General features: G+C 59.5%; 99 protein-coding genes, 1 tRNA gene and 1 pseudogene (2 of these 101 only partly in view). 60 read left to right on the top strand and 41 right to left on the bottom strand.

What is annotated here, in order from left to right:
• Positions 1-169 carry the final stretch of a kynureninase gene (gene kynU, locus ACP90_RS23985; RefSeq protein ID WP_062490436.1) on the top strand. The gene continues 1,052 nt to the left of window position 1, outside the view, so only the last 169 of its 1,221 coding nucleotides appear in the window; its start codon lies beyond the left edge, outside the window; its stop codon occupies positions 167-169.
• Here the strand turns inward: kynU and ACP90_RS23980 are convergent.
• The gene (locus ACP90_RS23980; protein WP_055657546.1) at positions 162-2,240 is read right to left on the bottom strand and encodes a bifunctional diguanylate cyclase/phosphodiesterase; all 2,079 of its coding nucleotides are present in this window, start codon (positions 2,238-2,240) and stop codon (positions 162-164) included. The two genes, kynU and ACP90_RS23980, sit on opposite strands and share 8 nt — an antisense overlap.
• Positions 2,241-2,667: 427 nt before the next feature.
• Here ACP90_RS23980 and kynB point away from each other — a divergent pair, with 427 nt between their 5' ends.
• The 10 genes from kynB to ACP90_RS23930 all read left to right on the top strand — a co-directional run bounded on the left by kynB (position 2,668) and on the right by ACP90_RS23930 (position 11,990).
• Positions 2,668-3,297, top strand: a complete 630-nt coding sequence (gene kynB, locus ACP90_RS23975; RefSeq protein WP_062491934.1) for an arylformamidase — start codon at positions 2,668-2,670, stop codon at positions 3,295-3,297.
• A gap of 69 nt (positions 3,298-3,366) precedes the next feature.
• Positions 3,367-4,137 carry an ABC transporter ATP-binding protein gene (locus tag ACP90_RS23970; protein WP_023002232.1) on the top strand — a complete coding sequence of 257 codons (771 nt, stop codon included), beginning with the start codon at positions 3,367-3,369 and terminating at the stop codon, positions 4,135-4,137.
• Positions 4,134-4,841 carry an ABC transporter ATP-binding protein gene (locus ACP90_RS23965; protein ID WP_023002231.1) on the top strand — a complete coding sequence of 236 codons (708 nt, stop codon included), beginning with the start codon at positions 4,134-4,136 and terminating at the stop codon, positions 4,839-4,841. The genes ACP90_RS23970 and ACP90_RS23965 overlap by 4 nt, the downstream gene beginning before the upstream one ends.
• Before the next feature lie 5 nt (positions 4,842-4,846).
• The gene (locus ACP90_RS23960; protein ID WP_023002230.1) at positions 4,847-5,719 is read left to right on the top strand and encodes a branched-chain amino acid ABC transporter permease; all 873 of its coding nucleotides are present in this window, start codon (positions 4,847-4,849) and stop codon (positions 5,717-5,719) included.
• Positions 5,720-5,734: 15 nt separating this feature from the next.
• The gene (locus ACP90_RS23955) at positions 5,735-6,721 is read left to right on the top strand and encodes a branched-chain amino acid ABC transporter permease (protein WP_023002229.1); all 987 of its coding nucleotides are present in this window, start codon (positions 5,735-5,737) and stop codon (positions 6,719-6,721) included.
• A gap of 93 nt (positions 6,722-6,814) precedes the next feature.
• Positions 6,815-8,020: an ABC transporter substrate-binding protein gene (locus tag ACP90_RS23950; RefSeq protein WP_062490434.1), complete on the top strand. Its 1,206-nt coding sequence runs from the start codon at positions 6,815-6,817 to the stop codon at positions 8,018-8,020.
• 318 nt (positions 8,021-8,338) lie between these two features.
• Complete coding sequence (locus tag ACP90_RS23945) at positions 8,339-9,517, top strand: NAD(P)/FAD-dependent oxidoreductase (protein WP_062490432.1); 1,179 nt, start codon at positions 8,339-8,341, stop codon at positions 9,515-9,517.
• A gap of 200 nt (positions 9,518-9,717) precedes the next feature.
• Positions 9,718-10,785, top strand: coding sequence for a LacI family DNA-binding transcriptional regulator (locus ACP90_RS23940; protein WP_062490431.1), 1,068 nt, complete (start codon positions 9,718-9,720; stop codon positions 10,783-10,785).
• Between the two features lie 101 nt (positions 10,786-10,886).
• A complete protein-coding gene (locus ACP90_RS23935; protein WP_075283567.1) occupies positions 10,887-11,351 on the top strand; it encodes an Rrf2 family transcriptional regulator in 465 nt (154 codons plus the stop codon).
• A 423-nt stretch (positions 11,352-11,774) separates the two neighbouring features.
• Positions 11,775-11,990, top strand: a complete 216-nt coding sequence (locus ACP90_RS23930; RefSeq protein ID WP_062491931.1) for a hemin uptake protein HemP — start codon at positions 11,775-11,777, stop codon at positions 11,988-11,990.
• 116 nt (positions 11,991-12,106) lie between these two features.
• Here the strand turns inward: ACP90_RS23930 and ACP90_RS23925 are convergent, their stop codons facing one another.
• Positions 12,107-13,300: an HD domain-containing phosphohydrolase gene (locus ACP90_RS23925; protein WP_062490429.1), complete on the bottom strand. Its 1,194-nt coding sequence runs from the start codon at positions 13,298-13,300 to the stop codon at positions 12,107-12,109.
• Between the two features lie 176 nt (positions 13,301-13,476).
• Here ACP90_RS23925 and ACP90_RS23920 point away from each other — a divergent pair, with 176 nt between their 5' ends.
• Both ACP90_RS23920 and ACP90_RS23915 read left to right on the top strand, forming a co-directional pair.
• Positions 13,477-14,730, top strand: a complete 1,254-nt coding sequence (locus tag ACP90_RS23920) for a TIGR03862 family flavoprotein (protein ID WP_062490427.1) — start codon at positions 13,477-13,479, stop codon at positions 14,728-14,730.
• Entirely contained in the window at positions 14,727-15,182 is a 456-nt protein-coding gene (locus ACP90_RS23915; protein WP_062490424.1) for a YaiI/YqxD family protein, read from the top strand. Before ACP90_RS23920 ends, ACP90_RS23915 begins: the two co-directional genes overlap by 4 nt.
• Positions 15,183-15,319: 137 nt before the next feature.
• Here ACP90_RS23915 and ACP90_RS23910 read toward each other — a convergent pair whose 3' ends face one another.
• Positions 15,320-15,685, bottom strand: a complete 366-nt coding sequence (locus ACP90_RS23910) for a BA14K family protein (RefSeq protein WP_023002219.1) — start codon at positions 15,683-15,685, stop codon at positions 15,320-15,322.
• A 383-nt stretch (positions 15,686-16,068) separates the two neighbouring features.
• On the opposite strand from ACP90_RS23910, the gene ACP90_RS23905 reads away from it, so the two are divergent.
• Positions 16,069-16,281, top strand: coding sequence for a cold-shock protein (locus ACP90_RS23905; RefSeq protein WP_006934329.1), 213 nt, complete (start codon positions 16,069-16,071; stop codon positions 16,279-16,281).
• Positions 16,282-16,571: 290 nt separating this feature from the next.
• Here the strand turns inward: ACP90_RS23905 and choV are convergent, their stop codons facing one another.
• From choV to ACP90_RS23890, 3 genes are all read right to left on the bottom strand, one after another.
• On the bottom strand, positions 16,572-17,615 hold the full coding sequence (gene choV, locus ACP90_RS23900; RefSeq protein ID WP_062490422.1) for a choline ABC transporter ATP-binding protein: 1,044 nt from the start codon (positions 17,613-17,615) through the stop codon (positions 16,572-16,574).
• Complete coding sequence (gene choW / locus ACP90_RS23895; protein WP_055657561.1) at positions 17,612-18,454, bottom strand: choline ABC transporter permease subunit; 843 nt, start codon at positions 18,452-18,454, stop codon at positions 17,612-17,614. The genes choV and choW overlap by 4 nt, the downstream gene beginning before the upstream one ends.
• An 83-nt stretch (positions 18,455-18,537) precedes the next feature.
• Complete coding sequence (locus ACP90_RS23890) at positions 18,538-19,482, bottom strand: choline ABC transporter substrate-binding protein (RefSeq protein WP_062490420.1); 945 nt, start codon at positions 19,480-19,482, stop codon at positions 18,538-18,540.
• 364 nt (positions 19,483-19,846) lie between these two features.
• On the opposite strand from ACP90_RS23890, the gene betI reads away from it, so the two are divergent.
• The 4 genes from betI to ACP90_RS23865 all read left to right on the top strand — a co-directional run bounded on the left by betI (position 19,847) and on the right by ACP90_RS23865 (position 25,221).
• Entirely contained in the window at positions 19,847-20,449 is a 603-nt protein-coding gene (gene betI / locus ACP90_RS23885; protein ID WP_023002215.1) for a transcriptional regulator BetI, read from the top strand.
• A 15-nt stretch (positions 20,450-20,464) separates the two neighbouring features.
• The gene (betA, locus tag ACP90_RS23880) at positions 20,465-22,123 is read left to right on the top strand and encodes a choline dehydrogenase (RefSeq protein ID WP_062490418.1); all 1,659 of its coding nucleotides are present in this window, start codon (positions 20,465-20,467) and stop codon (positions 22,121-22,123) included.
• 45 nt (positions 22,124-22,168) lie between these two features.
• Positions 22,169-23,632: a betaine-aldehyde dehydrogenase gene (betB, locus tag ACP90_RS23875; protein WP_062490416.1), complete on the top strand. Its 1,464-nt coding sequence runs from the start codon at positions 22,169-22,171 to the stop codon at positions 23,630-23,632.
• A gap of 305 nt (positions 23,633-23,937) precedes the next feature.
• Positions 23,938-25,221 (top strand): adenylate/guanylate cyclase domain-containing protein, encoded by a 1,284-nt coding sequence (locus tag ACP90_RS23865; RefSeq protein ID WP_023002212.1) that lies wholly within the window; start codon positions 23,938-23,940, stop codon positions 25,219-25,221.
• A 73-nt stretch (positions 25,222-25,294) separates the two neighbouring features.
• Here the strand turns inward: ACP90_RS23865 and ACP90_RS23860 are convergent, their stop codons facing one another.
• A complete protein-coding gene (locus ACP90_RS23860) occupies positions 25,295-26,083 on the bottom strand; it encodes a glycosyltransferase family 2 protein (RefSeq protein WP_062490411.1) in 789 nt (262 codons plus the stop codon).
• Positions 26,084-26,168: 85 nt separating this feature from the next.
• Positions 26,169-27,839 (bottom strand): alpha-glucosidase family protein, encoded by a 1,671-nt coding sequence (locus ACP90_RS23855; RefSeq protein WP_062490409.1) that lies wholly within the window; start codon positions 27,837-27,839, stop codon positions 26,169-26,171.
• Positions 27,840-28,421: 582 nt separating this feature from the next.
• On the opposite strand from ACP90_RS23855, the pseudogene ACP90_RS23850 reads away from it, so the two are divergent.
• Positions 28,422-29,589: pseudogene (locus tag ACP90_RS23850) on the top strand (acetyl-CoA acetyltransferase).
• 151 nt (positions 29,590-29,740) lie between these two features.
• Here ACP90_RS23850 and ACP90_RS23845 read toward each other — a convergent pair.
• The gene (locus ACP90_RS23845) at positions 29,741-30,835 is read right to left on the bottom strand and encodes a hypothetical protein (protein ID WP_062490407.1); all 1,095 of its coding nucleotides are present in this window, start codon (positions 30,833-30,835) and stop codon (positions 29,741-29,743) included.
• A gap of 361 nt (positions 30,836-31,196) precedes the next feature.
• Between ACP90_RS23845 and cysG the strand changes: the two genes are divergently transcribed.
• From cysG to ACP90_RS23810, 7 genes are all read left to right on the top strand, one after another.
• Entirely contained in the window at positions 31,197-32,660 is a 1,464-nt protein-coding gene (cysG, locus tag ACP90_RS23840) for a siroheme synthase CysG (protein ID WP_062490406.1), read from the top strand.
• Between the two features lie 21 nt (positions 32,661-32,681).
• Positions 32,682-32,981: a DUF2849 domain-containing protein gene (locus tag ACP90_RS23835; RefSeq protein WP_023002204.1), complete on the top strand. Its 300-nt coding sequence runs from the start codon at positions 32,682-32,684 to the stop codon at positions 32,979-32,981.
• A 62-nt stretch (positions 32,982-33,043) separates the two neighbouring features.
• On the top strand, positions 33,044-34,702 hold the full coding sequence (locus tag ACP90_RS23830; RefSeq protein ID WP_062490404.1) for a nitrite/sulfite reductase: 1,659 nt from the start codon (positions 33,044-33,046) through the stop codon (positions 34,700-34,702).
• Positions 34,689-35,450 (top strand): phosphoadenylyl-sulfate reductase, encoded by a 762-nt coding sequence (locus ACP90_RS23825; protein ID WP_023002202.1) that lies wholly within the window; start codon positions 34,689-34,691, stop codon positions 35,448-35,450. Before ACP90_RS23830 ends, ACP90_RS23825 begins: the two co-directional genes overlap by 14 nt.
• Before the next feature lie 34 nt (positions 35,451-35,484).
• Positions 35,485-36,018 (top strand): DUF934 domain-containing protein, encoded by a 534-nt coding sequence (locus tag ACP90_RS23820; RefSeq protein WP_062490402.1) that lies wholly within the window; start codon positions 35,485-35,487, stop codon positions 36,016-36,018.
• Positions 36,019-36,490: 472 nt separating this feature from the next.
• Positions 36,491-37,264, top strand: a complete 774-nt coding sequence (locus tag ACP90_RS23815) for an SDR family oxidoreductase (RefSeq protein WP_023002200.1) — start codon at positions 36,491-36,493, stop codon at positions 37,262-37,264.
• A 299-nt stretch (positions 37,265-37,563) separates the two neighbouring features.
• The gene (locus ACP90_RS23810) at positions 37,564-38,991 is read left to right on the top strand and encodes a sensor domain-containing diguanylate cyclase (RefSeq protein ID WP_158514215.1); all 1,428 of its coding nucleotides are present in this window, start codon (positions 37,564-37,566) and stop codon (positions 38,989-38,991) included.
• 20 nt (positions 38,992-39,011) lie between these two features.
• Here ACP90_RS23810 and ACP90_RS23805 read toward each other — a convergent pair whose 3' ends face one another.
• Positions 39,012-39,638: a TetR/AcrR family transcriptional regulator gene (locus ACP90_RS23805; protein ID WP_062490400.1), complete on the bottom strand. Its 627-nt coding sequence runs from the start codon at positions 39,636-39,638 to the stop codon at positions 39,012-39,014.
• A gap of 94 nt (positions 39,639-39,732) precedes the next feature.
• Between ACP90_RS23805 and ACP90_RS23800 the strand changes: the two genes are divergently transcribed.
• Complete coding sequence (locus ACP90_RS23800; RefSeq protein ID WP_158514214.1) at positions 39,733-40,527, top strand: MipA/OmpV family protein; 795 nt, start codon at positions 39,733-39,735, stop codon at positions 40,525-40,527.
• 212 nt (positions 40,528-40,739) lie between these two features.
• Here ACP90_RS23800 and ACP90_RS23795 read toward each other — a convergent pair whose 3' ends face one another.
• The 7 genes from ACP90_RS23795 to ACP90_RS23765 form a co-directional block, all read right to left on the bottom strand.
• Positions 40,740-41,123 carry a VOC family protein gene (locus tag ACP90_RS23795; RefSeq protein WP_145915830.1) on the bottom strand — a complete coding sequence of 128 codons (384 nt, stop codon included), beginning with the start codon at positions 41,121-41,123 and terminating at the stop codon, positions 40,740-40,742.
• Positions 41,124-41,264: 141 nt separating this feature from the next.
• Positions 41,265-42,509 carry an RNA polymerase sigma factor gene (locus ACP90_RS23790; RefSeq protein ID WP_062490397.1) on the bottom strand — a complete coding sequence of 415 codons (1,245 nt, stop codon included), beginning with the start codon at positions 42,507-42,509 and terminating at the stop codon, positions 41,265-41,267.
• Positions 42,478-42,870 carry a YciI family protein gene (locus ACP90_RS23785; protein ID WP_023002194.1) on the bottom strand — a complete coding sequence of 131 codons (393 nt, stop codon included), beginning with the start codon at positions 42,868-42,870 and terminating at the stop codon, positions 42,478-42,480. Before ACP90_RS23785 ends, ACP90_RS23790 begins: the two co-directional genes overlap by 32 nt.
• A 167-nt stretch (positions 42,871-43,037) precedes the next feature.
• A complete protein-coding gene (gene mbfA, locus ACP90_RS23780) occupies positions 43,038-44,021 on the bottom strand; it encodes an iron exporter MbfA (protein ID WP_062490396.1) in 984 nt (327 codons plus the stop codon).
• Between the two features lie 184 nt (positions 44,022-44,205).
• The gene (locus ACP90_RS23775) at positions 44,206-45,600 is read right to left on the bottom strand and encodes an aspartate aminotransferase family protein (RefSeq protein ID WP_023002192.1); all 1,395 of its coding nucleotides are present in this window, start codon (positions 45,598-45,600) and stop codon (positions 44,206-44,208) included.
• A gap of 31 nt (positions 45,601-45,631) precedes the next feature.
• Positions 45,632-47,038, bottom strand: a complete 1,407-nt coding sequence (locus ACP90_RS23770) for a glutamine synthetase family protein (protein ID WP_031269805.1) — start codon at positions 47,036-47,038, stop codon at positions 45,632-45,634.
• A 152-nt stretch (positions 47,039-47,190) separates the two neighbouring features.
• Complete coding sequence (locus ACP90_RS23765) at positions 47,191-47,868, bottom strand: GntR family transcriptional regulator (RefSeq protein WP_062491927.1); 678 nt, start codon at positions 47,866-47,868, stop codon at positions 47,191-47,193.
• Positions 47,869-48,068: 200 nt separating this feature from the next.
• Here ACP90_RS23765 and ACP90_RS23760 point away from each other — a divergent pair, with 200 nt between their 5' ends.
• From ACP90_RS23760 to ACP90_RS23730, 7 genes are all read left to right on the top strand, one after another.
• Positions 48,069-49,457, top strand: a complete 1,389-nt coding sequence (locus ACP90_RS23760) for a glutamine synthetase family protein (RefSeq protein ID WP_023002189.1) — start codon at positions 48,069-48,071, stop codon at positions 49,455-49,457.
• A gap of 150 nt (positions 49,458-49,607) precedes the next feature.
• Positions 49,608-50,702 (top strand): polyamine ABC transporter substrate-binding protein, encoded by a 1,095-nt coding sequence (locus ACP90_RS23755; protein WP_031269801.1) that lies wholly within the window; start codon positions 49,608-49,610, stop codon positions 50,700-50,702.
• 81 nt (positions 50,703-50,783) lie between these two features.
• A complete protein-coding gene (locus ACP90_RS23750) occupies positions 50,784-51,941 on the top strand; it encodes an ABC transporter ATP-binding protein (protein ID WP_062490395.1) in 1,158 nt (385 codons plus the stop codon).
• A gap of 9 nt (positions 51,942-51,950) precedes the next feature.
• On the top strand, positions 51,951-52,880 hold the full coding sequence (locus tag ACP90_RS23745; RefSeq protein WP_055657590.1) for an ABC transporter permease subunit: 930 nt from the start codon (positions 51,951-51,953) through the stop codon (positions 52,878-52,880).
• Positions 52,877-53,701: an ABC transporter permease subunit gene (locus ACP90_RS23740; RefSeq protein WP_023002185.1), complete on the top strand. Its 825-nt coding sequence runs from the start codon at positions 52,877-52,879 to the stop codon at positions 53,699-53,701. The genes ACP90_RS23745 and ACP90_RS23740 overlap by 4 nt, the downstream gene beginning before the upstream one ends.
• A gap of 139 nt (positions 53,702-53,840) precedes the next feature.
• On the top strand, positions 53,841-54,995 hold the full coding sequence (locus tag ACP90_RS23735; protein ID WP_062490393.1) for a GNAT family N-acetyltransferase: 1,155 nt from the start codon (positions 53,841-53,843) through the stop codon (positions 54,993-54,995).
• A 14-nt stretch (positions 54,996-55,009) separates the two neighbouring features.
• Positions 55,010-56,155, top strand: coding sequence for a GNAT family N-acetyltransferase (locus ACP90_RS23730; protein ID WP_158514213.1), 1,146 nt, complete (start codon positions 55,010-55,012; stop codon positions 56,153-56,155).
• A 10-nt stretch (positions 56,156-56,165) separates the two neighbouring features.
• On the opposite strand, the gene ACP90_RS23725 is transcribed toward ACP90_RS23730, so the two are convergent.
• Positions 56,166-56,411, bottom strand: a complete 246-nt coding sequence (locus tag ACP90_RS23725; protein WP_006940008.1) for a DUF6460 domain-containing protein — start codon at positions 56,409-56,411, stop codon at positions 56,166-56,168.
• Between the two features lie 298 nt (positions 56,412-56,709).
• Between ACP90_RS23725 and ACP90_RS23720 the strand changes: the two genes are divergently transcribed.
• From ACP90_RS23720 to ACP90_RS23710, 3 genes are all read left to right on the top strand, one after another.
• Positions 56,710-57,405, top strand: coding sequence for a CoA transferase subunit A (locus ACP90_RS23720; RefSeq protein WP_023002182.1), 696 nt, complete (start codon positions 56,710-56,712; stop codon positions 57,403-57,405).
• A gap of 13 nt (positions 57,406-57,418) precedes the next feature.
• A complete protein-coding gene (locus ACP90_RS23715) occupies positions 57,419-58,048 on the top strand; it encodes a CoA transferase subunit B (protein ID WP_023002181.1) in 630 nt (209 codons plus the stop codon).
• 385 nt (positions 58,049-58,433) lie between these two features.
• Positions 58,434-60,602 carry an EAL domain-containing protein gene (locus ACP90_RS23710; RefSeq protein WP_062491925.1) on the top strand — a complete coding sequence of 723 codons (2,169 nt, stop codon included), beginning with the start codon at positions 58,434-58,436 and terminating at the stop codon, positions 60,600-60,602.
• Between the two features lie 28 nt (positions 60,603-60,630).
• Here ACP90_RS23710 and ftsH read toward each other — a convergent pair whose 3' ends face one another.
• The 5 genes from ftsH to ACP90_RS23685 form a co-directional block, all read right to left on the bottom strand.
• The gene (gene ftsH, locus ACP90_RS23705; protein WP_062490390.1) at positions 60,631-62,457 is read right to left on the bottom strand and encodes an ATP-dependent zinc metalloprotease FtsH; all 1,827 of its coding nucleotides are present in this window, start codon (positions 62,455-62,457) and stop codon (positions 60,631-60,633) included.
• A gap of 116 nt (positions 62,458-62,573) precedes the next feature.
• Positions 62,574-64,262 carry an iron ABC transporter permease gene (locus tag ACP90_RS23700; protein WP_062490389.1) on the bottom strand — a complete coding sequence of 563 codons (1,689 nt, stop codon included), beginning with the start codon at positions 64,260-64,262 and terminating at the stop codon, positions 62,574-62,576.
• Positions 64,263-64,536: 274 nt separating this feature from the next.
• The gene (locus tag ACP90_RS23695; RefSeq protein ID WP_055657594.1) at positions 64,537-65,580 is read right to left on the bottom strand and encodes a Fe(3+) ABC transporter substrate-binding protein; all 1,044 of its coding nucleotides are present in this window, start codon (positions 65,578-65,580) and stop codon (positions 64,537-64,539) included.
• Positions 65,581-65,849: 269 nt separating this feature from the next.
• The gene (locus ACP90_RS23690) at positions 65,850-66,542 is read right to left on the bottom strand and encodes a DUF4336 domain-containing protein (protein WP_082809955.1); all 693 of its coding nucleotides are present in this window, start codon (positions 66,540-66,542) and stop codon (positions 65,850-65,852) included.
• A gap of 26 nt (positions 66,543-66,568) precedes the next feature.
• Positions 66,569-71,287 carry an ATP-binding protein gene (locus ACP90_RS23685; RefSeq protein WP_062490386.1) on the bottom strand — a complete coding sequence of 1,573 codons (4,719 nt, stop codon included), beginning with the start codon at positions 71,285-71,287 and terminating at the stop codon, positions 66,569-66,571.
• A 261-nt stretch (positions 71,288-71,548) separates the two neighbouring features.
• Between ACP90_RS23685 and ACP90_RS23680 the strand changes: the two genes are divergently transcribed.
• From ACP90_RS23680 to ACP90_RS23650, 7 genes are all read left to right on the top strand, one after another.
• Positions 71,549-71,935: a phasin gene (locus ACP90_RS23680; RefSeq protein ID WP_031269792.1), complete on the top strand. Its 387-nt coding sequence runs from the start codon at positions 71,549-71,551 to the stop codon at positions 71,933-71,935.
• 366 nt (positions 71,936-72,301) lie between these two features.
• Complete coding sequence (locus ACP90_RS23675; protein ID WP_023002171.1) at positions 72,302-72,820, top strand: phasin; 519 nt, start codon at positions 72,302-72,304, stop codon at positions 72,818-72,820.
• Between the two features lie 226 nt (positions 72,821-73,046).
• Positions 73,047-73,123: transfer RNA gene (locus ACP90_RS23670), tRNA-His, on the top strand.
• A 271-nt stretch (positions 73,124-73,394) separates the two neighbouring features.
• Positions 73,395-75,653, top strand: coding sequence for a P-loop NTPase fold protein (locus tag ACP90_RS23665; RefSeq protein WP_062490385.1), 2,259 nt, complete (start codon positions 73,395-73,397; stop codon positions 75,651-75,653).
• A gap of 569 nt (positions 75,654-76,222) precedes the next feature.
• Positions 76,223-76,981, top strand: a complete 759-nt coding sequence (locus tag ACP90_RS23660) for an SDR family oxidoreductase (protein WP_062490384.1) — start codon at positions 76,223-76,225, stop codon at positions 76,979-76,981.
• 254 nt (positions 76,982-77,235) lie between these two features.
• The gene (ada, locus tag ACP90_RS23655; RefSeq protein ID WP_062490382.1) at positions 77,236-78,312 is read left to right on the top strand and encodes a bifunctional DNA-binding transcriptional regulator/O6-methylguanine-DNA methyltransferase Ada; all 1,077 of its coding nucleotides are present in this window, start codon (positions 77,236-77,238) and stop codon (positions 78,310-78,312) included.
• Complete coding sequence (locus ACP90_RS23650; protein ID WP_062490381.1) at positions 78,309-79,061, top strand: 2OG-Fe(II) oxygenase; 753 nt, start codon at positions 78,309-78,311, stop codon at positions 79,059-79,061. The genes ada and ACP90_RS23650 overlap by 4 nt, the downstream gene beginning before the upstream one ends.
• Positions 79,062-79,138: 77 nt before the next feature.
• Here ACP90_RS23650 and ACP90_RS23645 read toward each other — a convergent pair whose 3' ends face one another.
• The gene (locus tag ACP90_RS23645; RefSeq protein WP_023002166.1) at positions 79,139-79,333 is read right to left on the bottom strand and encodes a hypothetical protein; all 195 of its coding nucleotides are present in this window, start codon (positions 79,331-79,333) and stop codon (positions 79,139-79,141) included.
• A gap of 249 nt (positions 79,334-79,582) precedes the next feature.
• Here ACP90_RS23645 and ACP90_RS23640 point away from each other — a divergent pair, with 249 nt between their 5' ends.
• Positions 79,583-80,071, top strand: a complete 489-nt coding sequence (locus tag ACP90_RS23640) for a hypothetical protein (RefSeq protein WP_062490380.1) — start codon at positions 79,583-79,585, stop codon at positions 80,069-80,071.
• Between the two features lie 16 nt (positions 80,072-80,087).
• Here ACP90_RS23640 and ACP90_RS23635 read toward each other — a convergent pair whose 3' ends face one another.
• From ACP90_RS23635 to ACP90_RS23625, 3 genes are all read right to left on the bottom strand, one after another.
• Complete coding sequence (locus tag ACP90_RS23635) at positions 80,088-80,393, bottom strand: GNAT family N-acetyltransferase (protein ID WP_062490378.1); 306 nt, start codon at positions 80,391-80,393, stop codon at positions 80,088-80,090.
• 114 nt (positions 80,394-80,507) lie between these two features.
• Positions 80,508-81,212: a pirin family protein gene (locus ACP90_RS23630; RefSeq protein WP_062490376.1), complete on the bottom strand. Its 705-nt coding sequence runs from the start codon at positions 81,210-81,212 to the stop codon at positions 80,508-80,510.
• 128 nt (positions 81,213-81,340) lie between these two features.
• Entirely contained in the window at positions 81,341-81,907 is a 567-nt protein-coding gene (locus tag ACP90_RS23625; protein ID WP_062490375.1) for a DUF3291 domain-containing protein, read from the bottom strand.
• A 188-nt stretch (positions 81,908-82,095) separates the two neighbouring features.
• On the opposite strand from ACP90_RS23625, the gene ACP90_RS23620 reads away from it, so the two are divergent.
• The 3 genes from ACP90_RS23620 (at position 82,096) to ACP90_RS23610 (ending at position 84,070) form a co-directional block, all read left to right on the top strand.
• The gene (locus tag ACP90_RS23620; protein ID WP_062490373.1) at positions 82,096-82,923 is read left to right on the top strand and encodes a sulfite exporter TauE/SafE family protein; all 828 of its coding nucleotides are present in this window, start codon (positions 82,096-82,098) and stop codon (positions 82,921-82,923) included.
• A gap of 132 nt (positions 82,924-83,055) precedes the next feature.
• Entirely contained in the window at positions 83,056-83,757 is a 702-nt protein-coding gene (locus ACP90_RS23615) for an AzlC family ABC transporter permease (protein WP_023002160.1), read from the top strand.
• A complete protein-coding gene (locus ACP90_RS23610; RefSeq protein ID WP_062490371.1) occupies positions 83,750-84,070 on the top strand; it encodes an AzlD domain-containing protein in 321 nt (106 codons plus the stop codon). Before ACP90_RS23615 ends, ACP90_RS23610 begins: the two co-directional genes overlap by 8 nt.
• Before the next feature lies 1 nt (position 84,071).
• On the opposite strand, the gene ACP90_RS23605 is transcribed toward ACP90_RS23610, so the two are convergent.
• Entirely contained in the window at positions 84,072-85,622 is a 1,551-nt protein-coding gene (locus tag ACP90_RS23605) for a bifunctional aminoglycoside phosphotransferase/ATP-binding protein (RefSeq protein ID WP_062490369.1), read from the bottom strand.
• Between the two features lie 128 nt (positions 85,623-85,750).
• On the opposite strand from ACP90_RS23605, the gene ACP90_RS23600 reads away from it, so the two are divergent.
• Both ACP90_RS23600 and ACP90_RS23590 read left to right on the top strand, forming a co-directional pair.
• Positions 85,751-86,131 (top strand): hypothetical protein, encoded by a 381-nt coding sequence (locus tag ACP90_RS23600; protein ID WP_023002157.1) that lies wholly within the window; start codon positions 85,751-85,753, stop codon positions 86,129-86,131.
• 381 nt (positions 86,132-86,512) lie between these two features.
• On the top strand, positions 86,513-88,177 hold the full coding sequence (locus ACP90_RS23590; RefSeq protein WP_062490367.1) for a thiamine pyrophosphate-binding protein: 1,665 nt from the start codon (positions 86,513-86,515) through the stop codon (positions 88,175-88,177).
• A gap of 73 nt (positions 88,178-88,250) precedes the next feature.
• Here the strand turns inward: ACP90_RS23590 and ACP90_RS23585 are convergent, their stop codons facing one another.
• Genes ACP90_RS23585 through ACP90_RS23575 form a run of 3 tightly spaced genes read right to left on the bottom strand, consistent with a single transcriptional unit; the run spans position 88,251 to position 91,157 of the window.
• Positions 88,251-89,606 carry a TRAP transporter large permease subunit gene (locus ACP90_RS23585; RefSeq protein WP_023002155.1) on the bottom strand — a complete coding sequence of 452 codons (1,356 nt, stop codon included), beginning with the start codon at positions 89,604-89,606 and terminating at the stop codon, positions 88,251-88,253.
• A gap of 1 nt (position 89,607) precedes the next feature.
• Positions 89,608-90,123 carry a TRAP transporter small permease subunit gene (locus ACP90_RS23580; RefSeq protein ID WP_023002154.1) on the bottom strand — a complete coding sequence of 172 codons (516 nt, stop codon included), beginning with the start codon at positions 90,121-90,123 and terminating at the stop codon, positions 89,608-89,610.
• Complete coding sequence (locus tag ACP90_RS23575; RefSeq protein ID WP_062491923.1) at positions 90,123-91,157, bottom strand: TRAP transporter substrate-binding protein; 1,035 nt, start codon at positions 91,155-91,157, stop codon at positions 90,123-90,125. The genes ACP90_RS23580 and ACP90_RS23575 overlap by 1 nt, the downstream gene beginning before the upstream one ends.
• A 384-nt stretch (positions 91,158-91,541) precedes the next feature.
• On the opposite strand from ACP90_RS23575, the gene ACP90_RS23570 reads away from it, so the two are divergent.
• Together ACP90_RS23570 and ACP90_RS23565 are read left to right on the top strand one after the other, a co-directional pair.
• The gene (locus tag ACP90_RS23570) at positions 91,542-93,257 is read left to right on the top strand and encodes a thiamine pyrophosphate-requiring protein (protein ID WP_062491921.1); all 1,716 of its coding nucleotides are present in this window, start codon (positions 91,542-91,544) and stop codon (positions 93,255-93,257) included.
• Between the two features lie 164 nt (positions 93,258-93,421).
• Complete coding sequence (locus tag ACP90_RS23565) at positions 93,422-94,297, top strand: bifunctional allantoicase/(S)-ureidoglycine aminohydrolase (protein WP_062490365.1); 876 nt, start codon at positions 93,422-93,424, stop codon at positions 94,295-94,297.
• A gap of 226 nt (positions 94,298-94,523) precedes the next feature.
• Here the strand turns inward: ACP90_RS23565 and bhcR are convergent, their stop codons facing one another.
• Complete coding sequence (bhcR, locus tag ACP90_RS23560) at positions 94,524-95,384, bottom strand: HTH-type transcriptional regulator BhcR (RefSeq protein WP_062491919.1); 861 nt, start codon at positions 95,382-95,384, stop codon at positions 94,524-94,526.
• Positions 95,385-95,553: 169 nt separating this feature from the next.
• Here bhcR and bhcA point away from each other — a divergent pair, with 169 nt between their 5' ends.
• The 5 genes from bhcA to ACP90_RS23535 all read left to right on the top strand — a co-directional run bounded on the left by bhcA (position 95,554) and on the right by ACP90_RS23535 (position 101,281).
• Positions 95,554-96,744, top strand: a complete 1,191-nt coding sequence (gene bhcA, locus ACP90_RS23555; RefSeq protein WP_062490364.1) for an L-aspartate--glyoxylate aminotransferase BhcA — start codon at positions 95,554-95,556, stop codon at positions 96,742-96,744.
• Positions 96,741-97,733 carry a beta-hydroxyaspartate dehydratase BhcB gene (gene bhcB / locus ACP90_RS23550; protein ID WP_062490363.1) on the top strand — a complete coding sequence of 331 codons (993 nt, stop codon included), beginning with the start codon at positions 96,741-96,743 and terminating at the stop codon, positions 97,731-97,733. Before bhcA ends, bhcB begins: the two co-directional genes overlap by 4 nt.
• Positions 97,734-97,830: 97 nt before the next feature.
• Entirely contained in the window at positions 97,831-98,994 is a 1,164-nt protein-coding gene (gene bhcC / locus ACP90_RS23545; protein ID WP_062490361.1) for a 3-hydroxy-D-aspartate aldolase BhcC, read from the top strand.
• Between the two features lie 323 nt (positions 98,995-99,317).
• Entirely contained in the window at positions 99,318-100,283 is a 966-nt protein-coding gene (gene bhcD / locus ACP90_RS23540) for an iminosuccinate reductase BhcD (protein WP_062490360.1), read from the top strand.
• Positions 100,284-100,297: 14 nt separating this feature from the next.
• Complete coding sequence (locus tag ACP90_RS23535) at positions 100,298-101,281, top strand: glyceraldehyde 3-phosphate dehydrogenase NAD-binding domain-containing protein (protein WP_062490359.1); 984 nt, start codon at positions 100,298-100,300, stop codon at positions 101,279-101,281.
• Positions 101,282-101,699: 418 nt separating this feature from the next.
• Here the strand turns inward: ACP90_RS23535 and ACP90_RS23530 are convergent, their stop codons facing one another.
• The 3 genes from ACP90_RS23530 to puuE all read right to left on the bottom strand — a co-directional run bounded on the left by ACP90_RS23530 (position 101,700) and on the right by puuE (position 105,097).
• Entirely contained in the window at positions 101,700-103,136 is a 1,437-nt protein-coding gene (locus tag ACP90_RS23530; RefSeq protein WP_062490358.1) for a nucleobase:cation symporter-2 family protein, read from the bottom strand.
• 72 nt (positions 103,137-103,208) lie between these two features.
• Entirely contained in the window at positions 103,209-103,706 is a 498-nt protein-coding gene (locus tag ACP90_RS23525; RefSeq protein ID WP_023002142.1) for an ureidoglycolate lyase, read from the bottom strand.
• A complete protein-coding gene (gene puuE, locus ACP90_RS23520; protein ID WP_208993621.1) occupies positions 103,703-105,097 on the bottom strand; it encodes an allantoinase PuuE in 1,395 nt (464 codons plus the stop codon). Before puuE ends, ACP90_RS23525 begins: the two co-directional genes overlap by 4 nt.
• 226 nt (positions 105,098-105,323) lie before the next feature.
• Here puuE and uraH point away from each other — a divergent pair, with 226 nt between their 5' ends.
• Positions 105,324-105,677: a hydroxyisourate hydrolase gene (uraH, locus tag ACP90_RS23515; protein ID WP_062490355.1), complete on the top strand. Its 354-nt coding sequence runs from the start codon at positions 105,324-105,326 to the stop codon at positions 105,675-105,677.
• Between the two features lie 216 nt (positions 105,678-105,893).
• Here the strand turns inward: uraH and ACP90_RS23510 are convergent, their stop codons facing one another.
• From ACP90_RS23510 to ACP90_RS23500, 3 genes are all read right to left on the bottom strand, one after another.
• A complete protein-coding gene (locus tag ACP90_RS23510) occupies positions 105,894-107,234 on the bottom strand; it encodes a mechanosensitive ion channel domain-containing protein (RefSeq protein WP_055657651.1) in 1,341 nt (446 codons plus the stop codon).
• Positions 107,235-107,374: 140 nt separating this feature from the next.
• Positions 107,375-108,145, bottom strand: coding sequence for a Stf0 family sulfotransferase (locus ACP90_RS23505; RefSeq protein WP_062490353.1), 771 nt, complete (start codon positions 108,143-108,145; stop codon positions 107,375-107,377).
• Between the two features lie 573 nt (positions 108,146-108,718).
• A complete protein-coding gene (locus tag ACP90_RS23500) occupies positions 108,719-108,976 on the bottom strand; it encodes a hypothetical protein (protein ID WP_062490351.1) in 258 nt (85 codons plus the stop codon).
• A gap of 114 nt (positions 108,977-109,090) precedes the next feature.
• Here ACP90_RS23500 and ACP90_RS28830 point away from each other — a divergent pair, with 114 nt between their 5' ends.
• A complete protein-coding gene (locus tag ACP90_RS28830; protein WP_268257695.1) occupies positions 109,091-109,213 on the top strand; it encodes a hypothetical protein in 123 nt (40 codons plus the stop codon).
• Between the two features lie 31 nt (positions 109,214-109,244).
• Here ACP90_RS28830 and ACP90_RS23495 read toward each other — a convergent pair whose 3' ends face one another.
• Positions 109,245-110,165 carry a LysR family transcriptional regulator gene (locus ACP90_RS23495; RefSeq protein WP_062491916.1) on the bottom strand — a complete coding sequence of 307 codons (921 nt, stop codon included), beginning with the start codon at positions 110,163-110,165 and terminating at the stop codon, positions 109,245-109,247.
• Positions 110,166-110,287: 122 nt separating this feature from the next.
• Between ACP90_RS23495 and ACP90_RS23490 the strand changes: the two genes are divergently transcribed.
• The gene (locus ACP90_RS23490) at positions 110,288-111,550 is read left to right on the top strand and encodes a urate hydroxylase PuuD (RefSeq protein ID WP_055657666.1); all 1,263 of its coding nucleotides are present in this window, start codon (positions 110,288-110,290) and stop codon (positions 111,548-111,550) included.
• 125 nt (positions 111,551-111,675) lie between these two features.
• Here ACP90_RS23490 and ACP90_RS23485 read toward each other — a convergent pair whose 3' ends face one another.
• Positions 111,676-114,405, bottom strand: a complete 2,730-nt coding sequence (locus tag ACP90_RS23485) for a bifunctional acetate--CoA ligase family protein/GNAT family N-acetyltransferase (RefSeq protein WP_062490350.1) — start codon at positions 114,403-114,405, stop codon at positions 111,676-111,678.
• A 251-nt stretch (positions 114,406-114,656) separates the two neighbouring features.
• Positions 114,657-115,343: the 3' portion of a universal stress protein gene (locus ACP90_RS23480; RefSeq protein WP_055657672.1), read on the bottom strand. It continues 147 nt past the right edge of the window; only the last 687 of its 834 coding nucleotides appear in the window; its start codon lies beyond the right edge, outside the window; the stop codon is at positions 114,657-114,659.

Genomic DNA, 115,343 nt, shown 5'->3' with positions numbered 1-115,343 from the left:
CCGCGGCGTGATCGGTGATTTCCGGGCGCCCGACGTGATGCGCTTCGGCTTCACGCCGCTGTACCTGTCGCATCAGGACATTGTCGATGCGGTTGAGATCCTGAAGGATATTCTGGATACGGAAAGCTGGAACCGGCCGGAGTTCAAGACCCGCGCAAAGGTCACATAGCTGCGACGCGAACCTGGGCCTGCAGCATGTCGATAAATTGCTGTTCGGGCACCGGTTTGGAATAGAGGAAGCCCTGGAAACGGTTGCAGCCGTTTTCAGATAGCCAGGCCCGCTGTTCAACGGTTTCCACCCCTTCGGCGACAACGCTGGCATCAAGCGCTGATGCCAGCGACAGGATCAGCTTCACGATGGCACCGCCGGTGGCAATGTCGTTCATGAACATCCGGTCGATCTTGATACCGTCGATCGGATAGTTGTGCAGATAGGCAAGGTTTGAATAGCCGGTGCCGAAATCATCGATAACGATCCGGTAGCCGGCGGCTTTCAGCTTCGTCAGGGATTCGTAGGCATGCGGAATATCGCCAAGCAGAACGCTTTCGGTGATTTCCAGCGAGATGTCGTTCGCATTGCAGCCGGTTTCCTTCGGCAGGCTCTGCATGCGTGCAACAAAGGTGGGGTCCGAAAGCTGCTTGGGTGAGACGTTCATCGACAGCGGTACGGAAACGTTCAGCAGCTTGAGCCCGGACTGCATGTAGGCAACATTCCGGCTGACCCAGGTGCCGATCTCGTTGATGAGGCCCGTTTCCTCGGCAACCGGCACGAAGTCGTCGGGACTGACCAGGCCTTTTTCGGGGTGCTGCCAGCGCAACAGGGCCTCGGCGCCGACAACACGTTGGGTGCGGGTGCAGGCAATCGGCTGGTAATACAGCAGGAATTCATTCTCGCGGATTGCCCGTTCGAGATCCTTCTTCAGGGACATGTGCTTGTCCCGGAGTTTGCGCATGAATTCCTTGTAGCGGACGCATTTGTTCTTCCGCTCCGACTTGGCCTGGTAAAGCGCAAGGTCCGCATGACGCATGAGCTGGTCGATGTCCGTACCGTCGGCCGGATAATGGGCATAGCCGATGCTCAGCCCGACATGACGAGGCTTGCCCTCAATCAGATGCGGACTGGTAAAGGCCTGCAGCAGCGCCTGTCCGAACCAGTCCGGTCGCGGGCTTTCGGGCGAGGACAGGTGGCAGATCAGAAATTCGTCGCCGCCAAGACGCGCGACAATGTCGTTGTTTCCGGCCAGATCCTTCAGTTTGGATGCAACAAGCTGCAGAAGATGGTCGCCTGCAGCATGGCCAAGCGTGTCGTTGACCATCTTGAAGTCGTCCAGATCCACGAGATAAAGCGTTGCGATCAGGTTGTTGTCCTTCGCAGTCTGCCTCACATGCGACAGGCGTTCCTTCAGATAGGTCCGGTTCGACAGCCCTGTCAGCGCATCATGGCTCGCAAGATACTGGGCGCGTTCCTTGGTCTGGTGAAGCTCCGTGACATCGATCTCGCTCAGCAGAAAGGCAGGCTTTCCTGTTACGGCGTCATGGCAGCGGCGGATGGTGATTTCGTGCCAGCGCAGGCCGTCGCTCGTCCGGACCTCCGCCACGAACTTGGTCGTGGCTTTTTCCGTGAGGACGCCCATCACGTTCTTGGCGAGCACCTGATCGATGAAATGATCCCACAAGGTGCACGCGAGATCGGTGCAGGCTGCCCTCGCGGCTGTGTTGCGGTAAAGAGGTTGCCCGTCTTCGGAAAACAGCGAGATCATCACCGTGGTGTGCATCAGCGCTTCGGCGCTTCGGAGCGTTTCCGGCTGTTGCTCGTGATGCGGACGGCCTTCGCACAGCAGCGCCATGCGACCGTCATTCAGCCGGATGCCGCTCATGACAACCTGCAGGACCTGAGCCTTGCCATTCGGATAGAGTGTCCAGATCTCCGAAAAGCTCACGTCGTGCTTGGTGAAATCCTGCTGGTACTGCCGCAGGCGCTGTTCCACCGAATGGGACATGTCCGAGCCCATGTCGCGTGCCCGCAGCTCTTCCAGCGATTCGGCATCGGTAATCTCAAGCGCCTTGCGATTGGCCCACACAATGCATTTCTCGTCGAAATCGAAAATCCAGATACCGGTGTCGAGACGATCGTAAATCGAAAAGATCAGCTCCTGATCCACCCTGCCGTCATCGAGTGTAAAAGGCAGGGACGCTTTCCTTTTTTCGGTTGCCCGCTGCGTCTGGGAAAGATCGGACATGTGTGACAGGGTCGTTCTCCGGGATGAACGCATTCGAAATCAGAAATCATGACGGACGAAGCCGCCAGTTCGTGTCTGGCAACGCAAATTTGCAACTTTGCAGAAGTGTAAGGAACGTGAATATATCATTCAATTTAAAATCGGGAAAACCGCTGACAAACTTAACGAGATCTGGTGATACTTTCAGTTTCTGAATTTAGAATAGTGCCGTTAGATAAAACTTGCATCAAACGCCAACAGATTGTTGTGCGACACCTTGGATGCCGAATTTGAGCTTTCCCCGATTGCAAAAGGCCGTATCGCGCTGGTTTTGCGCCAACTGACTGCCTGTCGCCGGCGTGTCCGCTCAGCTTTACAACACTTGCCAGCCATGGTTGTTTCAAACTGTCTGAAACGCGGCAATTGCCCTTCAGCAGGATATTTCAAGATGACGGATCTGTTCGACATCACGCCGCCCGTGCGGCCGGGTATAGCGGTCTATCCCGGCGACGCGCCTTATCGCAGCTCCTGGACGGCGACGATCTCAGAGGACTGCCCGGTGAATGTTGGCGAGTTTTCCATGTCGAGCCATTGCGGAGCCCATGCCGATGCACCCCTGCACTACGACCCGGACGGTCTGACGATCGATCAGCTTGATCTGCATGATTTCGTCGGACCGGCCCGGCTGATCGATGCACGCGGTACCGGTCCGCTTTGCCAGCCCGGAGAGCTGGAAGCGTTCCTTGAAGGCTGCCCGCCCCGAGTGCTTGTGCGGCTTGCCGAAGAACGAGACGTTACGGTCTGGCCGGCAGGCTACAGGGCTCTGGCACCGGAAACCATGAGCCTGCTGGCGGACGCCGGTGTCAAGTTGGTCGGCGTGGATGTGCCCTCCGTCGACCCGGATCCTTCCGAAACCCTGCCCAGTCACGGGATCGCCCGTTCCCGTGACATGCTGATTCTGGAAAATCTTGCTCTTTCTGCGGTGGAACCCGGTGATTATGAGTTGATTGCGCTGCCAATGAAGTTAGAAGGGCTGGACGCCGCGCCGGTTCGGGCCATTTTGCGCCCGCTCCGCTAATCCCGGGAAACGGGAAAGCGCGGCCGGAATAAGAAAAAGACTGACCGTTGGGAGCGGCAAGGAGCGTGAATGCTGGAGCTTGATCAGCTCGTTATGGATTTCAGCGGATTCCGGGCGGTGAATGGCTGCTCGTTCCGCGTCGAGGAAGGCAGTATCACCGGATTGATCGGCCCGAACGGGGCTGGCAAGACGACGCTTTTCAACCTGATCGCAGGGGCACTGCAACCGACAAGCGGACGCATCCGGTTTCTGGGCGAGGACGTCACCAGCCTGGCCAGCCATGAGCTGTTTCACAAGGGACTGGTGCGGACATTCCAGATCCCGCATGAATTTCACAAGCTGACGGCGCTGGAAAACCTGATGATGGTGCCGCCGTCTCAGCCGGGCGAAAGCCTGTTTTCCAATTGGCTCGCCTGGGGGCGGGTGAAGGCTGCCGAGGCCGAGGTCGAGAAAAAGGCCTATGAGACCCTGGCATTCCTGGAGCTGACCCACGTGGCGCACGAGCCGGCCGGCAACCTTTCCGGTGGCCAGAAGAAGCTTCTGGAACTGGGCCGCACCATGATGACCGATGCCAGACTTGTGCTGCTCGACGAACCGGCGGCAGGCGTCAATCGCACCCTGCTGCGCAAGCTCGAGACCAAGATCGAGATCCTGAACAAGGAGCGCGGCTACACGTTCATCCTGATCGAACATGACATGGAAATGATCGAGAAACTCTGCGATCCCGTTGTGTGCATGGCCGAGGGAAGGGTGTTGATCCAGGGCGATTTCCAGACCGTGCGGTCCAATCCTCAGGTGCTGGAAGCCTATCTGGGCGAAACCACGGGAGATGCCGCATGACTGCGCTTCTTTCCATGGACGGCATCACCGGAGGCTACGGTGACGCCGACATCCTTCAGGACGTCTCCATGCATGTGGATGCGGACGAGATCGTCGTCATCGTCGGCCCGAATGGTGCCGGCAAGTCCACGGCCATGAAATCCGTTTTCGGCCTCCTGACCATCCGTGGCGGCCGCATGCTGTTCGACGGCGACGACATCACCAGTTGGGCTCCCAACCGCATCGTCCAGCGCGGCATCTGCTATGTCCCGCAGGTCGACAACATTTTCCGCGAGATGTCGATCCACGAGAATCTGGAAATGGGCGGCTTCCTGAAGAAGGGTGACCTCAGCGCTGCCTATGACCGGGTCTACACCCTGTTTCCGGACCTGAAGGAACGCCGCAAGACGCTTGCAGGGTCCCTGTCGGGCGGGCAGCGGCAGATGGTGGCGATGGGCCGGGCGCTGATGCTCGATCCGAAGCTTCTGCTTCTCGACGAACCGACCGCCGGGCTTTCGCCCAAATACATGGAACAGATCTTCCAGATCTGCCGGGACGTGCGCGACACCGGTGTCGCCATTCTCCTGGTGGAGCAGCACGCCAAGCAGGCGCTTGCCTTTGCCGACCGGGGCTATGTCCTGGCCGCCGGCAAGAACCGCCACGAAGGCAGCGGTGCCGACCTCTTGGCCGACCGCGAAGTCGCTGAAATGTTCCTGGGGGGCTGAGCGGTATGGATTTTCTTGAGCTCATCAATTTCTACGTCATTCCGGGCATCGTGCTCGGCTCGATCTATGCACTTGGCGCCGTTGGCATCACGCTGATCTTCGCCATCCTGCGCTATGCCCATCTGGCGCATGGTGATCTGGCGACGCTTGGTGCCTTCATTGCGCTGGCGGTTGTCACCGGTCTTGGCGTCTCGCCACTGCTGGCCCTGCCGATCGCCATCATCGCGACCGCCGCCGTTGCCGTCGGCATCGACAAGGTGTTCTATGAACATCTGCGCGAGCGACCGAAGATCGTCACCGTGATGGCCTCGCTCGGCATAGCGCTGATGATCCGCGCCGTGGTGCAGGTGGTCTGGGGTGTCGATACGGAAACCTATTCCCGCGGCATCGTCCGTCCAGAAAATTATTTCGGCCTGCGCATCCGTGACCGCGAAATCCTGACGGTCATCGCCATGCTCGCGCTTGTCGGCGGACTGCAGCTGTTCCTGACCCGCTCCAAGTGGGGCAAAGCCATGCGCGCCATGTCGGACAACCCCAATCTGGCTTTGCTCTCTGGCATCGACAACAAGAAGGTCGTGATGCTGACCTGGGTGATCGCCGGTGGTCTGTGTGCTGCCTCCGGTGTCTTCCTCGGCCTCAACACGGAACTGAAGTCGCTGATGGGCTGGCAGATGCTGCTGCCGATGTTCGCTGCCGCCATCCTGGGCGGGGTCGGCCGGATCGAGGGGGCCGTGCTTGGCGGGTTGATCGTCGGCATTGCCGAGGAGTTGTCGGTTCTGGTGATCCCGAGCGAATACAAGGCCGCAATGGCCTTCGCCATCCTGTTGTTCATGCTGCTTGTGCGCCCGACCGGGCTGCTCAAGGGCAAAGTGCTATAAGGGGAGGGAGAGAAAATGGAATATCTCGGTCTTCTCAACTACGCCCTCTTCATGGCGATCTTCATCGGCATCTACGCGCTGCTGGCGCTGGGGCTCAACATTCAGTGGGGCTTTGCCGGTCTGTTCAACGCCGGCATTGCCGGGTTCTTCGCAGTTGGCGCCTATACCTCCGCGATCCTGACGACAGAACATGCCGACGGTCGTATCGGCGGCTTTGACATGCCGTTCTTCGTCGGCTGGATCGGAGCGATGCTTGCCGCAGCTCTGGTGGCCTGGCCTATCGGCAAGATCTGTCTGCGGTTCCGCTCCGACTATCTGGCGATTGCCTCCATCGGGATTGCGGAAATCATTCGACTTGTGGTCAAGTCCGAACCGGTGCTGACCAATGGTGCCCGCGGTATTTCCGGTATTCCGCGCCCGGCGGCGGAGTTTCCGTCGCTGGCGCAGGAAAGCGCCTACATGGCGTCTCAGGCTGCCTATCTTGCCATTGTCATTGTCGTTCTGATTGCGGCTTACCTGCTGGTCGAGCGTCAGTTCAACGCGCCCTGGGGCCGCATGATGCGCGCCATCCGCGACAATGAAGGCGCCGCCAAGGCCATGGGCAAGGATGTCGAGTTCCGCCGCCTGCAAGCCTTCATTTTCGGCTCGGCCCTGATGGGGCTGGGTGGTGCGCTGTTCGCGCATTTCAACCGCTCGATCACCCCGGAAGCCATCGACCCGATGGTCGCGACCTTCCTGGTCTGGATCATGCTGATCCTTGGAGGCTCCGGAAACAACCGCGGCGCCATTCTCGGAGCTGCGGTGGTCTGGATCATCTGGTCGATGTCGGAAATCGCAACTGACCGCCTGCCGACGGAATATGCGATCCAGGCCAAATATATTCGCCTGTTCCTGATCGGCCTGATGCTGCAGCTGGTGCTGCGCTTCCGGCCGGAAGGCCTGCTGCCGGAACCGCTGAGAGGCGACCGGCGAGCAACAAGATCCGGTGCGGATCACACTTAGATCCGTTCCTCAGGCTAGCTTCCCGGTATCGGGAGGCGGAGCCTCGAAAATCCAAAGTCCCGGCGAAGACCGGAATAATGAGGAGGTACTTTGATGAAAACCAAGATTCTCGCGCTTGCAGCCGGTCTGATGACCGCAACTGCGCTGGCATCCGTGCCGGCAAAGGCCGATGTCAAGATCGGCTTGCTCGGTGGCATTTCCGGCCCGATCGCAGCCATGGCTCCGGCCATGATCGACGCCGCGCAGCTGGCCTTTCAGCAGGTCAACGAGCAGGGCGGCATCGGCGATGGCGAAAAGCTGGTCGGTGTTGTCGGCGACAGCGCCTGCAACCCGCAGAACGGCACTGACGCCGCAACCAAGGCCGTGAACATCGAAGGCGTCATCGGCGTCGTCGGTCCGCATTGCTCGGGCGCGGTTCTGGCTGCTGCCGGTTCCGTCACCATTCCGGCTGGTATCACCATGATCACGCCGTCCGGCACCTCGCCGGAAATCTCCACCCTCGACGACAAGGGCACCGTGTTCCGCACTGTGCCGTCCGACGACTATCAGGGCCGTGCACTGGCCCGTACCCTGAAGGAGCAGGGCTACGAGAAGGTCGCCGTCGCTTACCTCAACAACGACTACGGCACCGGTCTTGCCAACGCGTTCAAGGCGGAATTCGTCGATGAACTCAGCGGTGAGATCACCCAGTTCGCAGCGCATGAGGAAGGCAAGGCCTCCTACCGTTCCAACCTTGCTGAACTTGCCAAGGGCGGCGCGGACACGCTGGTGATCTTCGACTACGGCGACGGCACCGGCCTCACCATCCTGCGTCAGGCTCTCGAAAACGGCTTCTTCGACAAGTTCGTCGGCGGCGACGGCATGAAGTCCGAAGCAGTCATCAACGAGCTGGGTGCCGAAAACCTGGCCACCTTCGTTTCGTCCTCGCCGGTTGGCGAACAGTCCGAATCCCTCGACATCTTCAACGAAGCCTTCAAGGGCATCGGCGGCGATCCGGATGCGATCTTTGCCACAACGTCCTATGACGCGGCGTTCCTGCTGGCGCTGGCGGTCGAAAAGGCCGGCGGCAAGAAGGAAGACGTTGCAGCGGCAATGGCCGAAGTCTCCAACGGCGAAGGTGAAGCGATCCGTCCGGGCGAGTGGAAGAAGGCCAAGGAACTGATCGCAGCCGGCGCGGCCATCGACTACAAGGGCGCAGCCGGCGACCACAACTTCGATGAAAAGGGCGACGTCCCGGGCACCTACGCCCTTTGGGAAGTCGGTGCAAATGGCTTCGAAGTCCTGACCGAAATGAAATAAGCGACTTCGCAAGAAGCGTTTTTTAGGAGACCGGCGACCTGAAAGGGCCGCCGGTTTTTCTGTTTCCATCGCTTCGGTTCCCGTCGTCATTCCGGACAAGCGAGGCAAAGCCGAACGCAGATCCGGAATCCAGACTTATTTCGCGCTGAAAGCGCGGCTGCTTCCTTTTCTGTCAAACAAGTGTTCGCTCACGCTTACGCACTGGGTTCCGGATCGGCGCGCAGCATTGGCTGCGCTTGTCCGGAAAGACGGAGGGGTAGAGAAAACAAGCGCACATCTCCCTTACCCCCTCCCGAAATTCCCGCTATACACCCCGCCATGCGTGATCTGGATGTTCTTGTGCTTGGTGGCGGTGCCGCGGGGCTGATGTGTGCGATTGAGGCGGCAAAGCGCGGGCGCAAGGTGCTCGTGATCGACCATGCCAAAAACCCGGCGGAGAAAATCCGCATTTCCGGCGGGGGGCGCTGCAACTTCACGAATATTCATTGTTCGCCGGCTAATTTCCTCTCCCGAAACCCGAGGTTCTGCGTCTCCGCGCTGAAGCGCTATACCCAGCAGGACTTCCTGAAACTGGTCGAAAAGCACCGCATTTCCTGGCACGAGAAGACACTCGGCCAGCTCTTTTGCGACAACAGCGCCAAGGACATCATCCGGATGCTGTTGTCCGAGCTGGAAGCGGCCGGGGGCACCTTACAGCTGGAAACGGACATCAAGGCGATTGAAAAACCCGACGACCGGTTTTCCGTGTCAACGTCCAAGGGGCCGTTGCGGGCGGCATCGCTTGTTGTGGCGACCGGCGGACCGTCGATCCCCAAGATGGGCGCGACCGGCTTCGGCTATGATCTGGCCAAGCGCTTCGGCCACAACGTGATTGCCCCGCGAGCGGCGCTGGTGCCGCTGACCTTTTCCGATACCAACAAGGAACTGTGCGGCCGGCTTGCCGGTGTTTCGGTGGATGCGGTCGTTTCGTTCCAGAAGACGTCCTTTCGCGAAGGCCTGCTCTTCACGCATCGTGGTCTGTCCGGGCCGTCGGTGCTGCAGATTTCGTCCTATTGGCAGGAAGGCAAGCCGATCTCGGTCAACTTGTCGCCTGAGGCCGACGTCTTCGAAGCCTTGCGGAGTGCCCGACAGGAGAACCCGAAACAGGATTTGAAGACCGCGCTGGGGGGACTGCTGCCCAACAGGCTGGCTGACGAACTTTCGCAGGCGTTTGCCCTGAAAGGCCGTCTGGCCGACCAGTCGGACAAGGTCCTGCGCCGGGCGGCAGAACAGTTGAACCGCTGGCAGCTGACGCCGGTCGGCACCGAAGGCTACCGCACGGCGGAAGTCACGCTTGGTGGCGTGAACACAAAGGAACTCTCCTCCAAGACCATGGAAAGCACGAAGGTGCCGGGCCTCTATTTCATCGGTGAGGTGGTCGATGTCACCGGCCATCTCGGCGGCTTCAATTTCCAGTGGGCCTGGTCGTCCGGTCATGCCGCCGGGCAGGTGGCCTGAGTTTCGTAATCATCAATTGGTAGAAGACTTTGCGCGGCGCAGCATTTTTTGATGATCGCCCCTCAAAGCTGGTTATAGTGGCTTGAAAGAAGGCTTGGAACCAAGCCGCTCTTTCACCGTTGCCTTGAGTGTCCTCTTCCCGCGGAAAAGGTCTGTGCCGGTGCGAAGTAACGGCAAATGGCTGACGTCCGGGGGGATGAATGAAGCGCGTAACGATCCACGATGTGGCCGAAACAGCGGGTGTCAGCCTGGCAACGGTTGATCGTGTCCTCAACGGGCGGCCGGGTGTCCGGAAGGTCACCATCGAAAAGGTCAAGCAGGCCGTCGAGGCGCTGAACTACAAACCGGATGTCTTTGCCGCCGGCCTTGCCAAGAAACGGGTCTACCGCCTGCACTTCCTCATTCCAAATGGCCCGAACGCCTTCATGGAAGACCTGACTCGCGAAGCGCTGTCCCACGCCGAAACCATGAGCGGTGACCGCATGCATGTGCATGTCGAGCCAATCGACGCCTTCGACGGGCACAGGGTGGCCGGTACGCTTGCGATCCTCGACCGCTCGCAGTGCGACGGTGTCGCGGTGGTCGCGCCCGCGTTCCCGGAGGTTCAGGCAGCCATCGACCGGCTGCAGGACAGGGGGGTGCCCGTCGTGACGCTGGTTTCCGATCATCCTTCCTCCAGCCGCCAGCATTTTGTCGGCATCGACAACGTCGCCGCCGGGCGCACCGCCGGACGATTGCTCGGACGCTTCCTGCCCAGATCCCCGGCCAAAGTCGCCATCATTGCCGGATCGCTCGGCCTTCGCGATCATGCGGAGCGCTATCAGGGCTGCCGGGCGGTCATCGAGCAGGACTATCCCCATCTGGAATTGCTGAAGGTGCGTGAGGGGAGGGACGACAACGCCCGCAATGCGGACCTGATGCGAAAGCTTCTTGCGGAACATCCCGATCTTGCCGGGCTCTACAATATCGGCGCGGGCAACCGCGGCACGATTGCGGCGCTGAAGGAAAGCGGCCGCAGCCAGGGCATCGTCTTCGTCGGACACGAACTGACGCCCTACACGCGCGAAGCGCTTCAGGACGATGTGCTGGATGCGGTGATCGCGCAGGACCCAGGTCACGAGATCCGCAGCGCCATCCGCGTCCTGAAAGCGCTTTGTGATGGTGTGCCGATCATCGAAGGGCAGGAGCGCATCGGCATCGATGTGTTCCTGAAGGACAATCTGCCCGGGGATCTGGAGCCATCAGACGCCGCCGGACGACCTGTCTGATCCCGGCAACGGGGCGTCTTTCCGGCATTCCTGCCAAAAAGTCGCCTCTCACACTCAAATTTTGAATTGACCTTTCAGATCGCGCACCTCATATCTATGGCATGCGTTTGACACAACAGACAAACTATGCCGTGCGCGCGCTGATGTACTGCGCGGTCAACCCGGACAAACCAAGCAAGGTCGCTGATATCGCGGCCAGCTTCGACATGTCCGAAACCCACCTGTTCAAGATCATGAAGGTTCTGGTCGATGCAAATCTGATCAAGACCATTCGTGGCCGGAACGGCGGGGTCATGCTGGCTCGTCCGGCAGAGAATATTTCGGTTGGCGAAGTTGTCCGCGCCGCCGAGGAAAGCTTCCTTCTTGCCGAATGTTTCGACAGTGGCCGCAAGGATTGCCCGCTCATCATGTCCTGCGGCTTCAATGGCCTGCTGCATGAAGCGCTCGAGGCGTTTATGGAAGTTCTGGACGGCAAGTCGATTGCCGACCTTTCGGAAGACCGCTTCGGCATGCGCGATCTCCTGAAGATCGAAATGACCAAGGCTCCGATCGCGGCCAACGCGTAAGGTTTTATCGACATAAAAAGTTTCGAAGGCGCCACCATCCGGTCGGCGCCTTTTTCGTTTCGTATGTCTCGAACATGTGGCGATTGGTCGGGAAAAGGAAAGGCATGCCACGCGTCTTGCGCGGGCTCTCAAGGAAAAGGCCGGGCTGGCTTGCCGCTGAGGGAGAGGAGAGGGCGGTTGGCTGGCCTGGCATTTGTCACTCCGGTTGCCCGGAGGTCCTGTCTAATCCGAAACCAGAGGACGCGATTTCCGGTTCCGTTTCGATCAGGCATTGCCTTGATAGGAAAACTTGAGTATGAGTGTCAAGTATAAAGTTGAGTTTGAAACTCATCTTTTGATTCCGATGTCCCACCGCTCCGCCAAGAAGCTGATTTTTTGAACAGTTTCAGGAGCAACACAAAGGCCAAGGACCGATTGCGCGCAATGACACCGACCGCCAACAGCCAGAAGCACCGCCTCTCCCTGGGTTCCAGCAGCCGCGCCACGCGCGCCTTTGCGGCAACACCGCCGCGTGAGCAGAAATCGGAACTCGACACACGCGACCTGTTCAGCGGCCAGCGCCAGATCCAGATCCGCCACAACGACGAAACCTACCGTCTGTCGATCACCAAGCAGGGCAAGCTGATCCTGACGAAATGATTTTGCCGGGCTGACATCCCTTCCCTTTTGCGGGGAAGGGGTGCGGCAGAGGGAGCGCCCTCTCTATAGACTGCGATATGCCCGGCGCTCTCACCACAGCCTTTCGTTCTCCACCTTCAAGCCGTATCGATCAGAGCTTCTTCGGGTGCCGAATGGCGTTCGACGCGGATGGGTTGGCGCACGCCTGCGGCCTGGTGGAAATGTTCCAGCCGCCGGATGGTGGTGGGTGTCAGCATATGGCCGCGGGACAGAACCAGTTCGTGACCGGTTTCGGTCAAGGCGTCGTCGATCAGCACATCACCCGGCCGGAGAGAGCGGATGTAGCATTCGGCAACAAGTCTTTTGCGCTCCTCCGGCACGTCGTCCATCAGCGTTTCCTTGGCCAGCTCCAGCAGCATCGGATCATATTTGCGCTTGTTGATGGTAAGCGCCTCGAAGGCCGCTGCATCCGGTCCGCTTTCCGGGCTTGCATACCACAGATCCGTCAAGAGCTTGAGGATGCGGGCAATCATCGGGATTTCCTTGCCCGTTGGCCCGTCCTTGGGGAAGCCCGAGCCGTCGAAACCGCGGCCGGATAGAAACAGGTATTCGGAGACTTTCTCCAGTTGCGGTATGTTCTTCAAAAGATCCCGGGTCTGGTCCGGTGCCCGGTCCAGGATATTGCGCTCCTGCTCGGTCAGGCCGCGTGCGGCACGGTAGCGGGCAAGGATCTGTTTCGGCAGCAACGCCTCGCCAAGCGGTGACAACATCACCGACATTTCCAGTTCCCAGGTTTTCTTCATGCCCAGGCGTTTGGCCAGCCGCAGGGCCTGTTTGCGAACCGTGCTCGTACGCCGGAACGCTTCCGGGTGGAAGAGCGCCAGCATGTCGATCAGCAACTTGACGGATCCGGCAAGTGTCCGCTCCAGCAGTGCCCGGTCCTTGGCGAGCTGAAAATGATGGGAGAGAGCTGTTTCCATGGCGCTGGCCAGATCTGTCGATTGACAGGGCTTTTCCAGATACATGAAGGCATGGGCTTCATTCAGCGTCTTCTTGATCGCATCTGCCGAGTTTTCCCGGGTCAGCATGACCCGCGCGGCTTGAGGCGCAATGGTCTCCGCTGCTCGCAGAAAGGCTGTTCCGCCACGGCCCGGCAGATTGAAACAGGAAAAAATGACGGCTGTGCCATGGTTCTGCTTCAGAAACTGCAATGCAGCTTCCGTTTCGGAAAAGCAGGCAACCCCCATGTGACTGCCGAACAGGCGTTCAAAGCCTGCCTGAACGTCTTTGTCCGGATCGGCAACGACTACCAGGTCCGTGCCTTTTTCCATTCACGGCTCCTTTCACAGGAAGCAGACCCGCCGGGAAAACTTCCGCAGGTACACCCCCTAGATGATATTCTCATGAGACTGATAACAAATACTTGCAATAATTCTCGACACACCAACTCCGGCTCTGGTGAAAATCGATGGTGGTCTTTGCAGCCCGCCTTGAACTATAAGGCCGCATGTTCGACGTCCTGATTGCCGGTGCCGGTCCGGCCGGCCTCATTGCTGCGGAGCGCTTGTCCGAAAACGGGTATAGCGTTGTGGTTATCGACCGCATGCCCTCGCCCGCGCGCAAGTTCCTGATGGCTGGCCGAGGCGGCCTGAACCTGACCCACAGCGAAGACCTGACCGCGTTCCTCGCGCGCTACCGGCAGGCCGAACCCTTTTTGGCCCCATTGATCCAGGAATTCCCGCCCGAAAGGCTGCGGCGCTGGTGCGAAGGTCTTGGCGAAGAAACCTTTGTCGGCAGCAGCGGACGGGTCTTCCCGAAATCCATGAAGGCCTCCCCCTTGCTGCGTGCCTGGCTGCGTCGGCTGGATGCCAATGGCGTTCGGCTGATGACCCGGCATGCGCTCTGCGCCATTGAAGGAGACGGACCGCTTCAACTCAGGACACGGGATGAAACTGCCGCCGAAGACACTGAAGGTGAAGGCGCCCTGCAATCCCTCACCGCACGTGCCTGCCTTCTGACCATGGGCGGTGCAAGCTGGCCGAAGCTCGGTTCCAACGCCGCGTGGGTGCCGATGCTGGAAGAACGCGGTGTTCGCATCAACCGGTTCCAGCCGGCAAATTGCGGCTTTCAGACCGGCTGGAGCGATTTTTTGAAAGAACGGTTTGCCGGTACGCCGCTCAAGCGTATCGCCCTGTCTCATGGCGGTAAAAGGGTGCAAGGGGAGGCGGTCTTGACGGCTCAGGGCCTTGAAGGTGGTGCCGTCTACGCCTTGTCCGCCGAGCTGCGCGAAACAATCAACGAGACCGGTTCGGCGACACTGCACATCGATCTGCGGCCGCAGGCCGGAATTGAGGAGCTGGCAGCGAAACTCTCAAGACCCCGGGGCAAGCAGTCTGCAGCCACGTTCCTCAAGAAAGTCCTTCGCCTGAGCCCCGTTGAAATGGCGCTGCTGCGCGAAGCCGGCGATGTCCCATCCGATCCGGAAAGCCTCGCACGCTGCATCAAGGCCGTTCCCGTTGTTCTGGACGCGCCCTATTCCATCGACCGGGCGATCTCTTCCGCCGGAGGCATCGCGTTGGACGAACTGGACGAAGGCATGATGCTCAAGAAGATGCCGGGCATCTTTGCCGCTGGTGAAATGCTGGACTGGGAAGCGCCGACGGGCGGTTACCTGCTGCAGGCGTGTTTTGCGACAGGTGCCCGGGCAGCAGACGGCATTGCGGCCTTTCTCCAAAGCTCGAAAGGAGAGCAAGCGACATGACCGTGCTCTACATCGACGCCGATGCCTGTCCGGTCAAGGACGAGGCCGTTCGCGTGGGCGAGCGCCACAATGTTGAGATCAAGTTCGTTTCCAACAGCTGGATGCGGCTTCCCGAAGGCGATCTGATCGAGCGGGTTGTCGTTCCTGAAGGGCCGGACGAAGCCGACAACTGGATCGCGGAACGTGCTGTGGCGGGTGATGTGGTCGTGACGGCCGATGTGCCGCTTGCGGCACGCTGTGTGAAGGCGGGGGCTCTTGTCATCGGTCCGACAGGCAAGCCGTTTCGCGAGGATGCCATCGGCATGCGCCTCGCCATGCGGGATCTCAACACGCATTTGCGTGAAATAGGAGAGATCCGCGAAAGCGGGCCTGGCTTCACGAAGGCCGACAGATCGCGCTTTCTGAACCAGCTTGAGACCACCATGCGCGCGGCAAAACGTATATCCCCCTAGGGGCAGACACATAAATCCTTCCTGGCGACATCGGTGTTCCAACAAAAAACTCCCTGCAAGGAGGGGAGGAAACCCTTGCAGGGAGTGGCCGGTGGCCTTTTCAGGCCGGTTATGGCCCGGCGAAGTTGGAAACTGCCTTACTGGCAGAAGCGGTACTGTCCGGAATAGGACAGGAAGTAGCCGGTGTTCGGATTGAACGAACGATACTTGCGGCTGCAGTAGTTGTACCAGGCGGGGCTCCACGGAGCCGGACGGTAGATGACCGGGGCCGGAGCCGGTGCCGGATAGTAGGCTGGCGGAGCCGGATAGTAGGCCGGGGGCGGAGCGACATAACGCGGCTGGGAAAGTGCTGACCCGAGGATCGCGCCGGCGGCAAGGCCGCTGGCGACGCCGACACCGACCTGCCAGCCCTTGGCGGCATGTGCGGGTGTGGCCTGAGAGGTCAGTGTGACGCCGGCAACAAGAGCCAGCGCAGAGGCGGTAACTGCAAACTTCTTGAACATGACGGTGTCCCTTCCAGTGTCGTGAGGCCCTGCTGTCCGCCTCAACTCATGAGACGAAACTAACCCGCCCCCCGGTCGGGCTCTGTGACTGGTGTCACAAGCTGTCACTTTGTCACCGGAACAGGATTTATCGGCTTTGTGGCCTCGGTTTGACCACTGCAAAAATCTTTCGCTTGCCGTAAGCGCCACCTGGACCTACATTATTCTCCATCGGTACGCGTTGTGCCGTACGGGACTGACGAAAGACCCGGTGAGACTGACTTCGGCAGGGCTCCATCAAGCGCTGCTCTGAATTTCCAAGCTTTCCGTTTCTTGTTGACTTCTCGTTTATCCGCGCCTGCCGGAAACGGGATGGCGCATCCAACCAGCGGAAAGGTTTCTCCATGCGCGAGAACGGCACCATTAAATTCTTCAACCATGACCGTGGCTTCGGCTTCATCACTCCGGAAAACGGTTCCAAGGACGTTTTCGTCCACATCACCGCATTCGAGCAGGCCGGTATCGGAACGCCCGTCGAAGGCGCGAAGATCTCCTTCGTTGCTGAAGACGACCGTCGCGGCCGCGGCAAGCAGGCTGCTCAGCTCGAGCTGCTCTAAGGTTTCAGGCTGCAGCCTCCGTCCGGGGACGGCTGGCGCGGATTGAACAACGAAAAACGGGACCTTCTGGTCCCGTTTTTTGTTTGTTTTTGAGGATGAAACCAAGCCTCGTATCTTCACCCACTCAGCGCGGTCGATTTGTTCATCCTCGTCCTGAGGAAGCGCGAGAGCGCTGTCTCGAGGGATGGGCGGCAACCTCCTGAACAAGTGGCCCATCCTTCGAAACGGACCTGGCGGTCCTCCTCAGGATGAGGCTCAATGTGCGGAAAAACTCCAGGTCGCCACACGCCTTACGCCATGCAGTCCAGCAGTTCCTTCTCGCCAATGACACCGACGATTGAGCCGCTTGCTTTCACGACGACCGGATCCTTGCTGGATTTTTTCAGCTGCGCGACTTCACGCACCGAAGCGTCGGCATCGCAGGTCAGGGCGCTGGCGAGCGAGCCCGGCAAGCTGCCGGGAGGCACCATGATGTCGCGCGCGCGCAGCACGTTCAGCGGGTTCATGTGGCTGACGAATTCAGCCACATAGTCGGTTGCCGGCGACTTGACGATTTCCTGCGACGTGCCCAGCTGGATCACCCGTCCCCCTTCCATGATTGCGATGCGCGAGCCGATCTTGGCGGCTTCATCGAGATCGTGGCTGACGAAGATGATGGTCCGGTTGAGTTCCTTCTGCAGGTCGAGCAATTCGTCCTGCAGCTTGTCGCGGATGAGCGGGTCGAGAGCCGAGAACGGTTCGTCCATCAGCAGAAGCGGCGCGTCGGTCGCAAAGGCGCGAGCGAGGCCAACGCGCTGCTGCATGCCGCCCGATAGCTCGTGTACGTGCTTTTCGCCCCAGCCGTTAAGGCCAACCAGCTTGAGCTGCGCCTCTACCTTTGCGGCTCGCTCCTTTGCGGGCATGCCTGCAAGCTCCAGGCCAAAGCCGACGTTTTCCGCCACCGTGCGCCAGGGCAGAAGACCGAACTGCTGGAACACCATGCCGATCCGGTGCCGGCGCAATTCCCTCAGATCGTTTTCAGAGCAGGTTTCCGGATTGACGTATCGTTTGCCGTCATGAACCTGCACCTCACCCCGGATGACCGGGTTAAGACCGTTGACGGCCCGGAGCAGCGTCGACTTGCCGGAGCCGGACAGCCCCATCAGCACGATGACCTCGCCTTCGTAGATGTCGAAGGTCGCACCGGCAACGCCGAGGATCTGGCCGGTTTCTGCCTGGATTTCCTGCCTGGTCTTGCCGGCATCGATCAGCGGCAGAGCCGTGTGAGGCTTTTCGCCGAAAACGATGTCGACGTCCTTGAAGGAAACGACAGCCGATTTGTTAGTCTCGCTCATCGTTTGCCCCCCTCTTCGGCGCGGAAGAAGCGGTCAAGCACGATGGCGATCAGGACGATACAGACTCCAACTTCGAAACCTTGGGCGATATTCACCGTGTTCAGGGCGCGCAGCGTCGGCACGCCGAGGCCGTCCGCACCGACAAGGGCGGCAATCACGACCATCGATAGCGACAGCATGATCGTCTGCGTCAGGCCAGCCATGATCTGCGGCAGGGCGTAGGGCAGCTCGATTTTCCAGAGCAGCTGCGATTTGGTGGCTCCAAAGGCCTTTCCGGCTTCGATCAGCGCGGTCGGCGTCGAGGAAACGCCAAGCTGCGTCAAACGGATCGGTGCGGGAATGGCAAAGATGACGGTCGCGATGAGACCGGGCACCATGCCGAGGCCGAATAGGATCAGTGCCGGGATCAGGTAAACGAAGGTCGGGATGGTTTGCATCAGATCCAGCACAGGGCGAAGTGCCGCGTAGAAGCGGGGGCGATGCGCGGCCAGCACACCGACAGGCACGCCGACCACCATACAGACCACGGACGCGGCAACCACCAGCGCCAGGGTTTCGGTCGTTTCTTCCCAGTAGCCCTGGTTGATAATCAGCAGCAGGGAAATTGCCACGAAAGCCGCAAAGGAAATGGTCCTGTGGACCAGGTAGCCGATGGCGACGGCGACAACAACGATGACCAATGGATGCGGCGTCTGCAGCAACCAGAGGATTCCGTCTATCAGCGTTTCGAGAATTGCCGAGATTCCGTCAAACACCCAATAGGCGTTGTCGGTGAGCCAATCGACCAAGGTGCGCGCCCACGGCCCGATCGGCAGCTTGTGTTCTGTGAGCCAGTCCACGCCACTGCTCCGGTATTATTGTTCTTGGAAAACCAGTGGCGCCGGGCAGGAGACCCGCACCGGCGCCAGATTTTGGTCAGCGATCAGAGACCGAGAGCCCCTTTGACGGCCGCGAAACTGTCGCCGCCATCAAAAGTCTTCACGCCGACGAGCCAGTTTTCGAAGGTTGCCGGATGCTCCTTCAACCAGGCGGCTGCCGCCTTGTTGGGATCCTCACCCTCGATCAGGATGGCACCCATGATCTCGTTTTCCAAGGGCAGCGAGAATTCCAGGTTTTCAAGCAGCTTGCCGACGTTCGGGCATTCCTTGACATAGCCGGCGCGCACGTTGGTGTAGACGGTGGCTCCGCCATAGTTCGGGCCGAAAATGTCGTCGCCGCCTTCAAGATACTTCATCTTGAAATTGGCGTTCATCGGGTGCGGTTCCCAGCCGAGGAAGACGATGTCCGCCTCGCGGCGGTTTGCACGGGCGACCTGCGCAAGCATGCCCTGCTCGGAGGATTCCACCACTTCGAAACCTTCCAGTTCGAAGAGGTTTTCATCGATCATGCCGATGATCAGGCGGTTGCCGTCATTGCCCGGCTCGATGCCGTAGATCTTGCCGTCGAGATCGTCCTTGAACTTGGCGATGTCCTGGAAGCTCTTCAGGCCTTTTTCGTAGGTGTATTCCGGAACGGCAAGCGTGTACTTCGCGCCTTCCAGGTTGGCCCGGACCGTTTCCACGGAGCCGTCTTCGCGATAGGCCTTGATGTCACCTTCCATGGTTGGCATCCAGTTGCCGAGGAAGATGTCGATGTCCTTGTTCTTCAGCGACGCATAGGTCACCGGAACGGACAGGATTTTAACTTCCGGCTTGTAGCCGAGCGCTTCCAGGACGACCGAGGTTGCGGCGGTGGTTGCCGTGATGTCAGTCCAGCCGACGTCGGAGAAGCGAACCGTCTGGCAGCTTTCCGGATCGTTTGCCAGGGCGGTTCCCGTGAGCATCAGCCCGAGCGCCAGGCCTCCAGCGAGTTTCGCTGCTACTTTCATATGTATACCTCCTATGGAAAGTCTGTTTTCTTGTTTTTCTGCAGGGCATGGGGTGTCAGTGTGGTTCTAACGCCCTCAGTTTCCTCTGCCCACAGCCTGCCTAACCTAGATCCAAACATCCACGGGAAAAAATTGCAAGTTTTCATTGATTGACTGATCAATTAAAAATAAAACTTGGATGTGAGACGAACGCGGCAAGGCGCATTCAGAGGCTCTTGGGAAGGCTTTTCCTTCTCCTTGACGCTGCTGCACCATGATCGTGACGATCGGTAACCGGACTTGTTCTTGTCCGGGTGTGCCGCCGTCTGATCATCGCCAGAAACGCTGAGCCGAATTCTTCTCTCGCCCTGTGTCGGAGGTTGAAATGCCCAAGGTCGGAATGGAAGCGGAACGGCGGCGCAGTCTGATTGACGCGACGGTCGATGCCATACACGAACGCGGCTACAGCGACGTGACCATGGCGCAGATCGCAAAGCGCGCAGGCGTTTCCGGCGGTCTCGTGCATCACTATTTCGGCTCCAAGGACCAGTTGCTTGCCGCAACCATGCGCCATCTCCTGACCGAACTCGGCCGGGCGATCCGCGAGAGCCTGGAAAAGGCGGAGACCCCGCGCGAGCGTATTTCGGCAATCATTGCCGGCAACTTTGCAGTCGACCAGTTTCAGCCCGCCGTGATCGCGGCCTGGCTCGCCTTCTACGTTCAGTCGCGTACCACCGACAGCAACAATCGTCTTTTGAATATCTATTCGGCAAGGCTCGCCTCGAACCTGACCCACAATCTGAGGGCCTTCATGCCTCAGGACGAAGCACGCCGGATTGCCGAAGGCACGGCGTCGATGATTGACGGCGTCTGGATCCGGCAAGCCCTGCGCGACGGCAAGACCGACCGGCCGGCCGCGATCGAGCTGGTCGAGGACTATGTGGAAACCCAGATTGCCGTCCACCTGGCGCGCAACACCAAGAATTGAGCAGCTAGGATCAACATGAGCGACCAGTTCGACTTCATCATCGTCGGAGCCGGATCCGCCGGCTGTGCGATGGCCTACCGCCTGTCGGAAGACCCGAGCAACAGGGTGCTTGTGCTGGAATTCGGCGGCACCGATGTCGGTCCGCTGATCCAGATGCCGGCTGCCCTGTCCTACCCGATGAACATGCCGCTGTATGACTGGGGGTACACCAGCGAACCGGAACCGCATCTGGAGGGCCGGCGCCTGGCCACACCGCGTGGCAAGGTGATCGGTGGATCATCCTCCATCAACGGCATGGTTTATGTGCGTGGCCATGCCTGTGATTTCGACACCTGGGAAGAGATGGGTGCGAGCGGCTGGGGATATCGCCATGTGCTGCCGTACTACAAGCGCCAGGAGCACAGCCATGGCGGCCAGGACGGCTGGCGCGGCACCAACGGTCCGCTGCATGTCCAGCGCGGTACCAAGTGGAACCCGCTTTTCGACGCCTTCAAGACAGCCGGCGAGCAGGCGGGCTATGGCGTGACCGCCGACTACAATGGCGAGCGTCAGGAAGGCTTCGGCGACATGGAAATGACGGTCCATCGGGGCCGGCGCTGGTCTGCCGCAAACGCCTATCTGAAGCCGGCACTGAAGCGCGGTAACCTGACCCTGATCAAGGGGGCTCTCGTGCGCCGGATCCTGATCGAGGACAAGCGCGCGGTCGGTGTGGAATTCGAAACCGGCGGCGAGGTCCGCGAGGCAAAAGCTGCCCGCGAAGTGATCCTGTCGGCGTCTTCCATCAATTCGCCGAAGATCCTGATGCAGTCCGGCATCGGCCCGGCGGCGCATCTTGCCGAAATGGGGATAGACGTCGTGGCCGACCGGCCGGGCGTCGGTGCCAACCTGCAGGACCATCTGGAGCTTTATCTTCAGCAGGCCTGCACCCAGCCCATCACGCTCTACAAGCACTGGAACCTGTTCTCCAAGGCGGTGATCGGGGCCCAGTGGCTGTTCCTGAAGCAGGGTCTCGGTGCATCGAACCAGTTCGAAAGCTGCGCTTTCATTCGCTCCAAGGCGGGCGTGAAATATCCTGATATCCAGTATCACTTCCTGCCTTTCGCCGTGCGTTACGACGGACAGGCAGCAGCCGAAGGTCATGGCTTCCAGGCCCATGTCGGACCGATGCGCTCCAAATCGCGCGGCCGTATCAAGCTGACCTCCAGCGATCCGAAGGCCAAGCCGTCGATCCTGTTCAACTACATGTCCCACGAAGACGACTGGGAAGACTTCCGCACCTGTATCCGCCTGACCCGCGAGATCTTCGGCCAGGAGGCGTTTGCCCCCTATCGTGGCAAGGAGATCCAGCCGGGAGACAGTGTACAGAGCGACGAGGACCTGAACGGCTTCATCCGCGAACACGTGGAAAGCGCCTATCACCCATGCGGCACTTGCCGGATGGGGTCGAAGGATGATGTCATGGCCGTGGTCGACCCTGAATGCCGGGTGATCGGCGTTGACGGGCTTCGTGTTGCCGACAGTTCCATCTTTCCGCAAATCACCAATGGCAATCTGAATGCCCCCTCGATTATGGTCGGGGAGAAGGCATCGGACCATATTCTCGGCAAGACCCCGCTGCCCGCGGCCAACCAGGAACCGTGGATCCACCCGGACTGGCAATCCAGCCAGCGATGATCCCCGGCAGTCCAACGGCAGACACACAGATCAAGGAGCCAACCCATGCGCGCCCAACCGCAAGCGTCCCACTATGTCGGCGGCTCATATGTCGAGAGCCAGAGTGGCACTCCCTTTGACTCGCTGTATCCTGCAACCGGTGAAGTCATCGCGCAGATCCGCGCGGCCGACGATGCCGTGATCGAGGCGGCAATCCGCTCTGCCCAGGAAGGCCAGAAGGTCTGGGCGGCAACACCAGCAGTCGAACGCGGCCGGGTGCTGCGCCGGGCGGCAGAGATCCTGCGTGAAAAGAACCGGGAACTCTCCATTCTGGAAACGCTCGACACCGGCAAGCCCTTGCAGGAAACCCTGATTGCCGATGCTGCGTCCGGCGCCGACTGCCTGGAATACTTCGGTGGTCTGGCCGCAACGCTTACCGGCGAACATATCGATCTGGGCGGCTCCTTCGCCTACACCAAGCGCGAACCGCTCGGCATCTGTTTCGGCATCGGCGCCTGGAACTATCCGATCCAGATCGCCTGCTGGAAGTCTGCTCCCGCACTCGTTTGCGGCAATGCCATGATCTTCAAACCCTCGGAAGTCACCCCGCTGAGCGCCTTGAAACTGGCGGAGGCCTTTACCGAGGCCGGTCTGCCCGCTGGTGTCTTCAACGTGCTTCAGGGCTTTGGTGATGTCGGTGCAAAGCTGGTCGCTCATCCGGCCATTGCCAAGGTTTCGCTAACCGGCTCTGTCCCGACCGGCGCCAAAGTGGCAGCCCTTGCGGGTGAGCATCTGAAGAAGACAACGCTGGAACTCGGCGGCAAATCCCCGCTGATCGTGTTCGAGGACGCTGACATTGAAAACGCGGTGTCCGCCGCGATCAACGCCAACTTCTATTCCACCGGGCAGATCTGCTCCAACGGGACGCGCGTGTTCGTTCATGAAGCGATCAAGGAAGCCTTTGTGGCACGGCTCGCCGAACGCACCGCCAAGGCCGTTCTGGGCGATCCGCTGGACGAGGCAACCAATATTGGTCCGCTTGTGTCCAAACAGCAGCTCGACAAGGTGCTCCACTACATGCAGATCGGTCAGGAGGAGGGCGCCCGGCTGGTGTGTGGCGGTGGTTCAGCCTCTGTCGCCAGCTTCCCGGACGGCTATTTCGTGCAGCCGACCGTCTTTGCCGACGTGAAGGACGACATGCGCATTGCCCGCGAGGAAATCTTCGGCCCGGTGCTGAGCGTGCTCGACTTCACCGATGAGGACGACGTCATCGCCCGCGCGAACGACACCGACTTCGGCCTTGCCGCGGGCGTTTTCACAAGGGACATTCAGCGGGCGCACCGGGTGATCGACCAGTTGCAGGCAGGCACCTGCTGGATCAACACCTACAATCTGACCCCGATCGAAATGCCATTTGGCGGCTACAAGAAGTCGGGCATCGGCCGCGAGAACGGCCATGCCGCGATCGAGTACTATAGCCAGACCAAAAGCGTTTATGTGGAAATGGGCGGTGTTGAGGCAGCGTTTTAAGGCGCTGCTTCTCGTTCCACCTAGAACAGGTTGACCAACCTTCGAGGCGGCGTTTCCTGCTTCTTCAGGACAGGGCTGGCGTGTGTGGTACGTTCAAGCTGCCTGTCATTCCATGCGTCTTTATCCTGAGAAGCCGCGCAAGCGGCGTCTCGAGGGTTGGGCCGGTAATCCTCGATGCCCAGTTTCCCTTGGTTCGATAGTTTCCTTGGGCCAATCGAGAGCATTTCCTGCCATTCGGTTTTTTGCCGATTGAAGTTTGATCTCCGGCGCCCGAGATATTAGCCAGAGCGTTTCACGGAGCCCCGATGAACAAAGCCTTTCTTGACCCAGCCCCGCGCACATACGCGCCTCATGTCTATCTGCTTGCCCGTTCCAGCAGAGGCCCTTCCTGTGCTCCGGAGACACTCAGTATCGACCAGCTGAATTCGTGGCTCTTGCATGAAGCGACGCGGATCGATGATGTCATGCTGATGTTCGAGGAGTTCATGTGGCGCTGCAAGGCTGCAGGCCTCGCAATCGACCGGGCAACGCTGCATATCGGTACCCTGCATCCGCGCGTCATCGGTTTTTCCTGGGTCTGGAACAGTCAGGACTATTTCTGCGACGAGGTTGCCGCAGATGCCAACGCGACCAAATCGGAAGCCTTTACCCGCAATCCGCTTTTCCACGTCATCAACGAAGGCCAGACCATCAAGGTCGATCTGGAAAGCGAGGAAGGCGCCAATTCCGCTCCGCTGATGCGCGAACTTGCCGATCAGGGATACACGACCTATGTCGCCCTGCCGCTCAGTTCCTCGCACGAAAAGCGGAATGCCATGACCTTGGCAACCCGCAAACCCGGTGGGTTCCCTCCGGCGGAAAAAGACCTGATCCGCAATCTGATCGACCTTTTGGCGCTGCACATCGAGCGCCACATCGTTCAGCGGATTGCCCGCAACGTTGCCGACACCTATCTCGGGCCGATCGCCGGACAGCGCGTGCTGGACGGCGAGATCAAGCGCGGTGATGGCGAGGCCATCAAGGCGGTGGTCTTCATGGCCGACATGCGCGGCTTCACTCAACTCGCCGACCGGCTGAGCGGACCGGAAGTGACGGCTATCCTCAACGCCTATTTCGACAGGATCTCGGATGCCGTGCTCAACCACGGCGGCGATATCCTGAAGTTCATGGGCGACGGCATTCTGGCCGTGTTCGATCAGAAGACATTTGGTGAAACAGCGGCGGCGAACGCCGCCGTGAAGGCCGCCAAGGCTGCACTGGAGGCCATTGACGAGCTCAACCGCAATCCGCCCGAGGATCTTCCCGACCCGATCCACTGGCATCCCCTGAAGATCGGTATCGGCCTTCACCGGGGTGAAGTCTTCTTTGGCAATGTCGGTGGTGAGGAACGGCTCGACTTCACGGTGATCGGACGCGCCGTCAACGAGACCAGCCGGGTGGAATCCCTGTGCAAACCCCTCGGCCGCGCCTTGCTCCTGACAGAACCGGTACGCGCTGCTCTTTCCGGCGACCTCCAGACCGGCCTGAATGCCATGGGCGAACATGCCCTGCGCGGCGTCGGCAAACCGGTTGCCATTTTTGCGGCCTAGTATGGAACGGCTCAGCAAAACCGGTGCAGGTCCGGTGAGGGGCGAGCGACAACAGTAACGCGCAGCTCGTGCCTCAGTCCGTTTTGGTCCTGTCCAGCAACTCGGCCTCATAGGCCTTCGCGACGCGCAGGAAGCGGGCGTGGGCGTAATTCATGGCCAGGATAAAGCCCCACCAGCCGTACTTGCGGTACTTGCGCACGAAATAGGCCTTGAAGAAGCTCACCGGGAATTCGGTCAGAAGGCGGCTTTTCGGCAGCTTGCGGCCGCGGGCGCGCATGTCGTCCACCTGCATGCCCGAGTAGCGATTGTATTTGCCAACCTGAAAATCCAGTGACCGGATGGACCGGTGCGCCATGATGCCGGAAAGGTTCGAGATGCGCGCGCCTTCCTCGGGCCGGACCGTGTCATGAACCGTCGAGGCAGAGAACCGGCCCTTGCGCCGGTCATAGAGGCGGATCTGGTGATATCCGTAGGCCCAGGGGGCAGGGGTGGTTTCATGGGCATAAAGATCGCGGATCATGATGCGCCAGCCATCAGCATCCGCGTAACTGCCGTCTGCGAACTTGGCTTTGATTTCCGCGGCGAGGCCCGGAGTTACCTCTTCGTCGGCATCCAGATTGAGCAGCCAGTCGTTGCGGCACTGGTCTTCGCCGAAACGCTTTTGCGGACCGTAGCCAGGCCAGTCGTTGCGGATGACCCGCGCGCCAAGTTGTTCGGCCACGGCGACAGTCTCGTCCGTTGATCCGCTGTCGATGACGATGACCTCGTCCACCCAGCCGATGACACTTTCGATCGGTCGGGCGATCCGGTCGGCCTCGTCACGGGCGATGATGAAAACGGAAAGAGGCAGGCGGTCGGTCATGAAAGGTCCGGCGTTGGTTTGCTAGGCCGGAAATGCTCCGGCGCGACTATTTAGCCGTGCCGGAGCCCGAATTGAAGGCGCGAAATCAGGATTTCACGCGAGCAAACAGCGCGTCGAGACCTTGGAGGACAATCGTGGCGCCCTCCAGCGTGCCGTTGAAGCCGGGCGCATTGAGGTTTTCCAGCTCAAGTCCGTTCAAGGTGACGGTGGCCGGCTCGGTGCCGAGGTTGAAAGCGCACAGCACGGTCTCCCCCTGATGGCTGCGGGTGAAGACCAGCGTGTTGTCCTGGCTGTCCAGAAACACCATGTCGCCCTTCTTCAAAGGCTCCTGGGCCTGCCGCCAGGCATAGAAGGCCCGGTTCCGGTTCAGGATGGAGCTTTCGTCCTTATCCTGTTCGAAGGCGGCAAGCGCCAGATGATCCTGCGCGACCGGAAGCCAGGGCTCGGCTTCGGAGAAACCGGCGTTGCCGTTGTCTTTCACCCACGGCATTGGTGTTCGGCAGCCGTCGCGGCCCTTGTATTCCGGCCAGAAGCGGATGCCGTAGGGATCCTGCAGCTTTTCAAAAGGAACTTCAGCCTGCGGCAGGCCGAGTTCTTCGCCCTGGTAAAGGCAGGGGGTGCCACGCAGCGAGGCGCAGAGTGCAGTTTCAAGCGGTGCGAACCGGGCAATGTCCAGATCCTCACCCCAGCGGCTGGCGACCCGCTTCACGTCGTGGTTCGACAGCGCCCAGGAGGCCCAGCCGGAGCCGATGCCGGCGTTCATCTCTTCCACGATCTTGCGGATGTAGGGCGCAGAATGCTGGGGTGTCAGCAGGTCGAAGCTGTAGGCCATGTGAATGCGCTTGCCGGCTTCCGTGTAGGAGGCCGTCAGTTCCACGGCCTGTCCGTCTGCGCCGATTTCACCGACGGACGTCGTGCCCGGATATTTGTCCAGGAGCGCGCGCAGCTTCTCAAGAAACAACAGGTTTTCCGGCTGGGTCTTGTCGTAAAGGTGATCCTGATAGCCGTAGGGGTTGGTCGGATCGACGGTGGACGGCATTTCAGTCGCGCTCAGGGGTGGGTTGTCCCGGAGCTGCTTGTCGTGGAAATAGAAGTTCACCGTGTCGAGGCGGAACCCGTCGACACCGCGGTCGAGCCAGAACCTGGCGGCACCCAGAACCGCGTCCTGAACCTCAGGGTTATGGAAGTTCAGATCCGGCTGGCTGGTCAGGAAATTGTGCATGTAATACTGGCGCCGGCGGCTGTCCCATTCCCAGGCCGGGCCGCCGAAGATCGAAAGCCAGTTGGTCGGCACCGTGCCGTCCGGCTTGGCGTCGGCCCAAACGAACCAGTCGGCCTTGGCATTGTCGCGTGACGAACGGCTTTCGACAAACCAGGGATGCTGGTCGGAGGTGTGCGAAATCACCAGATCGATGATCACCTTCAGGCCGCGCGCATGAGCGGCAGCCAGCATGCGGTCGAAATCGGCAAGCGTGCCGAACATCGGGTCGACATCTTCATAGTCGGAGACATCGTAACCGAAATCATCCATCGGCGAGGTGAAGAAAGGCGACAGCCAGATGGCATCGACGCCCAACGAGGCAATGTAGTCCATGCGTTCGCTGACGCCGTTGAGGTCGCCTATGCCATCACCATTGGTGTCGTTGAAGGAGCGCGGATAGATCTGGTAGATCACCGCTCCACGCCACCAATCCGGGTCATTCTTCATGTCTGACGGCACATCAGCCTCCAGGCCCGTTTCGGCTTCTTCGAACATTGCCGGTTGTCTCCGTTCCGCTTCTGAGGCGGTCTTAATGGGTTTCAAAGCGCTTTGAATGGCTATATCCAGCGCCTTCTCAGGTCAAGTGAACAGTGTTGAAAAAGTCGTTCGGCAATTGCTTTCGGTAAGCGATGTGTGAATTGCGTCGCACATGTGGAACGGGGAGGATGAGCACATGCAAAAACCGGCCCTGCGAGGCAGGACCGGTGGAGCTACTGAAAAGGAACGAAACACGATTTTGTCCGGAACGCGCTTTTCCTACATGGCTTAAGTGACAGGGGTGTGACCATCTCATTAAGTTTGCCTGCTCCGGGCCTCGCTGAAGACGGAAGCCCCCGACATGCCGCGCTTGCGTGGCCAACGCGTGTTATCTCTTTGGACTATCTTAGTTAAGTAACTGAAATAAAACATGGAAAAATATTGTTATGACGTTTAGGTCAGTTTCTTCTTGCAAAGCAACATGGAAGCTGGAACTGTCCCCGCACACAGAACTTACGTAAGATGGAGCCCCCCGCACGGACAAGAGATCCGGCGGAAATCGGGTTTCATCTTGCGGGCGAAAAACCTGGAGGAAGTGTCATGACGGCAGCCATGGTGGGTTGGGCACACATGCCCTTCGGCAAGCATTCGGAAGAGACGGTTGAAAGCATGATCGTCAAGGTGGCGGTCGATGCCATCAAGGACGCGGGTATCGAGCCGGGAGATGTCGACGAGATCCTGCTCGGTCATTTCAATGCCGGTTTCTCGGCACAGGACTTCACCGCTTCGCTGGTGCTGCAGGCCGATCCGGCGCTGCGTTTCAAACCGGCAACCCGTGTCGAAAACGCCTGCGCCACCGGCTCTGCCGCCGTGCATCAGGGTGTGCGCGCCATTGCTTCGGGTGACGCCCGCTTCGTGCTGGTCGTCGGTGTCGAGCAGATGACCACGACGCCCGGTCCGGAAATCGGCAAAAAACCTGCTCAAGGCCTCCTATTTGAAGGAAGAAGGCGATATCCCGGCAGGCTTCGCCGGCGTCTTCGGCAAGATCGCCGACGCCTACTTCCAGAAGTACGGCGACCAGTCCGATGCCCTGGCCAAGATTGCGTCGAAGAACCACAAGAACGGTGTCGGCAACCCCTACGCCCAGATGCGCAAGGACCTCGGATTCGACTTCTGCCGCGCAGAGTCCGAAAAGAATCCGTTTGTCGCCGGTCCGCTGAAGCGCACCGACTGTTCGCTGGTGTCCGACGGTGCCGCTGCACTCGTCCTGACCGATCCTGCAACGGCGCTCGGCATGAAGAAGGCGGTTGCCTTCCGCGCGCTTGCCCATGTGCAGGATTTCCTGCCGATGTCGAAGCGCGACATCCTGAAGTTTGAAGGCTGTTCCAAGGCCTGGGGTCAGGCACTCGGCGATGCCAATCTGGCGCTGGACGATCTGTCTTTCGTCGAGACCCACGACTGTTTCACCATTGCCGAGCTGATCGAATATGAAGCCATGGGCCTCACCAAGGAAGGCGAGGGCGCTCGCGCCGTGCTGGAAGGCTGGACGGAAATGGGTGGCAAGCTGCCGGTGAACCCGTCTGGTGGTCTGAAGGCCAAAGGGCATCCGATTGGCGCTACCGGTGTCTCCATGCACGTGCTCACTGCCATGCAGCTGACCGGCACTGCCGGTGAGATTCAGGTCAAAAACGCCGAGATCGGCGGCATCTTCAACATGGGTGGTGCCGCGGTGGCCAACTTCGTGTCCGTGATGCAGGCGATGAAGTAATCGGCAGGCATTCTGCGTCTGAGAATGTTTTGGAAGAGGGCGGGAAATCGCCCTCTTTTTTGTTCGCAGGATCCGGCATTTTCTTACGCGATGACATATTCGGAAAAATCGTTGGCTGGGCTGGATCGGGCGATCGGCTGCTCGTTTTGCCTTACTCCGCAGCGTTTGCGATTGCCGAGTAGAGATCCGGATCCGTCAGTTCAGGCGGAGAAACCGGTGCGCCACCGCCTTCGCCGACGTAAGTATCCGCCACGCCGTAGATGAAGACCCCGCCCGCCTTGCGCTTTGCGATGGCGACCCGCTCGATCAACTGAAAGTCGCCCGTTTCGCAGTTCGCGTAACTTGTGTAGATCGGTTTGCCGTTCTCGTTGATCCGTTCGGAACCTGAGGTGAATTTGCCTTCCACGCATTTCTTCTGGCTGTCGGCAACAATAAGCGACATCAGTTCTTCTTCCGACTGGTAGCTACCCGCCGGAAAAATGTGCGCCACAATCGTACGTGCGTCGTTGGTGGCAACGGCATGAAGGCCGTTTAGATCTTCTTCGCGCTGCCCTTCGGGAATAAGCTTTAGCCCGGACAGGCCAGCGCTGCCCATCAGGTTGAACAGGGCCTGGGTCGCTTCGATGGCAAGTTGCGGGTCGGTCGCCGAACTGGACGCCGCCGCTTCGTCCTTGGTTGGGGCGGAATGTCCGAGGCCACCTTGAGAACTGGCGCCTGCAGCGCCGGCAACGGGTGCCGCACCGTACCGTGCGATGTTCTGCTCCACGCATTTGGCAAGACGTGCCATCAGGCGAGAGGTGCCTGTCAGGCGGAATTCGTAATTGTAGGTGCCATCTCGAACGTAGAGCGTCCGGCCTCGGCGGAACCGGGTGATGATGTAGCCGCCTCTCGGCATTTGCATGCGCGCGAGGTCCTTCGACGTTGCCTTGGCAATGCCACTCTGCCAGGCGCCCCGGTCGATGCGATACTGAAGTGCAATATCCGCGCCGACCTTCATGTTCCAGTGAGGTGCCGAAAAGCCGATGGCCCAGTTGTAATTCGTGTCGACCTGAACATACAGCGTGATGCCGCTGCGATAGTCTGCCGATGCAACACAGGTCGAGAAGGCGCCGTTCTGGTCGTCCGTGAAAGCGCTGCCATTCCAGCTGCCGATACGAAATTTGTCGACAACGGCCGCATGACCAATGCCGAGGCTGCCGAGGAGCAGTAGTCCCGCGGCAATCAATGAGTGAACAAGGTGCATCATACCCCCTTGATGCCATTCCGGCCGAGTGCCAGCCATCTGGAAAAGCTAAGCGAATTCCGCTGCGGCATCAAGAAAGACGCACGCTTCCCCGGAAGGCTGAACGCCGTTGCAAGCGAGGGCTGAACGGGGCGTTCATTGCCCGTTTTAACAGGAGGAAAACTCTTTCAACCGGACCAGGCCCGTTGGAAATTTTTCCTCGCAAAAATCACTCTGACCGGCCGCCGGGAATTGAAATTGGCCAAATCAGAGGATTGCAAAAAACTATTCCGCTTCTGTTTCCAGCTTTGAAATCCGGTGCCCGGCGCAGGCATGGGCCGCCGATTACATTAGACCCATCAAACTGGGACTGGAGACCCTGACGATGACTAGCCGTGGTGGCGACACTCTGAAAACACTGAAAAAGCCGGAAGACCGGCTCGACGTGTTTCCGGCCTTCATGAAGGTTGCCGGCCGGCGTGTGCTCGTTGTCGGGCACGGCGGTGAAGCTGCTGCAAAGGTTCGTCTCCTGGGGGAAACCAACGCCCGGATCGTCGTCGTTTCCAAAATTGTCGAACCGGATCTCCAGGAGGCTATTGACCTCTTCGAGACCGAGCATCTTGCCGAGGATTTCCAGCCTGGTCATCTGAAGGACGCCGCTTTGGTCTTTTCCGCGCGCGAAGACTGGGACCTCGACAAGGCTGTTGTCGATGCGGCACGGGCGCAGGGCGTTCCGGTCAATGCGGTCGACAAGCCGGAACTGTGCGACTTCTACACCGGAGCCCTGGTCAATCGCGCACCGATCGCCGTTGCGATAACCTCGACCGGTGTCGGTCCTGTCCTGTCGCGCCACATCCGCGCGCGCATTGAAGCCATGCTGCCGCGTTCGACCGGCGAGCTGGCGCGTCTTGCCGAAAGTTTCCGCGATGCCGCAACCAAGGTGATCCGCGACGGGGGGCTGCGTCGCAGTTTCTGGGCGCGCTTCTTCTCCGGTTCGGTCGCAACCAATCTCTATGCAGGCAAGGCTGATGTCGCCCGTTCCGAGGCGCAGCGGTTGTTGAATTCGATGGCGGACGAGCCCGGTTTTGTCTGGCTTGTCGGTGCCGGGCCGGGCGCGGAAGACCTGTTGACCCTGCGCGCGCAGCGCCTGCTGCAGGAAGCGGACGTCATCGTTCACGATGCGCTGGTGCCGGCTAATGTCGTTGCCATGGGTCGCCGCGATGCGGAGCGCATTTCAGTGGGCAAGCGCAAGGGCGCTCATTCCGTGCCGCAGTCCGAAATTTCCGAGCTCCTGGTCGAGCTTGGCCGGAAGGGCTTGAAAGTCGTGCGTCTGAAAGCTGGAGACCCGATGATCTTTGGCCGTGCGGCAGAAGAAATGGAAGCGCTTCGCGAAGCTGGTATCGGCTTTGAAATTGTTCCAGGCGTCACGGCAGCCTTCGCCGCGGCAGCGTCAGCCCAGATCCCGCTCACGTTGCGCGGTGTCGCCTCCAACCTGGTTTTCGCTACCGGCCACAATGCCAAGTCCGAAACCCTGCCGGATTGGGCTGGGCTGGCACTCAAGGGCGCGACGGTGGCCGTCTACATGGGCCGAACCGTGGCGGCTGCCGTTGCCGAGAAGATGATCGGCGCGGGCCTGAAACCTGAAACACCGGTTGCCGTGATCGAGAATGCGGCACACCCGGACGAACGCCAATTTGCCGGAACCCTGTCCGAACTCGCGGTGCTGTCGAACCGCGCTGAGATCGACGGACCGGTTCTGATCGTGATCGGCGAGGCCGTGGGCCATGCCGCAATGGACAAGGCCGAACCCCTGGCGCCGCAGCTCGCCGCCCGGGTTGTAGCCGCCTGAACTTGAAGAGAGTGGACGCACATGAAAGTCATCACCGCCAACCGCCTTTTGAACGGCGATGTTGTCTGGCTCGCGGAAAACGGTTCCTGGGTCGAGCGCATTACGCTGGCTAAGGTTTATGACGGCAAGGAAGCGGTCGCGGCAGCCCTGGCCGAAGGTCTTGAGGCCGAGAAGAACCAGAAAGTCGTTGGTGTCTACGAGATGGACGTGACCGTGGAAGAGGGCGTCATCGTACCGGTACGCCTGCGCGAAAAGATCCGGGCAACCGGCCCGACCACACACCCGGAACTGGGCAAGCAGGCCCAGGCGGTTTCCGCCTGAAACAACAATGAAGGGCAGGGCAGCGCCTTCCATGGCAGCGCCCGCTGAGGAGAGATTGAGACATGTACCGTTACGACGAATTTGACGCGAGCTTCGTGAACCAGCGTACCGAGCAGTTCAAGGACCAGGTCCGCCGCCGTCTGGCTGGCGAGCTTTCCGAGGACGAGTTCAAGCCGCTGCGCCTGATGAACGGTCTCTACCTGCAGCTCCATGCCTACATGCTGCGCGTTGCCATTCCCTATGGCACGCTCAACGGCCGGCAGATGCGCAAGCTTGCCCATATCGCCCGCACGTACGACCAGAGCTACGGTCACTTCACCACGCGCCAGAACATCCAGTTCAATTGGCCGAAACTGGAAGATACGCCGAAGATCCTGGAAGAGCTGGCAGAAGTCGAGATGCATGCCATCCAGACGTCGGGCAACTGCATTCGAAACGTGACCGCGGATCACTTCGCCGGTGCTGCCGCCGACGAGATCGCCGACCCGCGCCCCTATGCGGAAATCCTGCGCCAGTGGTCATCGCTGCATCCGGAATTCTCGTTCCTGCCGCGCAAGTTCAAGATCGCCATCACAGGCGCACCGAACGACCGTGCTGCCGTCCAGGTTCACGATATCGGTCTGCAGCTCGCACGCAACGATGCCGGTGAGATCGGGTTCGTGGTCTTCGTCGGCGGCGGACTTGGCCGTACGCCGATGATCGGCCGCAAGGTGCGCGACTTCCTTCCCGAGGAAGATCTGCTTGCCTACTCGGAAGCGATCCTGCGCGTCTATAACCGCTACGGCCGCCGCGACAACAAGTACAAGGCCCGCATCAAGATCCTGGTTCATGAAACCGGTCTGGACGAACTGAAGGCGGATATCGAGGCCGAATTCGAAAAGATCCGCTTCGGGGTCCTGCGTCTGCCGGACGAGGAAGTGCGCCGCATCGAAGCCTATTTTGCTCCGCCTCCGCTGGAAGTGGGCAATGCGACCTCGGCTGCCGTTGAAGCACGCAAGGCGGCGGATGCAGCCTTTGCCCAGTTCACGGCACATAACCTCAACCCGCACCGGGTGCCTGGCTATACCTCCGTCACATTGTCCATGAAGCCGATCGGCGGCATCCCGGGCGATGCGTCGGATGAGCAGATGGACGTGATCGCGAACCTTGCCGAGAAATACGGTCATGACGAGATCCGCATCAGCCACGAGCAGAACGTGATCCTGCCGCATGTGAAGCTGGACGACCTGCCGGCGCTGTTCGACGAGTTGGTGGCCGCGCGTATCGCGGAAGGCAATGCCGGTCTGATCACCGACATCATCGCCTGCCCGGGCATGGACTATTGCGCCCTGGCAACCGCCCGCTCCATTCCGGTTGCGCAGCGGATCTCCGAACGCTTCGGTGCTGCGGAACGGCAGGCCGAGATCGGTGAGCTGAAGATCAAGATCTCCGGCTGCATCAACGCCTGTGGTCACCACCATGTCGGCCACATCGGCATTCTCGGCCTGGAGAAGAAGGGCGAGGAATTCTATCAGGTGACGCTTGGCGGCTCCGCCAACGAAAACGCGTCCATTGGTGAAATCGTCGGCCGCGGCTTCTCGTCTGAAGAAGTGGTCGATGCCATCGAGAAGCTGGTCGATACCTATCTCGGCCTGCGGAACGGCAAAGAAGAGACCTTCTTGGAAGCCTATCGCCGGGTTGGGGAGGATCCCTTCAAGGAGGCCCTTTATGGCGCTGCATGAGACATTCAGCCTAGGTGTTGACCCGGAGCTGGGCTTGCAGGCGGAAGTCGCCGCACTCAATGCCCAGTTCGAGGATGCAACCGCGGACGACGTCCTGAGGGCGGCCATCCGCCACCAGTTCGCCGGCGGCATTGCCATGGTCTCCAGCTTCGGCGCCGATTCCGCAGTGCTCCTGCATATGGTTGCCCAGATCGACCCGTCGACGCCGGTCGTTTTCGTCGACACGGTCAAACTGTTTCCGGCCACGCTGCTCTATCGTGATGAGCTGATCGAGAAGCTCGGCCTGACCGATGTCCGCACCCAGAAGCCGAACAAGGACGATCTCTCCAGGGAAGATCCCGCGGGCATGCTCTGGATGAGCGATACCGACGCCTGCTGCCATATTCGCAAGGTGGTGCCGCTGGCCGAGGCCTTGAACGGGTTCGAAGCCTGGATTTCCGGCCGCAAGCGGTTCCAGAGCGCAAGTCGCTCCAGCCTGGAGTTCTTCGAAATCGACGAAGGCCGGGTGAAGGTCAATCCGCTGGCGGACTGGACGGCTGCCGAAATTCTGGATTATGCCAAGACTCATGATCTGCCGCCGCATCCGCTTGTGGCGCAAGGCTACCCCTCAATCGGCTGCCTGCCCTGCACCAGCAAGGTTGCCCCCGGCGAGGACCCCCGGGCTGGACGTTGGCGTGGCCAGGACAAGACGGAATGCGGCATTCACTGGCCGACCCATGGCAAGGAAGTTGACGGCAGCGGTATCTGACCGCTGCCGATTGAAGATTTTGAGGACGCAAAGAATGGCAACGATTTTCAAGGACGGCGATTTCGTCGAGGAAAGCTGGGCGCGGACAGATGCCGAAACCGGCTCTACTGTCGAAGGCGATGCGCTTGTACCGATGACCGTGTTTCTCATCGACCCGGATGCATATCTGGCACGAGACGGCAAAACCGCCGTCATCGTCGAGGCTGGTGACGATGTCGAGCTGATCGAAAATTATCTCGACCGACTGGCACTGGTTGCCGTCGACTTTCCGAGCTTTTCCGATGGCCGCGGCTTTTCCGCAGCCCGCATCCTGCGTGAGCAGATCGGCTACAAGGGTGATATCCGCGCGCTCGGGAAATACATTCTCGACCAGGTGCCGCTGGCACGCCGCTGCGGTGTGTCGACGTTCGAGATCTCCAAGCCGGAAGTGCTGAAAGCCCTGAAAGCCGGTGAATGGCCCGAAGTGACCAAATATCTGCAGCCGGTCGGCACGGTCGATGAAATCCCGGAAGGAACACGCCCGTGGGCGCGCCGCTCCCACCGGGATCTGGCGGTCGCCGCGGAGTAAGCCGAACAGGCCTGCCCGTCTTGCGCCAATGGTCATAGGCCGGCCGCACAAAATTCGAACGAGCGTTTCAGGGGACCTCGCAAGGCGGGGTCCCTATTTGTTTGCGATCGGCGATCCTTGCAAGAGGCCGTCGGCATCGCCGAAGACTACAAGTGCTTGCCCAAGGTCATTTGCTGTCGAAGGAAAAGGTGAAACCGAACCACGGCAAGCGTTTTGCCCCTCCAGTTTGTGTCAGCAACCGGAATGCAGTTCGTCAGTGGATTGAAACATCCGGTTACAGGCTGTGAATCGCATTGTCACAAGACTGACTTATTATACGTCATATGGTCTGGCGGCAAAGTGATTTGCCGGCGAACCGGCACTGGCGCACGAGGCAATGTGGCGTCGAAACGGGGATACCGGGGCATTGCCAATTGTTTCCCGAAATCCAATACCGCAGGCCGGTTCCGGTCCTCAGCAGGAATGTCGCTCAATGGCCGTCACTCGCACCCTCGAAACGCTCTTCGATCTGAGGAAGCCCGCAGTAAAGACCAACAAGGTGCTTGTGGTCGGGGTCAGTTCAAAGCGATCGCTCGGCCTGGCAATCGGCGAGCACATGTATCAGAACGGTTGGGAAACCGTGCTGACGTCGCGCCGGCCGGAAAAGTTGTCTGCCAAAACGCCACATCACGACATCCGCTTCCTGGATTATCCGCAGTCCATCGACGCGATTGACGATCTGACCGACCTGACCGGCATGGTGTTCTGCCTGGCCAAGACCGACATCGGCGAAGCCGGACAGAACGGTCTGCTGGGGACGAGCGAAGAGAACTTTCTGAAGACGATCAGCACCAGCTGTTATGCCTTCATAGCCCTGGTGCGGGAGGTGCAGCGGCGCAACCCGAACCTCAGATCCGTTGTTGCCCTGACCTTCCTGGGCGGTGAGCGCGTGGTGCCCGGCTACGAGGTCCTGGGTGTCGCAAAGGCTGCCCTGGAACACTCCGTGCGGGCGCTGGCGGCGGAACTTGGCCATGAGAATGTCCGTGTGAACGGTGTTTCCGCGGGTGCGGTCCCGACCACGTCATCGCGCGTCCTGCCCGACTTCCGCAAGGTTCATGAAGTTCTCTCGCGGCAGTCGTTCCTGCGCCGCGGTGTCACTGCAGAGGAAGTTGCCGGAGCTGCTGCCTATTTGCTCAGTGATCTTTCCGGCGGAATGACGGGTGAGATCCTGCAAGTCAACGGCGGTCTGCGGCACACGGTTCTCTAAGCCGGTGGCTGGTTCGGCGTCGTGGTCTTTTCGTGATGCCGCACGTCGTTCAGCCTAATCCAAGTCAACGCTCCACGTGAACTTAATGCAAAACATCCGTGCTCCGGAAGTTAATGCATACTTTGTGCTTGTGTTTTTATTGGTTCGTTAGATAAACACCCTCACCATGCCTCAGAGGGATCAACGGATTCGGTTGCCGAAACCTTCCGAAACCAAGGGCGCACTTCGGGAAATTGCGGAACGTCCGACGGCGAATGCCTGAATTATCTTAATTCGAGCTGTCGCAGATGGAGAGAAAATTGGTCGCAAATTTATACGGAAAGGGTGGTGTCCTGGACCGGGTCGCAAGGCCTGAAATGCGCGTACCGTTCTTGCTGGGTCTGGTGGTGTTCCTGGCTTGCATCTTCGGCATTCTTACCCGGCCGACCGGGTTCCTGGCAGCAGTCTGGCCGGCCAACGCAATCCTCCTCGGACTGCTGGTCCGTGTGCCAAAGTCGGCTTGTTGGCAGAGCTGGGTTGCTGCTGCCGTAGGCTATCTGGCAGCGGATCTTTTGACAGGAGCGACGCTCGAAAAGGCCGTGCTGCTGAATGCGGCCAACATGGTTGGGGTGGCTGCCGGGTATCAGGTCTATAAGTACTTGCCTGCCTCCTCCGTTCGGCTGCAACAACCCTTGGCCCTTCTCCATCTCGCGGTGGCTTCGGCTATCGCCGCTTCCCTGGCAGGGGTTGTCGGCGGCATCGCAAATCCGATCCTCTTTGGCGGGGGTGTCATTCCCGGCTGGATATTCTGGTCGACGACCGAGCTGGTGAACTACATCTCCTTTTTGCCGGTTATCCTGTCAGCACCGAAGCTGGAAGGAGCGTTACCGGACTTTTCCGGTCTGCTGGCCCGGTTGAGGCAGGAAAAACGTGCGCCGCTGATCCTGCTGCTGATCTCCTGTATTGCTGGAGCAGTCGTCGGAGGGCCTGGCGCCATTGCGTTTCCGGTTCCGGCGCTCTTGTGGTGTGGTGTCGTCTATCCGGTCTTTCCGACGGCGATACTGACGCTGTGCATTGGAGTGTGGGGTCTCGTCATCCTGTCAAACGGGCTTGGCGACAGCAGCTCCCTGCAACTCGACGTGATGACGCTCATTTCCATCCGGCTCGGCATTTCCCTTGTTGCACTGGCGCCTATCATGTTGTCCTGCGTCACGCAGAGCCGGAATGCGTTGCTGGTCCGTCTGCAATATCTTGCCACGCACGACCAACTGACCGACGTGCTCAACCGCAACGCTTTCCGCGAGGAGGTCTCCCGCAGTCTCTCCCTTGGCATGAACGGCTTTGCCCTGCTGATGGTCGACCTCGATCATTTCAAGTCGGTCAACGACACCTACGGACACGCCGCCGGTGATACCGTACTGGTCAGCTTCGTGCGGCGTGTGCAAGGCACGTTGCAGCCAGGCAGTCTTCTGGGTCGTATGGGCGGCGAGGAATTCGCCATCATGATTCCGAACAGCCAGATCATGGACGCAGTGGCGGGAGCCGAGAAAATTCGGCAAAGCGTCTGCTGTGAGCCAGTTGCCGCAGGAGACGGAAAACTGGTTCGCGTGACGGCAAGCCTCGGCGTCGTCGCTGTCGAACACGACAATGCAGCCTGTCTTGATACCCTGTTGGCCGAAGCCGACCGGCTTTGCTACCAGGCGAAGGAACGCGGCCGGAACCGCGTGGAGCATTGCGGAGCGGCATAGGGTTTTCGGACAGGCGGCCGTCAGACTTCCTTATTTCTGGTCAGGTAAAGCAGTTGAGGGAAGATTTCCTCCAGTGCCGGGTCTCGTCCGGTTTCCGCATTGGCCGTATAGAACTGCCGATTTGCCTTCAGATTGGCATAGCCGTGAATGAACGCCCACAGCATGGTTTCAACGGAAGTCCGGTGAACGGGGTTCTCGCAATTCTCTGGTGAAAGTCCTTCGGAGACCTCCCTAAGAACCGCATAGGCTTCGCGGCTGGCCGGCTGAAGCTCCGGATAGATGTCGATCTGTCGTTCCATGGAGAACATCAGCCGGAACAGATGCGGGTTCTCTTCAACGAAGGCGATGTAACCGCGGGCGCTTGCGAGTATCTGTTCACGGGCGTCGTTGGACGCATCCGCCATATGCCGGCGCATCGTGCTCGCAAACTGCCGAAATCCTTCCGTCGCGATGGCTGCCTGCAGAACGGCAAGGTTGGCAAAGTGGTTCTTCGGCGCTCCATGCGATACGCCGGCACGGGCGGCACACGCCCGCAGCGAAAGGGCTTCAAGTCCATCTTCGTGCAGAATGTCCAGCCCTGCCTGGATCAGGGCCTCTTTCAGATTGCCGTGATGATATTTCGGGTCGCTCAGGCCTGTTTCCTCCAAAAGTTGACACTGTCAACATTTTCGTTGACGGCTGAAAATTCCGCATATAGACAGTGACAACATTGCTGGGGTCGCAATGCAGAAGGGTTGTCTAATGTCGTCTAAGTGTTATGTGCGGGCTAGCGTCCTTGCAAGTCTCGCGCTTGTCGCATGTCCTGCCATGGGGGAGGAACAGAAGGACTGGAGCGTACTGGTTGGCGCTGGTCCCTTCTTCGGTCCGGAATACCTGGGCTCCAAGGACTACGGTTTCGTTCCCGGCATCATCGCGTCTGTGCAAAAGGGGCCTTATTTCGTCAAGTTCAACGGTTTGACGGCGACCGCCAACGTGCTGCCTTTCGACAGCTTTTACGCCGGGCCGCTTATTGGCTACGGTACGGGCCGCAAGGATGTGTCCGACAATGTTGTCGACAAGCTTCCCGATGTTGACGAGGAGCTCTGGGTTGGTGCCATGGCAGGCGGTGGTTACGCCGGATTGCTGCTTGATCGCGATTCACTTGGTGCCAGTGTCGAGATTGCCCATGACGTCATCGGCGACAGCGGCACAACGGCCACATTCAGCCTGGGTTACGAAATCAACGCGACCCAGCGACTGGCTATCGGCCTTGATGTCTCCACGACCTTTGTCGACGGCACCTATGCTGACGCCTACTATTCCGTGACCGCAAAAGGCGCGGCCGCGAGCGGTCTCAAGGAATACAAGGCCGACGCAGGCTTCAGGGACGTGAGCGTGGATGTCTCGTCAAGATTTGCCGTAACCGAAAACTGGGGCGTCGGTGGCCTCGTCGGCGGGTCGGTGCTTCTCGGCGGCATGGCCGATAGCCCGATCGTTGAAGACCGGGGAGAGGCGCTCAACGGCCATGGCGGTCTGTTTCTCTGGTACAAGTTCTGATCGGCGGTCTGCACGGAAAGCTGCTCTGACGCGGAAAAACTGTGCCGGAACCTTTCCCGGAAAAACCACGAAGCGCACCAGCGCCAGAACGTCATCCGTTGCATCAGTGGCTCCGTCAGCCAGAATTTTCGAAAGGTTATCGCGGGCCGCATTCCACCAAGCGTGCCCCGGCACAAGGCCGGGGCTGCTGAAGGTTCAAGCGGCAGGCGCAATCACGCGTCTGTCGGCTCTTCGTATGTGATCATCGCGATCACGCCTCCGAACGGGTCGACGATCGTTGCCATGCGGCCGACGTTTGGAATGCTCATCGGTTCCATTGCAATCGTCGCACCAAGCGCACGAGCCTTTTCGACACGCGCATCGACACTGTCGACAGTCACATAGGGCAGCCAACGGGGACTTTCAGTTTCCATGGATGGGAAGCCGCCGATCATGTTTTCATTGTTCATGATCATGGTGTAGGGGCCTACGCCCACATCCACGGTTTTTGTGCCCCAGCCGAACAGGTCGGAATAGAAGGCCTGCGCCTTGGCACCGTCAGCGCAATGAAGTTCCATCCAGCTGAACGCGCCATGTGTTTGCGACGGAGTGCTCATGTCTTTCATCCTCTGTGTTGAAAACAATTGCCTGGCAGTGCCAGGTGATCAGAGGACGGCGGGCGACAGGCAGACCCGACAGGGGGACCAAAAAATATTTTTTTCTGATCGGATCTGAGCAAGACGAGGCTCGAAACAGGCCTATGGTCCGCCAGAAACCTTCATTTTCCGGCGGATATGGTCGCGATCGACATCGGTTCCCGCAAATTCCAGCGCTTTGCGGTAAGCGGCCTGAGCCTCTTCAGCCAGGCCCAGTTCTTCCAGAAAGGTAGCGCGGACAACGTGAAAGTTCGGGTAGCGCTCCAGAGAGCCAGCCAGTTTCTCCAGGCGGCACAAGCCGGCCTGCGCACCGTTCAGCTTTGCCTGGACCACGGCGCGGTTGAGCGCGACAACCGGTGAAGGCCGGATATGTTCCAGGGCACGGTAGAGCCGGTCGATCTCGACCCAGTCGGTGGTTGCGTAGGTCGCAGCCTGGGTGTGGGTCGAGGCAATGGCTGCCTCGATCTGAAAGGGGCCGGGCCGCGCCTTGCGCAAGGCGGCCTCAAGCAGAATGTTGCCTTCGGCGATCAGTTTCCGGTCCCAAAGCGAACGGTCCTGGTCTTCCAGCGTTACGGCAGCGCCGCTCCGGCTCAGCCGGGCCTTGCGGCGGGAATGCTGGATCAGGCAAAGGGCCAGCAAGCCGCGCAGTTCCGGTTCTTCGGGAAACAGCCGAACGATCAGGCGGGCCAGGCGGATCGCTTCCTCACACAGGGGCTCGCGGATCAGTTCTTCACCCTGTGAAGCCGCATAGCCTTCGTTGAAGATCAGATAGATGGCATTGGCTACGGCGGAAAGTCGCTCGGCACGGGCGGTTCTGTCCGGCTCCTCATAGCTCAGTTTGGCCGCCTGCAGCCGTTTCTTCGCACGCGTGATACGCTGTTCCATGGTCTTGGCCTGTACCAGAAATGCACGGGCAATCTCCTCCACAGCAAGACCTGCGACAATTTTCAGGGAAAGGGCAATCTGCTGGTCCCGGCGCAGCACCGGGTGGCAGCAGGTAAACAGAAGACGCAGGATGTCGTCCCGGTAGACGGCATGATCCAGCGATTGGGTCAGCTCGTCTTCCGGGTGCGGGCCTTCGGGAAGAGGCTCGAGATCATCCGGTGCGGTGAGGGTTTCCTTTTTGCGTTTCCGCAGCGTATCGATGCCGGCATTGGGTCCGGCTATGATCAGCCAGGCAACCGGATCCGCCGGCATCCGGTCGGGTGACCACGCCTTGAGCGCTTTCAACGAGGCGTCCTGAAACGCATCCTCGGCAAGGTCAATGTCGCCGAAGACGCGGTTGAGCGCTGCCAGGACGCGCGGGCGGGCAGCCCTAAGATGCGCTGATAACCAGGCGCTCGGCATTCTTGAAATCGGCTCCCTCGAAGAATTCCACCGGACGAATTTCTATGCGACCATGATCCAGTGGCAGGATCTTCACCGCCTCGATGGCGTCCTCCAGTGTCGGGCAGTCGATCACGTAGAAGCCCATGAACTGCTCTTTCGTTTCGGCAAAAGGCCCGTCAGTGACAATAAAGTCGTCCTTGTCCTTGTTGATCGTGACCGACGTTCCCGTCGACATCAACTTGGTTGCAACGGCGAAGGAGTTGTTTGTCTTGGTGTGTTCGTGAAAGGCGCCGTGTTTCTGATAAACGGTGGCGAGCTCTTCCGGTGGCAGAGCGTCAATGAAATCTTCGCTGGCGTAAATCAAAACGGAAAAAAGCATGTGGGTCCCTCCGGTTGCTTGGATTGATACCCAAGGAACGTGCAGGCGCGAGCTTATCCGACAGCCGACCGAAAAAAAGTGAAAACTTGCCTGCGATCGGGACATGGCCTGGCCGAAAGGGAGAGTTGCCGACCGTTAAGCCGGGCAACTTCAGTCCGTGTGATCTTCTAGGCGTTGCCGATGAGAACGCCTGCCGCAAAGACCAGCGAACCACCGAGGACAACCTGGAAGGCTGCCCGCAGAAACGGTGTTTCCATGTAGCGGTTCTGGATCCAGGCAATCGCCCACAATTCGATGAAAACGATGAATGCGGCGACAGTTGTCGCTGTCCAGAATTCGGGAATGAGATAGGGCAGGGCGTGACCAAGACCGCCGAGGGCGGTCATGATGCCCGAGGCGAGGCCGCGCTTCAGTGGTGATCCGCGTCCCGAGAGCACGCCGTCGTCGTGGGCCGCTTCCGTAAAGCCCATGGAAATGCCCGCCCCGACGGAGGCCGACAGGCCGACCAGGAAGGTCTGCCAGGTGTCCTGCGTCGCGAAGGCGGCGGCAAAGATCGGAGCCAGCGTTGATACCGAGCCGTCCATCAAACCGGCGAGGCCCGGCTGGACGTAGGTCAGGATGAATTGCCGACGTTCGGTCTCGCGCTCCTGTTCCTGCACGTCGTCGGGCGTGTGTTTGGCTCCAAGGCGCTGGGCGAGATTCTCGTGGCCTTTCTCGGCAACCGCAAGATCGCCCAGTAGCTTGCGGGTTCCTGCGTCCGAAGTGCGCTTGGCAGCTTCGGTGTAGAAGCGATAGGCCTGCGCCTCCATTTCCTCGGCCATGGCACGGACTTTCTCCAGCCCGAGGGGGCGCACCAGCCAGTCGGGCTTGCGGTCGTAATAGCCGCGCACATGTTCCCGGCGTATGAGAGGGATCGTTTCGCCGAACCGAGCCCGGTGCTGTTCGATCAGTCTCCGCCGGTGCTGGTTTTCCTCTGCGGCCATGTCGTCGAAGACCTTGGCCGATTGCGGATACTGGTCACGCAGACCATCGGCATAAGCCTTGTAGATGCGGGCATCGTCCTCCTCGGAGGAAATCGCAAGCGCCAGGATTTCCTGTTCGGAAAGGGATGAGAAATCCCGCTTTCCCAGTCTGAAAACACGTCCGAACATCAATGCCTCTCACCCAGGATTACCATTTTGCAGGTGGACCGCCTTCAGGCAGGCAGCACGCCGGCCCCGAGCCGGTTCGATCACCGATCAGGTTATATTCGGATGTTAGCAAATTAAGAGAAGCCGAACCGATGCCAAGATGACGCATGTTTCATCGTCCCCGCAACCGGTTCGGCTGTCGGTGTCAGCCTATCCAGCCGTCACGCTTCAGGACCTGATAGGTCTCGTCGAGGGTTTTCTCGGCGGTCTTCACCAGTATATCCGCCTCCTCGTGGGTCAGGACCAGCGGCGGCGAAATGATCAGGCTGTCGCGCACCGCGCGCATGACCATGCCGTTGCCGAAGGAAATGTCGCGGCAGATGGTGCCGGCCGTGCCGACGTCCTTGAACGGTCGGTGCGGGTTTTTCTTGTCCGGCACCAATTCCAGCGCACCGACAAGGCCGGTCATGCGGGCTTCGCCGATCAGAGGGTGATCGCCCAGCTTCAGCCAGCGTTCCTTGAGATAGGGACCGATATCGGTCTTGACGCGCTCGACCAGGCCTTCGCGTTCGATGATTTCCAGGTTGGCGAGTGCAGCCGCGGCGCAGGCCGGGTGACCGGAATAGGTGTAGCCGTGGTAGAACTCTTCACCCGAAAGCATCAGACCTTCGGCCACGCGATCGGACACCATGACACCGCCCATCGGCAGATAGCCGGACGTCAGGCCCTTGGCGATGGGCATCAGGTCCGGCTTCATGCCGTAGTGGGTCGAGCCGAACCATTCGCCGAGACGGCCGAAGCCGCAGATGACCTCGTCGGAAACGAAGAGGATATCCCGTTCGTCGAGAATACGGCGGATTTCCGGCCAATAGGTCTCCGGCGGAATGATGACACCACCGGCGCCCTGGATCGGTTCGGCGATGAAGGCCGCAACCTTGTCCTCACCGATCTCGTCAATGGCTTCTTCCAGTTTGCGCGCGGCAAAGACGCCGAACTCTTCCGGGCTCATTTCATGGCCTTCACCGAACCAGTAGGGCTGGTCGATGTGATGCACGCCCGGAACCGGCAAGCCGCCCTGCTGGTGCATGCCCTTCATGCCGCCGAGGCTGGTGCCGGCGAGCGTCGAGCCGTGATAGCCGTTCCAGCGGCCGATGATCACCTTCTTGTCCGGCTTGCCCATCTTGTCCCAATAGGTGCGGACCATGCGGAACACGGTGTCGTTGGCCTCGGACCCGGACGAGCAGTAGAACACCCTGTTGATGTGATCGGGTGCCAGTTTCGCCAGCTTTTCAGACAATGCAATCGCGGGCGGATGGGTCGTCTTGAAGAACGTGTTGTAATAGGACAGTTCGTTCATCTGCTTGTAGACTGCATCCGCAATCTCCTTGCGGCCATGGCCAACCTGCACGCACCACAGACCGGCCATGCCGTCGAGGATCCGGTTGCCTTCCGAATCCGTCAGCCAGATACCGTCGGCATGGGTGATCACCCGGCTGCCTTCCTGGTTCAGCGACTTCATGTCGGAAAAAGGATGCCAGTGATGGGCGGCATCGAGCTCCTGAAGGGCCTTGGTCGGATAGATGTTGGAATGGGCCGTCATTGGCGAACGCTCCGGATAGTGACAGACGGGATCAGACGTTGAGCAGCAGGTATTCCCGCTCCCAGGGGCTGATCACGGACATGAAGGTTTCAAATTCCTCGTATTTGATCGCGCGGTAGGTGGCGACGAACTGTTCGCCGAATACCTCGATCATCTCGTCGGATTTTTCGAACTTTGCCAGCGCCTCTGGCAGACCTCGCGGCAGGGACTTGGACCGTTCCGAGCAGTCGTCAGATTTCGGCGAATCCGGCTTGAGCCCGTGGACCATTCCCAGGTACCCGCAGGCAAGGCTTGCGGCGATCGCGAGATACGGGTTGACGTCGGACCCCGGTACCCGGTTTTCCAGACGACGTGCCTGGGCGTTGGAATAAGGCACACGCAGACCCACCGTGCGGTTGTCGTAGCCCCAGTAGACATTCACCGGTGCGGTCGAGGTCTTGGAGAACCGGCGATAGGAATTGACGAAAGGCGCCATGATGCAGGTGACCCGCGGAAGAAACCGCTGGTGACCGGCGATGAATGACAGGAACGCCTGTGTTTCCTCGCCGTTTTCATCCGCGAAGATGTTGAGGCCGGTTTCCTTGTCGACCACCGACTGGTGAATATGCATCGCCGAACCGGGCTGGTTCGACATCGGCTTCGACATGAAGGTGGCATACATTTCGTGACGCAGCGCGGCCTCGCGGATGGTGCGCTTGAACAGGAACACCTGGTCGGCCAGGGCCAGCGGTTGGCCATGGCGCAGGTTGATTTCCATCTGCGCTGCGCCTTCCTCGTGGATCATCGTGTCGATCTCGAGGCCCTGCTGTTCCGACAGGTCGTAGATGTCGTCGATCAGGTCGTCGAATTCGTTCAGCGCGGAAATCGAATAGGACTGTCGGCCGACTTCCGGACGGCCGGACCGGCCCCGCGGCGGCTCAAGCGGATAGTCAGGATCCGTGTTCGGACGGACGAGGTAAAACTCGATTTCCGGCGCCACGACAGGCTCCCAGCCCTTGTCCTCGTAGAGTTTGAGAACACGTTTCAAGACATTGCGCGGCGCGGTCTCGACCGGTGCACCCTGCCGGGTGACGGCGTCGTGGATCAGCTGCGCGGTCGGGTCGCTTTCCCAGGGCACGGTGGTAAGGGTGCTGTAGTCGGGCTTGAAATAGAGATCGCCGTCGATGGGGTTGTGCTGAAACCAGTCGTCGTCGTCCGGATAATCGCCCGAGATCGTCTGCGCGAAGATCGAAGCAGGCATCGTCATCACCGGGCCGGAGAAAAACTTGCCAGTCGGCATCATCTTGCCGCGGGCAACACCGGCAAGGTCCGGAACGATGCATTCGATGTCCTGGATGTTGCGCGCGTTGAGCCAGTCACGGGCCGCATCGACATCGGGAACACCGCGCAGGCTGTCGATCGGATTTTCGCTTTCGCTGGCAGGCGTTTCAGCAGTCACAAGAAGCTCCAATGGTTTTGGCACTTTGGCCGGGGCAGGGAAGGCCATTTGGACGGCAAACAGGGGCGTTATCAAGTGCCTGTCTGCATGGGGCTGTCCCGGGTCGGAGAAATCATTTTGTGATCACAAAATGACATGGCTTTCAAAAAGGATCAACCGCCTGATGCATTTGACAGGATTTCCTTGCCGAGAAGCCCCATGCCGTCGGCAATATCGGCCGCGATCGCAGCCCGCAGTGCAGCGCCGTCCTGATCTTCGATCGCGCGGATGGCTTCCTTGTGACGGTCCTCAAGACTGGCAGTGCCGACCCGTCCGTAAACCGTGCGCATGAATGGCGCGAACTGCAGCCAGAGACTGTCGATCAGCGGCAGCAGAACCTTGGATCCGGACGCCCTGTAAATGCGGAAGTGAAAGGCGTGGTTGAGCCGCATGTAGGCTTCTGCATCGCCACTTGTGAGCCGCTCGTCGATGTCGTCATCGATCGCTTGAAGGTCCTTTGCATCCTTGGATGTCAGGTGCGGCAGGGCCAATTCGGCCAATTCCGGTTCCAGAAGAAGTCTTGCTTTCAGCACCTCGTCGAAGCGGGCCGGGGTCATGTCGGGTATCTGTACCCGGCCGTTCGGTTTCACCTCGAGAGCGTTTTCAGCCGCAAGCCGTTGCAACACTTCGCGCACTGGCATCGGGCTGACGCCAAGTTCTGCGGCAAGCCCCCGGATTGTCACGGCTTTTCCAGGTATGAACCGGCCTGTAAGCAGCCCGGACCGGACGGCATTGTCGACCTGCCCACGGGTTGCGCCACGGGACGTGGAAGGGCCGCTGGCCTCCTTCACGGGGCCGGATTGCAAAGCGGATTGCCGAAGGGCCAAAGACGTCCTCCCGAAAAAGTCAAACAGTCAATTTATGCGATCCCGCTTGACAGGGTTTTCCGAAAGTGATCACATTTTTGAAAAGGACGCAAACAAAAGCTGCCGGCCGCCGCAGGAGTGCGGACGGCTCAGTCCAGCAAGACGCAGGGGCGTAAAAACTCTAAATGAACGAGCTTCCCCACCAGATCCTCGAGCATCCGGCGCTGCCCGGCTGGAAGACGGACTTCGAGGCCTTCATGGCCGCCCATCCCGATCTTGATACGCTCGAGGTCATTCTGCCCGATACCAACGGCGTGCTGCGCGGCAAGTGGTTGCCGGGCAAGGCGCTCGAAAAGGTATTCGAGGGCGGCGTGGCCTTTCCCTATTCGCTTTACGGGCTTGATGTCTGGGGGCGCGAGGTCGAGGCCACCGGCATGCATCTGGAAACGGGTGACAAGGACGGTGTCTGCTGGCCGATCCCCGAAACGCTGAAGCTTGTTCCCTGGACCGACCGCAAGACCGCCCAGGTGCTTTTGTCCATGTACGATCGGGACGGCGATCCGTTCCTGGCAGACCCGCGTCACGTGCTGGAAAACATGGTCGACCGGCTGAAGGACGAATTCGGCGTGACCGCCACCTGCGCCTTCGAGTTGGAATTCTATCTGTTCGAGGAAAGTGACGGCGACTGGACGGAGCAGCCCAAGCCGTTGTTCTCCACCCATCTCGGCCCTGCCCGCCAGAACATGTACGCGCTGTCCGACTTGGAGGCCTTGCTGCCGGTGGTGGACGATCTGCGGAAGGCCTGCGAGGTTCAGGGCATTCCGGCGGACGCCGCAGTTTCCGAAGCCGCGCCCGGCCAGTTCGAACTCAACCTGCACCATCGCCGCAACCCGCTCCTGGCGGCCGATGACGTTGTCATGCTGCGCCGCCTGGTGGCAGGTGTTGCCCGCAAGCACGAACTCAAGGCGTCCTTCATGGCCAAGCCTTTCGTGGAATGGCCCGGCAACGGCATGCATGTGCACGTGTCCATGGAAGACGATAACGGCAATTTGTTCGCGGATCCGGAAACCGGCGCAGACCGGCTGGGATATGCCATCAACGGTCTTTTGAAGACCATGCCGGAAGCTCTGTTGCTGTTCATCTCCACCTTCAACGGCTTCCGCCGAATGCAGCCGGGATCCTATGCTCCGGCTTCCATCTGCTGGGGGTACGACAACCGCTCCGTGGCCCTGCGGGTTCCGGCCTCGACACCGGAAGCTGCCCGTGTCGAACACCGGATCGCGGGCGCCGACGCCAACCCCTATCTTGTGCTGACGGGCATTCTCGCCGGCATGATGGAAGGCCTCAGGCTGAAAAAGGATCCGCCTGCGCCCGTGACCGGCAATGCGTATGAGAAACGCAAGAAGCGACTGACCCCCTGGATGGACGAAGCCATTGATGCTTTTGAAGCCTCCAAGTTAATGAAACAGGCGGTCGGAAAGGAAATGCACAAGGTACTTACCGAGATCAAACGGGAGGAACTGAACGAATTTGGGCGGGAGATCTCATCGCTTGAGCGACAGACTTATTTGTGATCGGCTGCTGCCCAAAATCGACGCTGGACAAAAACCGGCGCCATAGCCAATCTGCGGGACAGACAAGACGCAAACAGCGCAAATGTCCATTTGCATTCAGGCACTAGGCCATCAAAGGGCCACTGACAAAACTCTGAGGGGAGTTCTCAAATGACGTTTAAATCCATGTTGACCGGGGTTGCCGTTCTCAGCCTGATGAGCGGTGCTGCATTCGCCCAGGACAAGGTCGTGAATGTCTACAACTGGTCCGACTACATCGACGAGACCATCCTGGAAGACTTCACCAAGGAAACCGGCATCAAGGTTGTCTACGACGTGTTCGACAGCAACGAAGTGCTGGAAACCAAGCTGCTGGCAGGCGGTACCGGCTACGATGTCGTCGTGCCGACCGGAACCTTCCTGGCCCGCCAGATTCAGGCCGGTGTTTTCTCTGAACTCGACAAGTCCAAGCTGACCAACCTGTCCAACATGTGGAAGGACATCGAGGCACGCGTCGACAAGTATGATCCGGGCAACAAGCACTCGATCAACTACATGTGGGGCACCACCGGCTTCGGCTACAATGTCGACAAGGTGAAGGCCGCGCTCGGCGACAACCCGCCGGTGGACAGCTGGGATCTCCTGTTCAAGAAGGAGAACATCGAGAAGCTGAAGGATTGCGGCGTGTTCATCCTGGACGCTCCGACCGAGCTGATCCCGGCTGCCCTCAACTATCTGGGTCTCGATCCGGACAGCAAGGACCCGGCGGAAATCGAAAAGGCCGGAGAGCTCCTGATGTCGGTTCGCCCGTACATCCAGAAGTTCCATTCTTCCGAATACATCAACGCTCTTGCCAATGGCGATATCTGCCTGGCGGTCGGCTGGTCCGGTGACGTTCTGCAGGCGCGCGACCGTGCGGCGGAAGCCGACAACGGTGTGACCGTCGAATATTCGATCCCAAAAGAGGGCGCGCTGATGTGGTTCGACCAGATGGCGATCCCGGCCGATGCTCCGCACAAGGAAGAGGCGCACGAGTTCCTGAACTACATCATGCGTCCTGAAGTGATGGCGAAGGCTTCCAACGTTGTCTACTACGCCAACGGCAACAAGGCGTCGCAGGAATTCCTCAACGAGGACGTGATCGGGGATCCGGCGATCTACCCGACCGAGGAAGCGGTGAAGAACCTCTACACCGTCACCCCCTATCCTCCGAAGGTGAACCGGGTCGTGACCCGCACCTGGACCTCGGTCAAGAGCGGCCAGTAAGCGAACACGAACACCGCCGGGCCCTTTCCAAGGGTCCGGCGATTTAGTCTTGGGAAGGTCTCTTAGGGGTGGGAGATTGTTTTGGCGAAGAAATCGATTGGACCGGTGCGTCGGGCCTACAGCCCGTGGGACGATCCGGACAAGACACCGTTTATCGAATTCCGGAATGTCACAAAGAAGTTCGGTGATTTCACCGCGGTCAAAGACCTGTCCCTGAAAATCTACGAGCGCGAGTTTTTCGCGCTGCTTGGTGGCTCGGGCTGTGGCAAGACCACCTTGATGCGCATGCTGGCGGGTTTCGAGACACCGACATCAGGGCAGATCTTTCTGGATGGCCAGGACCTGGCCGGAATTCCGCCCTTCAAGCGTCCCTCCAACATGATGTTCCAGTCCTACGCGCTGTTTCCGCACATGAGCGTCGAGAAGAACATTGCCTTCGGTCTGAAGCAGGACAAGTTGCCGGCCTCGGAAGTTGAAGCGCGCGTGTCCGAAATGCTGCGGCTGACCAAGCTGGAACAATTTGCCAAACGTCGTCCGCACCAGCTTTCCGGCGGTCAGCGCCAGCGCGTCGCGCTGGCTCGCTCGCTCGCCAAGCGCCCCAAGGTGCTGCTGCTGGATGAACCGCTCGGCGCGCTTGACCGCAAGCTGCGTGAGGAAACCCAGTTCGAGCTGATGAACATTCAGGAAGAACTGAAAATGACCTTCCTGATCGTGACCCACGACCAGGAAGAAGCCATGACAGTGGCCGATCGTATTGCCGTCATGGACAAGGGCGAGCTTGTGCAGGTTGCGACCCCGGCCGAAATCTACGAAGCGCCCAATTCCAAGTTCGTTGCCGACTTCATCGGCGACATCAATCTGATCGAAGCCAACGTCGTCGAGAAATCGGACGCCGGTACGAAGCTGCGTTCGGTCGCGGACAACTTCTCCATCGAAAGTGATCAGGTGACCGATGCCGCCGTCGGCGACCGGGTCTGGTATGCCATTCGTCCGGAAAAGGTCCGCATTGCCCAGGGGCGCCGCGAAAAGGGCGTCCCCAACAGGATCGACGGCGTTGTCTGGGACATCGCCTACCTGGGGGACATGTCGATCATCCATTCGAAAGTCGGCGACGACGACGGCGATACGTTGCGCGCGACCTTCGCCAATGTCTCGCGCATGGTCGAAAACCCGATCACCTGGGATGACGAGGTCGTCATGTCCTTCGACCGGGACGCCGGCGTCATTCTAAAAGGGTAGGAGGAAACGATGTCCGACGTACACGTTCCCGCTCAACCCAAACGGACGCTCGGCGGCTGGCTGCTGATTTCGGTGCCATACATCTGGCTGCTGATCTTTTTTCTGGCGCCGTTCCTGATCGTCTTCAAGATTTCCCTTTCGCAGGTGGCCGTCGCCATTCCGCCCTATGTGCCGACCTTCGATCTGGCAGAAGGCTGGAACGGTATCTGGGAAAGCGTCTCGGAATTCTCCTTCGAGAATTATGTCTGGCTGACGGAAGACGATCTCTACTGGAAATCCTATCTGTCGTCGGTTGTCATCGCGGCTATTTCAACGCTTCTGACGCTCATCATTGGCTACCCGATTGCCTATGGCATGGCACGCAGTCCGCAATCCTTGCGTCCGACGCTGCTGATGCTGGTGATCCTGCCGTTCTGGACCAGCTTCCTGATCCGCGTCTACGCCTGGATCGGCATCCTGAAAAACGAAGGCCTGCTCAACCAGCTTCTCCTGATGCTCGGCATCATCGACGAACCGCTGGTGATCATGAATACCAACATCGCGGTCTTTATCGGCATCGTCTATTCCTACCTGCCGTTCCTGGTTCTGCCGCTTTATGCCAGCCTGGAGCGGCTGGACGGCAGCCTTTTGGAAGCCGCCGAAGACCTTGGATGCCCACCCTGGAAGGCCTTCTGGAAAATCACCGTGCCGTTGTCGCTGCCCGGTGTCATCGCGGGGTGTTTCCTGGTGTTCATTCCCGCCGTCGGTGAATTCGTCATCCCGGATCTTCTTGGCGGGTCCAACACCCTGATGATCGGCAAGACGCTCTGGGTCGAGTTCTTCAACAACCGCGACTGGCCGGTGTCTTCTGCGGTTGCCGTGATCCTTCTGATGATCCTGGTGGTTCCGATCGTGCTCTTCCAGAACCAGCAGCAGAAAATGTCGGAGAGAGATGGATGACGCGCGGCCCGACCTGGTTCAACATCACCTCGCTGGTGGTGGGCTTTTCGTTCCTTTACCTGCCCATCGTGCTGCTGGTGATCTACTCCTTCAACGAGAGCCGTCTGGTGACGGTCTGGGGCGGCTTCTCCACCAAGTGGTACGCGTCGCTGCTGCAGAATGATCAGTTGCTCGATGCGGCCTGGGTGACCCTGCGGGTTGCCTTTGCGTCGGCCACACTGGCAACGATCATCGGCACCATTGCTGCACTTGTGCTGGTGCGGTCCGGACGCTTCGTCGGCCGGTCTCTGTTTTCCGGCATGATCTTCGCGCCGCTTGTGATGCCGGAAGTGATCCTCGGCCTGTCGCTGCTGCTGCTGTTCGTGGCCATGGACTATACGCGCGGATTCTGGACCGTGATGCTGGCGCATACCACCTTCGCCAGCTGTTATGTGGCCGTTGTCGTCCAGTCGCGTCTGGTCGGCTTCGACAAGTCGATCGAGGAAGCCGCAGAAGACCTCGGCTGCCCGCCGGTGAAAACCTTCTTCCTGATTACCTTGCCGATCATCCTGCCAGGGGTCATTGCCGGCTGGATGCTGGCCTTCACCTTGTCTCTGGACGATCTGGTGATCGCCAGCTTCACCACGGGACCAGGCGCCACCACGCTGCCAATGAAGATCTACTCACAGGTGCGTCTTGGCGTGACGCCGGAGATCAATGCGGTCTGTACCATTCTCGTTGCTCTGGTCACCATGGGCGTGATTGCCGCCTCCATTGCGACCAAGCGGCAACAGGCGCAAAAGGAGCGGGACGAAAGGGCGGCCTTTGGCGCGGAAGGGTGATGATTTCCGAAGCTTCCAGAAGTCGGTGATATTGTGTAGACAATACTGAATTTTAACAAAACCATGCCTATTTTACGGTCGGGCGGTACACTTCATTGGTGTGTCCGGGCCGATGGTTTTTATTGGGGTATTGCGAGTGATGGCATTGCGGGAAACAGAGCATCTACTGGCTCTGGAAAGCAGCGCTATTTCCCGGATAAAGGTTCGTGAACTCGAAGCTCCAACGCTTTCGGATATGAGCGGTCTTTGGTCGTCGTTGAAGGGCGGCGTCGTATCGACGCCGTTTCAGACACCGGAGTTTCTTGCAGCTTTGCAGGAAACCAAACTGAAGACAGGTGATTACCGATTTTCAGTGGGCGTTTTCGCGGAGCAAGGCGAGGAAGCCTCTCCCTGTATGCTGTTGCCGCTGGTGCGGTTCCAGCGTGGCCCAATCCGGGTCGTTGGCATGCCGGATTTTGGTCTCGCCGATCAGAATGCGCCGGTTCTTGGTGCAGGATGCCGGGCCTCCAGAGAGTGCCGGGTTGCAATGATCCGGGCATTTTTTGAGCGTCTTCACGATGCGGATATCGTCGACATACATAAACTGCATGGCCGGATCGACGCCCGGGAAAACCCATTGAACTTCATGCCGGAAACCATTTCCCAGAACAGTTCCCTTCTCCTCGATCTTCGCGATGGAGAGGGGTCGGACAATTGGTGCGGCAAGTCCATCTACAAGAAGACCAGATCCAAATTTCGCAGGCTCCTGAAGGAAGGTGTCAGCCTGGTTGAGGCTGAAACGCCTGAAGAGCGAACTGAATTGTTCAAGACACTTGCGGCGCAGCGCAGCGACAGGTTCCGACAGCTCGGGCGGAAAGACAGTCTGGAACGTGAAGACCGTGCTGACTTCTACATCCGCCTTGCGCAGATGGAAGCTTCGTCCTCGCCTTTCAGGGCCATCGCGCTGAAAGGCGGAGAAGAGACCGTTGCGGCCATGGTGTTGATGATGTCTGGTTCCCAGGCGACCGCCGTGCTGGTGTCTATCGGGGATCCGCGGTGGCACGCCTTTTCGCCGGGCATGGTGTTGTTTGCCAAGGCGATACAGCAAGCTGCGCAAACCGGTGTTCGCTGGTTCAGCTTCGGCACAGGACAACAGGAATACAAGCAACGGTTCGGTGGGGTTGAGCAACCTTCCCGACGTCTTCTTATGCCACTCAGCACGCGTGGACGGCTCTTCGTCGGTGCCCGTGAAGCGCATCGTGCCGCTCAGGATATGCTTCAGATCGCGTTGCGCAGGAATGGGGTGGATACGTGACGGAGATGTCGGGCGTGGCAGGAAAGGAGACCTTCCGCGGGCAGGTGGCTGGGCAGAAGCTTCATGTTGTCTGGCATGAGAAGCCCGGCGCGGACCTTTTGCGCTCACTTTGGGCTTCACTACCCGGCGGAGCCATATGTTCGGCGTTTCAGGCACCGCGGTTCGTCGAGTGCTTTTTTCAGGAAATGGCACCTGCTGCGTGCGACACTTTCGGAGTGCTTGCCGCTTATCGCGCCGGTTTGCAGGACCCGCTTGCATTGCTGCCGTTGATCCGTTTCAGGAAAGGTCCGGTTCGCATCGCATCCACTCCCGACCTCGGCGTGGCAGACCAGAACGGCCCGGTATTGAGCGAGGCGCTCGCAAGCGAAGGCGCTGAAACGGTGCAGGCGGTCATGTCCGCCATGATCGAGGCCATCCCGGATGCCGATGTGGTGGACATCAAGAAACTGCACGTATCGATAGGCAGCGCTGATAATCCCTTCTTTGTGCATCCAAACGCGAGCCCGGAAAGCAGCAGCCTCTTTCTGGAAACTGACGCCCTGCTCGCCGCCGGGGTCAAATCCGGGATAAGTATCTACAAGAAGGCAAGGGTCAACTTTCGCAAGCTTCAAAGCGAAGACGTTCAGTTGGTCGAAGCAACGACCCCTGAAGAGCGTGTGAAAATTCTCGAAGCTCTGATCGTCTCCAAGGAGGAGCGTTTCAAAGCACTCGGCCGCGCCAATTCCATGAAACAGGACAACCGGGAAAACTTCTATCGCGCCCTGGCGGCCCAAGCGGGGCTGGAAAATCCCCTGAAGGTTCTGGCGTTGAGGTCCGGTCACGACGCTATCGCCGTGGTTGCGATGTTGGTGGAAGATGGCTACGCCACCCTTATTCTGATTTCGATCGGGGCGGAGCAATGGCACCGGTTTTCACCTGGGATGGTGGCACTGGTTCAATCGATCTACTGGGCGCGGGACAATAACATTCGGGTCTATGGTTTCGGTACGGGTCACCAGGGTTACAAAAGCAGGTTCGGCGCCACGGAACAGCCGACACGACGCCTGCTTTTGCCGCTTACGGTGAAAGGTCACGCGGCGATCACTGCCCTGAAGGCAAAACGGAGTTTCCAGGAAACCGTTGATCGCTGGAAACATCGGAAAACCGCTCAGACAGCCTGATCGGGAAATGTCATCCCGCTCGCGGTGGCCGGATCAGGTAGATGACCAGCCAGATAGGCACGACGATGAAGGCGCCCAGGATCATGTTGGGAATGGCCCAGTCCCGAAACTCCAGCAGATAGATCCAGAGCTCCAGAGGACTCATGCCGACCGAGCCCAGAATGTCCTGCGCGGTGATGTTCACGAAGGAAAGACCCGCGCCGACGAGCAGCGAGATGACCGCGATCTTGAAGAATGTCGACAGAAACGGGAACACGGTGCGTAGTGTCTCTCAGTAGGCTCAAGGTATCCGGTGCGCTGGAGAGTGGCGGTAACGCTCCGCGAACGGTGCTCAATTCTTGCCATTAAGGATTTACAAACCATAAACAACTTGCTGGAAACCGCCCAAAACCGCGCTGCAACGGCAGTTTGGCGTCGGGCAACGCGATGCAAATCGATTAAGTGACGGGCCATTCATGTTTTTCGCTGCAACGCGGGAAAGAGCTCTTGACCCGGTCGAACCAAGCGGCGAATGTGCGCCTCACGCATGTAGCGGTCTTAAACGGGAGTGAAACATGAACAAAATTTATCCGGACGCAAAGGCCGCCCTCGAGGGGCTGACCTTTGACGGCATGACGGTGATGGCCGGCGGGTTCGGCCTCTGCGGCATTCCGGAAAATCTGATCGTGGCGCTCCGGGATTCCGGAGCCAAGGACATTACGGCCATTTCCAACAATGCCGGTGTCGATGACTTTGGCCTCGGTCTTCTGCTGCAGACCCGCCAGATCAAGAAGATGGTTTCGTCCTACGTGGGTGAAAACGCGACCTTTGAAAAGCAGTACCTGAACGGCGAGCTTGAGCTTGAATTCAACCCTCAGGGCACGCTGGCCGAACGCATTCGCGCAGGTGGCGCGGGCATTCCGGGCTTCTACACCAAGACCGGCGTCGGTACGCTGATTGCCGAAGGCAAGGAGCACAAGGACTTCAACGGCGAGACCTACATCATGGAAACCGGCCTCGTGGCCGATGTGTCGCTGGTCAAGGCCTGGAAGGCCGACAAGGAAGGCAACCTGATCTACCGCAAGACCGCGCGTAACTTCAATCCGATGATGGCAACCGCCGGCAAGACCTGTGTCGTGGAAGTCGAGGAGATTGTCGAGATCGGTGAACTCGATCCTGACAACATCCACACCGCCGGCATCTTCGTCGACCGCATCATCGTCGGCAGCCACGAAAAACGTATCGAAAAGCGCACCACGCGCGCAGCCTGAGGGAGAAAACATCATGGCCTGGACTCGTGATGACATGGCAAAGCGTGCCGCGCAGGAACTGGAAGACGGCTTCTATGTGAACCTGGGCATCGGCATTCCGACGCTGGTATCCAACTACATTCCGGAAGGTGTCCATGTGACCCTCCAGTCGGAAAACGGCATGCTCGGCATGGGCCCGTTCCCGACTGACGACGAGGTTGATGCAGACCTCATCAATGCCGGCAAGCAGACCATCACCGAATTGCCGCAGACCAGCTACTTCTCGTCTGCCGACAGCTTCGGCATGATCCGCGGCGGTCATATCGACCTGTCGATCCTGGGTGCTATGGAAGTGTCCGAGGGCGGCGATCTCGCCAACTGGATGATCCCTGGCAAGATGGTCAAGGGCATGGGCGGCGCGATGGATCTCGTCGCCGGCGTCAAGCGCGTGGTGGTGATCATGGATCACACCTCCAAGGCTGGCGACCCCAAGCTTCTGAAAGAATGCTCGCTACCGCTTACCGGCGTGAAATGCGTTGATCGCGTGATCACCAATTTCGGTGTCTTCGATGTTGTCGAAGGCGGCCTGAAAGTGGTTGAACTCGCTGACGGCGTAACGCTGGATGAGGTCAAGGAAAAGACCCAGGCAACGCTTCAGTCATAAGGCAGGATGCGCGCTTCGGCGTCGTTTTAAATCAAGGTGCCTGCGGTCCCGCAGGCACCTTTTTTCATGGCCGCTTCACCCAGCTCGTCGATTTTTCAATAAAAACAGACTGTTTGAACGTGTCGCAGGCGCAATTTGTCCCGAATTGGAACCAATTCGTAGAATTGCCGAGGAAATTTCCAAATCCGTTAATAGATCGATTTGCGATTAATCCGCATAAATCAAGCATAGATAACCCGTTATCCTTTAAAAGCCGGGAAAGACGATTTCCCGGCTAAAGAACAGATCAGTGTTTACGCGATCTGGTCGCCGGCATTTACCTTCTTCAATCCACCTTCAAGACTTGTTCTGTATGGTGTTCAGGTATTCGCAAGGGGTGTTTGGCGTGCCTGGAACGCATGGGGCTGTCTCAAAGCTGATAAAAGTCCTGTCGACCTGGCTGCCCAGCCTGCGCACCCGCTTTGTATTGCTGGTGGCCGGCCTGTTTCTGGCGCTCTCGGTCGTGATGATCATGGTGGCGAGCTACCTGGACCTGCGGGACGAGGAGCAAAGGGTGGTTTCGGACGCGCGAGCCATCGGGGCGACCGTCAGCCGACTGGCCGTACCGCATCTGACCAACCACCACTATCTGATCCTTGAACAGGAACTGGAAAGCATTGCCGGCAGCGGTGTGGTCGATCTGGCGCAGGTTCACGATCCTGCGCGTGCGGTCACTATCGACAGCGATCCGGACACAAGCTACTTCGACGAAATGGACCAGCATCCGCTGATCACGCTGTCGCTGCAAACCGGGCTCGATCAGATCCGCCAGACCGGAGACAGGATCGAAATAGCCTTGCCGGTGCGCGAGACGGCAGACAGCCCGGTTCTCGGGGTTGCGCTGGTGTCGGTCAAACGGCTTCAGGCCAACGGCATGCTGTTCGCCATCTGGGGACGGAACATCGTCATCACCCTGGTGCTCCTGATATTCTGTGTTCCGGTGACGTTTCATTTTGCGGAAAATTTCGTCCGGCCGATCAAGGCGCTGACCCAGACCGCCCACACGGTCAGTGCCGGCAATTTCGACGCGCCTTTCCCAGTCGAACGAACGGATGAGATCGGTGTTCTCGCCCGCGCCTATCGAGACATGGTCGGAACCATTCGGAACAACATGGCCCGCATTCACGAGCTTGCCTATGTGGACCCGGTCACGCGACTGCCGAACCGGGAGAGCTTCCGTCAGCACTTCAATTCAAACATGCAGCTTGCGGACGGCACGCCGGTCCGGATGGCCGTTCTGTTTATTGACCTTGATCGCTTCAAGCGGGTGAATGACAGCTACGGACACGATCATGGCGACGCACTGTTGAAGGAAGTGGCGGCGCGGCTGCAGCGCTTGCTGAACTCCTCGGACAAGGTTGCGGCAGGCAAGACGGCTTTTTCACCACTTGTCGCCAGGCTCGGCGGTGATGAGTTTGCCATCGTCCTGCCTGCTGAAAAGCCCATGTCCAACGTCTACACACTCGCGGATCAACTGGTGCAATGCGTCGAGCAACCGCTGGAAATCAACGGTCTGACAATGGCCGTTGGGGCCAGCATCGGCGTCTCGACCTATCCGGATGACGGCGAGGATTACACCGCTATCCTGAAGAACGCGGACATTGCCATGTATGCGGCCAAGCGAACCGGCGGCAACCGTGCATGCTTCTTCAACGAGATCGAACGCGATTCCCGCTCTCACGAACGCATCCGTCTGGAAGCGGAACTGAAACGGGCCCTTCTGGCAGACGAGATCACCATCGCCTTTCAGCCCAAGATCGACTGCGCCACGTTGAGGGTGGTTGGTGCCGAAGTGCTGGCCAGGTGGGACCATCCCGAACGTGGCCTGTTGGCACCGGGATGTTTCATCGATGTTGCCGAAGAAAGCGATCTGATCACGCGCCTGGGTGACAGGGTGCTGGAACTGGCCTGCCGACAGGGGCGGGTCTGGCTCGATCACGGCCAACGTTTGCCGCTGGCCGTGAATGTTTCCATTCGCCAGCTTGAAAAGCCGGGCTTCACCGCCCGCGTCCTCGACATTCTGGAGATCACGGGCTTTCCGGCCGAGCTGCTGCAGCTCGAGGTGACGGAGACCGTTGCCATGGGGGATCCGGAGCGAATCTCGGAAGCGGCAAAGCCGCTTCTGGAAGCCGGCATTACCTTTGCGATAGACGATTTCGGCACTGGCTATTCAAGTCTGGCGCATCTTCAGCGTCTTCCGTTCAACACCTTCAAGATCGACCGAAGTTTCATCAGTGGTCTCGCCGATGACCATCACAGCCGCTCGATCGTTCAGACCATTCTGGCAATGGCTAAAAGCCTCAGTTACGAGGTTGTCGCCGAAGGCGTCGAAACGGAAGAACAACACGTTTTCCTGGCTGAGAACGGCTGCACGACTGCGCAAGGCTTCCTGTTCGCGCGGCCGATGCCGGTAGAACATTTCGAAGCCTGGTCGAAGGCATTTCTGATGGATGGCAACCATCCGCGCCTGGCCGCCGGAGCACAGCCGAAAGGTGGCAGCACGTTTGCCGCGTAAGGCAATTCGACGTTGACACGAACCGGCCTTACTCCGCCGCCTCGGTCTTCCGGCGTTCGGCAAGGGGGCGGATTGCGGGGAAGTCCTGATCGGTCAGCGTTTCCTTTGCAAGCAGCAATGAAGCCCCTTCGTCCAGTTCGCCGCGATGGCTGTTCAGGAGCGCCTTGGCGCGCTGGAAGGCGGCTTCCACCCTTTGCTTGATGGCAAGGTCGATCTCCCGCTGGGTCTGTTCGGAAACCTCGGCAACGTCTCCGGCAGGCTGGCCGAGAAAGTTCTGGCGCTGGGTGGCATAGGCGCGATTGCCGAGGTCGGGATCCATGCCGTATCGCATGACCATGTCGCGGGCGACTTCGGTCACTTTCTGCAGGTCGTCGGAAGCGCCGGTAGAGATCTCGTTGAAGACAATCTCCTCAGCCGCCCGGCCGCCCATCAGAACAGCCATGCGGTTTTCCAGGTCGAGAGCGGACAACAGGAAACGATCCTCGGTCGGCCGCTGCATCGTGTAGCCGAGCGCGCCGATGCCGCGCGGGATGATCGAGATCTTGTGCACCGGATCACAGCCTTCCAGGTTGGCGGCAACCAGGGCATGGCCCATTTCGTGGAAAGCGACGGTTTTTCGTTCCTTGTCCGACAGGATCCGGCTGCGCTTTTCCAGTCCCGCAATCACCCTCTCCACTGCCTCGTTGAAGTCCAGCAGGGTAACGGCATCCGCCTGCCGACGTGTTGCCAGAAGGGCCGCCTCGTTGACCAGCGTCGCTAGGTCGGCGCCGGAGAACCCTGCTGTCAGCTGGGCAACCTGATCAAGGTCTATGTCTGCGGCGAGCTTGATCTTCTTCACATGGACATCGAGGATCGCGCGCCGGCCGATCTTGTCCGGTCGGTCGACCAGCACCTGCCGGTCGAAGCGCCCGGCGCGCAGGAGGGCCGGATCGAGGATCTCCGGCCGGTTCGTCGCTGCCAGCAGGATAATGCCGCTGGACGGATCAAACCCGTCGAGCTCGGTCAAAAGCTGGTTGAGCGTCTGTTCCTTCTCGTCGTTGGTGCCCATCGGGCCGGCTGCACGCGCCCGGCCCAGTGCGTCCAGCTCGTCGATGAAGATGATGGCAGGGGCGGCCTTTCGGGCCTGCTCGAAGAGGTCGCGCACTCGTGCGGCGCCGACGCCTACGAACATCTCCACGAATTCGGAGCCGGAGATCGAAAAGAACGGCACACCGGCTTCACCGGCTACGGCGCGCGCCAGAAGCGTCTTGCCTGTGCCCGGAGGGCCAACCAGCAGGATGCCCTTGGGCACATGTGCCCCCAGACGGCCATAGGAAGCTGGTTCCTTCAGAAAATCGACAATCTCCTTCAGTTCCCGCTTGGCTTCATCCACTCCGGCGACATTCTGAAAAGTGACTTTCACGTCCTTTTCGACAAACACCTTCGCCTTTGACTTGCCGACCGTCATCATGCCGCCAAGACCCTGTTTTTCGGCAAACCGGCGGATGAAGAACATCCAGAGGCCGAACAGCAGCAGGACCGGCAGCACCCAGGAGAGGATGTCGCGAATGAAGGTGTTCTGGACGACGCCGGTGTATTTGACGTCGTACTTGCTGAGTTCGTCGGCGAGCGGAACCTCGACGCGCGTAGTGACGAAATACTGCTTGCCGTCCTTCAGTTCCGCCTTGAACTTGCCTTCGATGAAGTTCTCCTTGACGGCGATCTCCTCGATCTTTCCATCCTTGAGGTACTGCTCGAACTGGCTGTAGGGGATTTGCTCGACGGTCTTGTAGGTGGTCCACCAGCTTTGGAACATCAGCACCAGCATCATGGCAATGAAGGCGTACCAAAGGTTTATCTGGTGTTTCTTTTCCATCGTGAAACTGTCCCGGCAATTGTCTGAACTATGCCGCCATTGACGCGGTTCGCCCGGAGGCTGTCAAGGCACGAGGTGGGCGTGAAGCGGGGGCGAGGTGGCATGGCTGCCCTGGTTCAGACGACCGGCTCCAGTTGCCGCTTGGACGTTTGCGTGCGGAAGGACGAGGCGCTGGAACGGGCGAGATAGATGACCGGGATGAGACCGACCAGAACGATGGCAAGCGAGGGCAGGGCCGCTTCGCCAAAGGCTTCGCGCGAGGCGGCCTCGAACACGGTCGTTGCCAGGGTTTCGAAATTGAACGGACGCAGGAGAACCGTTGCCGGCAGCTCTTTCATGCAATCTACGAAGCTGAGCAGGGCTGCGGACAACAGCACCGGCTTCAGGATCGGCAGGTGGATCTGCGTCAGGGTCTGACCGCTGTTGCGGCCGAGCGTGCGTGCCGCCATGTCGAGATGAGGTGTGATCCGGCCGAAACCACCTTCGACCTGGCCGTAGGAAACTGCAAGGAAGCGAACCACATAGGCAAACACCAGGCCGGTGCCGCTCCCCAGCAGTAGCAGGCCGGTATTGATACCGAACCAGGCTTCCATGCGGGCATCCAGGAAATTGTCGAAGCCGGCCAACGGCACCAGAATACCGATGGCGAGAACGGTGCCCGGAATGGCGTAACCGATCGAGGCAAGCCGGACGGCAAACTTCAATGGACCCCTGGGGTTGAGACGCAGGGCATAGGCCAGGGCAACGGAAATGAGCACGGTGATCAGCGCTGCAATGGCAGCGAGGCTGAGGCTGTTCCAGACAGCATCCAGAAATCCGCTGTCCCAAAAACCGTCCAGGCGCCGGCTGGCCAGGTCTGCAAGCAGCAGGCCGGGAACCACAAAGCCGACAAAGACCGGCGCCAGGCATAACAGCAACGCAAGCGCAGCCTGCCAGCGTCCAAGTTCGAAGCGTGTCGGCGGCCGGTGCTTGGAGCCGCCGCCGCTGTCGAAGCGCTGTTTGCGCCGCCCGAACCGTTCCAGCCACAATAGCAGGAACACCATCACCAGCATGGCCAGCGCGAGCTGGGCTGCGCCACCGAGGCTGGAACGGTGCAGCCAGGTGTCATAGACGGAAAAGGTCAGGGTCTTCACGCCGAAGAATGTCACCGCGCCGATATCGTTGAGGCACTCCATCAAGGCAAGCGAGATGCCGATGACGATGGCAGGGCGTGCCAATGGCAGGGCGACACGAAAGAACAGTCCGTAAGGCGAAGCGCCAAGGGTACGCGAGACATCCAGCGTCGAGGCGGACTGGATCAGAAAGCTCGCTCGGGTCGTCAGATAGACATAAGGGTAAAGCACCGCCCCCATGACGAATATGGCACCGCCCAGTGAGCGAATTTCGGGAAACCAGTAGTCTCTGGACGTCTTGAAACCGAAAAGCGTGCGGATCAGGCTCTGGACCGGCCCGGTATAATCGAGCACTTCGACATAGGCGAAGGCGACGATATAGGTCGGCACCGCAAGGGGCACCAGAAGGGCCCAGTCGAGGACCTTTCTTCCCGGGAAATTGCACATCGTCACCAGCCAGGCCGTGGCAACGCCGGTGATGCCTGTGGTCAGGCCGACCCCGAGCATCAGCAAAACCGTCGTCTGCAGGGAGCCAGGCAGAACCGTTGTCAGAAGGTGGCCCCAGACTTCGCCCGTCGGCGTCAGCGCGATCCACACGATCGCCGCCAGTGGCAACAGCACCAGCGTGGCAATCGCCAGCGATGCAATTTGCCAGAAACGGTCAGCAAAAGTGAGGGTGGGCGTGCGCAGCAAGGCCAGTCATTTCTTTGAGAATGGTTCGCAGGAAGCTCTATAGGCAAAACCCGGAAAATGCAAAAGCCAAGAGACCCCGAGGCGTGACCATGGCATCCATGCCGTTGAGGATCGGATCGACGTCACCTCTGAATTTTGTCGACAGGGAACGGCATGGATTGCCGGATCAAGTCCGGCCATGACGGGCCCCAGAATGGTTTGAAAGTCCGCCTTGCTTGCTCTCAACAGAAAAGCGCCGCAAAATGCGGCGCCCGTCTTTTTTGTTGATATGGCCTCAGGAGGCCGGACCGTCATCAAAGCCGACTTCGTCGATCAGCTCGCTGGCGGTCTTGCGGTTCTTGGCAATGTCGGCAAGTGACAGGGTGTCTTTCTTGAACTCGCCCCAGCTTGCAACGCGCTCGGAAACCGCTACGCCCGGCTTGACCGGATATTCATGGTTGGTTTCGGCGTAGATCTGCTGCGCTTCATCGGAAGACAGGAACTCGATCAGCTTGACCGCATTGTCCTGGTTCGGTGCGTTCTTCGTCAGGATGACGCCGGCAACATTCACGTGGCTGCCACGGTCGTCGGTGTTCGGGAACAGGATGCGGACGCTGTCAGCCCAGGTCTGCTGTTCCGGTTCCTTCTCGTTGGTCTGCATCAGGCCCATGTAATAGGTGTTGCCGAGTGCGATGTCGCATTCGCCGGCGAAGATGGCCTTGACCTGGGCGCGGTCGTTGCCGGCAGGCTTGCGGGCAAGGTTGTCGCGAACGCCTTCAAGCCACTTTTCGGTTTCTTCCGCACCATGATGGGCGACCATCGAGGCGACCAGTCCGACGGTGTACACATGCTGACCGGAGCGGGTGCACAGGCGGCCCTTCCACTTCGGATCGGCAAGTTCCTCATAGGTGATGCTGTCCTGGTCGACGCGTTCCTTGGAAGCGTAGATCACGCGGGCACGGTTGGTCAGGCCGATCCAGTGGCCTTCCGGATCGCGGAATTCTGCCGGAACGTTTGCATTGACGATTTCAGAAACAACCGGCTGTGAAATGCCGAGCTGCTTGGCACCGTCCAGGCGCCCGATGTCGACGGTCAAGAGAACGTCGGCCGGAGAGTTGGCGCCTTCTGCCGCAATACGCTCGCCCAGGCCTTCAGCCGCAAAGACCACGTTGGTCTTGATGCCGGTTTCCTTGGTGAATGCGTCGAGCAGCGGCTCGATGAGGTAAGGCTGACGATAGGAGTAGATGTTCACTTCCCCGTCGGCAAATGCGGGTGCAGCGGTAAGGGTTGCCGAAGACAGCAGGGCAGCGCCTGCCAGGATGCGGAAAGTGGAATTCATGTAACTCTCCCGTTGATATGGTTCTTGTTGCTCGGACGCGGGGTCCGAAGCTTGCCGGGAATATGTCGTTAGCAGGGCTTCAAGTCAATAAATCTAGCAAAATCAATACTTTAGAATGATTCAAAACTAACTGGAGGATTGCATTCCACTATTTTACCGAAAACCGGTGAGAATACAGGAGTTTAAGACTCGACTTTAGGTCTGATGGTCATTGAAGCTTGCTTCGAAAGGCTGATCACGAACGCGTTACCGCCTGGCGCGAAAAACTGTCACACCCAGGCAAGCGCCTGCCGCAGAAAGGCTGTGCCATTGCCTGGCTGCCAGACGCCGTGCGCCATAATCACCCTTTCCGGTGACCAGGCAAGGATCCTGTCCCGGCAGCTTCGAGCCTTTCGGCGGTCGAAAAAGCTCAGCCGCCATTCCAGAGGCGCATAGCCCTTGCCTTCGACAATACCCCATAGACCGGCAATCCAGCGCTGCCAGGGTTTCCAGTGCCGGTGCAAAAAACCTTGCGAGAAATGCTCGCTGAGATCGGCCAGGATGACGGTTGCCGAGGGCCGGTGCAGAAACACCAACTCGTCCATCACCGGAGAACCGGAAAAGCGCACCATGTCGATGGCGCCTTCGAATGCATCTGGCACCGCTTCGTCCAGCGCCGGTTCGAAGGCGAGATCCGTACGCTTGGCAATGGTGCTCTGTGGTCCCCAGAGCCTGGCTTCCGGCCACGCCGCCTTCCAGTCCTGCAGAAAGAGATGGTGGATCTTGTTGGGACTGACGAGATGTGCCGGGGTTCCAAGGGCATCGATCTGCTGCCGGACCGCAGGCGTCAAGGCGATGGGTGACCAGACCCACAGCTTGCCGGACGGCAGGCGAATGATCACACAGCGGGTCGGGTAACAAAATCCGTAGAAGGAGACAGTGTCCCCTTCAAGGATCCAGATATTGCTGTCGACTTCAACCAAGGCGCTCTCCTGTCGGGAGCCCGGCATTACTCCGAAAGCACCCGCTGTGTCGGGAAGATGATTTCCACCAGGGTGCCCTGATCCGGCGTGGAATCTATATGGAAGCTGGCCCGGTTGGCTTCCACCAGTGCCTTGGTCAGCGGCAGGCCAAGCCCGGTTCCACCGCCGCGGCTGGAGGTATGCAGTTGCCGGAACGGCTCAAGCGCCGCAGCCAGCTGCTTGGCTGTCATGCCGGTGCCGGTATCGCGAACTCGCAGCGCGACTTCGCCGTTGCTTTCCAGCGCCGTCGACAGGATCACCTGCCCACCGGACTTGTTGTATTTGATCGCATTGGACAGAAGGTTCAGCACGATCTGGCGCAGAGACCGCGGGTCAGCCACGACATCGGGCACGGATTCCGGCAGGCTGGCACGGATGATGACACGCTCCCGGTTGGCCTGCGGCTGCATCAGGGCAACGCATTCGTTGATGACGTCGTTGGTCGAGACGGCGGAGAACTTCAGATCCAGCTTGCCCGCCTCGATCTTGGACAGGTCCAGGAGATCGTTGATCAGGCTCATGATGTGCGAGCCGGATGTGCGGATATCCTTGAGATAGTCCTTGTAGCGGTCATTGCCGATCGGGCCGAAGCGCTCTTCCATCATGACTTCCGAAAAGCCGATGATCGCGTTCAGCGGGGTGCGGATTTCGTGACTGATCTTCGCCAGGAAATCGGACTTCTGAGAGCTGGCGTTTTCAGCCTGGCGCTTGGCCTGGGTCAGCTCTTCTTCTGCCGTCTTCCATTGGGTGATGTCGCGCAGCACCGCACAGTATTTGACGTCGTCCTTGTTGCCGCTGATCCGGCCGATGGTCATGAACAGCGGGATGAGCCCGCCGGTCGGAACCTTGCCAAGGACTTCGCGGCCATCGTTCAGGATCGAGGCAACACCGTTGCGCGACAATCCGTCCAGATAGTCGGCCGCCGCCCGGTGGCTTTCGGGCGCCAGGAAATCCGTGAAGGGCGCTCCGATCATGTCGGACCGGTTGGCGCTGAAAAGCGCCTCCGCGGAGCCGTTCACTTTCAGGATCGTGCCGTTCTGATCAAGCACGAGAACGCCGTCGGTCGCCGTTTCCAGAATGGTGTCCATCTCGGCGATCTGGTTTCGCGCGCTATCAAGTTCCGAGCGGACTTCCGCAAAGAAGTTCGGCGAAGACGGAGCAGCGGTCGCAGGTGTCGGCTTGGCCTTGCGTTCGGTGATGGAAATCATCAGACCGCGCGTGCCGTTCCACGGAACGGAATGCATATGAGCGTCGACATTGAGGACACCGCCATCCGACAGGCGCATCTTCATGGTCTCGTCGACTTCACCATCCATGCCTTCGGCGTCCGGCAGCTCTTCCGCATCGTCGATGAAGAGTGCTTCCAACCCGCCGGCCTCGGAGAGCGCGGTGATGGACTTGTAGCCAAGCATGCTCAGCAGCGCCTTGTTGGCGTAGAGAACTTCCCGGTCATGGGCAATGGCGATGCCGATGGGCAGGCGGTCCAGGAGGCTCGGGTCGATAGGGCCGGCTTCCGGAACTTCGGGCGGCAGCTCTTCGACCGGTTCCACCGGATCGGGCGCATCGAAATCTTCAAGGTCGCCCTCCAGCCGTGCTCCAAGGGCTTCGGCGATCTTGCGGAAGGCCTGACGTTCGGGCCGGGAAAGACCGGAGGTATCCACCGGAACAACGCGCGGTTTCACCGTTGCGAGCGGGATGACCTGGCCTGTCGGTTTCGGTTCGGCCGGCTCATCGGCGTCGGCGGTTTCGGCAGCCTTGTCCTCGCTCTCGAAGGCAGCGGTTTCTTCGAAGAACTCGCGCTCTTCAGCCGCATCGTCCGTTTCCAATGACGCAGCCACGGCTTCGATCTCGCGGTCTTCCTCCTCAACAAGATCGAAATGGGTGTCTTCAAAGGCAGGCTCGGGCTCGAACAGATCTTCGTCGCCAGCCGAAGCCTCATCGGTTCCCGTTTGCTGGTCCTCGTCACTTTCGGCAGTTGCGACGGCTGTGGACGACATGTCGTCGTCTTCCGGGGCCGTGGGGTCTTCTTCTTCCTCAAAGAGGTCGCGAGACTTCTTTTCCGCCTCTTTGTAAGCCTTGGCGAGCGACTTGACCGCGCTTTCGATTTCAGCCGGTTTCAGCGCCGCTGGCCCGGAGATACCGGTTGGTTCGACACTCGCTGGAGTGGGCACTGCAACGGCTGTGGTGGTGTCCCCTGTCTCATCACCGGTCAGCTCGTCGCTCGCAGCATAGTTCTCACTGTCGGCGTCCGCTTCGTCTTCGTCTGCCAGTTCAGTGTCATCATCATCGATGGCGGTGTCTTCGCTTGCTGTGTCGCTGACCTCGTCTTCAGGGTCTTCGTCATCAGCTACTGCATCGGCGTCATCGACGACTGTATCCGGCGCATCGTCCGTTTCGTCGGTTGCAGTTCCGGTGTCCGCAGCGCTTTCACTGTCCTGAGGAACGGTTTCATCGCTGCCGGAGACGGGCTTGTCTTCGCCAGTCTCCGGAACGTCGCTTTCCTCGGGAAGAGCTTCGTCTTCCGGTGCATCTTGCAGACCGAATTCCAGGGCCTTGAACTTGCTGTCGAGAGCTGCGCCGGGCAGATCGTCGAAATCCCTGTCGGCATCCGGGGCAACGTCCTCTGGAGACGTGTCGGTTTCAAGGTGTCGGGTATCCGCCTTGGCGGGCGCGTCTGCCTTTACCGGCGGGTCTGCCGGGCGCTGCGGGGCCTTGCCGGTGAACTTTGCCAGGGAGCCGACGAGAGCAGCCGCACTTGCGCCAAGAAAGGTCTTGCCCGCGAAAGAATCCGGTTTTGCCGGCTTCAATTCCGCAAGCTTGGCTGCTGCCTCCGCGGTTGCCAGCTGCTCTGCTGCGTCTGGTGAACCAGCTTCATCGGTACCAGCCTCACCAGTCGATGTATCTGTTGTTTCATCACCTGTTTCAGAGCGGACGTTTTCATGTCCGTTGTCATCGCCCGCGGTGGCAATGTCGTCTTCCACCTCTGGCGCCACGGGCACGTCGGCAGCTTCGGTGCCGGGCGTGTCTTCCTGCAGCGTTGCAGCGGCGTGGGTGGCTTCGTCTTCCGCAAGTGTGTCGCGTCCGGTTTCGTCCCTGTCAGTGTCAATGTCAGTGTCGGATGCTCCGACAACGGCCAGCGTCGGGCCGGAGGGCTGGCTGCCATGCTCGGGCACGGCATCTGCGGTCCGGCAAACTCCGAAGCCGCGATAGCCTTCGAATTTCCGGTTCCGGTCAAAGGCGGGCAGGGCGGCCATGTCGACAGGTACGCGCAGGTCCGCACCGGAAACCGGCCAGTCGATTGTCTTTCCGCTCCAGGTGTCGCGTCGGTCGAGTGCCCGCGCAATATGGCCACGGGGATCGAGATCGAAAGCGTCGGACACTTCCTTCCAGGTCAGACCGATAATGTCGGTTGAGGAAGGGCCAAGAACTTCGGCAAACTCGTCGGACAGAAAGGTGAAGCGCTGGTCGATGTCCATCTTCCAGGCAAAGCGCACAGGTCTGCGCCGTGGCTGAAAGACAAAGCCGTCCCCACCTTCCATTGCAGCGTCATCAGAAGTGTCTTCGGCCATGACTTTGGCGGTCGTCTCCTCAAGGACATTTTCCTCGAGGTCGATTTCTTCGAGGCCGTCGCCCTCTTCTGCATCGGCAGAGATGTCTTCTGCCGTCTCACCGTCGTCCTCTTCAATCTCCTCCAGGTCGGACAACGCAGCTTCAAGGTCCGCCTCTCCGGCATCCATCGGGGAGATATCGTCTGAGGTGACAACACCAGCGGCAATGGATTGCTCCCTGGCAGCCAGGTCGTCGAGGTCGTCCTCAACAGGTTCTTCAACGGGTGGGGCAGGGGCGGCCTGCGTTGCGGCCATATCGTCAGCGGTTTCAAACTCGTCTTCGTCGGCCCGTACCCAACCGGCGTCGTCCTCACCGATCCGGGAAGCTGTTTCCTCGTCCGCGGAGGAAGTCTCAGCGGCAACTGCGGCTCCGGCGGCAACGCCTGTGGCCAGCAGCCCGGCTTCAATCGCGGAGGCGTCCGCTTCTTGCGCGCTTTCAGGGCTTTCTTCCCCGGCTTCAGTGTCGGGATCGGCCAGAGGAAGGTTTTCCAGGACCACCAGCTTCTGGCTGTCGGTCACCTTCAGCACAACGCCCTCATGGAAGTCACCATCAAGTTCCAGAGGACCGAAAAGCGCCGTCTGTCCGTCCGGCAGGTCGAGGTCTTCCGGTGTTCCTTTCAGTTCACCAAAGCAGCCTTCCACCGAACCGGCATCTGTGACGAACACGGTGGCATCATCGGCACGCAGTATCTGTGCAAAAGCCGGCACCGCGTCTTTCGTCATGGACAGACCCTTGTCACCACAGACAATCAGGGCAGCGGCTTCACCGTTGTCCAGCTCGATACGCATGCACTGGCAGGTCAGCAGCATGACCCTGAGACCCCGGTAAAACCGCAGCCTGTCGATGCTGAACTTGTCTGTAGGGCCGGATTCGGCAATGCGGGCGATATGCGGACGGGCGGGTGAGCGCTCGAGCGACGTCAGGTTGGCCAGATCGGCTACGGACTGTGCGGAGAAAAAGGAAGCACCGGCAGCATTCGCCCATAGAATACGCGCCCCGTCGGCCGACCAGAGCCAGGCTGCCCTTTTGTCGGCGACAAGCTGAACCAGATCATCCATGGCAGTCAGTTCCAGGAATGATAGGGTTTGTTCGTCCATGGCTCTGCTCCAAACTGGTCTGCAACACCGGTTGACGGGTGCGTGGCGGCCGGATTTGCCCAAAGTGGTAAACACTCCGTTAATACAAGCAATCTCCAACACAGTCCACGTAAAGCAAGGTTGCTAAAGGGGTTACATGAAGGCGTGGTTAATCCGACCGGACAAGTTTGCCGGAATGCCATCGTCGTGTTACGAATTTTTGGCATGGAAGGATTTCAGGATACCTGCCTGACATCTTTCGTCGACCTGAGGAGCGCCGACATGAGCACAGACAAGACCGGTTTTGAAATTCCCGACCAGATGCGCGATTTCGCGGAAAAGAGCGTCGACCAGGCCCGCAAGGCCTTTGACGACTTCATGGGCGCGACCCACAAGGCAGTCAGCAATGCGGAAGACAGCGCGAATGCGGTTCAGGCCGGTGCTGCGGATGTGAACAAGAAGGCGCTGAACTATGCCGAAGAGCATGTCGATGCGGCTTTCAAGTTTGCGCAGGAACTGGTCAAGGCGCAAAATGTCGAGGACATGATGAAGCTGCAGCAGGACTATCTGCGCCGGCAGATGGAATCCCTCGGCGAACAGGCGCGCGAGTTTTCCAACTCGGCGACGAAGGCCGTTCAGGACGCGGCCAAGGCCACCCAGAAAAAATAATCTGGCCGGCACTTTTCCTTGCGCAGGGCGCCAGTGCCCCGCGCAAGGTGTCACAAGTGTTTCATTGAATATTTCCTGCTTTGGTTGTAATCTTTTTCCGGTCCTGATTGCCTGTTTTCGTCTTCCCTTGTCCAGCCAATGGCTTACCGACAAAGGGCTGCAGTCCGCTCCGCTTTTTGCGGAACGGAACCGACGAAACACCAGAAATCCCCGACGGCAAGTTTGTTGTGCAGTGCAAAAAAATGTTGCAATGCAGCACGGCATGCACTATGTAGTGTTTGCGGATGACGACAGGGTCCGCCGGCACACGTATCGGCGGAATGAACTTGCACCAATGATCGCATCCGGACTCAAGGAGATGAGATCATGACTGACACCACAACCACTGCTCCGGCAAAGCCGGCGCCGAAAGCTCGCACCACCAAAGCCAAAACCGCTGCTGCTGGTGTAGCTTTCCCTGACTTCGAGGCTTTTGCTATGCCGAAAATGGAAGTTCCGGCCATGTTCCGTGAAGCAACCGAAAAAGGCATCGAGAACGCTCGCGAAGCCTATGCAAAAGTGAAAAACGCTGCTGAAGACGCAACCGACCTGATGGAAGACACTTTCGAGACCTCCCGCCAGGGCGTTGTCGAATTCAACCACAAGGCCGTTGATGCTGCCAAAGCCAACGCCGACGCAACTTTCACTTTCGTGAAGGACATCATGTCTGCGAAGAGCCTGGCTGAAGCTATCGAGCTGCAGTCCACGTTTGCTCGCCAGCAGTTTGACGCTCTGAGCGCCCAGTCCAAGGAAATGCACGAACTGGCTACCAAGCTCGGTACCGACGTTTCCGCACCGGTCAAGGAAGCGTTCGAGAAGTCCTTCAAGGACATCAAGGTCAACTAATCCGGCATCCTGCCGTCCGCAGTCACCTGATTGCGGTTCGGCAGGGCCATGCCGATGACATCGGCAAACGGTTGTTATGCCCGGGGCAACGCTCCGGGCATTTGCTTTTCAACAGCTCGAAAATTTCCGCAAATTCCCGCTTGCGGGTTGGAAAAAACGAGTTTAGAAGACGCCCTTGCAAATGGCGGCACGGGTCAGTATGGTCCGCGTCACCTCACGCCTTTAAGCAGACGTAGCTCAGTTGGTTAGAGCGTCGGATTGTGGCTCCGAAGGTCGGTGGTTCGAATCCACTCGTCTGTACCATCCTCTAATCTATCTTTTTGAATTCAATAACTTATTGATATGCAAGACACTCTTGCGACCACTGCTACAGTGGGCGTCTGAACAACGTGTCTGGTCATAGCCGTATTTGCCACGCCCTCAATAGACAAAATTATCCCTGAAGCACATCCGTACATTTGGGACGTTTCTGACCAAGTGGCCTTGCCTCTAAAAACTCTGGGTACTTACACTCCAAGCGGGTGGAAGGTGAGGATTCGCGGCCTTGCAGAACTTGGAGGCGGAAGCTCGAAAAATGAGCACAAGTGATTTTGAAAAAAACAAGTTGAGCGCAGATCGACCGCTTACCGATGATGCAGATGACCGTTTCGGTTTTTCGATAGTCGCGAAGCCTCTTGCTGCGTCTGTCGTCTCGGCTGCTTCCAGCGCAGGTATGGTTATTGCCGTTGAGGGCAAGTGGGGTTCGGGAAAATCAAGCCTTATCAACCTCATGCATAAGGAGATTGATAAGACAGAAAATAAGAACGTGGCCGTTGTCCGTTTTGCGCCATGGCTCATTGGTGGCCGTGATCAGTATGTTTTCGCACTGACCGACGCGTTGGCGAAGGAAATTGAGCAACAGGTCTATGCGTGTAACGCTCCTTGGCAATCGTGGGCTGAAGAGAATGCACGTAAGAACGCAGAGCTGCTCCGGGAGTATGGGGCACAAGCAACAGATTTTCTGGGCCATGTAGCGAATTTGGGGTCGTTGGCGGTTCCTGTATTGGGGCCTATTGCTAAGGCCCTGGGCTTTACGAGCGATGTTTTAAAAAACGCAAAGTCAGATGTTACGATTGAGAAGCGTAAGCGCCAGATCAGCAAAATGCTGCAAGAGCAGAAACTACGATTTATTGTCTTGCTTGATGATTTGGATCGCCTGGAACCTGCTGAAGCAGTCGAAGTTTTGCGATTAATTCGTTCGGTAGTTGATTTCCCGAACGTGATTTACGTTCTCTGTTACGACCGAGATATTTTAGCTCACGCGGTTGAGGAGGGGCTGCGGGTAAAAGACGGCAAGGCATACCTACAAAAAATAGTTCAAGTCAGCTTCAGGGTACCACGACCCGAATCTTTCGATTTGAGGAGCTGGATCACAGATCAAGCCGTAGAGATCTATCAAGAGGAATTCCCTCAGCTAGACATTTCTTCCCCAGCAAGACGAGATGAAGAGCGGAACCTTCGAAGTTTTATCGATTATTTCGGGGGGCGAATGGAAACACCGCGCGAGGCGGTGATGATCCTAAATTCGATCCGGTTCCATTTTCCACCGGTTAAGGATCAGGTTCACTATCCCGATCTCGTATGCCTGCACATTCTCAAAGTCGTATGGCCAAAGCTATACGATTGGCTTGAGCGGTATATTGTCGAATGGTCAGTTGTAGCGTCGGGAGATGCGCAGTTGGGCGAAGGTGAAGCTGTGCGTTTCAGAGATGAGCTTCGGAAGCTGCTTAGCGACGATACCAATTTGGCGAGGAGTCAAATTTTCAAGCTGCAAGATCTGCTACCTGGAATTGGACTCAATTTTGACGATGATCTTTTCAAAGTTTTCGAGCCGCCGAGCCAGCAGATATTGCGAGAATTTGATAGACTTAAGCGTATCGGAAGTCCGGATCATTCTCGTTATTATTTTGCATTTGCGAACCCGCGCCTTGGTTTGAGTCAATTCGAAATTGATGGAGTCATTGAACTGGCTGGTCGTGACGTTTCAGGTTTGAAAGAGCGATTTCTGAATTTAGCAAGCGAACCACGGCCAATTAATGGAACATGGTTTGAATATCTGATTGACCGCTTGACACGATCGACACATAGCGATTGGAACGAAACGGTGCTCAACAATCTCGTTGTCGCACTCGCTGATATTGTCGACGATGTGAGCCAATCGCAGAACTTGCGTATGACGATAGGGAAATTGGATGTCAATGATCAAGTAGTTGACTTTGTGTACCAAATTCTCAGTGAACTACGACGCAGAAATCAAGACCTACACACAAACGTTTTGACACAGATCATCTCTGAGGGAGATTCTATCGTCTGGTTGCTTGATAGTTTCATTGACGGTGAGCTTCGTCGGCACGGTAAATTCGGCTCTAGACCAGAACCAGAAACCACGTGGTATCTAACTGACCAAGAAGTGGAGTCTGGTCAGCTTGAAATACTCCGTCGGCTCAAAACGGATATAGACCGGAGGCGTCTCTTCGAGAGTAATTCACTTGCATCGCCCTTGTTTAGATGGCGTGATTTTGCCGACGGGGACCTCGGCCCGGCCCGCGAATGGGTCAAGGAGTTCACTAAGTCAGACGACGACTTTGTGCATGTCATGGATAGGTTGCGTGGAACAGTCATGAGCAGCGATACTGGCATCAGCTATCCGTTTAGACGAAGTTATGTGGCGCCCTTTACGGATTGGTCACTTGCGCTAAAGCGCTTACGAAAGATCGCGGACGATGAACATTCGCCAGAAGAGCTGCGGAAACAGGCATCTGATATGTTGAACAATATAGATGAGTCAGACTGATGGGCGTGTTGAGAAGCTACAAAACGATTCCCATCTGGCGATCTTCGCAGGAGCCGCTCCCATCATTTCTAGAATGCACATTTCATTGCGCCTTCACTGTGGACTGTCCTTGAAAACTGCTACAGTGAAGTGCTACATTGTGATTGCAGTTGGTGAAATAAGTTATTGAAACATAAGAGAATAATGTTCTGACTAGGTGAATCCACTCGTCTGTACCATTTCCCTCTTCATTCGTTTTGAAACTGAATATGGTTCCGCGCAGGGCTCTCTTGCGGCCGGCGACATGATTTTCTGTATTGGGTATGCTGCAGCCGGATTGTCCGAAGCTGTTGAGACATAAGCCTTCACCATCAAATTCAGAACCACAGGCAGGAAGACTGTAACCGGGGCGGCAATCCCTGTTGTCTGCAAGCCGATCTCCAATGGCGCACACAGGCTGTCCCTGATCTTCAGCGATGGGTTCTCGGATTTGACAACAAGAAACGGATAGTTCGGCTCGGCCCGATCATGACACCTGTCGCTCGGAACCTGGCTTATGCCGGGTCCAATGACAGACAGGAGAAAACGTCATGGAACTCGAAAACAAATCGATCATCATCACCGGGGCAAGCAGCGGGATCGGGGCTGCTGCAGCGACCCTTTTTGCGGCCGAAGGAGCGAATGTCATCCTCGGTGCCAGGCGTTCCGCGGAACTTGAGGCTGTTGTGTCCAAAATCCGTGAAGCCGGCGGCACGGCCGTTTTCCTGGAGGGCGACGTCAAGGACGAAGGCTATGCCGCGGCACTGGTCGACCTCGCCCTGAAGGAGTTCGGGCAACTGGACGGTGCCTTCAACAATGCAGGCATTGTCGGGGCCATGGAGCCGGTCCCGGACATGGGTATCGGCAACTGGAACGAGGTCCTGACTGTCAACCTGACGGCGGCGTTTCTGGCTGCAAAAGCGCAGATACCGGTCATGAAGAAAACCGGCGGTGGCTCGATCGTCTTCACATCGTCATTTGTTGGTTTCAGCAACGCGGGCATGCCTGGCATGGGCGCTTACGCGGCTTCCAAGGCCGGTCTCAACGGCTTGGTGCAATCACTTGCCTCCGACCACGCCGCGGAGGGTATTCGGGCTCATGCCTTGATGCCGGGTGGCACAATTACACCGGCCGGCGGCGAAGGAAATCCGGACGTCTTGGCGTTCATTGCAGGTTTGCACCCCATGAAACGCATGGCCGACGCAAGGGAGATCGCACAGGCTGCGCTTTTCCTGCTGTCCGACCGCGCAAGTTTCATGACGGGCAGCCCGACGATTGTCGATGGCGGCATGTCCATTCGGCTGACCTGACCGGACGCTTTGCCACAAGGCGGGCAGCCGCCTTGTGGCAAATCCCGGACCGCCTGTTTCAGGCAACAGCGCCTTTTCAACAGACTTGAACGGAGCCTCCGCTCCGTCCCTTGCCTTGAAATTCAAATATGCCAGCGGCTCGGAAAACGGGTCGCTGAAGATCCCGATTTGAAGGTAAGGACCGGAGTGCACGGTCGTGAAGCCGGTGACAGGATTGGCGAAGTTGACGACAACAATTTCGGGAAGACGCACCAATGGAAGCCTTGAACGACAATCTGACCAAGCTGCCCCTGGCAGAGGACCCTCGATGGGCGCGTATAGCAGCCCGTGACAAGACCGCAGACGGCCAGTTCTGGTATTCGGTGTCGACAACCGGGGTCTATTGTCGCCCGTCGTGCCCTTCGCGCCTGGCCAATCCGAAAAACGTACAGCTTCACACCACGCTCGAAAGTGCCCGGGCGACCGGTTTCAGGGCGTGCAAGCGCTGCAAGCCGGAAGGCTTGCCTGCCGGTGCCGAGAATGCAGCAATTGTCGCAAAGGCCTGCCGCATCATTGAAGGCAGCGAAGAAGAGCCGTCACTGGATGATCTTGCTCGCTCCGTCGGTCGTAGCCCCAGCTACTTTCACCGGGTGTTCAAGGCGACAACCGGGCTCACGCCAAAAGACTATGCGTCAGCGCATCGGGCCAACAAGGTCCGTGATGGACTTGGTGCCGGCATAACGGTGACTGAGGCAATCTATGACGCAGGCTTCAATTCCAGCGGACGGTTCTATGAAAAATCCACCGGGATGCTGGGTATGACACCCACGCAATACCGTGCCGGCGGAGCCGACGAGGAGATCAGGTTCGCGGTTGGCCAGACGACACTTGGTGCCATTCTGGTCGCGTCCAGCAAGAAAGGCGTTGTGTCGATTCTTCTCGGAAGTGACCCGGGGGACTTGGTCCGGGATCTGCAGGACCGGTTTCCCAAGGCAACACTGCTTGGGGCGGATCGCGACTATGAAGGTCTGGTGGCCCGGGTGGTGGGCTTCGTCGAATGTCCAAAGATCGGTCTGGACCTGCCTTTGGATGTCCGCGGAACCGTCTTTCAACAACGGGTATGGCAAGCTCTTCAGGAAATCCCTGCCGGAGAAACGGTCTCCTATGCCGAGGTTGCCCGGCGTATCAAGGCACCCAAGGCATCACGGGCTGTTGCCCGGGCTTGTGCTGCCAACAAGCTCGCAGTGGCAATCCCCTGCCACCGTGTGGTTCGAACCAGCGGTGCACTTTCCGGCTACGCATGGGGTGTGGAGCGCAAGCGCGATCTCATCGAGAGGGAGAAACGGGCATGAGAAAGCTTACCGCCAACGAGGATCGTTCGGTTGCTTTGGCGACCTCTTTAGAGGCTCGGGTTGCCGGTTATGATTGGGCTGCTATCCACGAAGAGCTGAACGGTTTCGGCTGTGCCACGCTGCCTCAGCTCTTGTCGCCCGGGGAATGTCGTGCCCTTTCGTCGCTTTATACCGAGGAAGAACATTTCCGAAGCCATGTCGTCATGGCGCGGCACGGCTTCGGCAAGGGGGAATACCGTTATTTCAAATATCCGCTGCCGGATGTTCTGGGTGGATTGCGGACCGCCCTTTATCCCCGCTTCGCCGGTCTTGCCAACACGTGGAACGAGGCCATGGGCTTCGATCAACGATTTCCGGTCACCCATGACGCGTATCTGGAGCAATGCCACAAGGCGGGCCAGCTCCGGCCGACCCCTTTGTTGCTGCAGTATGGCGCCGGCGACTTCAACTGCCTTCATCAGGATCTTTACGGCGATCTGGTGTTTCCGATTCAGGTCGCGATTCTGCTATCGGAACCGGGCAAGGATTTCTCGGGTGGCGAGTTCTGCATGACCGAACAACGCCCGCGCATGCAGAGCCGCGTTGAGGTTGTCAGCCTGCGACTGGGGGATGCCGTGGCCTTTGCCGTTCACAACCGGCCTGTCCAGGGAACGAGAGGTAATTACCGCGTGAACCTGCGCCACGGCGTAAGCCGCGTGCGCTCCGGCACGAGACACACCGCAGGGATCATCTTCCACGACGCGAAATAGACACCTGCTCCGTGCTTGGGGAGCCCTCTTGAAGTTTGAGGGTACCTCGCAGCAGGTTGATAGCTGCCGAAGTGCGATCATGTCTTCCTGAAAGACTTGATGAGCAGGACAATGGCGCTGCAGCCGAGAAGGACGCCGGCGATGAAACACATCAATGGAGCCAGCAGGCCAAAGTCCGCCTTGAGCGCCTCGTAGTTCTGGTTGCCGTACTTGAAGAGGGCGGACGTCATCCAGAGGAACAATATTGCTGTGATCAGGCGGCCGTAGTTCATCCGTGCCCTATCGGTGTTTTGAATGGGAACGGAGTAACCCTTTTTCCGTTAAAGGTAAGTGTCGTTTCTCGGATAAAGTGTAGGCTGGGCTACAGGCAGAAGATACCAGGGGCGCTGATACGGTGAACGGATGGTCGGTTGGTTCTCCCAAGAAATCAGGTCTTTCTGACGGTTCACGGGCCGGGAGGCCGTTGTGTGTCATGCGGGACTCTGTCTGAATGAGAGCACCTGATCTCTAAGGAGCATGCAATGTCCTATCATGATGCCCCCGGCCTTGGCCGCCGTCTGGTCCGTTTGCCCGGTCAGCTGCTTCTGGCGCTCGTGAATGCGACGGCACTGCTCGTCATTGCAGCCTGCGTGCTGTCGCTCCTTGTGTTGAACAGGGTCGATACAGCGGGCGAACGTATCGCCGGCAATGTGACAGAAGCCGCGCTCGCCCGGTTGCAGGTCTCTCCGGGTGAATTCAAGGCCCGGATCGAAGCGCTTGACGGCAAGATCACCACGCTTGCTGCGCAACTCTCTGATCCCGACCTCAGGGATCATTGGGAAGTGGCGCAGCAACTGAAGGAACTCAATCGGAACCTTGCCGACATCAGGCTGGCGGCCGTTGGTCTGAGCGCTGCCGGTCCGGAAATCACCGACACCGCTTTCGAACAGGCCGGCGACATGCTGACCAGTGCGCTCTACACCTTGCGGGGGTGCGAGACGGCGCTAGAGGACAGCGAGCCTTCGAGCTGAGCATGTTTCTTTTCGCTTAGGCCTGAAACACATCCGCCCATTCGGGGTGCTTGCGCCGCTGCGCATTCACATAAGGACACAGCGGCACGATCTTCACCTGCTTGCGACGGGCGTCATCAACAAGCCTTTCCACCAGTGCCTTGCCAACCCCCATGCCACGCATGCTGTCCGGCACACCGGTGTGATCGGCAATGATCAGGTGTTCGTTGACAATGGAGAAGGTCAGTTCGGCCGGCTCGGTGATCCCTTCTACCATCGCCACATAGCGGCCTTTGCTGCCATCCTGTTCCAGGGTGATGTCGGGGGAAGTTGTCTCTACCATTGTCGGTCTCCTGAAGTGGATGAAAGCAATTGCTCTGATCCTGTGTTCAATCTGGCTGTTCGTTTCCAGGGAAGTACATGGGATGGGGCGGGAACAATCCCGCCCCAATTCATATCAGGCTGCCAGGTCGAACAGCAGGAATTCGGCATTCTCACTGGCTGTCAGCGAGATCGCGCCTGTCTGAAGCAGGCCGAGACCGTCGCCTGCGGAAAGCGGCTGGTCATTGACGCTGATCTTGCCTTTCACCAGTTGCAGCCAGACCTTCCGGCCGGGACGGATGTCGAAGGCCAGGCCGCGATCCGCGGACAGAAGCGACGCGTAGAGATCGACATCCTGGTGAATGGTAACGGATCCGTCCCGTCCGTCGCGCGATCCGATCAGGCGCAGCGCATCGCGGCGGCCGTCTTCCGGAAAGGCCTTCTGCTCGTAGCTTGGCGAGATCCCGTCAGCTTCAGGAACGATCCAGATCTGCAGGAAGTGGACCGGATCCGTGTCCGAGTGATTGTACTCACTGTGGCGAACACCGGTGCCGGCGCTCATGCGCTGCAGTTCTCCCGGCCGGATGACTGAGCCCGTACCGAGCGAATCTTTGTGTTCCAGACCACCGGAAACGACATAGGAGATGATCTCCATGTTCTGGTGCGGGTGGGTTGGGAAGCCGGCGCTGGGGGCGACACGGTCCTCGTTAATCACCCGCAGGGCACCGAAACCGATGTGGTTCGGGTCAAAATAGGACCCGAAGGAGAACGTGTGCTTGCTCTTCAACCAGCCGAAATCGGCATCGCCGCGAGCATCCGAAGGACGGAGTATCTGGTTCAAGGTTCAATCCTTTCCCAATCTCTGGCACGGGAATGTCCGTGCGCTGTTGGGCCTAAGATTGCCATTGGGGGATTGTTTTACAATTCTGCCAAATCTGGACAATTAGTCATCGATTTTTGAACAATTCCCTATTGAACAGCCTTGGGAGCTTCGGTCCGGGTCCGGTTTCGTTCCGCGATCTGTTTCGATACGCCGCCGTTCACTGTTGTGGGCTTTCCGGAAGGATCGAAAGCGGACTTGAATGTGAAGGCCGCGGGCGTGGGGCCCGCGTCGCCCAGGCGTTCGAAACGGTCGATCGCCTCCACCCAGTCCGGTTGGTGGCCTTCCGGCACCCACCACAGAGCATAGGCGGGGTAGGCGTGGTCTTCGCGCATGAAGTCCGGACCCTTTTTCAGGATCTCGGCGTGCGGCCCTCGGTAGACGGCGGCAAGCGCTGATTCCAGGTCTTGCCAAAGCGAGATGGTGGAGGGTGCCCAGCCGTCGCCATTGTCCTGCCAGTACCTGGGAAAAACCTGCTCGCCCCAGCTGTCCGGTCCCGGTTCGTCTTCGTAGCCGGAGCGGGCGACGAAACCCTCGGCGCGTTCCATCGCAGCCCAAACAAGCGGCTCGGCTTGGTGAAAGGGTTCCACAACCGGGTGGTCCGCCCGCGTACGGAATTGGCCGAATGTATAGAGCGCAAGCCAGTGACCGTTCATGCTTCCTCCCCGCCTGAATGACACCCGGCAGAGACTGGCTGCAATTCACCCGTGTCGCAAGAGGTTGCAAGCGACGCAAAACAGATAGTCCGTGCATGCGGCTGGAAAAATTCGCGCAGCTGGTCTAAGCGCTGGAAGAAGACTTTGGTGGCCGGCATGAGCCCGGCACCGGCAACGAGGATAATCGCGTGGAAGATCTCAGCCTTTTCTCCCTTGGCCTTCTGGCTGTTGCGCTGCTGGCAACCGGGCTTGTGGCCGGGATCATTGCAGGCCTGCTCGGCGTCGGTGGCGGCATCGTCATCGTGCCGGTGCTCTATTACATGTTCACCGCCCTGAAGATCGACCCGTCGGTTCTGATGCATGTGGCCGTGGGAACGTCGCTCGCAACCATTCTGGCGACCGGCACGTCGTCGGCACGCGCCCACTACAATCGTGGCAGCGTCGACATGGATCTCCTGAAACGCTGGTGGTGGGCGATCGCTCTTGGCGTCATCGCCGGGGGAACGCTCGCGGGGAACATTTCGGGTGGCGCACTGACGCTGGTCTTCGGGATTGTCGCTCTGGCCGTGTCGGCCAACATGATGTTCCGCAAGGATGGCTCCCATCTGGCCGACAAGCTTCCCGGGTCTCCGATCAAGGAAACACTGGGCTTCCTGATTGGCGGGATCTCGGTGATGATGGGCATTGGCGGTGGAACGCTCGGCGTTCCGACATTGACCCTTTTCAATTATCCGATCCGCAAGGCGGTTGGCACCGCGGCGGCCATCGGCCTCATCATTGCCGTTCCGGGCACTCTGCTGTCGATCTTCTTCGGCTGGGGCGAGGAGGGGCGCCCGCCGTTCTCGCTCGGGTATGTCAACCTGATCGGCTTCTTCCTGATCATTCCGGCCAGCACCCTTGCTGCACCCTGGGGCGCGAAGATCGCCCATGCCATCGATCCGCCGAAGCTCAAGCTCGTGTTCGCGCTGTTCCTCGGTTTTACCGGCCTGCGCATGATCTACGGCGTCGTGTTCTGACCGGTGGCCTGGTCCCGGCTACAGGATCGCTGATGGGTAAATCAAAAGGTTTCATTGGTTCTGAGTCGATTTATCAGCAATACTGACCTTTCTTTGCGGGGGGTGCCCGCCGCCTGACACTCTTGGACAGACATGTTGAACAAAAATGTGACCCTCAGCCTGCAAGGCTGCGTGCGGGGCGCCACGATGTGCATTCCGGTATCCCCGGGCATCATCGCGCTTGGACTGGTCTTCGGAACGGTCGCCGCGCAAAAGGGGCTGACCTTCCTCGAAACGATCATGATCAACTCGCTGGTTTTCGCCGGCGCCAGCCAGTTCGTCGCGATGGAAGTCTACAGCGATCCGCTCAATTATGCTCTCGTCGTGGCCATGATCGGGGTTACCGCTGCCGTCAACATGCGCATGCTGCTGATCGGCGCGAGCCTGCGGCCCTGGCTTGGCCAGGTGCCGGCCTGGCAGACCTATCCTTCCCTGTTTCTGCTGACGGACCTCAACTGGTTGCTGGCCTTGTCGGAATACGACAAGGGCACGCGCGACTGGGGGATCTATCTCGGCAGCGGTCTTTTCACCTGGTCGGTCTGGTCGCTTTCCGTCGTTCCGGGCTATTTCGCAGGCAGTCTCGTGTCGGACCCGAAGGTCTATGGCCTCGACGTGGTTCTGCCGGCTTTCTTCGCCGCACTTCTGGTGCCGCTCTGGAAGGGTAAGCGCCAGACAGTCAGCTGGCTGTTCGCAGGCGGTATCGCCGCGCTGACCTGGTATCTGGTCGGTGGCTACTGGAGCATTTTCACCGGTGCCATCGCCGGTGCTTTCGCGGGGGCCTATCTCGATGACTGAGGGAGCATTCACCGCCGACCCGATCTTCATCCTGGCCGTGCTTGGCATGACAGCGGTCACTTACGCCCTGAGGGCGGGTGGATACTGGGTCATGGGCCGGCTGCCCATCACGCCGCGGGTGCGCCGGGGTCTGGAGGCGTTGCCGGGCGCGATCATCGTTTCCACCATCCTGCCCATCGTGTTGAAGGGCGGGCTGGCCGTGGCGCTGTGCCTTGTCGTAGCTGCAGCGGCGCAGGTGACCCTGCGCAAGGAATATGTCGCCGTCTTCTGTGCAGCCGGAGCCGCGGCAGCCCTCAGGGCTGCCGGACTGTAGGCTACTGGCGGTTCAGGATTTTCCGCACCTGTCCGGCGGTTTCGTCGACATTGCTGCCCGCGTCGATTTCCACCCAGTTCATCTGGCCGAGGTCGTAGCCAAGCTGTGTATCGACAACGTCAGCGTTCGCGTCCGAGGCATCGTCCCCGCGCGCGGAGACCCGGGCTTTCAGGATGTTTGCCGGCGCAGTCAGCCACAGGCCGCAGAAACCGCATTCAACATTGTTGGCGATGGCCTCGATACGGTCCCGTTCGCTCTCGGCGGCAAAAACCGCATCGAAGATTGCCGAGTGACCCGCTGCGAGGACGGTCTGAATGGTGTCGTCCAGCGCGTGGTAGACCTTCTGGGACGCCTCCAGCGTATAGGCTTCCGCCGGCGCCTTTTCCGTTTCTTCAATGCCCAGCAGGCGCTTTCGCATCACGTCCGTGCGCAGCACGCGCGCGCCGGGTGCCCGGCCGATGCCGGGGGCAATTTCGTAGGCAAGCGTGGTCTTGCCGGTGCCGGAAAGGCCACCGATGGCAACCAGTTGCGGGCGTGAGGGATCCAGAAAGTCCACTGCGTGGCGGAAATAGGCCTGGGCCTGGTCGCGCTCACGTTGTTTCTGGTTCGGGTCCGACTGGTTGAGAGCGGAGCTGGCCGCGATCTTGGAGCGGATCGCCGCGCGCATCATCAGGTAGAAGGGCAGGGCTGCCAGGCCCTCCGAATGCGTGTCCAGGCGGCTCTTGTCCATGTAGCGGTTGAACACCCGGTTCGCCGCACGCTGTTGACCCCGGTCCCACAGGTCCATCAGCAGGAAGGCGAGATCGTAAAGAACGTCACCGGTAGCAATCGCATCTGAAAATTCAACCGCATCGAACAGGACCGGGGTGTCATCAACCATGACGATGTTGCGAAGGTGGGCGTCGCCGTGGCAACGACGGACAAGGCCCTGTTCGCCCCGGCGCAGGATCAGCTCGTGCAGAGCCGACAGGACAGTGCGGGAAGTCTCGGTCAGATGCCGGACCGCCTCGGCTTCGAACAGATCGGGGTGCTCGCGAAAGGCGGCGTCGTTCTGCTCCACATAGCTTGCAAGCTCCGCGTAGAAGCCGTTGCCCTGCCGCAGTGGCGCGGCGTCATGCGCAGTCACCATCATGTCCGCCAGCCTGTCCGTCAGAGTGTCCGGAAGCGGGCCGGTTCCAGCGACGGAGTCCAGTTCGTGCTGTCGCTCGAACCGGTTCATTTCAACTGCCCATTCGATGGGCTCTCCAGTGCCGCCAAGATCCAGCGTGCCATCTGCCTCCCGCGTCACAGGCAAGGCCTGCCGGTAGATCTGAGGTGCGTTCGGCTGGTTGTAGGTTATTTCCGCCTTGCAGGCTTCTTCGCGCAAGGGCAACGTCGAATAGTCGAGAAAGGGAAACTTGACCGACCGTTTGACCTTGTAAGCCTTGCTGCCCACCAGAAAGACGATATTGGCATGGGTGTCGATCCGCTTCACCTCGGGCCGCGCCGGATCGTCGGACGGAAGGCTGCCGAGGAACTCGAGCGCCTGGTTCTGGGTTTCGGCCTGATCCATCTTCCGTCCCTTTTGCTGACACGTGGCAATACATGCCTCACATGCAAACGACCCGGTTTGATCCTTCTCAATGTGAGGTGCCCCGGATGTGGCACAAATAAACCGGATTGTCAGTAAAGGAGGGCCCCATGAGCGACTATCCGACTTTGAAGAAGATCAGGTTGAACCTGGCCAGAACCAAGGATTTTCCGCAAGGTTCGGCGAACCACGGTTATGAATTCACCGCTCCGCTAGACGAAACCGGCCATATCGACGCCGGTCTTTGGAAGAAGCAGCGCGACCATTGCCGTGTGCGGCGATTCTGGGGCGCCGAGGAAGAGGAAGTCGGCCACCTCATCCACCGTCCGGGTGGCTCCTGGGCTTTCCATTACGATATCGACGGCGAGGACGACGATGAGGCGGGCTACCGTTTCGGCGCTCATGCCTTCAACCCGGGTGAATACGTCTCCATCAAGGACGAGGATGGCGAGATGCACACCTTCCAGGTGGTGACGGTTCAGTCGATCTGAGATCAGCTTCCCATAACAAGACATAAAAACGAATGGGGGCAGGGGTGCCGGGAAACCGGTGCCCCTTTTTGTTTGCTGCGCCGATGCTTACCGGCAAGGCCTACCATGACATGAGGCCCATCCTTCGAGACAGCACTTGGCGCTTCCTCAGGATGAGGACTGTGTGTGGCACAATCAGGCGGCCTTACAACACATTCAACCTCATCCTGAGGAGCGCGTTTGTGCGCGTCTCGAAGGATGGGCTGCAAGTCCGTTGTCGGAGATATATTATTCTAAATCGGAATGACCCTATTGCCAATTAATCTGATTTTCGCCTCTAACAGGCGGGATTTTCATACGCTATAGAATGAACAGATCATCTTTCTCGTAAGGACCCGGAACATGGACCAGAAGACCGGCGGTGAATTGTTGGTGGAGGCGCTGGAGCGCCACGGGGCAGAGCGCGTGTTCTGTGTGCCCGGCGAAAGTTACCTTGCCGTGCTCGATGCGCTTTACGATGCGTCGATCCCGGTCACGGTCTGCCGCCAGGAAGGCGGGGCTGCAATGATGGCCGATGCCTGGGGCAAGCTCACCGGCAAGCCGGGCATCTGCATGGTGACCCGCGGTCCCGGGGCCACCAACGCTTCTGCCGGTGTCCACGTGGCGGCGCAGGATTCCACGCCGATGATCCTGTTCATCGGACAGATCGAGCGTGGCATGCGCGAGCGTGAAGCGTTCCAGGAAATCGACTACAGCCAAATGTTCGGTGGCATCGCCAAATGGGTTGCGGAGATCGATCACGCGGATCGCGTACCGGAGTTCATTTCGCGCGCCTACCATGTTGCCACGTCCGGCCGTCCGGGACCGGTGGTTCTGGCGCTACCGGAAGACATGCTGGTCGAAAAGGCGGATGCCCCGCAGCCGCCTGCGTGGACCCAGGTCGAAACGCATCCGGGCCTCACCCAGATGGCGGACCTGCAGAAGCGCCTTTGGGCGGCCGAGCGGCCGATCGCCATTCTGGGTGGCAGCCGCTGGTCGGAAGAGGCCGTCGCCGGCTTTACCCGCTTTGCCGAGCGTTTCGACCTGCCGGTTGCCTGCTCGTTCCGCCGCCAGATGCTGTTCGACAACCTGCATCCGAACTATGCCGGCGATGTCGGCATCGGCATCAATCCGAAGCTATTGGCACGGGTCAAGTCCTCCGATCTGATCCTGCTTGTCGGTGGCCGCTTGTCGGAAATGCCGAGCCAGTCCTATTCGCTGCTCGACATTCCCTCTCCCACGCAGCAACTGGTTCATGTCCATCCGGACGCCGAGGAACTCGGCCGGGTCTACCGGCCGGCGCAGGCAATTCATGCCAGCCCGACTGCCTTCTGCAAGGCGGCCGAAGGCCTTCAGCCGCCGTCCGAACTGAAGGGCGCAGGCGAAGCGGCCAAGGCCCATCAGGACTACCTGGACTGGTCCGGTGCCCGGCCACAGGTGCCCGGCAACCTCCAGATGGCCGGCGTCATGGAATGGCTGGAAGCCAACCTGCCGGAAGATGCGGTCTGCACCAATGGGGCCGGCAACTACGCCACCTGGCTGCACCGCTTCCACCGGTTCCGTCGCTATGCCACCCAGGCAGCGCCGACGAGCGGCTCCATGGGGTATGGCCTGCCGGCAGCCGTTGCCGCCAAACTTGCCTTTCCGGAGCGCGAAGTCGTCTGTTTTGCAGGCGATGGCTGCCTGCAGATGACCATGCAGGAGTTTGGCACCGCCTGTCAGGACGGTGCCAACATCATCGTGCTTGTGATCGACAACGGCATGTACGGCACCATCCGCATGCATCAGGAACGCACCTATCCCGGCCGCCCGTCGGCAACCAAGCTGGTCAATCCGGATTTCGCAGCGCTTGCCCACAGCTATGGTGCCTTCGGTGAGACGGTCGAAACGACAGACGCTTTCGGTCCTGCATACGAACGTGCCCGTGCCGCCGGCACACCCGCAATCCTGCATCTGAAGCTGGACCCGGAAGCCATCACCCCGGCCGCCAGCCTCAGCCAGATCCGCGCGGCGGCACAGGGAAAGTAAAAGCCCAGCCTTGAACGAAAAAAGCACGCCCGTTACCCGGGCGTGCTTTTTCATTTATGGGGGCTTTCGATGCCTACCTCAGCACCTGCGGCAGCCACAGGGTGATGATCGGAAAACAGACCAGCAGGATTACGCGCAGGATCTCGGCACAGAAGAACGGCGCAACGCCCTTGAAAGTCTCGATCATCGGCGTTTCCCGATCGAGCGAAGAGATGACGAAGACATTCATGCCAACCGGTGGCGTGATCAGGCCGAGTTCGACCACGATCAGGGCGAGTACGCCGAACCAGATCTTCAGGTCCTCCGTGCTCATGCCGAAGCCTGCCCCTTCCGCTCCCTGGTAGATGCCGCCGTTGATCTCGACCAGTACCGGCCAGAAGAACGGGATCACCAGCAGGATCATCGACAGGCTGTCCATCAGGCAGCCGAGCAGGATGAGCGCGATCAGCAGCAGGATCAGCACCGTCATCGGTTCGAGCCCGGAGTTGGCGATCCAGGAAGCGGTTTCCTGAGGCAGGCCAACGCGAGACATGAAGATCTTGAGGAGTTCCGCTCCAAGGATGATCAGATAGATCATGCCTGAAGTGGACGCGGTTTCCTTGAGCGCCTGAATGAAGTCGTGGCCGGACAGCTTGCGCTGCAACAGCCCGAACAGCAGGACCAGAAAAACGCCGACGGCAGCTGCCGGTGTCGGGTTGAAGAACCCGAAGTAGATGCCGCCGATGACCAGCCCGAAGATGATCAGCACCGGGATCATGCCGGCAGTCGCCTCCAGGAATTCCTTGCGGTCGGCAACACCTCCCTTGGGCCCGGCTTCAGGCTTGATGGTGACATAGAGGGCGATGGTCAGAAGGAAGAGAACCACTGCCAGCAGGCCTGGCAGGAACGCCGCCATGAACATGGTGACGATGTTTGCTTCCACGATGATGGCATAGATGATCAGGACCACCGAGGGTGGGATCAGGATGCCGAGCACGCCGCCCGCAGCGAGCGTTCCCGTCGCCAACGCACCGGAATAATTGTAGCGCTTGAGTTCCGGCAGGGCGACCTTGCCCATGGTGGAAGCGGTTGCAAGCGACGAGCCGCAGACCGCACCGAACCCGGCGCAGCCGGCGATGGCCGCCATGGCGGTACCGCCACGCAACCAGCCGAGCCAGGCATTCGCCCCCCGGAACAAAGCCTGGCTCAGGCCGGTCTTCGAGGCGATCGCCCCCATCAGGACGAACATCGGCACGACGGAAAGGTCGTAGATGGAGAACTGGCCGTAGGCGAGGGTCTTCAGCTGGCTGAGGACGAGGGCGGGTCCGTTCAGCATCATGGTGCCGACACCGCCGACAAGAATCATCGCATAGGCAATGGGCATGCGGATCGCGATCAGGGCGATCAGCACCACGAGAGCGCCAAGCCCGAGGACAAGTGCGTCCGTCATTCTAGTGGTGTCCTCTCGACAGCGCGGTCATGTCCTGCAGCAGCGTGACCAGCGCGGCCAGTGCCAGCAGCGCAAGCGATATCAGGATCGGCACGAAGGCCATCCAGTGCGGGATCTGCAGGATGGTGGTTGTGTAGTCGTAGTCCTTCTGGTCCAGCATGCCGTAATACATGCGCCAGATCAGCAGCAGCGCGAATACAAGGGCAACCAATGACCCGAGCAGGGTGAAGAAGGCAATCACCCGTCTGGACGCGCCGGCGGTGAAGATGTCTGCCGAGACGTTTGCACCGACCAACTGGCAATAGGGCAGGAACGCGAAGACTGCGATGGCCACGCCCATTTCGGTCAGCTCGAAATCGCCCGGAAACGGTGTGCCGAAAACCGAGCCGATGATCGACAGCATGTTGACAGCGACGACCAGTAACAGCACGCCGCCGCCAAGCAGGGCCCAGAGCGTTATCAGGCGGCTGGCAGCCCCGGTGAACCCGGAGCTGCTGGCTTTGAGAGTGTTCGACATCAGTTGGCCGAGTGGCTGGCCACCGCTGCGCGGGCCTTTTCAACCAGCGCGGCACCGTCGATACCCTTTGCGGAGACCTCCTCGACCCAGCGGTCGGCAACGGGGGCCAGCGCCTGACGGAAAGCTTCGGTCTCTTCCTCGGTCAAGGTGATGTGCGTGTTGCCCGCCTTGGTGGCCAGACCGATCCCGAAATCATCCGATGCAGCCCAGATTTCGCCAACCTTCACGATCCACTCGGGACCGGAGGCATCACGAAAGGCCTTTTGAATGTCTTCCGGCAGACCATTCCAGCGTTCCTGGTTCATGGAAACCTGGAAGGTGGTGGTGCCGAAACGCTCCTTGTCGACGCCTTCGATCTGGAACTCGGTCTGCTCCTGGATCTTCAGCGGCGGAATGATTTCCCACGGAATGAAGGCGCCGTCGATAACACCCTTCTGCAGCGCAGGCGGCAGTTCCGGAACCGGCATGGCGACCGGCGAAGCGCCGAGTGCCTCGATCACCCAGGCACCGGTACGGGTCGGGATACGGATCTTCTTGCCGGCGAGGTCTGCCGGGGAGTGAACTTCCGTGTCGCGCATGTGAATGGCCTGGCCGGCATGCACATGCAGGAACATCACTTCAACGCCCTTGTATTCGTCCTTCAAGTCCGTTTCGTACAGATCCATCAACGCCTGGTTTGTGGCGGCCGGATCGTTGGTGTGAATGCCCGGAAGCTCGAACACTTCGGTGCGCGGGAAGAGGCCAGGCGTATAGCCGTTCACGGTCCAGACCAGATCGACCACGCCGTCGCGCACCTGGTTGATCAGCTCGGGCGGACGGCCGCCAAGCGTCATGGCCGGATAGATTTCGATATGGACCTTGCCACCGGAATTTTCTTCCACCTGCTTGGCCCACGGCACCAGCATCTGCGTGTGCGCAGGGGCTTTCTCGCCCAGGAAGTGGTGCAGCTTGAATTCGTAATCGGCCGCGCTTGCGGACGATGCGCCGGCGGCGATCATGGCAGCGGCGAGAAACGCGTTCTTGAGAATGCTCATGTTGTCTCCTCCCATCGGAAGCTCTTGTCGACTCCCGGTCTGTAACTTGCTGGCCAACCTTCAATGTGTGCGATCGTGGAACGCCCTTCAACGATGCCGGAAGACCTTTCGGGCGCACCTCTTGCAGATTTGCGGCCAGCAGGGAACGTAGCTCCGCGATCATCTTCACTAATTAGTTTGGTAATGTAAAATGAGATAATAGCCATTATACTTTCCAATTTTAGAAAGAAAATTCCTTGTTCCCATAGCCGTTTTTTATCGTCTAGGGTGCGCGTCAAAGCAGACGCGAAGGCGGCGGTTCGCGGAGGGGCTCCTCTCCTGCAAGAGCCTGAATTGCCTCGCAATTTCTGCATTCTGCATCCAAAAGGAACATGGGAGGACGGCATGGCCGACAGGATGGACAGCACCACGATTACCGCGGGTGGAGCGGTGTTCGGCAAGTTGAAGGCGCTCGGTGTCGACTATGTCTTCGCAAATTCCGGCACAGATTTTCCACCGATCATCGAGGGACTGATCGAGGCAACGCAGAACGGGCTCGACCTTCCGGTGCCGATCACGGTGCCGCACGAACATGTTGCCGTCGGTATGGCACACGGCTTTTACCAGATCTCCGGCAGGATCCAGTCGGTCATGCTGCACACCAACGTGGGGCTCTCCAACGGCATTACCGGCGCCATCAACGCCTGGTGCGATCAGATCCCCGTGCTGATGATGTCCGGTCGCACGCCGGTGATGGAAGCCGGCCGCTTTGGCGCGCGCACGGTGCCGATCGGCTGGGGACAGGAAATGTTCGACCAGACCGCGCTGATCCGCGAAGTCACCAAGTGGGACTACGAGTTGCGTTTTCCCGAGCAGATCGCGGATCTCTTCGACCGGGGCTGGGCGATTGCCAATTCCACGCCCAAGGGCCCCGTCTATCTCAGCCTGCCGCGTGAAGTTCTGTGCGAGCAAACTCCGCCGGATGGCCTTGATACCCCGTCGAAACAGGCACCGGTCATCGCAGCGCCGGATCCCTCGTCCCTCAAACGGGCAGCAGACCTGCTGGCGCAGGCCAAAAGCCCGCTGATCATCAGTCAGCGAGGAGCCGGATCGGAAGAAGCCTTTGCAGCCCTCGGACGGTTCCTGACGGACTGGGCCCTGCCGCTGTCGCACTATTGGGCAAACCAGCTTTCCGTTCCCCTGTCGCACCCGATGCAGGTCGGTGCGTCGCCGGAAGCCCTGCTTGCCGAGGCGGACGTGGTGCTGGTGATGAACTCTCTGGCACCCTGGTGGCCGGACAAGGTCGCCCTTCGCGATGATGTCACCGTGATCCAGCTCGGGCCGGATCCCCTGTTCACCCGCACGCCGATCCGCAACTTCCAGGCGGATGTGACCCTGGCAGGAGAAACCGCTCAGACGCTGCTGGCCCTGATTGCCGAAATGCAGAGCCGTCCGCGTGACGAAGCCGTTTTGAACGCCCGCAGACATCGTATTGCCGAACTGTCGTCCGCCAATCGTGCGGAGGTTGTCGCCCGGGCCAAGCGCGGCAATGCCGGCCCGATGAGCAAGGACTGGGTCAGTCTTTGCCTTGGCCGCGCCATCAAGGGGCGGAAGGCCACAATCTTCCATGAGCTTGGTTGTCCGCTTGAGCCGCTCGACCTGGAGCAACCGAACAGCTACTTCCAGGAACCGCATTCCGGGGGGCTTGGATGGGGTCTCGCAGCGGCGCTTGGCGCACAGCTTGCCGACCGCGACCGGCTGGTCTTCGCAACCATCGGCGACGGCAGCTACATGTTCGCCAACCCGACGGCCTGCCACATGGTTGCCGAGGCGCATGAGTTGCCGGTGATCACGCTTGTGCTGAACAACGAGGAGTGGGGCGCAGTGCGTCACTCCGTGGTGGGCACTTACAAGGATGGTCTTGCCAGCAAGGCCAACGATGTGCCGCTGACGTCCCTTCGGCCAAGCCCGGATTTCACCAGAACCGCGGAGGCCAGCCGCGCCTACACCGAAACGGTGACGGAAGGCGATGCGCTGCCGGCAGCGCTGGAACGTGCCATCGAGGTGGCGACGGAGGAAAAGCGGCAAGTTCTGCTCAACATCGCCATCGCGCGGGCTTGAGGCGCGGGTTCAATTGATCGGAAGAATAAGAAAATCAAGGGACGATTATCTTGTTTTTCCGAAAGGAGCTCTTCGGACATGCCCCGTGGTCCGGCTTCGAAAGGCAGGTCATAGTTCCCGGTAACTGGTTTTGTTGAAGAAGAAGGTTGGCCGTGTCCCAGTCCATGCCCCCAAGATCCTATTACGCGCCGACCGGTGGTCATCCCGGTCAGGAAACACTCCTGACAGACCGGGCTGTCTTTACCGATGCCTATGCGGTCATCCCGAAAGGCACCATGCGTGACATCGTCACCAGCTATCTGCCGTTCTGGGACAAGACCCGCCTGTGGGTGCTGTCGCGCCCATTGTCAGGTTTCGCCGAAACCTTCTCGCAATATATCGTTGAAGTGTCGCCGGGTGGTGGCTCTGACCGGCCGGAGACAGACCCTTCCGCCGAAGGCGTGCTGTTCGTTGTCGAAGGCGAAGCTGTTCTGACAGCCGACGGACAGCGATACCACCTGAGGCCCGGAAGCTACGCCTTCCTGCCGCCGCAAACCGACTGGAGCCTGAAGAACACAGGCAGTGAACCGGTGCGGTTCCACTGGGTTCGCAAGGCGTTCGAGCCTGTTGAAGGCCTGGAGCGACCGACACTTTTCGTCACTCACGAAAACGACATCGAACCGCGGGCAATGCCCGGCACGGACGGCAAATGGGCGACGACCCGCTTCGTCGATCCGGAAGACGTGCGCCACGACATGCACGTCAACATTGTCACCTTCCAGCCGGGTGCCGTCATCCCGTTCGCGGAAACCCATGTGATGGAACACGGGCTTTATGTCCTGGAAGGCAAGGCGGTCTATCGCCTCAACCAGGACTGGGTCGAGGTGGAAGCCGGCGACTACATGTGGCTGCGCGCCTTCTGCCCGCAGGCCTGCTATGCCGGTGGCCCGGGCCCGTTCCGCTACCTCCTCTACAAGGACGTCAACCGCCACATGAAGCTGCAGGCGGCAGGCCGTTTCGAGGCCGGTTCCCGGCAGAGCTTCCGCAGCGCCGCGGAGTAAAGAGAAAAGCCCCTTCCTCCTTGCACCCTCATCCTGGCACCCTCATCCTGAGGAGCCGCTTCAGCGGGGTCTCGAAGGATGGGCGGCACACTCCGGAACAAGCGGCCCATCCTTCGAGACGGACCTGACGGTTCTCCTCAGGATGAGGGAGAGGGCGGGATTGGCCGCTTCAGGGTGTGGGTGTAACGAACTCCTCTGGATCGGGTCGGGAGTGAAGCAAGCGTTCTCATTCCACGGTCTTCGTTTGCGGCGGAGCGATTTCGCCGCCGAGGGCGGCGGTCAGTGCAGCGGCCGCCGCCTTCACTGCTTCTGCGAAAGGCGCGATCCTGTCCGGGCTGACCCGGCTGGTCGGGCCCGACACGGACAGCCCGGCGACAGCTTCGCCATAGTGATTGAATACGGGTGCCGCAATGCAGCGCATTCCGAGGTTCTTTTCTTCCCCGTCGATCGAGAACCCGCGTGCACGGATCGCTTCCAGATCCGCGGCCAGCAGGCCCGCGTCACACAATGTGTGCTCGGTGAAGCGTTCCCGGTCGGTCTGCTTCAGGATACGCTTGCATTGGTCCTCGTCCATGAAAGCCAGAAGCGCCTTGCCGATGCCGGAGGCATGCAGCGGCGACAAGGTGCCGGGCGGGAAGAAGGCGCGAATGCTTTCGTGGGTTTCGACCTGGCTGACAAACAGCACCTGGTCCGCCTGTGCCACACCAAGATTGGCCGTTTCCCCTGTCTGCTCCATCAGGGAGCGCAGGACAGGACGCGCCCGTTCCACCAGACTGGTACGCCTTAAAAATCGTGCGCCGATGATGAATGCGCCCGGACCTATGTGCCAGAGCTGCTGCGCCTGGTCGAATTCCACCAGGCCACGTGTCTCCAGCGTGAACAGGATGCGATAGAGCGTTGCCGTGGATTCTCCAAGCTGATCCGACAGGGCTGAAAGAGAGACGCCGGACTGGGTGCTCAGATGCTCGAACACGGCCATCGCCCGGTCGAGCGACTTGATGGTGTTCTGTTCGGTCTTGTCGTCCCAGGCACGCGGTCGCCCACGGGCGCGTCTGGTGGCGGAACTATCGGATTTGAGATCTGTCATCAGCTCATTTTTCTGATTTTGAAAAATCAATTCACCATATGAAAAATATAACATACTGACAAGATTGGCAATTTATACAAAATATATTTTTGAAAAAATATTTTAAAAAAATTGCAGAGCTCCGCCCCTGCACGGTACCGTTTCTCAAAATTCATAAGAGGAAACGGCCATGAGCTTCCAAAATCCTGTTTTCATTCCCGGCCCCACCAACATGCCGGAAGCGCTCCGCAGAGCGTGCGACATGCCGACCCTGGACCATCGCTCGCCGCTGTTCGGACAGATCCTGCAGCCCGCGCTTGCAGGCGTCAAAAAGGTGCTGAAGACGGAAACCGCCGAGGTGTTCCTGTTTCCGTCGACCGGAACCGGCGGCTGGGAAACCGCGATCACCAACTGCTTGAGCCCCGGCGACAACATCCTGGCTGCCCGCAACGGCATGTTCAGCCATCGCTGGATCGACATGTGCCAGCGCCACGGCCTGAAGGTTGATGTTGTCGAGGCAGCCTGGGGCACGGGGCTGCCGGCAGACCGCTATGAGGAAATACTCGCCGCGGACACAAACCACGAGATCAAGGCGGTGCTGGCAACCCACAACGAAACCGCGACCGGCGTCAAATCCGACATTGCCGCGGTACGCCGCGCGCTGAATGCCGCGAAGCACCCGGCGCTGCTCTTTGTCGATGGCGTTAGCTCGATTGCCTCGATGGATTTCCGCATGGACGAATGGGGTGTCGATGCCGCGGTCACGGGCTCCCAGAAAGGCTTCATGTTGCCACCGGGGCTCGCCATCATCGCCCTGTCGCCAAAGGCACAGGCCGCCGTTGAAAGCGCCCGGTTGCCGCGCACCTTCTTCGATGTTCGCGACATGATGAAAGCCTACGCCAACAACGCCTATCCCTACACGCCGGCCGTCGGCCTGATGAACGGGTTGAAGCAAAGCTGCGACATGCTGCTGGCAGAGGGCCTCGACAATGTCTTTGCCCGCCACCACCGCATTGCAGAAGGTGTGCGCGCCGCGGTCCGGGCCTGGGGCCTGGAGCTTTGCGCGCAGACACCGGACGTCTATTCGGATTCGGTCAGCGCGATCCGTACTCCTGGAGGTTTCAACGCCACCGGCATCGTTACCCACGCCGCGGCGAAATACGGCGTCGCCTTCGGTGTCGGCCTCGGAGAGGTCGCAGGCAAGGTGTTCCGTATCGGCCACCTGGGCAGCCTGACCGACGTCATGATGCTGTCGGGGCTGGCGACTGCCGAAATGGTCATGGCCGATCTCGGCCTCGACATCCAACTGGGCTCCGGTGTTGCGGCCGCCCAGGAAGTCTATCGCAGCGACAGCGCCATTGCCTCGAAGGAAGCCGCATGAAAACCGATGCCCTGACCCAGTACATCCCGACGCTTGAGGACATGCTCGTCGCGCATGAGCGCATCAAGCCGCATATCCACCGGACGCCGGTTCTGACCTCCTCGTTCCTGAACGAGCTGACCGGTGCGGAACTGTTCTTCAAATGCGAGAACTTCCAGAAGGCAGGTGCCTTCAAGGTGCGCGGTGCATCCAACGCCGTCTTCGGTCTGGACGAGGAAACCGCCAAGGCCGGTGTGGCGACCCACTCCTCCGGCAACCATGCGCTCAGCCTGTCCTATGCGGCAGGCCGGCGGGGCATTCCGTGCCACGTGGTCATGCCGAGAACGGCGCCACAGGCCAAGAAGGATGCCGTTCGTGGGTACGGCGGCATCATCACCGAGTGTGAACCGTCCACCTCCAGCCGCGAAGCGGTCTTTGCCGAGGTCGAGGCCCGGACCGGAGCGGAATTCGTACATCCCTACAATGACCCGCGTGTCATTGCCGGTCAGGGCACCTGTTCCAAGGAATTGATGGAGCAGACAGATGGTCTTGATGCGGTTGTCGCACCGATCGGCGGTGGCGGCATGGTCTCAGGCACCTGCCTGACCCTGTCGAACCTGGCGCCCGAAGTGAAGATCTTTGCTGCCGAACCGGAGCAGGCAGATGATGCTGCCCGCAGTTTCAAGGCGGGTCACATCATTGCCGACGACGCACCGGAAACTGTTGCCGACGGGCTGAAGGTGCCGCTCAAGGAGCTGACCTGGCACTTCGTCTCGAACCACGTCACCGACATCCTGACCGCGTCGGAACAGGAAATCGTCGACGCCATGCGTCTGATCTGGGCGCGGATGAAGATCGTCATGGAACCGTCTTCCGCCGTGCCGCTGGCAACCATCCTGAAGAACAGGGACGTCTTTGCCGGCAATCGCGTCGGCATCATCATCACCGGCGGCAATGTCGATCTCGGCAAATTACCCTGGAGCATCCTGCGTTCCGAGGACCGCAGCTAAGATGCTCCATCGCTCTAAAAACGATCAACTTTTCAGCTTTCGGATGAATTCCGAAAGCTGGTTGATCTGGAATGCCTGAGCCATTTGGAGAAGAAAAATGAACGCACAAACCGGATTTGAAAAACTCGAAGTCGGCTACGACATTCCGGCCCTTCCGGGCATGGACGAGGCCGATATCCAGACGCCTTGCCTGGTGCTCGATCTCGATGCACTGGAGCGCAACATCAAGAAGATGGGCGACTACGCCAAGGCCCACGGCATGCGTCACCGGGTGCATGGCAAGATGCACAAGTCGGTCGATGTCGCAAAGCTGCAGGAACGGCTCGGCGGTGCTGTCGGGGTCTGCTGCCAGAAGGTTTCGGAAGCCGAGGTCTTTGCCCGTGGCGGTATCAAGGACATCCTGGTGTCGAACCAGGTTCGCGACAAGGCCAAGATCGATCGTCTGGCCCGGCTGCCCAAATTTGGCTGCCGCACCTTCGTCTGTGTCGATGATCTTGCCAATGTTGCCGATCTGTCTGAAGCCGCTGCCAAGCACGGCACCACGCTGGAAGTCTTCATCGAGATCGATTGCGGTGCCGGTCGCTGCGGCGTGACCACGAGCGAGGCGGTTGTCGAAATTGCCAAGGCAGTGGACGCGGCAAGGAACCTAAAGTTCAGCGGCATCCAGGCCTATCAGGGCGCCATGCAGCACATCGACAGCTATGAAGCCCGCAAGGACAAGCTCGACATTGCCATTGCGATGGTCAAGGACGCCGTCGAGGCGTTGAAGAAGGAAGGCCTGGAGCCGGAACTCGTTTCAGGTGGCGGCACGGGCTCCTACTATTTTGAATCCAATTCGGGCGTCTACAACGAGCTGCAATGCGGTTCCTATGCCTTCATGGATGCAGACTACGGCCGCATTCTCGATAAGGACGGCAAGCGCATCGACCAGGGGGAATGGGAAAACGCCTTCTTCATCCTGACCCAGGTGATGAGCCACGCGAAAGCCGACAAGGCGATCTGTGATGCGGGCCTCAAAGCCCAGTCCGTCGACAGCGGTCTGCCGTTCATCTACGGCCGCAACGATGTCGAATACATCAAGTGCTCGGACGAGCACGGTGTCATTGCCGACCCGAAGGGTGTTCTGCAGGTGGGCGAGAAGCTGAAGCTGGTGCCCGGCCACTGCGACCCGACCGCCAACGTCCACGACTGGTATGTCGGCGTGCGGGGCGGCAAGGTCGAGACGGTCTGGCCGGTCTCGGCCCGCGGCAAGGCTTACTGAAGTTACGACTTAAGGCCTCCCCTTCGTCATCCCGGCCAAGCGCAGCGCGAGCCGGGACCGGAGAGCCACCTGGTCTTCGGGTTTAACCCGATACGCCCCGGCTCACCGATCCCGGATCTCCGCTACGCTGCGTCCGGGATGACGATGGAGGGTTTGGCATTAAGAGCGCAAATCAACACCATCCCCACATCCTGAGGAGGACCAAAGGTCCGTCCCGAAGGATGGGCCAAGAATTCCGAGCGAGCCACCCATCCTTCGAGACGGCGCTTTGCACCTCCTCAGGATGAGGTCGGGGGGAAGACGATGTTTTGCTGGAGACACACATGATCATCGTTCCTGAAAAGGAAATCGCCGGCCTGATCGGCCGCCAGGAATCCTTTGACGCTGTCGAAAGCGTCTTTGCCGCCATGGCGGGCGGGGCGGCCTATAATTTTCCGGTTATTCGCGAGGCAATCGGTCATGCAGATGCGCTATACGGGTTCAAGTCCGGCTTCGACCGGTCCTCGCTGGCGCTCGGCCTGAAATCCGGTGGCTACTGGCCGGGCAACATGGCAAAGGGCCTGACCAACCACCAGTCGACCGTGTTCCTGTTCGATGCCGATACCGGCAAGGCGAAGGCCGTCGTCGGCGGCAACCTGCTGACCGCCCTCAGAACAGCGGCAGCATCTGCGGTTTCCATCAAGCATCTGGCACGCAAGGACGCGAAGGTGCTTGGCATGATCGGAGCCGGCCACCAGTCGGCTTTCCAGATGCGGGCAGCGGTCGAACAGCGCGACTTCGAAAAGGTCCTCGGCTGGAACCTTCATCCGGAGATGCTGGTGCGTCTGGAGGAAACGGCGAACGAACTCGGTCTGCCTTACGAATCCGTCGATCTGGCCAGGCTGGGTACGGAAGCCGACGTGATCATCTCGATCACTTCCAGCTTCGATCCGATCCTGATGGAAGAGCATGTTTCGCCGGGCACGCATATCGCGTGCATGGGCACCGATACCAAGGGCAAACAGGAAGTCGATGTTGCGCTTGTTGCCAAGGCAAAGCTCTTCACGGATGAAGTCGCTCAGTCAGCGACGATCGGTGAATGCCAGCATGCGGTGGCCAGCGGAATTGTCTCTGAGGACAATATAATTGAGATCGGCGCGGTCATTAATGGTAATCATCCAGGCAGGACGTCGCAGAGCGATATCACCCTCTTCGACGGTACCGGCGTCGGCCTTCAGGATCTTGCCGTGGCATCCGCCGCGGTCGATCTGGCAATCCAGAAGGGCGTCGCGATCGAAGTGGATTTCTAGACGGACCGTGGAAAATGCGGATTGTGATCAACGGGTTCGGCCGGATCGGCCGGACCCTCTTGCGTCAAGTGCTCAAGCTTCCGGAAACGGAACGCATCGAGGTGGTGCGGATCAATGATATCGCACCGCTTGAGACCTGTGCCTATCTCTTCAAGTATGACAGCGTCTTCGGCCCGTGGCCGGGCGAAGTAACAGCGGGCGAGGGCACATTGACGATAGACGGACGCGAGATCGTCTTCTCCGCCGAACCCGATCTGTCTCTCCTTGATCTTTCCCAGGTGGACGTGGTGCTGGAATGCACCGGCAAGGCCGACACGCGCGAGATTGCGGAACGTGGCCTGAAAGCCGGCGCTGCCAACGTGTTGATTTCAGGCCCCTCCAGGGCAGCCGATATCACCCTGGTGCTTGGTGCCAACGAAGACCAGCTCGGAGACCACCGCATCGTCTCGAACGGCTCCTGCACCACCAATGCCCTCGCTCCGCTGCTACGCGGTCTTGATGATGCTATCGGCATCAAGAGCGGGCATATGACCACCATCCACTGCTACACCGGCAGTCAGCCGATGGTGGACGCCCCGAGAGGGCCGCTGGAGCGCAGTCGTGCCGGCGGCGTCTCCATGGTGCCGACCACCACCAGCGCGACCAAACTTGTCGGCAAGGTGCTGCCGCAGCTTGAGGGCAAAATCAGCGGTGCTGCCGTCCGGGTGCCCGCGATCAGCGTTTCTGCGGTCGACCTGACGGTGACGCTGGCACAGCCCGTCAAGGCTCCCTTCAATGATAGACTGCTCGAGATCTTTTCCGGCAATCCGGTAATCGGCTTCGTGCAGGACCATGTGGTGTCCACGGACATGCGTGCGCGGCCGGAATCCCTCGTCATACACCTGCCCGAAACGCTCGAGGCCAATGCCTACCAGGTGCGTATCTTTGGCTGGTATGACAACGAATGGGGCTTTTCCGCCCGCATGATCGACATGGCACGGCTGATGGCGGGACGGTAGGGACACAATTTCTCCTCCCCCGTCATTGCGGACAAGTGCAGCTTGGTTGCACGCAGATCCGGAACCCAGCGCATCAGTGTGAGCAAAGCGAACACCTCTCAAAAATAGAGGCGCTTTTTCAGCGCGAAATATGTCTGGGTTCCGGATCTGCGTCCGGCTGCGCCTCCCTTGTCCGGAATGACGGAGGGGGAAATTTCCAACTGCTGAAACGCCTGAAATTCTTCCCTGCAGACCCCCTCCATCGTCATCCCGGCCAAACGAAGTGCGAGCCGGGATCGGGGCCCCAGAGGACGGGGGTCTTTTACGTTGCATATCGACAGACCCCGGATTTCCGCTGCGCTGCGTCCGGGATGACGTGCAAGAAGTCATAAAAAAGGGCCGCTCACGCGGCCCTTTCTCATACAGGTGTGGCTTGTCTTTACGCGGTTTCTTCCTTCGGCAGGGAGCCGCGTCCGTGGCCGGAGAGACCGCCGGAGACCTCTTCGGTGGATTCGTCGGAGAGTTCTTCCGGCAGCACCAGGTTGAGGACGATGGCGATCAGGGCTGCCGGCAGCAGGCCGCTGGTCAGAAGGATACGTGCGGTGTCCGGCATGTGCTGCAGGGCGCCCGGTTCCAGCTGCAGGCCGAGACCGATGGAAAGCGAAATGGCGAAAATCACCATGTTGCGCCGGTTCCAGTTCACATCCGACAGCATCGAGATACCGGCGGCAACAACCATGCCGAACATCACGATGACACCCCCGCCGAGAACCTCGATCGGAACGGTTCGGATGACCGCGCCGACCTTCGGGATCAGACCGCAGACGATCAGGAAGATCGCGCCGATGGTCACCACATGGCGGCTCATGACGCCGGTCATGGCGATGAGGCCGACGTTCTGGCTGAAAGAGGTGTTCGGGAAACCGCCGAAGAAACCTGCGACAGCCGTGCCGAGACCGTCGGCAAAGGTCGCACCGGCGATTTCCTTGTCGGTCGCTTCCCGTCCGGCGCCGCCCTTGGTGATGCCGGATACATCGCCCACGGTTTCCACCGCGGAAACGAAGGCCATCAGGCAGAAGCCGAGCACGGCCGCGAACGAGAATTCGAAGCCGTATTTGAACGGCTGCGGCAGGGCAAAGACAGCCGCACGGTCCCAGGACGTGGAGACGGCTTCAAAGGTCAGCATGCCGGTGGCAAGGGCGAAGATGTAGCCGGCGATCAGTCCGAGCAGAACCGCGGAGACCGACATCATACCCTTGCCGAAGAACTTCAGCCCGAGTGTCACCACGATCACCACCAGAGCGGCCGCCCAGTTGAGCAGCGAGCCGTATTCCGGCGTGCCGATGGCGGGGACACCGCCGGCGGCATACTGGATGCCCACCTGAACCAGCGCGAGACCGATCATCGTCACCACAAGTCCTGTCACCAGGGGAGGCAGGGCGAAGCGGATCTTGCCGATGACGAGGCCAAGACACGCATGGAAGAAACCGCCGATGATCACGCCCCCGAACAGAGCCGCGAGACCGTCGACCCCCTTGCCGGCAACAAGCGGGATCATGATCGGCAGGAAGGCAAAGGATGTGCCCTGAACGATCGGCAATGCCGCACCGACCGGGCCGAGGGTGATCGTCTGCAACAGGGTCGCGACCCCGGCAAAGACCATCGACATCTGGATGAGATAAAGCAGTTCGGGAAAGTCGGGAGAATTGGACCCGAAGCCGAACCCGGCTGCACCGGCCACGATGATGGCAGGTGTGACGTTGGAGACGAACATGGCCAGGACATGCTGGATGCCGAGCGGGATCGCCTTGTAAAGCGGTGGCGTGTAATTGGGATCCCGGAGCTGCTCCGGAGATCCGATCGATGAATTAGACATTTCTGCTCCTCTGAAGGTCGTGTGAACGTCTCCGCCTCGTTGAGCGGGCAGGGATCGTTCTGAAAGGGAGGCTTATTCCTTGTTGTCGGCCTCCACTGTCCAAGGGTCGGGAAACCAGTGTTCCTCCAGGTTGGTTCCTTCCCCGATGCGGTCCACGACCGCGTAGCGGCCCGCTTGCCAGAGCGGGGCCAAAACACCGTGCCAGGTGCCGCGATACAGGTTGATCGCCTGTCCGGGCTGGCTGATGAATGCCTTCAGGTTGACCGGCTGGCCATTCTCGTCGTCAGCGACGACAACCAGCATCGGCACACCGTCCAGCGGTATGAAGGCCTGACTGCCTTCCGGGTGTCGCTCGACCATGTCGACGACATAGGGAAACGACCGGGCCTTGGCATCGAACAGGCTGATGCCTGCCCGGCCTTCGCCGAAGTCGAGCTTCGCCCGGTCATGATGACGGCCGCACATGCCCTGATTTATGATTTTGTCGGGTGCGCCCGCCACCTCGAGAACATCGCCATAGGGGGCGAAGGCCTCTGCGGTCAGGATCGATGGGGCAATGAGACGGCTCACGGCAGCAGGTCCTTGAGCCGGAACTGGGCAATCCGTTCCACCTGGCGGCAGGCTTCCTCGAATTCGGTCGCCCGGTCGTTGTCGATCCGGCGCTGAAAGGCAGCCATGATCGAGGCCTTGTCATGATCGCGCACTGCGATGATGAACGGGAAGCCGTGTTTTTCGACGTAGGTATTGTTCAGCCGGGTAAAGGTCTCGCGTTCCTCGTCGGTCAGCATGTCGAGACCGGCGCTGGCCTGCTCGTTGGTGCTTTCCGCCGTCAGGCGGCCTGCCTGTGCCAGCTTTCCGGCAAGATCCGGGTGGGCAGTCAGAACGCCGAGGCGCTCTTCCTCGCTTGCGGAACGGAACATGCGGCACAGCGCGTTGTGAACACCGGCGGCACAGTCATGAGCCGGGCCGAGTTCCAGCTCGAAGGCACGTTCGGCGATCCAGGGGGAGTGCTCGAAGATGCCGCCGAAGGTTTTGACGAACTCGGCTTTTTCCATACGGCTGGGGCGAAGACCCTTCTGCGGCGGGTGTGTCTTGGCCCAATGGTCCGCGATCTCGATGCGGCGCGGACACCAGACGCCTTCATGAGCCTGGATATGATCGATGAATTTCTTCAGCGCCATGATCTTGCCCGGACGGCCGACGAGGCGGCAATGCAGGCCGATGGACATCATCTTCGGCGTGTCCGTCGTGCCTTCTTCATAGAGCATGTCGAAGGCGTTCTTCAGATAGAGGAAGAAATCCTCTCCATCCGTCCATCCCGGTGCCGTCGCGAAGCGCATGTCGTTGGCTTCCAGCGTATAGGGAATGATCAGCTGATCACGGCCATCGGCATCCAGCCAATAGGGCAGATCATCATCATAGGTGTCTGAAATATAGGCAAAACCGCCTTCCTCGGCGACGAGGCGAACGGTATTTTCCGAGCAGCGGCCCGTGTACCAGCCGAGCGGGCGACTGCCGACCACTTCCGTGTGCAGTCGGATCGCCTCGGCAATGGCCGCACGTTCCTCTGCTTCGGGCATATCCTTGTGTTCGACCCACTTCAGGCCATGGCTGGCGATTTCCCAACCGGCGTCCTTCATGGCCTGCACCTGTTCCGGGCTGCGGGCCAAAGCGGAAGCGACACCATAGATGGTCAGCGGAATATCAGCCCGCGTAAACAGCCGGTGCAGGCGCCAGAAACCGGCGCGGGCGCCGTATTCATAGATGGATTCCATGTTCCAGTGGCGTTTGCCCTGCCACTGGGCGGCACCCGGAATATCGGACAGGAACGCCTCGGACGCCGCATCGCCATGCAGCACGCAATTCTCGCCGCCTTCCTCGTAATTCAACACGAACTGGACAGCGACCCTGGCCCCGCCTGGCCACTTTGGATCCGGCGGGTTCTGACCATAGCCACGCATGTTCCGGGAATAGCGATTCAAGACGGACCTCCTCGTGATACCAACGTGTTTTGAACCAAGCAAAGACTATGCCTCATTCAAGGGCTGGCATGTTGTCTTCTTATAAAACAGAATAATGGACATGACTTTCTCGTCTTTTTAGAAAGTGCTTCCTGTGAACCACGGGTGCCCTTCGATTGAGGCCCACAGCATCATGCGCGCAAACTGACATTTGGAGGAGGCCAAGATGGCCGGTTACCTGACGACTCACGTGCTCGACACCGCCCAAGGTTGCCCTGGAAAAGGCATCAAGATCGATCTTTATGCAATTGATGGTGACAACAGGACCTACGTCCGCAGCCTGGAAACCAACGACGACGGCCGCACCAACAGCCCGATCCTGCCGAAAGACGAATTCAAGACCGGAACCTACGAGCTGGTGTTCCATGTCGGTGCCTATTTCGACGCCGCAGGAATCGCTTTGCCGGACCCGAAGTTTCTCGACACGGTGCCGCTGCGGTTCGGCATGTCGGAAGAAGCCCACTACCACGTGCCGCTTCTGGTCTCGCCGTTCAGCTATTCGACCTATCGGGGGAGTTGAGGAACGTCGCTGTTTCGAGTGTCTTTCCAAAGTTTCAGCCTCATCCTGAGGAGCGAGCCTGCTCGCGTCTCGAAGGATGTGACCCTTGCTCCAAACAAGCGGCCCATCCTTCGAGACGGACCCAAGGTCCTCCTCAGGATGAGGTTTTTGCTGTGCTGGGGTATCGATAGCTTCGATCGGTGAACACCCGTCCGGACAAGTTTGAAGCGCTACCGGCTAATCGATTTCTTCCTGCTTTCCGCGGACCTCTTGGAACGCCTCGGCAGGCAATCCATTGCCCGTCTCCTTCTTTAAAATAATCTCCCGATGCGGATACGGGATGCCGACGTTGTTTTCCTTGAAGGTGTCCCAAAGCGCCAGCAACACCTTGCCGCGTACGTTGGTGAGGCCCTGTTGCGGATCGCGGATCCAGAAACGCAGGACGAAGTCGAGTGAGCTGTCGCCGAAGCCCGTAAGCCAGCAGACCGGACGGCGGGAGCCTTCCACCCGGCCGACCGTCATCGCCGCTTCGATGGCAAGCTTCGAAACTTCATGCGGGTCGGCGTCGTAGGAAACGCCGAAATTGACGTCGAGGCGGACAAGTTCGTCGCTGAAGGACCAGTTGATCACACGGTGGGTGATGAAGTCCTCGTTCGGGATCAGATATTCGCGTCCGTCCCGCGTTACGACGGAAACGAAGCGGGCGCGCAACTCGCGGATCCAGCCGAACGTGCCTTCCAGCGAGATGGTGTCGCCGGGTTTGATCGACTTGTCGAGCAGGATGATGATGCCGGAAATGAAGTTGGAAATGACCTTCTGCAGGCCGAACCCGAGACCGAGGCCGACCGCCCCGGTAAAGACGGTGAAGGCGGAGAGATCGATACCGACCGAGGAAAGCGCAACCGTTCCGGCCACCAGGATCAGCCCGAACTTGGCGACCTTGCCGATCAACACGCGGATCGACGGTGTCAGCTCATCCGACTTTTGTACCTGTTCATCGAAATAGCGCCCGAGGACCACCGCGACCCAGACGGTTGCAAACAGTAGCAGAACCGCCTTCAGGATCAGCAGCAAGGACAACCGCATCTCGCCGAGTGGCAACGCCAGGCTGTCGAGGAAGGTGCCGGCCTCGTCATCAAAGCCCAGAATGACCAGCGCAACATAGATCCAGGCGAGCCAGCTGAGCGTTCTTGCTACCAGCCGGTTGCGGATGACCCTCGACAGAACCGAGACAAACAGCCAGGCGAGCGACAGCGACAGGGCGATCGCGATGAAATGGCTCCGGCTCGGCCAGGTGACGCTTCGCATCACCGTAAGGGCAATGAACAGGAACAGGCTGAAAAAGATCCACTCGATCCGCCGGAGCAGGGCCACCACCACACGAAGCAGGCCCGGATGGCCCCTGATTTCACGTGCACGGGCTTCAAGCCTCGGCTCGACGCGAAGGCTCAGCAGCTTGGCCAGGCCGAACAGAACTACGATGATGGCGAGCTGATAGGCAAACCAGGGCGCAGTCAGGTAGCTGAGAGCCAGCGTGGCCCAGGATTGAAGTTCGGCAACGAAACTTTCGAGGTTCATCAAACCACCCGTCCGTCTGTTTCCCGTCGAAGCATCAACAGCTTAACAGCATTCCTGGCCCGCGGCCAAGGCGGCTGCAAAACGCGTGCTTCTTCGAGAAGGATACGGCGCGGCCGCGCACGTGGTTCACACAGGCGGCTTTAGCTGGCGCTGTCGATCTCCAGCTCAGCGCGGAAACGGGACACCCAGTCGGCATTGGTGGCATCTGCCAGTTTGGCAACGCTGGGCACGACACCCTCCGCTGCTGACGCTTCCAGGCCGAGTCGTTGAAGAACCAGTCTCAGCGTGGCCTGCGGGTCTGCCGAAAGCGCGTCATAGGTAATCCGAAGTGGGGAAATGCCCTGGATTTCGAACCAGGCTTGCCAGTCTCGGTCAAACCGGGTGAAACGATCGTGACAGGCGCGGATTTCAGCGGCGTCATATTGCAATTCGCGCGGTTCCGACAATCGCTCGAGCTCGGTGCCGTCCGGAGCCCTGTGCCAGAGGCCGGATTGCTCGGCGCGGACGAAGGAAACCGCCTGGTCGACCTTGTCAGCACGGGTCAGGTGAACGAACAGCGTCTTGCCGAAGACTGCTTCAAGACGCGTCAGATCGCTCGAACCGTCCGGATAAAGGACGGCCAGCTGTTTCATGAAGAAATCGAAGCTGTGCCGCTGCAGCCGCAGGCCAAAAAGACCTTTGCCCCGCGTGCCCTTTTCGATTGCTGCCGCAAAGATGCGGCGCAGCGTCGCCTGCTCGTTTTCCCCCGGCACAACATCGACATTCAGGTCCTCAAGCCAATCCTCCTTGGACGGCTTGTGAAAATAGGAGCCCGGATGCCCGGAAACACCGGTCGCCGCCAGAAGCTTGCAGAGCAGCGTGCTGCCGCTACGGGGGGAGGTGCAAAGGATGTAGGACGAGTAGCCGATCATGGAGTGTTCATTTCAAGGATCGGTGACAGGTGCAAGACACCTGAAGCAATGCGAGGGGACTGCATCGGACACAGGCTTAAATTGCGACGTATTTTCGCTAAGGGGTGTCCGGCGGGCAACACTCTGTCCGTGAATTTGCCAGAGAGGATCGCTCATCCCGAGGTTGGCCGATGCCTCGAACTATTGGCGGCAAATCCGGAGCAAGCGGCCCATCCTTCGAGACAGCGCTGCGCGCTTCCTCAGGATGAGGGGGCTGGGGGGCTGGGGGCTGGAAGATCGTCTCTGTTGCCGGACAGGTTTTGGGATACCTTGCCAACCGCGCAGACGTTTCGTTTGCCATAGCCGGCAGTGCCGTTTTCGTTCAAGCCCCGCCCCCCAAGGCCGTCACCCCGGACAAGCGCAGCGCAGATCCGGGGCCTACTCGCAGGGACAGCTCGCTGAAGCGGGCGCATTGAGAACCACGCCTGAATTCTGGAAATGAGCAGACCTCGGGTCTCGCGTTGCTCGCCCGGGGGGACTTCAAAGGGATTAGCACCGGGGTATGTTTGCGTCTGAGGACTTGCTGGCAAGTACTCAAGTTACGCAAAGCGACGGCAGCAGCACCGTTGCACACTCCAGCCTGTGGCTTCTGCCTCCCGATGTGAAGGTTATGGTTTCGGCCTGCGTCTTGCCTTCAACGGCAATTGCCGATGCGCCGGTGTAGCGGGGAACGCCCGCCTTCCGGATTTCTGCGAATAGTCCCAACCCCTTGGCAAGCAGCAGCCAGCCGCGCAACGCTCCGGTCAAATGCCGAAGCGCGGCCTGCCTGTCGGCGAATGTCTGTGTTTCCAACAGAGCCAGGGGGGCGTACCTGCCCGGCACATCTGGGCGGCGAACAGATAAAGCAGGGGACCACTTCCGGCCAGAACCGCCCGTTCGCACATGAGGCCGGAGTGCTTCCTCAACATGTCGCTGCTTACTCCGGCCAACCGGCCGCTTTCCCTGCTGGTGGAAAGCTTTGCTGAGGTCTTGCGTGCCGAGATCAAGGCACTCGTGGAGAGAGCCGCCGGTCTCCGGGATCTTCCTTGAGGTCTTGGTGAAGAGGCGAGACGGCTAACCCTCAGTGGGCGTTCGCCAGCTCCGCCAGTGACTTCTGGATATGCGCCACCATGAAATCCAGGAACAGGCGTACTTTCGGGTCCTGGCGGCGGCGGTGCGTGTAAAGGCAGGCCATCTGCACCGGGATTGGCGGTTCGTTTTCGAGCACCGGCACCAGTTTTCCCGAAGCCAGATAGTCGGCAACTTCAAATGTCGGTTTCAGCACGATGCCGTGGCCTTCCAGCGCCCAGCCGGTCAGGACATCGCCATGGTCGGATTCGAACGGGCCGGACACCGCGACGCGCTTGACGCCATTTTCCGTCTGCAGCGGCCACTGGAATTCCGGTGCACCGGGATAACGCATGTTGAGGCAGTCATGGCGGCCGGCGGCAAGCTCGTCGCTTGTTTTCGGGTTGCCCTTGCGGGCGAGATACTCCGGAGAGGCGCAAAGCAGTCGGTCGCAATCGGCGATCTTGCGGATCTTGAGATTGGAATCTTCCGGCAGGCCAAGGAAGAACGCGGCATCGAGACCTTCGCCCGTCAGGTCGACCTTGCGGTCGGACAGGCGCAGGCGAATGTCGATCAGCGGATTGGTTTCCTTGAATTTCGGGATCGCCGGGGCGATCAGCCGCTGGCCCATGCCGATGGGGGCGGCAACAAACAGCGTGCCGCGCGGTGAACGGGTGACATTGCTGATCTCCGCTTCTGCTTCTTCCACCGCCTCGATTATTTTTGTTGCACCGCGATAGAACAAGTTGCCATGCTCTGTCGGGCTAAGGGCTCGGGTGGTTCGCTGGAACAGGCGAACGTTCAGGTGCTCTTCCAGTTGGGACACCCGCGACGACGCGACGGCGGAGGAAATCCGCAGATCGCGTGCGGCGGCGGACATGTTGCCCAGCTCGTAAACGCGCAGAAAGGTTCGGATGTTTTCCAGATACGCCATGAGGATGTCCAACCGGGCCGGTTTATTGTTCCGATTTTTTTGAAACTGCTCGGAATTATCCCGAGATACCAGAAAATTCTTGCATGAGCTAGCTTGGGTCAAACGAATTTGGAGGGGAAGCAATGCTGGACATTGCCATCATTTGGGACTGGATCGCCTTTGCGGTTCGCTGGCTGCACGTGATTACGGCGATGGCCTGGATCGGCTCGTCGTTCTATTTCGTCGCGTTGGACCTTGGCCTGAAGAAAGCCCCGGACCTGCCCAAGGGTGCCCATGGCGAGGAATGGCAAGTCCACGGCGGCGGCTTCTATCACATCCGCAAGTTCCTGGTGGCCCCGGAAAACATGCCGGAACACTTGGTCTGGTTCAAATGGGAAAGCTATTCCACGTGGCTGTCCGGCGCGGCTCTCCTGATGGTCGTCTACTGGGTCGGCGGCGAGCTTTACCTGATCGATCCGGCAAAGGCCGATCTTGCCCTGTGGCAGGGTATCCTGATTTCCGCCGGTTCTCTGACCATCGGCTGGCTGGTTTATGACCGGCTGTGCAAGTCGAAGCTCGGCGAAAGCCCGACGCTGCTGATGCTGCTGCTGTTCGCGCTGCTGGTGGCCATGGGATACGGGTACAACGAGATCTTCACCGGCCGTGCCACCATGCTGCATCTCGGTGCCTTCACCGCGACGATCATGACCGCGAACGTGTTCTTCATCATCATTCCGAATCAGAAGATCGTGGTGGCGGACCTGAAGGCAGGGCGGACCCCGGACGCAAAATACGGCAAGATCGCCAAGCTGCGCTCCACCCACAACAACTACCTGACCCTGCCTGTCGTGTTCCTCATGCTGAGCAACCACTACCCGCTCGCCTTCGCCTCGGAATACAACTGGTTGATCGCTGCCCTTGTCTTCCTGATGGGGGTCACCATCCGGCATTACTTCAACACCAAGCACACGGGTGCTCCGGCACCGACCTGGACCTGGCTGGCAACGGCGATCCTGTTCGTCGCCATCATCCAGCTGTCCATGGCACCGCTCCAGCAGGATACCTGGGAAGCGTCGGATGCCCGTCCGTTGACGCAGACCGAACAGGTTTTCGCCAATGCGGAAGGCATCGATGATGTCATGAACATCATTCCCGGCCGCTGCGGCATGTGCCACGCCCGCGAACCCTTCTACGAAGGCATCCACTGGGCACCCAAGGGCCTGCATCTGGAAACCAAGGCAGACGTCGTGCGCGCCGCAAAGCAGATCTACCTCCAGGCCGGCGTCACCAACGCCATGCCGCCCGCCAACGTCTCCTTCATGGAAGAAGACGAGCGCAAGAAGATCATCGAATGGTACAAGAACGCTCGCGGACAGCTGTCTTTCGGTATGGCCGCAACGCACTGAGCATCTACAGATGAACCACCCGGGACGCTCCTCCTCGCGGGGAGCGTTTTTGTTTGGGGCAACGTCCATGTGGGCGTGCTGACAGGCAAACGGAAACCAGATGCGTTGCGGACTGCGCAACGCGTTCAGATTTGTTCCGGAACTTCCGCCACAGGCAGCGTCACGAGTGCTATGCCGGGATCGTCCGGAGAAGTGCCGACGGAAAAGCCGAGCGACTGGCACATGGAGATCATCGAGGTGTTTTCCTTCAGAACCTCGCCCTTGATGACCTCGATGCCGTCTTCCCTAGCGTAGCGAATGAGCAGTTTCATCAAGGTCCAGCCGAGGCCCTGTCCCTTCAGGTCGGAGCGGACCATGATCGCGTATTCGCCGGTTTGATGGTCGGGATCCGCGTGCAGGCGGACGACGCCGAGCAAGCTGCTGTCTTTGGGTTCGATGGCAGCAAAGGCGATTGCGCGGGCATAGTCGAGCTGCGTCAACCGGGACAGGAACCTGTGGCTGAAATCGCGCACAGGTGCAAAGAACCTTAGGCGCAGGTCTTCGGGCGTTACCTGCTCGAAAAACGTCTTGAAAAGGTCCTCGTCCTCCGGGCGTACGGGCCGGATGAAGATCTCGTGCCCATCCTTCAACTCAAGTGTCTGTTCCCATTCCTGGGGATAGGGGGCGATGGCCAGGCGGGAACTGCCGGCACGGCCCGGTCGCTTTTCCGGATGGCATAACGTCATGCGGGCATCGAGCCCGATAAGCCCGCTCGGCAGGGCAACCAGCGGGTTGATGTCGAGTTCCTGTATCTCGGGAATATCGATGGTGATCTGAGAGAGTTTCACCAGCGCCTGGGCAAGGGCAGCCTTGTCGAGGGCTGGGCGCGCCGGTCCGCCATCCAGAAGCCTGGCAATTCGTGTGCGGGAAATCAGTGCTTCTGCCAGATTGAGATCCAGCGGCGGCAATTCCAGCGCGACGTCTTCGCTTTCCTCGATTGCGGTACCACCATGGCCGAAAACCAGGACCGGGCCGAAGTCCTGTGTTTCGGCAACACCCATATAAAGTTCCATCCCGTGCCGGTCTTCCAGCATCGGATGAATGGAGAGCCCGGCGATCCGGGCGTCGGGGTAGTCCCGTCTGGTCTTTTCGATCAGTTCTTGTGCCGCGTGACGGACGGCTTCAGGGCTTTCCAGCCCCAGCCGCACACCATCGATGCGCGACTTGAACGGCAGATCCGGCGAAATCAGCTTGGCAACGCAATGAGCCGCGGTCTTGAAGAAAGACTCCGACAGCTTGCCGGCTTCCTCTGGTGTTGTCGCCATGGCGGTTGCCATGATCGGCAGATCATATGCTTCCAGAACGGAGACCACTTCCGGCGGGCTGAGCCAGGTGCGGTCTTCCTGAAGCGCCGCTGTGACAATGCCGCGTACCCGCGCAACATCGGGCGAAAACGTGCTAGGCAGGCTGGTCGGGGCCGCCATAAGGAATTCGCGCGCCTGCGCATCATGCGCCAGATGCATCAGGCTGCGGGCGGCCTCGGCCGGGCTGGCATAGTTCGGGATGCGCGCTTCGGAAAGGGCTGCACGCGTTGCCCCATCACCACCGATAAGACCGGCGACAAGGGCCTTGCGCCGCCCGGTGCGTCGCCTGTCCAGCGCCGCCGCATCGGCAATTGCCTTTGCGATGGCCGACAAGGGCTGGAAGGCACTGGCAGCCTGAAGCACGACGGCACCATCCACATTCGGGTCTTTCAACACCGTGACGATTGCCTCGGTGATCTGTTCCGGTGTCACGTTCTCCTTCAGGATTACCGAACCATCGGCAGCGGGTGTCACCGACAGGCCGGCATGGCTCCGGCTGGTGTCTTCAAGAGCTGTTCGAGTTTCGGTGCTAAGCTCGGCGAAGGATCCACCCAGATCCATCAGCCTGTCGACGGCAAGACTGGCAAGACTGCGACCGTTCGCAATGACGGCAAGCTTGTCGCAGCGCGGAACGCGAATGTGGGAGAGGGTTTCCAGTGCCTCGAACATCTCGTCAAGATCATGCACCCGCAAAAGGCCGGTGCGGCGAAACACGGTCTCATAAACCCTGTCAGTCCGCGCGAGACGCCCGGCGTGGGTTCTGCCCGAGCCGCCTGTATCCCGGCTCTTGCCGGAGCGGATCACGATCACCGGCTTGCTGCGGGCAGCTGCCCTCGCGGCGGAAATGAACTTTCGCGGGACTGCGATGCCTTCCAGGTGAAGCACGATCGCACGGGTATGATAGTCCTGCGCGAAATAGTCGATCAGGTCGCTGATATCGACATCCATCCGCGCGCCGAGAGAAACGACAGCGGAAAATCCGGTGTTGTGGGTCTTCGCCCAGGAAAGCGTTGCATTGAGCACGGCACCGGAACGAGCGAAAAACGCGACTTCCCCCTTTTCGGGGCGCTCCGCGCTGAGGAGTGCGTTAAGTCCCCTGGCGGGAACGGCAAGGCCAAGCGTGCCTGGTCCGATAAGTCGCAAGTTGGTCGCCTGCGCGGCTTCGCGGCACTCCTGAAGCAACTCTTCAGACCAGGTTTCAAAGCCGGGCGAAGGGATAAGCACGGCCTTGGTTCCACCAGCAGCAAGGATCCGGATCTTTTCCGGCAGCGCTTCCGCTTTGGCGAGATAAATTGCCAGATCCGGCATTTTCTCCAGATCGGCCAGCCGAGCGACCTTTCGGCCTTTGAAAGGGACATCCTCATCGATCCCGACGAGCGTTACCGGATGGCCGGCCTCGATATCCTGCAGGCAGGAAATCAACTTGCTGGTCAGGACGCCCGGATGCCTGCAAGGGCCGATAATGGCTATCGATCCTGGCGCAAAGAAACCGTCGAGGTTGCGAATGGTCATGAGATCGATCCTTTGAAAAGCTCCGCAAGGAACGAGGCGTCTGAAACGAACCTAGGTCGCGCGTCGCAAAATTCACGAACAAGAAGCGAAAAACAACAGGGTGGTTGCAGACGAGCGTCCGGCCTTGCCGGTGTTTCGAGCCTGCAGTTTCATCATGTTTTCCGGTCAAAAAAAGCCCGCGGACCGGAGTGTGTCAGGTTCGCGGGCTTCATGCATCGCAAAATCTCGGCGATCGAGTGTGCGCCGGTGGCTTAATGGGCCATCAGAACCGGTACGGTCATGGCTTCCAGGATTTCCCGGGTTGCCCCGCCGAACAGGAATTCACGCATGCGGCTGTGGCCGTAACCGCCCATCACGACCAGATCGTTGCTGTTGTCGGAGACGTGGTTGAGCACCGTGTCGGCAATGCCGGCTTGCGGATTGGTGACAACCTCGACGGTGACATCCATGTTGTGGCGCGCCAGATAGTTGGCGACGTCGGCACCCGGTTGGCCGGTTGCTTTGGTGGCTTTCTTCTCGACAACCAGGACCGTGATCTTCTCCGCCTTTTCCAGAACGGGCAGAGCCGCATGGATGGCCCGTGTCGCGGTAGAGCTGCCGTCCCAGCCAACCAGCACATTCTTCGGCTGGAAGGATTTGCTGCCGATATAGGGCACAAGCAGAACCGGTACGCCGCTTTCAAACAGGACGGTCTCGATCAAGAGCTCACGCATCGGCTCCGGCTTGTCCGGATTGGCCTGACCGATGACCACCAGGTCTGTCGGGCGGCAATGAACCAGCACGTTTTCCAGGGGGCCGCCGGTGAGGATTTCCGCGAGCCTGCTTTCGCTCTTCACACCTGCCAGACGGGCCAGCTCGTCGAATTCCTTCTTGGCCTCGGTGGCCGCGGCAACCGCCTGTTCGTGCGCTGCCTGCAAATAGTCGACCGGCATCGGCGC

The sequence above is a fragment of the Labrenzia sp. CP4 genome (assembly GCF_001579905.1).
Classification (GTDB): domain Bacteria; phylum Pseudomonadota; class Alphaproteobacteria; order Rhizobiales; family Stappiaceae; genus Roseibium; species Roseibium algicola.
This window is presented reverse-complemented; position numbering and strand designations above follow the sequence as displayed.

Excerpts from the sequence above, each read along its gene's own strand:
- ACP90_RS23680 (WP_031269792.1), top strand. The coding sequence starts at position 71,549 with ATGAGCACAGACAAGACCGGTTTTGAAATTCCCGACCAGATGCGCGAT.
- ACP90_RS23775 (WP_023002192.1), bottom strand. The coding sequence starts at position 45,600 with ATGACGGCCCATTCCAACATCTATCCGACCAAGGCCCTTCAGGAGCTC.
- ACP90_RS23935 (WP_075283567.1), top strand. The coding sequence starts at position 10,887 with ATGCGTTTGACACAACAGACAAACTATGCCGTGCGCGCGCTGATGTAC.
- ACP90_RS23845 (WP_062490407.1), bottom strand. The coding sequence starts at position 30,835 with ATGATGCACCTTGTTCACTCATTGATTGCCGCGGGACTACTGCTCCTC.
- ACP90_RS23585 (WP_023002155.1), bottom strand. The coding sequence starts at position 89,606 with ATGACGGACGCACTTGTCCTCGGGCTTGGCGCTCTCGTGGTGCTGATC.
- ACP90_RS23910 (WP_023002219.1), bottom strand. The coding sequence starts at position 15,685 with ATGTTCAAGAAGTTTGCAGTTACCGCCTCTGCGCTGGCTCTTGTTGCC.
- puuE (WP_208993621.1), bottom strand. The coding sequence starts at position 105,097 with ATGCGTGGCTATGGTCAGAACCCGCCGGATCCAAAGTGGCCAGGCGGG.
- betA (WP_062490418.1), top strand. The coding sequence starts at position 20,465 with ATGAGCGACCAGTTCGACTTCATCATCGTCGGAGCCGGATCCGCCGGC.
- ACP90_RS23645 (WP_023002166.1), bottom strand. The coding sequence starts at position 79,333 with ATGAACTACGGCCGCCTGATCACAGCAATATTGTTCCTCTGGATGACG.
- ACP90_RS23785 (WP_023002194.1), bottom strand. The coding sequence starts at position 42,870 with ATGCTTTTTTCCGTTTTGATTTACGCCAGCGAAGATTTCATTGACGCT.
- ACP90_RS23815 (WP_023002200.1), top strand. The coding sequence starts at position 36,491 with ATGGCCGTCACTCGCACCCTCGAAACGCTCTTCGATCTGAGGAAGCCC.
- kynB (WP_062491934.1), top strand. The coding sequence starts at position 2,668 with ATGACGGATCTGTTCGACATCACGCCGCCCGTGCGGCCGGGTATAGCG.
- ACP90_RS23860 (WP_062490411.1), bottom strand. The coding sequence starts at position 26,083 with ATGACCGACCGCCTGCCTCTTTCCGTTTTCATCATCGCCCGTGACGAG.
- ACP90_RS23615 (WP_023002160.1), top strand. The coding sequence starts at position 83,056 with ATGTTGAACAAAAATGTGACCCTCAGCCTGCAAGGCTGCGTGCGGGGC.
- ACP90_RS23795 (WP_145915830.1), bottom strand. The coding sequence starts at position 41,123 with ATGAGCACTCCGTCGCAAACACATGGCGCGTTCAGCTGGATGGAACTT.
- ACP90_RS23625 (WP_062490375.1), bottom strand. The coding sequence starts at position 81,907 with ATGAACGGTCACTGGCTTGCGCTCTATACATTCGGCCAATTCCGTACG.
- ACP90_RS23950 (WP_062490434.1), top strand. The coding sequence starts at position 6,815 with ATGAAAACCAAGATTCTCGCGCTTGCAGCCGGTCTGATGACCGCAACT.
- ACP90_RS23965 (WP_023002231.1), top strand. The coding sequence starts at position 4,134 with ATGACTGCGCTTCTTTCCATGGACGGCATCACCGGAGGCTACGGTGAC.
- ada (WP_062490382.1), top strand. The coding sequence starts at position 77,236 with ATGGAAGCCTTGAACGACAATCTGACCAAGCTGCCCCTGGCAGAGGAC.
- ACP90_RS23865 (WP_023002212.1), top strand. The coding sequence starts at position 23,938 with ATGAACAAAGCCTTTCTTGACCCAGCCCCGCGCACATACGCGCCTCAT.
- ACP90_RS23830 (WP_062490404.1), top strand. The coding sequence starts at position 33,044 with ATGTACCGTTACGACGAATTTGACGCGAGCTTCGTGAACCAGCGTACC.
- ACP90_RS23970 (WP_023002232.1), top strand. The coding sequence starts at position 3,367 with ATGCTGGAGCTTGATCAGCTCGTTATGGATTTCAGCGGATTCCGGGCG.
- ACP90_RS23535 (WP_062490359.1), top strand. The coding sequence starts at position 100,298 with ATGCGGATTGTGATCAACGGGTTCGGCCGGATCGGCCGGACCCTCTTG.
- ACP90_RS23530 (WP_062490358.1), bottom strand. The coding sequence starts at position 103,136 with ATGTCTAATTCATCGATCGGATCTCCGGAGCAGCTCCGGGATCCCAAT.
- ACP90_RS23580 (WP_023002154.1), bottom strand. The coding sequence starts at position 90,123 with ATGTCGAACACTCTCAAAGCCAGCAGCTCCGGGTTCACCGGGGCTGCC.
- betB (WP_062490416.1), top strand. The coding sequence starts at position 22,169 with ATGCGCGCCCAACCGCAAGCGTCCCACTATGTCGGCGGCTCATATGTC.
- ACP90_RS23510 (WP_055657651.1), bottom strand. The coding sequence starts at position 107,234 with ATGAACCTCGAAAGTTTCGTTGCCGAACTTCAATCCTGGGCCACGCTG.
- ACP90_RS23575 (WP_062491923.1), bottom strand. The coding sequence starts at position 91,157 with ATGAGCATTCTCAAGAACGCGTTTCTCGCCGCTGCCATGATCGCCGCC.
- ACP90_RS23685 (WP_062490386.1), bottom strand. The coding sequence starts at position 71,287 with ATGGACGAACAAACCCTATCATTCCTGGAACTGACTGCCATGGATGAT.
- ACP90_RS23715 (WP_023002181.1), top strand. The coding sequence starts at position 57,419 with ATGGCCTGGACTCGTGATGACATGGCAAAGCGTGCCGCGCAGGAACTG.
- ACP90_RS23640 (WP_062490380.1), top strand. The coding sequence starts at position 79,583 with ATGTCCTATCATGATGCCCCCGGCCTTGGCCGCCGTCTGGTCCGTTTG.
- ACP90_RS23740 (WP_023002185.1), top strand. The coding sequence starts at position 52,877 with ATGACGCGCGGCCCGACCTGGTTCAACATCACCTCGCTGGTGGTGGGC.
- ACP90_RS23600 (WP_023002157.1), top strand. The coding sequence starts at position 85,751 with ATGAGCGACTATCCGACTTTGAAGAAGATCAGGTTGAACCTGGCCAGA.
- bhcR (WP_062491919.1), bottom strand. The coding sequence starts at position 95,384 with ATGACAGATCTCAAATCCGATAGTTCCGCCACCAGACGCGCCCGTGGG.
- ACP90_RS23915 (WP_062490424.1), top strand. The coding sequence starts at position 14,727 with ATGACCGTGCTCTACATCGACGCCGATGCCTGTCCGGTCAAGGACGAG.
- ACP90_RS28830 (WP_268257695.1), top strand. The coding sequence starts at position 109,091 with ATGTCGCTGCTTACTCCGGCCAACCGGCCGCTTTCCCTGCTGGTGGAA.
- ACP90_RS23835 (WP_023002204.1), top strand. The coding sequence starts at position 32,682 with ATGAAAGTCATCACCGCCAACCGCCTTTTGAACGGCGATGTTGTCTGG.
- betI (WP_023002215.1), top strand. The coding sequence starts at position 19,847 with ATGCCCAAGGTCGGAATGGAAGCGGAACGGCGGCGCAGTCTGATTGAC.
- ACP90_RS23760 (WP_023002189.1), top strand. The coding sequence starts at position 48,069 with ATGAACGAGCTTCCCCACCAGATCCTCGAGCATCCGGCGCTGCCCGGC.
- ACP90_RS23825 (WP_023002202.1), top strand. The coding sequence starts at position 34,689 with ATGGCGCTGCATGAGACATTCAGCCTAGGTGTTGACCCGGAGCTGGGC.
- ACP90_RS23485 (WP_062490350.1), bottom strand. The coding sequence starts at position 114,405 with ATGACCATTCGCAACCTCGACGGTTTCTTTGCGCCAGGATCGATAGCC.
- ACP90_RS23955 (WP_023002229.1), top strand. The coding sequence starts at position 5,735 with ATGGAATATCTCGGTCTTCTCAACTACGCCCTCTTCATGGCGATCTTC.
- ACP90_RS23565 (WP_062490365.1), top strand. The coding sequence starts at position 93,422 with ATGCCCCCAAGATCCTATTACGCGCCGACCGGTGGTCATCCCGGTCAG.
- ACP90_RS23695 (WP_055657594.1), bottom strand. The coding sequence starts at position 65,580 with ATGAATTCCACTTTCCGCATCCTGGCAGGCGCTGCCCTGCTGTCTTCG.
- ACP90_RS23925 (WP_062490429.1), bottom strand. The coding sequence starts at position 13,300 with ATGGAAAAAGGCACGGACCTGGTAGTCGTTGCCGATCCGGACAAAGAC.
- ACP90_RS23635 (WP_062490378.1), bottom strand. The coding sequence starts at position 80,393 with ATGGTAGAGACAACTTCCCCCGACATCACCCTGGAACAGGATGGCAGC.
- bhcA (WP_062490364.1), top strand. The coding sequence starts at position 95,554 with ATGAGCTTCCAAAATCCTGTTTTCATTCCCGGCCCCACCAACATGCCG.
- ACP90_RS23940 (WP_062490431.1), top strand. The coding sequence starts at position 9,718 with ATGAAGCGCGTAACGATCCACGATGTGGCCGAAACAGCGGGTGTCAGC.
- bhcB (WP_062490363.1), top strand. The coding sequence starts at position 96,741 with ATGAAAACCGATGCCCTGACCCAGTACATCCCGACGCTTGAGGACATG.
- ACP90_RS23735 (WP_062490393.1), top strand. The coding sequence starts at position 53,841 with ATGGCATTGCGGGAAACAGAGCATCTACTGGCTCTGGAAAGCAGCGCT.
- ftsH (WP_062490390.1), bottom strand. The coding sequence starts at position 62,457 with ATGGAAAAGAAACACCAGATAAACCTTTGGTACGCCTTCATTGCCATG.
- ACP90_RS23790 (WP_062490397.1), bottom strand. The coding sequence starts at position 42,509 with ATGCCGAGCGCCTGGTTATCAGCGCATCTTAGGGCTGCCCGCCCGCGC.
- ACP90_RS23800 (WP_158514214.1), top strand. The coding sequence starts at position 39,733 with ATGTCGTCTAAGTGTTATGTGCGGGCTAGCGTCCTTGCAAGTCTCGCG.
- ACP90_RS23650 (WP_062490381.1), top strand. The coding sequence starts at position 78,309 with ATGAGAAAGCTTACCGCCAACGAGGATCGTTCGGTTGCTTTGGCGACC.
- ACP90_RS23490 (WP_055657666.1), top strand. The coding sequence starts at position 110,288 with ATGCTGGACATTGCCATCATTTGGGACTGGATCGCCTTTGCGGTTCGC.
- uraH (WP_062490355.1), top strand. The coding sequence starts at position 105,324 with ATGGCCGGTTACCTGACGACTCACGTGCTCGACACCGCCCAAGGTTGC.
- ACP90_RS23675 (WP_023002171.1), top strand. The coding sequence starts at position 72,302 with ATGACTGACACCACAACCACTGCTCCGGCAAAGCCGGCGCCGAAAGCT.
- ACP90_RS23570 (WP_062491921.1), top strand. The coding sequence starts at position 91,542 with ATGGCCGACAGGATGGACAGCACCACGATTACCGCGGGTGGAGCGGTG.
- bhcC (WP_062490361.1), top strand. The coding sequence starts at position 97,831 with ATGAACGCACAAACCGGATTTGAAAAACTCGAAGTCGGCTACGACATT.
- ACP90_RS23720 (WP_023002182.1), top strand. The coding sequence starts at position 56,710 with ATGAACAAAATTTATCCGGACGCAAAGGCCGCCCTCGAGGGGCTGACC.
- ACP90_RS23660 (WP_062490384.1), top strand. The coding sequence starts at position 76,223 with ATGGAACTCGAAAACAAATCGATCATCATCACCGGGGCAAGCAGCGGG.
- ACP90_RS23905 (WP_006934329.1), top strand. The coding sequence starts at position 16,069 with ATGCGCGAGAACGGCACCATTAAATTCTTCAACCATGACCGTGGCTTC.
- ACP90_RS23755 (WP_031269801.1), top strand. The coding sequence starts at position 49,608 with ATGACGTTTAAATCCATGTTGACCGGGGTTGCCGTTCTCAGCCTGATG.
- ACP90_RS23665 (WP_062490385.1), top strand. The coding sequence starts at position 73,395 with ATGAGCACAAGTGATTTTGAAAAAAACAAGTTGAGCGCAGATCGACCG.
- choV (WP_062490422.1), bottom strand. The coding sequence starts at position 17,615 with ATGAGCGAGACTAACAAATCGGCTGTCGTTTCCTTCAAGGACGTCGAC.
- ACP90_RS23930 (WP_062491931.1), top strand. The coding sequence starts at position 11,775 with ATGACACCGACCGCCAACAGCCAGAAGCACCGCCTCTCCCTGGGTTCC.
- cysG (WP_062490406.1), top strand. The coding sequence starts at position 31,197 with ATGACTAGCCGTGGTGGCGACACTCTGAAAACACTGAAAAAGCCGGAA.
- ACP90_RS23820 (WP_062490402.1), top strand. The coding sequence starts at position 35,485 with ATGGCAACGATTTTCAAGGACGGCGATTTCGTCGAGGAAAGCTGGGCG.
- ACP90_RS23495 (WP_062491916.1), bottom strand. The coding sequence starts at position 110,165 with ATGGCGTATCTGGAAAACATCCGAACCTTTCTGCGCGTTTACGAGCTG.
- ACP90_RS23945 (WP_062490432.1), top strand. The coding sequence starts at position 8,339 with ATGCGTGATCTGGATGTTCTTGTGCTTGGTGGCGGTGCCGCGGGGCTG.
- ACP90_RS23745 (WP_055657590.1), top strand. The coding sequence starts at position 51,951 with ATGTCCGACGTACACGTTCCCGCTCAACCCAAACGGACGCTCGGCGGC.
- ACP90_RS23960 (WP_023002230.1), top strand. The coding sequence starts at position 4,847 with ATGGATTTTCTTGAGCTCATCAATTTCTACGTCATTCCGGGCATCGTG.
- ACP90_RS23890 (WP_062490420.1), bottom strand. The coding sequence starts at position 19,482 with ATGAAAGTAGCAGCGAAACTCGCTGGAGGCCTGGCGCTCGGGCTGATG.
- ACP90_RS23980 (WP_055657546.1), bottom strand. The coding sequence starts at position 2,240 with ATGTCCGATCTTTCCCAGACGCAGCGGGCAACCGAAAAAAGGAAAGCG.
- ACP90_RS23590 (WP_062490367.1), top strand. The coding sequence starts at position 86,513 with ATGGACCAGAAGACCGGCGGTGAATTGTTGGTGGAGGCGCTGGAGCGC.
- mbfA (WP_062490396.1), bottom strand. The coding sequence starts at position 44,021 with ATGTTCGGACGTGTTTTCAGACTGGGAAAGCGGGATTTCTCATCCCTT.
- ACP90_RS23610 (WP_062490371.1), top strand. The coding sequence starts at position 83,750 with ATGACTGAGGGAGCATTCACCGCCGACCCGATCTTCATCCTGGCCGTG.
- ACP90_RS23855 (WP_062490409.1), bottom strand. The coding sequence starts at position 27,839 with ATGTTCGAAGAAGCCGAAACGGGCCTGGAGGCTGATGTGCCGTCAGAC.
- ACP90_RS23605 (WP_062490369.1), bottom strand. The coding sequence starts at position 85,622 with ATGGATCAGGCCGAAACCCAGAACCAGGCGCTCGAGTTCCTCGGCAGC.
- ACP90_RS23505 (WP_062490353.1), bottom strand. The coding sequence starts at position 108,145 with ATGATCGGCTACTCGTCCTACATCCTTTGCACCTCCCCCCGTAGCGGC.
- bhcD (WP_062490360.1), top strand. The coding sequence starts at position 99,318 with ATGATCATCGTTCCTGAAAAGGAAATCGCCGGCCTGATCGGCCGCCAG.
- ACP90_RS23920 (WP_062490427.1), top strand. The coding sequence starts at position 13,477 with ATGTTCGACGTCCTGATTGCCGGTGCCGGTCCGGCCGGCCTCATTGCT.